This window comes from Francisella-like endosymbiont (genome assembly GCF_003069505.1).
GTDB lineage: Bacteria > Pseudomonadota > Gammaproteobacteria > Francisellales > Francisellaceae > Francisella.
The window spans coordinates 57672-173014 of the sequence record NZ_QAPC01000002.1 but is presented as its reverse complement, the minus strand read 5'-3'; the positions used below and the strand labels follow the sequence as shown (position 1 = coordinate 173014).

Here is a 115343-nt window from a genome sequence, read left to right as displayed (position 1 = left end):
ATCACAGAGAGCATGTATCAGTACATCACCATCAGAATGAGCTTCAAGACCTAGATGGTAAGCAATTTCCACTCCACCAATAATAATATTCTGCTTTGCTGAAGTGAATTTATGGACATCATAGCCATGACCTATACAAAATGACATTATTTTTTATCCTTAATCTTGAGAAACTGGGTAGTTATTAGCTAGCCAATCCTTGATTCCACCTGCTACAGAAATTACATTTGTATAACCCATATGCTGCAAACTCTCGGCAGCTAGAGCTGAACGAAAACCACTACCACAATATAAATAGATTTTTTGTTGTTTGTTAGGTACTAAGTTTTCAATTTTTACTTCAATTTGCCCTTTACTTAAGTGCGTAGCTCCTTGAATATGGAACCTATTAAATTCAGAGTCTTCTCTAACATCAAAAACTATACCATCAAGCTCTTGAGAATTAATCTTATTGTAAAGTTCGGTTGTAGAACATTCTTTTATCTGAGCTTTTGCATTATTGACAAGTCTTAAAAACTCGTTTGGTCTGAACTGACTAGCTGAGACAATAGGGTAGCCTTTAGCATTCCATGCTCTCCATCCACCATTAATAGAGATAACATTTTTATAACCCATCTCTCTAAGCTTATCTGCTACTAAAGCAGATCTAAAGCCACCACCACAATAGAAATATATTTTTTGATTTTTATTAGGAACGGCTGATTCAATAGCACTTTCAATAATTCCTTTACTTAGATGAATAGCATTTGGGATATATCCATTAGTTACTTCTGACTCTTCACGAGTATCTATAAGTAAGCCATCGAGTGTTTGTGTCTCATTCATTTTTTGGATATCATCAATAGTACATTCTTGTATTCTAGATTTTGCTTCATCTACTAATTTTAAAAATCCTGATGAGTGTTGCATAATTTTCACCTTATAATTTTGTGGTTGTTCAACTATTAAATATTTTATATTTTTATCTGCTTAAAGAGAATAATTAAAGGATATAATCTATAATTTGAAAGATAATTATTATGACTGCACTAAATAGTGCAAAATTATTGAGTTTGCTATTTTGCATGGATTTATAAATTATTTGATAGTTATGTTTACGTAAAATTCTGACCATATATAAAGGGCAAGATATAAGCATTATTAGTGAGAATAAACCAACAACAGATAGTGCAATTAAGAAAAGCTTTTTGAAATAATAATTTAGTATTATAGGCAGCATAAAAAGCAAAAAGCTTAGCATGATATTTTTATTAAGTTTTGATAAACTAGTCATCTTAAATCTATCTAATATCAAGTCTTTTAGAGCTAATGAAAGGGTTATAAAAGCTGTAGTTACTGATATTGTAATAAAAGCGTATATAAAACTTATAATCTCAGAGGATTTTATATTTGCTTTGAGAATGTAGATAAGCTGAGTTACACTATCCTCAGAACTAAGTGATTTAAGTATCTCTGCAAAGCTATTTTTACTACCATAAATTGCGATATTGCCAAAGATTGAGATTATCCAGCATATATATATCGCTAATATAATAAGTGAAGCGATTATGATAATTCTTCTAATATCTTTTGGATGTGGTCCTAAATAATTTACAACACTAGGGATTATTATATGTGCTGAAAATGTCGTAGCTAAAATGGGTAGTGCTATTATCAGTTGTTCGAAATTACTAAAACTATAACTACCTAAATTTGTTAAGCGTATTGATTTAAATAGTAATATTATAGTAAAAAGTATGATTATTAATTTTACACTCAGAAAAACCCTATTTAGCCATTCAGCAGAACCTGTACCTTTCAGAATAAAGCCACCGAAAATAATAACAAAGCTTATTTCAATAACTATGTAGTTTATATTTAATAAGCTTTCAAAAGATGAACCTATTGCAGATATGTAGGCTGCTAACATCCCATAAAGTATTCCAAATGCGCAAATATAGACTAAAACAATACCAGGTTTTTTGAAAAGTTTATGGGCTAAGCCTAGATAACTAATACCTTTTTTAAAATGTAAACATGCTTCTGCAACTGCAAGTGTTGAGTATGTCATCAACAGCCACATCAAAAACATAATTATAGAACCAATAATTGCACTGAAGTATGAGAGAATTATTGGTATCGCAAGGATACCTCCTCCAAGCGAAGTTCCTATAATTAGGAATATACAACCAATTTGTTTGTTTATACTTGTCAAAATACTACAAAGCTAGTTTTATAAGTTTGAGTAAATTAAAGCATATAATTACAAGATTATAAAATAATAAATCAAGTAAATGTTACCAAGCTGGTATAGCAGCATCATTTGGATAAAGTTTTTCAGCTAATTTCTTAACTTCATCATTATTGAATGCTTTCAAATATTAATTTAAGCTTAGGATTGTTTTCTTGGGAGTCTTGAACAGTAATTACATTCGCAAATGGAGAATCTTTAGGCTCAACAAAAAGAGTATCTTTAAAGCTTAGGCCAGCTTTAGGGATATAGTCATTATTAATTATACCGATATCTACATCACCTAAGTTGTTGGGTATTTGATCTGCTTGTATAGCTATTATTTTAGGTTCTTAGGGTTGCTAATTATGTTATTAGGAATAGCTTTTTCCATATGATATTATCCTTTAGCTTGATTAGACTAGTATCTTGCAGAATCATCAAAACTCTACCTTGATTTGTAGGATCATTAGGAATTGCGACAGTTGAACCATCTAGAATTTCTTTAATACTATGTATTTCTTTGAAAAAACCTCCATTGGATACAAGAAAGTTTTACCTATATACATTAGTTATAGCCGAACTGTTTGATTTGTTTTTCTAGAAACAGAATATGCTGGAATACATTTGCCTACAATTCACCATCATTAAGAGCTATGTTCGGAATATTATAATCACTGAAAGTTACTAAATTTAAATCAAGATTGTATTTGTCTTTAGCTATTTTTTAGTAAGCTGCGTAATCTTGTGTCTTATGGTGGACTTGTGATATAACCTACAGTTATTTCATTAGAGCTAACTGTCGATGTAGCATTTAGATACAATTGAGTAGCGCTGGCAACTAGTAAAATAGCAGTGACAATCCAAAGTGAGATTAGCTTTTTGGCTAAAACAAGGTAATTACCAAAAGATTGCGTTAGTTGTACGAGTATAACTAGTATAATTATATCACCTAATAGTAGCGTATAATTACCATAGTTATAACCTTTCAAATAGATCAAATCACCAAGACACCACCATCGACTATACCAGCCATAGTAGAGAAACCAATTAGTGAAATACATCTAAAGTCTTGCCCATTTCCGCAATCCTACCTTTATCAATAATCGAAACACGATCACAAATTTTTCTGACTATATCCATTTCATCAGTAATTAAAACTATTGTTAAACCAAGCTCTTTGTTTAGTCTTTTAAATAGAGCAAGGATTTGTTTGGTAGAGGTTGGATCTAATACAGATTTAGCCTAATCAGATAGTAATACAAGTAGGTTTAGAGCAAGTACTCTAAAAGCTATAGAGACTTTTTGCTTTTGACTACCATTAGCTCTTGTGGGTATGCATTTGATTTATTTGCAGCTTAACTAGTTCTAAAAGCTCAAAAACTCTTTTTTGATCTTAGCCTTGGGTATGTCTTGGATCTCAAGTGGTAGAGCAATATTCTCAAAAATATTACGGGATGATAGTAGATTGAAATGTTGAAATATCATCGCTACTTTTTTACGAAATTCGTACAGCTGTTTTGAGTTTTTCTTAGTGATATTCTCATCGGCTATAAAAATTGAGCCGTAGTAGGCTGCTCATGTAAATTTAAGCATCTTAAGAGAGAACTTTTACCAGCGCCACTATGACCAATTATACCAAATATCTCACTTTGTCTGATTTCTAGATTGATGTTATCTAGAACAAGGTTACTATGTATTATTTGTTTTATATTCTTTTTTAAGTTTTAAATTTGAATCATTTTTTGCCTTTGCTTTGTCACCAATTTTACTTTCTTGTCCATTAATTAGTCTTTGGATATTTCCTCCATGCTTTACAAGTATTACTATCGTTATTAGGATAAATGGCGCAGCTATTTGTAAGTTTGATGTAAATACTAATGAGAAACTTGCTATAACAGTAGCTACTAAAGCTGATAATGATGAATAGCGCGTAACTACAGCTACACATAACCATGTGATCACAAAGATTAAGCCTAAGATCCAACTAAAACCAAATAGAGTACCTATAAGTGTTGCAACACCTTTACCACCTTTGAAGCCAAAAAATATCGGAAAAATATGACCAAGAACTGCATAAAGTGCTGTACATGCAGTTATAAACTCATTGTTTGTTAGGACTTTGGCAATAACTACAGGGGCTAAACCTTTGAGAATATCAAATATTAACGTAATTACAGCTAGGACTTTACCACCAATTCTAAGAACATTTGTCGTACCAGGATTACCAGAACCAACGCTACGAGGTGATGGTAATCTAAATATGTAACAAACAATAATAGCGCTGTTTATAGATCCTAACAAGTAAGCAAATATTAGTATACTGAAATTCAAAAAGTTCATAATTTATCCTTTATGATTCTAAAGTTATTATAAACTATTATAGAAGATAATACTATCTAGACAATATTTTAGCTAGCTATTTTTGTTGCTTTGTTATAGGATTAATAGCTTTAAAAACTTATCGATTAATTTTTACTTTAAAAGGTTGATTTTTATGACAGTAATGAAGTTTGAATTGCTTAAGAAAGAAGGTAAAGCTAGAAGAGCAAAAATAAGTTTTCCTCGTGGTGATATTCAAACACCTACATTTATGCCAGTAGGTACTTATGGTGCTGTTAAGTCACTATCTCCTGTCGAGCTAAAAGAGATGGGAGCAGAGATTATTTTGGGTAATACATTTCACTTATGGTCACGCCCTGGAACAGAAATTGTTAAAAAACATGGTTCACTACATCAATTTAATGGTTGGGATAGACCAATCTTGACAGATTCTGGAGGTTTCCAAGTATTTAGTTTAGGCAAAATGCGTAAGCTTACAGAAGAGGGGTAACATTTAAATCACCAATTAACGGTTCTAAAGTATTTTTATCACCTGAGATATCAATACAAGTGCAAAGAGATTTAGGCTCAGATATTGTAATGTGTTTTGATGAATGTACGCCATATCCAGCTACTGAAAAAGAAGCTAAAGAATCTATGGAACTATCTATGCGCTGGGCAAAAAGATCAAAAGATGCTCATGATGATAATCCTTCAGCATTATTTGGTATTATCCAAGGTTGGTATATATGAGTATTTACGAGATGAGTCATTAGCTAAGCTAAAAGAAATTGATTTTGATGGTTTTGCTATTGGTGGCTTATCTGTTGGAGAACCTAAAGAGGATATGATTAGAATACTTGATCATACTGCGCATCAAATACCTGAAGATAAACCAAGATATCTAATGGGGGTTGGCACACCAAAAGATCTAGTTGAAGCAGTATACCGTGGTATAGATATGTTTGATTGTGTTATGCCATCACGAAATGCTCGCAATGGTCATATCTTCACTTCAGAGGGGTGATTAAGATTAGAAACACTAAGTATAAGGATGATACTTTACCATTAGATCCAAATTGTGATTGCTATACTTGTAAAAATTTCACTAAGAGTTACTTACATCATTTCGACAAAACTAAAGAGATTTTAGGTTCCAGATTGAATACTATTCATAATTTGACTTTCTACCAAAACCTTATGAAATCTATCCGTAAAGCTTTAGATGAGGGTAGATTTACAGAGTTTAGAAAAGAATTTTTAGTAAGCTATAAATAGCGTTATTTATCTAAAAATGAAATTAGCAGCTGTTTTGTTTTTATAAATAAATCCGATTCTGAATTTTTTGCTAGTAAGTAGTAAGATCTCTCTGTTGGAGGCTTTTCCTGTTTTGAAATATATAAAAGATTATTTTGTATATATCTTCTATTAAAAGTTTTTCTGTTACAAAAAAGCCAATTCCTGATAAACAAGTTTTAATTGCTTAGAGTGAATTTTTAAAGCATAATTTCTTTTTTGTGCTGATACTTTTTATCTATTATTATATTTACGCCACTTGCTATAATCATTAATAACGAATGTTATTATCAACATAAATTAGATTTTGGCGAGCTATTATTTCAGTGACTGTTTTCCCTCTATAATTGTTGCTGCATACTAGAACTAATTCGCCATCAGCGAGCTTATATTTACTTAAATTATTAAATTCACTTTCAGGTACCATATTTAATACTTAAGTCTATATCATCAAAACCAAAATTAACTTATTTTCCTATTGTTATTAATTGTATCTCTATATTTTCAAAAGTTTCTATAAAACTATCAAACCTTGGTATTAGCCAGTTTGCACATAAGGTAGTTATACAGTTTATAACTAATTTTTTTGTTTTTGGCTCTTTGAAAATTTTTGTTGAATGATATATTTTGGTTATTAAAGGCGCAATTTTTACATAATATTCTTTTGCTAAATCTGTGATTATTAGTTTTCTTTTTTGTTTTTAAAAGAGTTTCTTATCTAGGTGATTTTCTAATTTTTTGATAGATTGACTTACTGCTGAATGAGTTATAAAAAGTTCTTCAGCTGCTTTGGTATAGCTTTTGGTTTTAATCACCGCTATAAAAACAGGTAATGAATTTAATGGTGGTAGGTCATTTCTTTTTACCATTATTAGTAAGTAAAACTTACTTTTTATATAAAAATGAATATGTTTTACATAATATGTAACGTTTGTATTATTTACCATAATTTTTCAAAAAAATAGTGAAAATATGGTTTCTATAAATAACTTTATAAGTTTAGCTTTAATGGTATCATCAGCAACTTTAATTGCTTTTGCATCTTTTGCTATAAAATATTTAGTTATGATTGATGGTATTTATTTATCGATGTTTATTAGCTTTATTGGTGGCAGTATCTTAATGTGGTGAATTGTAAGTATTTTTTCCTTTACAAAGATTATTTCTAGTGGTTGGAGATTGATATTTACTTGATTAATATTTAGTTTTTGGCTCAAATATTTCTTTTTATTAGCTTAAGTAAAGGATTGTTATTGAATTACAATATTATTATTTAATACTAGTCCACTATTTATCCTTATATATGTTTTATATTTTTTAAGCAAAGATAGTCATTTTAATTTTACCTGTATATTAGTTAGTTTCTTAGGGATTTACCTGATTTTAGGGAATGGTAGTGGTAGCCTTAATATATATGCGTTGACCGCTATTTTTTCTGGTGTTTTAAATGTAGCTTCTCAAATGTATTATATAGTGCTAGTCAAAAAGAAAATATTTTATTATGAGCCTTTGGATATATATTTATAGGAGTAATAATGTTAGTGTTTCTACCATTTAATATATCTTCTATTAGTTAATACAAATAATTTATTCACTCAACCTTAATAATATGGGCATGTATAGCTATAATAGTATTTAGTATTAGTGCACAGATTTTTTAGGGTAAGAGTTTTTAAATATACCAAAAATCCCTCTTTGATTGCGCCAGTAATGTATTTTTCGGTAGTAGTTGCGGTGATTTTAGATATTGTTTTTTTATAATACATCAATGGGTTATTTAGAAATATGTGGAATCTTAATGATATGCATCTTTAGCATATTATTGGTAATTAGAAAATCTTAACTGGGGGAATGAAATGGAAAATACATTTGTAATAGTTGCCCGATTTTATAAATGAAATTGTCAATAAAAATAGCGCTTTTGGTGTTCATAATGCTCAAAGAATTAAAGATGATAAAACTATGCAAAAAGCTAACAAGTTAATAGCTTGGGCTAGGGCAAACAATATTCAGATAGCTTATGTACACGTCAGCTTTCGCAAAGATATTATTAATAATGTTCTAAAATTTCATCTATGTTTAAACTAGCCACTAAAAACAAAGTTTTAGAGCTTAGTACTTGGGCAACAGAATTTAATCCACAAATAGATGTTCAGTAGCATGCTATTTTTATTACAAAACATTGTGTAAATGCTTTATTAGTACAGATCTAAAGCTTATATTACGAACAAATAAATATTGATCATGTGATTATCTGTGGGGTATCGACTAGCTATGTATTAGAGTCTACAGTTAGAGAGCTATATGATCGTGATTTCAAGGTTACAGTGATAACAGATGCATGTAATACTGCGAGTCAATAAGCTCATGAAGCTAGTCTAGCAAACTTAAGTAGAATTGCTGAAACTGTAAATATTGACAATTTTATTTCATGTTAATTTATTATAAATGAAGTCTGATAATTTCCTCTGTATCGTAATATAATACACTATATTACTGAGCTAATAAAAATAATAAACGCGAGAAATCATGAAAAAGAAAATTGTAGTTTTCATGGCAGTATTGATATCATGTTATTATTTAATAGTTGTTATTCCTTTAATGACACTAAGAATTTGTTGTATCTGCAAGCATATTTTAATAATTGTAAAGTTAAGAAAATTAATGATTATCATCAAGAGATGAGTCGTTATTATGCAAATTTTAAAATTAATGATCAAAATAAATTGTCTTTTAGCTAATACTTTTTATGTATTTGCGATAAATCAATAATTGATTTGTAACTAAATATATTAAAGAGAAATCTAGTAGCTATACTGATTAAGCTAATTGGAGCTTATATTTTAAAAACTTTAAGGGCTAGAAATACTTTTATTAGCTTATTACTAGTCTTTAATTGATAAAGCATTACTACTAAGGTAAAATTCTTACGTTTTAAATTTAAAATCCTTAGGAGAAAAATGAAAAAATTATTATTGGCACTATCTGCAATTGTATTATTTGTATCAACTTCATTTGCACAAGGTGCGGAGCAAAGTGTTGGTAGCCCACTAAGCTCAATTTTAATGCTTGTGGTATTTTTTGCTATACTCTGGTTTTTGCTAATTAGACCTCAGCAAAAGAAAAACAAAGAGTTACGTAAGATGCTATCTGAACTATCAAAAGGTGATGAGGTTGTAACTAATGGTGGTGTGGTAGGCAAGATTGCTAAAATAGATGAGACGTTTGTTGATTTAGAAGTTGCAGAAAATGTTACTATAAAAATCCAAAAAAATGCTGTAGCAAATATTCTACCTAAAGGTGCTACTAAAGCTTAATTAACTATTCTACAAAGTCTTTTTAATTTTTTCTTTTTAATAAAGGAATTTTCAATGAGTAATAACAGAAGTCTACCTATAAACCAGTTTCCACTGTGGGAAAATCTTTTGATCTTAATTATCTTAGGATTAGCGATCTTTTATGCTTTGCCTAATATTTTTGGTAAAAGTCCAGCTTTACAAATATCGAAAAAAGATGGTGATGTTACTACTCAATTATTGGTAAATATTGAGAAAACACTAGCTGGAGATAAGCTTAGCTATCAAAGAGCTAGTATAGCTGATGATAAAAGTAATATTACAATAACATTTAAAGACGTTGAAGAGCAGCTAAAAGCTAAAAAAATACTAAAATATAGTTTAGGTAATGACTATATTATTGCTATGAATATGCTCTCGAACTCACCTAGTTGGTTATCAGCATTAGGTGCTAAGCCTATGAACTTAGGACTAGATTTGCGTGGTGGTATGTATTTGATACTAGAAGCCGATACAAAAACAGCTATCGATGCTCAACTAAATAATTCCTTAAATATAATTCTAAGTGCTGCTAAAGATAATCGTATACATATATTAAGCTCAACAAAAACTGAAGAAAAATCAACTATCAAAGCGCCACAAAATTATTTTGATAATGGTTTTGTGTCCATAACTTTAGCAAATTCCTCTTATGTTGATAAACTTAAACAGTATTTAAGTACTGATTTTAGTAAGACACAAGATCCTAAGATAATCTACACCAATAAGGGTAATATAGTATTTATTTCTTATAACAGTACTAAGATTCTCCAGCTTAAGCAAGATGCAATATCTCAAGTTGTGACAGTTATGCGTAATCGTATCAACGCTTTAGGTGTGGCTGAGGCATCTGTTGCTCAGGCAGGTGATAATCGTGTTGTCATCGAAATACCAGGCTTGCAAGATGCTACCCAAGCTAAGCAAATTTTAGGAGGTACTTCTACAGCAAGTTTTTATTTAGTAAGTCCTGTCGCAGATAGATTAGCAGCTGCAGAGCAGGGTTATAAAGTTTATGCTCTAGATAATGGTAGAGGTTATCAAAGCTACTATAGCCTAAGAGACGCTGCTGTTGCTGGTGGCGCTGATATTATCAGAGCTAGTCCATCTATTGATCGTCAGACTGGGACACCGATAGTGATGGTTGAGCTAGATAGAAGTGCAGTAAGTCATTTTAGACAGATTACAGGCAAAAATATTGGTAACCAAATGGGGGTAATGCTTGTTAATACTACTTATGAGAAAGTCAAAGATAAAAATGGTAAAGAGAAGAATGTAGTTAGTAAAACTGAGAAGCTAATCAATGTTGCTACAATCCAATCTGCACTAGGCTCACAATTCCAGATCACTGGTCTTAATCAAAAAGAAGCAAATAATCTTGCCTTAATGATTAAATCAGGAGCGTTACAAGTGCCTGTACATATAGTTCAAGAGCAGCAAATAGGTCCAAGCCTAGGTAAGGACAATATTGAAAAAGGTATGCTATCTATCGTGATAGCGCTTATCATTGTCGTAGTATTTATCTTAGTTTATTATCGCGTTTTTGGAGTTATAGCTAATATTGCGTTAGTGATGAACTTAATCCTAATTGTTGCAGTGATGTCTGTTATTCATGGTGCTACTTTGATACTACCAGGTATTGCTGGTATTGTTTTAAACTTGGGTATGTCAATAGATGGTAACGTACTTATATTTGAACGCATTAGAGAAGAGATTCGTGCTGGTATGCCTCGTCAAAGTGCAATACATATTGGTTATGAGAAAGCGTTTACAACAATTGTAGATTCAAATATTACAACTTTGATTGTTGCGGTGATACTTTTCTTCATAGGTAGTGGTGCAGTCAAAGGTTTTGCAATTACATTGATGATAGGTATTGTGACATCTATGTTTACATCTGTTACTGTTTCAAGAGCGATGACAAATTTTGTTTACGGTAAGAGAAAGAAACTAGAAAAAATCTCTATAGGCATATAATTTTAGGTTGGTTTTATAATGGAATTTTTTAAGCAAAAAACAAACATAGATTTTTTAGGAATTAAAAAACATACAACAGTTTTTTCTGTAATAATTATTATTGTGTCATTATTTTTTATCTTTACTAAAGGTTTAAATCTTGGTTTAGATTTTACAGGTGGTTCTCAAGTACAAATTCAGACATCTACTAAGTCACAAGACTCTGAAATTATGACTAAAGAGTTAGTCAAAGCTGGTTTTGAACATACAATGATTACGACTTTTGGTGATAATAATAATTTTCTCATTAAGTTTGCTCCCAATGAGGTTAATACAAAAGCAAAAAACTTAGAAGATGCGCAACAATATCTCAAACAGCAAGTCGCAAGCTCGCTAGATGCGAAAGTTCAAAGTGTTAATTACATTGGTCCACAGGTTGGTAAAGAATTAGCAAGTAATGGTGTTTTAGCAATCATAATAGCGATGGTATGTATCTTAATCTACATAAGTGCTAGATTTGAGATGAAGTTTGGTATTAGTGCTTGTATAGCATTACTACATGATCCAATAGTTATCTTAGGTATATTTGCGGCGTTTCAGTTAGAGTTTGATTTAACTGTGCTAGCAGCGGTATTAGCTGTGATTGGCTACTCATTAAATGATATAGTTGTGATATATGACAGAGTGCGTGAGAACTTCAGAAAAATGCGTAATGCTAGTATTGTAGAGATAGTTAATAGAAGTATTAATGATACTTTATCAAGAACTATCTTGACTTCTGGACTAACAATGTTGGTTGTAGTAGTACTATATCTATTTGGTGGTAGCTCAGTACATAACTTCTCGTTAGCTCTAATCTTGGGAATTGTAGTAGGTACATACTCATCTATATATATCGCTAGTGTGGTGGCGGTTGCTCTAGGTTTAAATAGAGAATCTTTACTTCCAAGGCAAATATCTAAAGAAGATACTCCTATTCTATAAGTCATTATTGTAGCTGTTAATTACTAAATAGTGTATAATTAAAGTGAAGAACGAGTAAAAGGAGTATTAATGAGAAAATTAGTTTTGGCGGGCTTTATACTTGCTTTTGGTGTAAGTTTTAGTTTAGATATGTCTGATAGTAAGCCAGTACAATCTCCAGCACAAAAGCAAGATGCTGATCATTTACATAAGTTGGTTAGTATCTATAGCAAAGAAGATCATACTTCTAAAGTATCTGCACTAATAACTTTTGAAAATCAAGATAATTACAATATCTTTTATTGTAAGCAAAATAACTGGTGTGAAGTTATTGATAAAAATAATGGTGATACTGGCTGGATAAACTTAGATAAACTAAAGCAAGCCAAAGAAAAATTTGCTAAGTATATGCATAAGCAAAATACAATAAAAGGGTTAGAAGAGTATACGAAAGTTCAAGATCAAAAAATAGCTCAATTACATGCTATGATGATGCAGATGCAACAAGACTTTGCTTATGCATTAGAGCAACAACAAGCTCAAATCAATCAGCTAAAGCAAGCATATACTTATTATCAATAGTATAAGGAAGCCATATGGCTAACAAAAAATTATTACCAGCTACGAAAATGAAAACTCTACCGGTTGTATCTGATAATAATCTTAGTACATATTTGAATTTTGTTAATACTTTACCAATGTTATCACTCGAGCAAGAGCAAGAGCTAGCAAGATGCTATAAATACAAAAAAGATTTAGATGCTGCACAGCAACTTGTGTTATCCCATTTGCGCTTTGTCACTAAAATAGCAAGAAACTTTTCAGGCTATGGACTTTCAATAGCAGATCTTGTCCAAGAGGGTAATATTGGTCTTATGAAGGCTGTAAGTAAGTTTGACCCTGATCAAGGTGTCAGATTAGTATCATTTGCGGTTCATTGGATCAAGGCAGAGATGCATGATTATGTCCTTAAAAACTGGAAGATTGTCAAAGTTGCTACTACAAAAACACAGCGCAAATTATTTTTTAATCTTAGAAGTAGTAAAGGTAAAGTTGGCTGGTTAAGCTCGGAAGATATAAAAGAATTAGCCGAAGAGCTAAGTGTCAAAGAAGAAACTGTCATCGAGATGGAGAAAAGAATGTGTCAGGGTGATGCAAGTCTTGATTTGCCATATACAGATGATGATGGTGAGCAAACTTTGCAGCAAAGTTTATATTTAGAAGATAAACCTTCAAACATTGAGCACCAAATTATCCAGCAAGATTATTATAATAACTTCAAAGTGGTTGTCAAAGATGTTTTGAGTGGTTTTGATATCCGTACAAAAGATATTATCATATCACGCTATCTACTTGATAACAAGACAACTCTCCAAGATTTAGCTGCTAAATATAATATCTCAGCTGAAAGAGTGCGCCAGATTGAAGAAGATGCACTAGCTAAGCTTAAAAAAGCTATCAAGACCCGCTCTTAAATTTTAGCTGTTTACATAATTAATTATTCAAAAAAATACTAGTAGTTATGTTAATATAAACATCAATGTAATTTTTGAACTAAATAAATGAAAGATTTTATCCCGCAAATAAAATCACAGATAAATCAGCAAGTATATTTAGATGGCTCAAAGAGTATATCAAATAGATCACTGATAATCTCAGCGATGGCACAAGGTCAGACAAAATTTGAGAATTTGCCCAATAGCGCTGATGTCTTAGCGTGTGTTGCAGCTCTAAAGGATTTAGGCTGTCAAGTTGAGCATAATCAGGCAACTAAATCGCTACTTATCAATGGTTGTGCGGCAAAGTTTAATAATGATTATGCCAAGATATTTTGTAATGAGTCAGGTACTTTGACAAGATTTATAATACCAATGTTAGTGGTGCAGCCTACAGGTAAATATTATGTATATGCTAAACAAAGAATGATAGATAGACCCTTAGCAGATCAGCTAAGACCACTTCAAAAGCTAGGTATGATAGCAAACTACCATCAAAAGGATCATGCTATGCCTTTGACAATAGTAGCTAGATCATTAAGTGGTGGTAATATAGAAGTTAATGGTGAGAAAAGCTCACAATTTGCTTCAGGTTTGTTGATGGCAGCACCATTTATGCACCATGGTCTAAGATTAAACTCTATCACAGATCACAAGCAACCATATCTAGATATGACAACAAAAGTTATGGCAGAGTTTGGTGTGACAGTTGATATTGATAAAAGTATCTATACTGTCAAAAAATCACAATACATCTCTCCTAGTAACTATGTGGTTGAGCCAGATGTTTCAACAGCATCGTACTTTTGGGCATTTGCAGCTATTACTGGTTCAACTATTAAGGTTATGCATGTTACTAAAAAGTCTAAGCAAGGTGATATCAAATTCTTAGAAGTACTTGAAAATATAGGTTGTCAAGTTAACTACTGTGATGATGGTATAGAGGTTACAGGTAGTGATAAACTTCGTGGTATACAAGTTAATATGCGTAATTTCTCTGATACTTTCATGACACTTGCAGCTATTGCTTGCTTTGCTAAAGGTGATACGCATATCTCAGGTCTTAGTCATACACGTGGTCAAGAATCAGATCGTATCGCAGCTATGGCAGAGGGACTTACTAAGCTTGGTGTCTATGTAGAGACAACTCAAGACAGTATTTTAATCTCACCAGCTAGAAGTCAATTTAAGCCAGCTGAAGTTAATAGTCATAATGATCATCGTATCGCTATGTCTTTGGCGCTTTTAGGGTTAAAATATCAAGGTGTAATAGTAAATAATGCAGCGGTTGTAAGCAAAACTTGCTCTGATTATTTTGATAGAATGAGAGTATTGGTAGAGTAGTGATGTTAAACAAAGAGCGCATTATAACCAGATATCTAAGTCAAAGATGGTATAAAAAGGCTCTTATTATAACAGCTACAGAGAGTAATTATTTTCATAATATGAACGTCCTAAAACTAGTTGCATGTTCAGGATATCTAAAAACTCAGCCACCGCTGGGATGTGTTTTTGATATTGAGGCTTGGCCTTTCGAACATAAGTTTTTTGATCTTATTATTCTTGATGAGAGTTTTGTCAGTTGTCCAAAACAGATGAGAGCATTATTTAATCAATTACATTTCTGTTTGGCAGATGATGGTGAGGTTATAGTGGCTTGCCTCGGTGGTATTAGTCTATATGGGATATTATCACGGTTTTTAGCGAATGGTTTTAGCAGTAAAAAAGTTAGTCTAATAAACTATACTAATAACTTTATAGTAAATATGCTCAAGAAAATAATTAGTAGAAATTATGTTGTAGTCTTTAAAAAAGACAATTATTTTAGGGTTGACGCTTTGAATGTCAGCGAACTTGTTGATGAGCCGATAAAAGCTAAAATCTATAGTGGTGGTTGTGCTAGGGAAGTATATGGAAATTTTCAAAAAGAAAAATAGTGTCATTGCCTACACAGATGGTGCTTGTAAGGGTAACCCTGGTGGTGGTGGCTGGGGAGCTATCCTTAGTTATAATGGTGTAGATAAAGAAATATATGGTAATGAAAAAGATACTACAAATAATAGAATGGAGCTAATGGCAGCAATCAGAACTCTTCAAGCACTTAAAAGAAAGTGTGATATAACAATTTATACTGATTCTAAATACCTACAAAACGGTATTAACCAATGGTTGGCAAACTGGAAAGCTAATGATTGGAAGACAGCTGCTAAGAAAGAAGTCAAAAATAAAGATCTTTGGCAAGAGCTTGATAGTCTGACAAACAAGCATAATGTAACATGGGGTTGGGTAAAAGGTCATAGTGGTAATGCTGGTAATGAAAAAGCAGATGCGTTAGCAAATAAAGCTATTGCCGAGCTAATAGGGAAGTAAAATGGAAAATCGTGCTAATAAAAAAATTCTAGTTCTATATACTGGTGGCACTATAGGAATGGTTAGTACTGAGCAAGGATATGATGTCAAACCAAGTTACCTTAGCAAGACAATTGAAGGTATTAGAGATTTTTATCATTATAATATGCCGCAATTTGAGATTAAAGAGTATAGTAATCTTATAGATTCATCAAATATTAATCCTAAAAAATGGCTTTCATTAGCTCTAGATATCATTAGAAATTATCAATATTATGATGGTTTTGTAATCCTACATGGTACAGATACTCTTGCTTATACTGCTTCTGTACTATCATTTATGCTGGGGGAACTTCAAAAGTCAGTAATTGTCACAGGGTCACAAATTCCGATATCTAAGATTAGATCAGATGCAATATCAAATATTCTTAATAGTCTAATATTTGCTTGTAGTGATGATATCAAGGAAGTGTGTGTGTATTTCAATCAAAAGCTAATGCGTGGTAATAGAACTACAAAAATATCAGCGACTGAGTTTGATGCTTTTGCTTCACCAAATTATCCTACATTAGCAAGGGTTGGTATAGATATAGTTGTTAAGCAAGAAAAATTATGGCATCGTGCAGATGCGTTTAGTCAACCTAAGTTAGAAACTTTTGGTGTGCCAAAGATTGCTATTTTGAATGTCTTTCCTGGGATAGGTAATGATATTATAGAAGCTATACTTGAACCACCACTACAAGGCTTAATTCTCAAGACTTATGGTGCTGGTAATATGATTAACGACCCAAATATACATGCGACACTTAAAAAAGCTAATGATAGGGGAGTTGTGATAGTCAACTGTACGCAGTGTTTGTATGGTAGTGTCAAGATGGATGCTTATAAGGCTGCTAGAGGACTTATTGAAGCAGGTGTCGTTTCTGGTTATGATATGACAGATGAAGCAGCATTAGGCAAACTGTTTTATCTATTAAGCCAGCCAAATATGACACAACAAGATGTCAAAGAAGCATTTAATGTTTCTTTACAAGGCGAAGTAACTATATACGTAAAATATGAATAGTAAAAAGCTTATACTCATAGCTAATACTAATAATAATTCAAGGAGATAAAATGAGTGATATTTCTGAGTTAATAAAAGGCAATAGAGCGTGGGCTGAAGATATCAAAAAAACAAATCCTGAGTTTTTTGAAACTTTATCAAAAGGTCAGTCTCCAGAATATCTTTAGATAGGTTGTTCAGATAGTCGTGTGCCAGCGAACCAAGTTTGTGGTCTGATTCCAGGTGAGGTTTTTGTACACCGTAATGTTGCAAATGTCGTTTCACTTACAGATTTAAACTGTTTGTCAGTGTTACAATTTGCTATAGAGGTTTTAAAGGTTAAGAAAATCATAGTTTGTGGTCATTATGCTTGTGGTGGTGTTGAGACAGTCGTTAAAGATAAAAGCTATGGTCTAATCGATAACTGGCTAACATCTATTCATGAAGTAAAAGAGCAAAACAAACAGTTCATCGAAGAGTCGCTATCTTGCTACAAAGATAATCAAGAAGAATATATAAAGAAAAAAGTAGATATGATGTGTGAGCTAAATGCACTTCACCAAGCTCTAAATCTTTGTAAAACTACAGTTGTTAAAAATGCGTGGGCAAAAGGTCTTAAGTTTACTATTCATACGGCTATTTATGGTATTGGGGATGGTAAGCTATATGAGATTGGTGGTGGTGTAGGCTCAAGAGCTGAGATGGATACTACTTATGTTCAAGCTATCAAAGATATCAAGTCTAGATATTGTCATAACCAATCTTGTTCACTATAACGCTTAATTTTCTATAGAAAAAAATCAAGTAAAATATTGCTAATATAGATAAGCTAATAACTTAGATTAAGAGTATTATTCAATAAGCATCAATATATGCTGAGCATTTCTGACACCTAGTTCAGCAGCTTTCTTGTAATAATACATTGCCTTTTGTTTATTATATGGCACACCATTTTGTTCTTCGTTATAGTATAATGAAGCTAATTTGTAGTATGCTTGACCATAGCCTTTATCTGCAGCTTCATTGAAATATTTGAGTGCTTCTTTATATTCTTTGTTATTGTAGTAGTATTCACCGGTATAGTATATTGCGTAGACATTCACCAGCTTTTGCTGATTGCTCAAGTTTGTAGAATGCCTAAAATCACCTTTTTGGGCAAATACCTACATTCTATGGATTTTCTCCTCATGTGTTAGTTGGATTTTTTCAGCTTTTTGTCGTTTTTTATTTTGTTGCTTTTTTAATGAGTTATGTTTTTGAGAGGCTTTTGGCTGTTTTATTGGAGTCTCTATCTGATCATAAAGTTTAGGTAATAGCGAAGATGCTTTAGGTTTGTTGTTTTTGATTATTGTTGCCAATAAATCTTGGCTAATTTTGTCTTTGCTATTGTAATAGTAGTAGACGATACCTTCGTATTTGTTATTGTTAGCTTTATCAGCAAAATCAAATCGTAGTGATGATTGATTATTTTTGAGTTTAGCTAATATCAAAAAGTCATCAATATAAATATTATCTAAATTGTCACCCGTTTTTATAAAGTTTGTATCAACTTCAACCTCAAGAATATCTTTATAGAATTGCTGTAGCTGACCTTTATTAGCATTAAAAAGGTTTATATATATCAAACCATTTAGATTTTTAAATTTTTGCTTAGGTATTGATAGTCCAACTTCTTTCTTTTGCTCAATTTGATCAAGTTTTTTGGCTTGTTCGATTAGCTTTTTGCGTTGTTGCATCTGCATTTTTATTTGCTGTTGTCTCTGCTCTTCAAGCTCTTTTAAACACTGTTGCTTTACGCGATTTTCAACATCGACAATTTCTTTCTTAGCAAGTTCTGATACCTTAGGGTCAGAGCTATATAATAAATGTTTGCCATAGCATTAGTGCTCTATAATTATCACCAGCTTGGGTAAAATCACGCGCTTGAACAATTATCGCTGGTTCATAACCCTCAGCTGCAGGCAGTCATAAGGTATTTAGCCATTAATGAGTCATCAGTAGCGATAATACTGCCATCTTTGTAGCCTAGGTATATATCATACAATATTTCTGGCTCAACTACCGAAATCATGTGATTGTTAGAATTAATAAGATCAGCTAATGCTATTACAGAGTCTTTGTAACCAAGATCATATGATTTCTTAAAATATTGTATGGCTTTTTTATTGCTTTTATTAACACCTAAACCATCTCTATACAAAGTGGCTATTTGAAAAAAAGCTCTTGGATAGTTTGCGTTAGCTGTTTTTTTATAGTTTTTGTAAGAGTGATAGTAATTTTTCTCTGTGCCTAAACCATATTGGTAAATATAGCCTAGATAAAAGTAGTCTTTAGCTGTAGATTGATCATTTTCGGCAACCACTTTGAGAATTGTAAAAGCGTTTTTATAGCTATTTTTGTTTTGGTTTTGGATATCTGCAAGAGCTGTCGCATAGCGCTCCAGAAAAACTGATGTCTATAGCTTAGGTAATTATTGATACCAAAAGCACAACTACCAATCACAGTGACTAAAACTAAAGCTTTGATAATATTTTTTTAGTAAGCGCTATAGGGCCAATTTTCTTTGATTGTTTAGGGATATTCTCTTGTTCAGACATCAACTATATTTTTTAATAAGATATTTACTTATTATATAATAGTTTTAGCTTAGATTTAAGCCAATTAGAGATTTTGTTATAGTTTTTGTTGCTCTAGCAGCATTTGCTCTTTCCCAGCTTGAGCAGTTTGTGGATCTTCTAATGATACCTTGCCAAAGTGCCCAGCTCGGAAATCATAGACTATATTCTTAGCAGCTTGTTTGATATTTGAATTAGTTTTAGCAGTTGAGGTATCTTTGAGTATTTCTTGAGGGTGTTTTTCTAAAAAATCTTTTTCGCTAATGAAGTTATAGCGAGCTAGGAAGTTTTTTATATTTTTTTCTCTAAAAAAATTTAGTAGATAACAAGCTGTACCTTCATAATCCATCGCAGTATCACGGATAGAGCCGATAGATGCGATTCTAAAAGCGCTAATTTCACTTTTAGGACTAGGAAACATAATCCCTGGAGTATCAAAAATCATAAAAGTTTTGCTAATATTGATACGTTGCTGTAGTTTTGTCACAGCTGGCTCATTACCTGTCTTAGCTACTTTACGACCTGCTAGTTTATTTATCATTGTAGATTTACCTACATTGGGTATCCCAAAGATAATTGCTCTAATAGGTTTTAGTACAGTGCCTCTATGTGGACATTTTTTTTGCGCTAAATTAAGAATTCTTTTGACAATATTTTTATCCTCTAAGGTATTCACCGAGATAGCACTACATTTGTAGAAATCTAGCCATTGTCTGGTAATTGTAGTATCTGCTAGATCGTTTTTTGAGAGAATTTTTATAATCGGTTTGTCACCAACAATTTGTTCTAAAATATGATTGCTACTAGAGTCTGGTATGCGTGCATCAACTATCTCAATAGCAATATCAATCGAAGGCATTTTTTTGCGAAATTCTTTAGTAGCTTTGTGCATATGCCCAGGAAACCAATGTAACATTGTAGATAAAAATTATAAATTTGGTTAATATAGGATAAGATTTTACCGATTAGGACTGATATATGCAAAGCTATATTCTAAAAGGTGGCAAAATTTATGCCCAAAATAATTTTGAGGCTAAGGATATTGTTGTCAAAGATAATGTTATCAGTGCTATAGTTGATGATGCCAAGGCAGCAGCTTTTAATTTACCTATAATTGAGCTAAGAGGTGATGATTATGTGATACCTGGTTTTATCGATATCCATATCCATGGTTCAAAAGGAGCTGATGTGATGGATGGTGATGTTGATGCTTTAGCAGTAATCTCTAAATCGTTATATACTCAAGGAGTAACTAGTTATCTAGCAACTACAATGACAGCAGCAAATGAGCAAATACTCAAAGCAATGCATGCTATCAAGGATTATAATTCTCAAATTGACCTTGACAGTGCAAAAATTGTTGGTGTCCATCTTGAGGGACCATTTATATCACCAGGTAAAATTGGTGCACAAAATCCAAACTATCTTCAACAAGCAGATGTTACTAAAATAGCAAGTTGGTATAATGCTTGTGATGGTTTAATCAAAAAAATTACTATTGCGCCAGAGATTAAAAATGCTAATAAGGTAATTGAGTTTTGTAATTCTAAAAATATAATTAGCTCAATAGGTCATACTAGCTGTACTATGGCTCAAGCCCTAGAGGCGATAGAACAAGGTTGTTCACATGCGACACATTTATTTAATGCAATGAGTCCGATTGAGCGTCGTAACCCTGGTGCTGCAACAGCTTTATTAATGTCAAAAAAAATTTTAGTAGAGTTGATAGTCGATGGTATACATCTGCATCCTGATATGGTTAAGTTTACCTATGCAATCAAGGGTAGTGATAATATTGCGCTAATCACCGATGCGATGTCTGCCCAAAGTGCTAGTGAAGGTGTTTTTGAATTAGGTGGTCAGAAAGTCATAGTTAAAGATGGTCAGGCAAGATTAGAAAACGGTGTGCTTGCAGGAAGTGTCTTGACGATGAATAAGGCATTTAAAAGTGTCTTAAAATTTACAAATTGTAGTTTGCATGATGCTGTGAAAATGACAAGTACAAATCAAGCTAAATCATTAGGACTTAAAAAAGGTCAAATCAAAGTAGGCTTTGACGCTGAGTTTGTAATTTTAGATAAAGATTATCAAGTTAAACAAGTTATTGGTTAGAAAATGAATTTTTTAGTATTAGATACATCAAGTAAGTATTGTTCTGTAGTTTTATCTGTAAATAGGGTAATTTATAATGATACGCGTGAGATACCACGCCAACACAACAAATATCTACTTAAGATGATACAGGGAGTTTTCGCTAAGGCAGCAATTGACATCAAAGACTTGGATTTTATAGCTTATGGAGTCGGGCCTGGTAGTTTTGTTGGTGTTAGGCTTGCTGCAGCAGTTTGTCAAGGTTTTGCGATTAGTCTAGATATACCAGTGATTGGCTTTTCTAGTATGTTTGCTTTGGCAAAAAGTGTCATAACCGAATCTCAAAAAGTAGCTGTTATCCTCGATGCGAAGATGGGTGATTTTTACCTTGGGCTTTATGATAAAGATACAGATCATATAATTGCAGAAAATGTTTACAAATTAGAGGAATATTCTCAAGATCTATATACTGGTTATCAACTAATTGGTGAGTCTATCACGGAACTACAAGTAGAGAATAATGATTTTAAAATAGATGTTGTTAATGTATTAGAGTATGTTTACAAGCAATATCAAAAACAAAAATACAATGGTACTTTAACTCAAGAAACATTCCCAGTATATCTTAGAGGTACTAGTCATTGGCAGACTAAAGAGGAGTATCTATATGTAGATGGCTAATGTATCACGGCGATAAAATCAGAATGAGTGATTTTTCGTTGACCCAGAGAACTCCTTAATACATCAAAGTGTTCACTCATCACAAGGAGCAGGCCTAGTTAATAGTGATGGTTTTGGTATCGGGGTGGTATACAAGCTTGCACAAAGAACCAGGAGTTTATAAAGATCCTCTTTTCCAGCTTGGAATAATCAAAACTTAATATCTTTAGCAAAACATATCAAAAGTAGAAATTTTATGGCACATGTGTGTACTAGCACTATTGCACCAACTGCTAGTGTAAACTGTCATCCATTTGTATTTAAAAATCATCTATTTATGCATAATGTTTCAATTACTGATTTTGATTATATAAGACAAGAAATCGAACAGTTGATAAAACTACAATGTTTTAAAGCTAGATTTGGTTCTACTGATTCTGAGGTGATGTTTTTGCTAGCAGTATCAAATGGTCTAGAAAATGATGCAAAAGCAGCGATAGTAAAATCTATCGAACAGATTACCAAAATTCAGGCAAAAAATGGTCTAAAAGAAAATGTCAAAGTAAGTATTGCTTACTCAAATGGTGAAACTTCGTATTCGCTAAAAATCTCTACCATTGGTAATGAGCCATCGTTATACTATTATTAGTTATAAAGATATTATAAGAAACTCTTGATTTAAAAAAGAAAAATAAATTAAAAAATGCTTTTGTAGTATATTATCAGAGCCGCTAGTGGTGTCTGATTCGTATACTTATGTAAATAATTATACTTGTATTAAAATTAGGCAAAATGAATTTAAAGTAGAAAAGTTGTAAAGAACAAAAATGGCATTGCTTAACACAAAGATTCAAAATATTTCGACTTCACCAACTAATACTATGGCAGCTTTAGCAAAGCAAATCAAAGATCAAGAAAATGATGTAATCTCTCTTGTTATCGGAGAACCTGGTTTTAGTACTCCAGATATTATTAAAGCCGCTGGTATCGAAGCAATAAACAAAATATTACCAAGTATACAAATATTGATGGTCTTAAAGAGCTACGTGAAGCTATAGTAGCTCGTTATAAGCGTGAGTATGGTATTGAGTTTGCTGCAGATCAAGTCTGTGTTACATCAGGAGCTAAACATAGTTTACATAATATTTTAAACTGTATTTTAGAAGCAGGAGATAAGGCAATTTTCTTTGCACCATACTGGGTATCATATCCAGATATGATTGCACTTACAGGAGCAAAATCAATAGTTGTAGAAACTAAGTTTGAGAATAACTTTGAAATAGATGTTACAGATTTAGAAAAGCATATTACAGCAAATATCAACTTACCTAATAATCCTACAGGTTTAATCTATTTGAAAAAATGTATCGAAGATTTAGCAAATTTACTTAGAAAATATCCAAATATTGGATTATTGGTGATGATATTTATGATCAACTATACTTCAAAGATAGAGTTACACTGATAATAGAAGTAGCATCTGATTAGCTGATAGATATGTAATTGCCAGTGGTGTGTCAAAAAACTTTGCAATGACTGGTCAGCGCGTTGGTTTTACAATAGCACCAAAGCTTTTAAATGATGCGCTAAAGAAATTTCAGTCGCAATCTGCTACTTGTGCTTGCTCTATATCACAATATGCTGCAATTACTGCTATGAATGTGCCAGCAAGATTTACAGTATTTTGTAGAGAGTCTTATAAGCAAAAAGAGCAATTTGTCACTAACTGTCTAAAGGCTATGCCACATATTGATGTTAAGAGCGCTGATGGTACTTTCTATCTTTTTCCAGATCTTAGAAAACTACTTGAGCACACTAATTTTAATAGTGATGCCGAGTTATGTAATACACTGCTTACAGAAGAGTATGTAGCTATGATGCCTGGTGTGGCATTTGGTTTATCAGGTTTTGCTATAATTAGTTGTGCTAATGAAATGCCAGAGCTCGAAGAAGCTATGACTAGAGTAACTAGATTTATAAATCGACATGTTACTCAATAGTTTGCAAATTTGCATTTTGAGTCAAATGCAATAAATATTTTCGCCACCAAAGTATATAGCTGCTACAATCAATAATTATTTCTCGTTGTAATTTTTTTATGAAAAAATGTGGCTACATCTCAATTATAGGTAGACCTAATGTTGGTAAATCTACTTTGTTAAATAATATACTTAAGTATAAGGTAAGTATTACATCACGCAAACCTCAGACAACTAGACATCAAATTACTGGTATTAAGACTGTTGGTGATACGCAGTTTATCTATGTTGATACTCCTGGTATACATATCAAAGAGCTTAAAGCTATCAATAAATTTATGAATAAAGCAGCAACAACAATGGTCAAAGATGTTGATGTGATTTTATTTGTAGTTGAAATGGGTAAAATGGACAGAGCTAGAGGATAATATTGTCGAAAAACTGAAATATTCTCAAATTCTGATATTTTTGGTAGTTAATAAGGTTGATAAGAAAAATCATTAGAAGCAGCAATGTTTATCGAATTTGTTAAAGAAAAGCTAAGTTTTTATGATGTGATTTATGTATCTGCTAAGCAGGGACATAACATCAACGAACTAGAGTCAAGAATTGAGAAACTTTTACCAAAGTCTGAATATTTTTTCTATGAAGAAGACCAAATTACGGATAGAAGCATTAAGTTCATGGTAGCTGAAATTATTCGTGAGAAGATTATGCGTACTATAGGCAGTGAGGTGCCATATCAGATAACCGTAGAGATAGATAGATATAAAGTTGATGAAGAAAAAAACATTGTTGATATCTATACTAGTATCCTTGTTGAGAGAGAAAGTCAAAAAGGTATTGTCTGTCATAGGCGCTAAAGGAACCAAGCTCAAAAAGATTGGTACAGACTCGCGTATGGATATCGAAAGGTTAGTTGGTATGCAAGTTAATCTCAAAACTCATGTGAAAGTCAAAAGTGGCTGGTCAGATGATGATCGAGCTTTGAAGTCACTTGGCTATGATTTAATCTAAGTATATTTTTACCTATGCAGCGACTTGAGATCAAGACACCACTATGGTATTGCAATATTATTTATTCAAGTTTAGTCTTTTTTACTAGTTTTGTCGTGGCTAGTTACTTTGGTAATAGTAGTATTGGTTATTTTGATTTTTTGTTGATTTTAGTTTCGATATTTTTTGTGATAATAGAAGATAAATTTTCTTTTGAAGCTATCATCATCCCAAATCAATTAGAGAGTAATTCTCTAATATTTGTAATCAATGGTAGTGAAACTGATTTTTGGCTTATTTAGATAAATATATTATTATAAATAGCAGGATATTTTTATATGCTATACAGCAAAGCTTAAACAAAAAAAGATTGTGGTTACATAAGTCCAATTTTAAACAACAAAATGATATTAAAGCCTTGGCAAGCTATATTTTATTTAGTCAAAATAATTAATCTTTGGTATATTCTTGGGTATACTTTGACTAGTAGTTACTGAGAATGTTCCTCTAATGTTAAATCAATTTAAAGCTAAAATAACAAATTTTTAGTGCAGACGCAAATCATTGAAAATGAACTATTAAGATATGGATACTTAACAGATGTTAGTTTATATAGAATGGTTCTTAAACTCGTATTAATTGTTAAAAATAAAGCTGAAGTCATAGAAATTATTAAGTTAGCTAATCAATATGATATTAAACTAACTTTTCGAACAGTAGGAACTAGTCTTTCCGGTCAAGCTGTGACTGATCAAGTCTTAATAGTATTAGCAGCATATGTATGGTTAGATTATCAAATTATTGGTAATGGTAATAAAATCAAGCTTGAACCAAGTATAATTGGTGCACAGGTAAATAATTATCTAAAAATATACAAGCGTAAGATTGGTCCTGATCCTGGTTCGATTAATAGTACTAAAATAGGTGGTATCATTGCTAATAACTCAAGTGAGATGTGTTTGTAGTACCATAAAAAACTCCTATACAACCTTAGACTCAATGCGAGTGATTTTTTGCTGATGGTAGTATTCTTGATACTTCTGATGATAATAGCGTTGCTGATTTTAGAAAAATAAATAAAGATTTTATAAACACAATTTTAAATATCCGTCAACAAATAACTCAAAGCCAAGAGATTTTTGATTTTATCAAAAAGAAATTTGCAATAAAAAATACTAGTGGCTACTACAGCTTAAATGCTTTCTTAATTTTACTGATCCTATCAAGATTATTGAAAGATTGATTATAGGTTCTGAAGGTACACTTGGATTTGTTAGTAATGTTACGCTAAATATTGTTGTAGATTATAAGTATAAAGCCTTAAATCTTATATATGGTAATTTAGATGAATTGATAAATCTAACGACAAAATTACAAACATTCGTGCCTTCATCTGTTGATTTACTTGATTATTTATCAATAAAATCAGTATCTAGTGTAGCTGAGCTACAACCTTTTTTGATTAAGCTTGAGGATAGTTAATAAAGTTTAGAAGCACAATTAAATGCTGTAAATCAATATATCTACGCTGCAAATATACTTTATCAAGTCGGCTTTAGAAGAGATGATCAGCAAATGCAAACTCTATGGAAAGCGCATAATGTTGTGCTGCCAACTATTGTAGCTCAAAGACCTAATGGTAGCAGTGTACTAATTGAGGATATCGTTGTAAATATCCTAGACTTGCCTAATCTTATTAGTAATATCAAAAAGCTTTTTGTTAAACAGCTATACAAACGCTGCCATTTTTGGGCATATTTTAGCTGGTAATATTCATTTTGTCCTGACTCCTGATTTTAATGATCAAAACCAGCTTATTGAGTATGATCAATTTATGCATGATCTTACTGCACTAGTAGCAAAAAAATATAATGGTTATCTCAAAACAGAGCATGGTAGTGGACATAATATTTCTAAATTTGTAATAGTCGAGTTGGGTGAGAAATGCTGGGATATTATGTGGCAAATTAAAAATCTCTTAGATAAACAAAATATCCTAAATCCAGATGTTAAGCTTACTAATGATACAAAGTTACATACCAAAAACCTCAAAGAACTAAATAATGTTGATGAGCAAATAAGTAAATTTATGGAATGTGGTTTCTGTGAGCCGGTGTGTTCATCAAGGAATCTTAGTTTTATACGACGACAACGTAATACAGTTGCTCGTAAAATCCAAACTCTTGATTGCCAGCAAAAACAACGATGGCTTAAAGATTATGAGTATTTTGGTATCCAAACATGCGCTACCACTAGTTTATGTAAGACTTGTTGCTCAGTAGATATTGATACTGGAGCTTTCATCCTTAGTAAAAAAGCTCGATAGCTTAGATAATTTAAAGTTAACTAAGAAGTTTAGTAAAATTGCTTTGCATATAGACAGCTCTACCCGTAAATAAAATATTGACAATAAATATATACAAGCATTACATAAATTTTGTGATGAGGTAGTAATTCCAGAGCAGATTTATTGTTGTGGCTTTGCTGGTGATAAAGGTTTTACAATACCTGAGTTAAATGCTAATAGTTTAGCCTCATTAAAACCATAAATCAAAGATTGTGAGATAGGAGTTAGTTTTAATCGTAGCTACCAAATTGGGCTATCTTACCATGGTCACTTGGAGTATATATCTTTTATAGAGCTATTATTAGAATGTTTAGAATAGTTATTTAAGCTGATCAAAAATATCTTGAGATACTTTCTCGACAGCTTGATCGCCATTTATTTTAATGTATTTTGGCGTTTTGGTATTAGTTGATGAGAAATTTCTGTAAAAATCGATTAACTTAGCAGTTTGAGCATGATATACAAATAGCCTTTGTTGAACTGCATCTTCATTGTCATCTGTACGAATTATTAGTGGCTCACCAGTTAAGTCATCTTTATAAGCCACTTTAGGTGGATTAAACTTGGGATGATAAGTTCTACCAGATTCTTGATGAACTCTTCTGCCAGTAATTCTCTCGACAAGTAGACTATCAGCAACGTCAACCTCAACTATATAATCGATATTAACGCCTAATTTGTCTAATTCTTGCGCTTGAGTGATGGTTCTAGGGACACCATCTAGTAAAAAACCATTATTACAATCACTTTTTGAAATTCTATCTTTAACAATTTTTATAATAAACTCGTCTGAAACTAGCTCTCCAGCATCAAGAACTTTTTTTAATTCTTGACCTAGCTCGCTACCTGATTTTATAGTCCCTCTTATCATGTCTCCAGTAGAGATGTGAGCTATATTGTATTTTTCTTCAATTATCTTTGCTTGAGTCCCCTTACCAGCCCCAGGGGCACCTAAAAGTATTATATGCATTATTAATTAACCCTAACGTTTTAAAACTACAGTTTACTTAATGTAGATTTAATTATAAAATAAACAGCGTTATATATCTAGAAATAGAGTATCTAATTTTTGAGCTATAAAATAAGAAGAGTTTTATGATATCGTTGTTACTTGAGAAAAAATGCAAACAAGCACAAAAAACAGTTTTAGGTATTGAGTATGATAAACATTCTCTTGCTGTTGTCAAGCTTGATAAAAAGGGTGAGAAATATTCATTAGTCTGTTGTGATAGTGATATTTTTCCAGCTGAAGCATATTTTGAGGGTGAATTAACAACTGAGTATGTCGGTGGTGTAGTTGCTGATATCATCAAAGAAAATAAACTAGGGCGTTTTGTAAAGCTAGGGTTTACAAGTTATAATGAAATAGATGTCGTGAAAGAACAAATTGTCTGTGATAAAAGGACTCTTGAAGTAATCGAAAAAGAGGGCATACATTTTTATATTAGAGAAAATTTCCTAAAAAAGCGTTTTCCAGAAAATTATACTAATGTAGCTTATGATTACTATGATGAATTAGAAGGAAAAGGAACTTTAAATATATACTATATATCTGATAGTGATAGAGTTAAGCAATTCTATGCTATAACGAATAAAGCTAAAAGAGCATTATCAGTATGTACACTTGATAAATTAGCTATTAGTAGTTTTGTTTCAGAACTTTTTTATCAGAGATTTCTCAGTATTCTAACGATAGTATATTTTTAGGATTATATTCGGATAAAATATCTGTATATAGTTTCACCCCTCAGGGAGAATTAAAAAACTACGAGTCTATCAAAATATTTGATACAAATATTACTAAAGTTAGTTATGTTGATGAAGTTATACAATTGTTGCTAAGATTTATGGATTTTATGTCATTAGATTTTAGTGCCAATGATTTTGGTAATTTTGATCAGGTTCAAAATAATAATGTTTATATTTATGGTATCAAACAGGATTTTGAGAGTATTTTTACATCGATAAAAGAATTATCACAAAAAAGTTGCAAAATACTTAATCCATTTATAAATGTTGATATTGAGAAATGTGGTAATATAAAAAAACCTTACCGCTATGTTTTACCTATAGCAATAGCTATGAGTGAGGCATTGTAGTATGAAAGATCTTAATTTTATACGCGGTAGATGGAGGAAAAAACAACTAACATACCTTGGTATAGACCTAGGCTTTATGGCTTTATTTGCTTTTATATCAATGTTTATCCTATCGATAATATTTTCTTGGTCTAGTGAAGAGGATATGAAAGTTGAGAACTATATACAATCACAAATCACTAAATTCAATAGTCAAGTAGCAGAATACTCAGCAGTTAAAATACAAAGAGATAAGCTACTAGACATCTCAACAGACTTAGCAAATATTAAAGCTAGTCAGTACTATATCTTACTAGATATAGAAAAAATTTCACGTGTGATAATGTTAACTATGTATCTAGTTCTGGTAAGATAATTCTCACTGGAGAAGTCAAAGATTTAAAACTTCTTTCGATATTTATGAAAAATTTAGAGATAGAGTTTAGAATTAAAAAAGTTGAGCTTAAAAGCTTGGGATCTGAGAAGAACGGTCAAAGAAGTTTTGCTTTAGAATTTAAGTTTGGAGAGGATAATGTATTTAAAGGGGAGAGTGTTAAATGGTAGATAAAATACAAAGCTTTTTATCTAGTAAGCACATAAATAAAGTTATAAATGCACCCCTAAAGATTAGAGTACCAGTAATGATTGTGGTATTTGTATTATTTGTATTTGTTTTTTATGGTTTGTTGGTAAGTCCAGTTCTTTCAAAAGCTAATCAAAGACAAAATCACATTCGGTCAATGGAGACACAGATTCCAAGGCTTGTCAAAAAAGAAAAACAGCATTAAAAGAGCAAGTAAAAACGTTAGAGCAGTACAATACCGAAGAAAAATTTAGTATTCCTGAGCGTCATTCGGTACCAATCTTTTTATCTGCACTTAATGAAGCTATTAGTAGCTTGGGCATAACGATTATAGACTTATCGCCAGCTGGAGTTGAGAAAAATAAATATCTAGACTTATATGCGTTAGATTTCAAGGCAAAGCTATCTGGGAACTTCTCGCAATTAATTAAGCTCTTCGTTGCTTTAATTGATATAAAGGATATTGCTGTAATTACAAATATAAACATTAAAAAAGAATCTGATGATAAATTAGTTACAGAACTGAACTTACAGCGCTATCCATTAGATTCTTTTAAGTTTAAGGGAGTTGTTTATCAGAATAAACAAAAATAGGGTATTGTTGAAAGCTTGATGGAAAATAAACCAATGTATATAAAAAAAAGGTGAGCTAATTGGTCAAAATTATGGTCAAATTGAAGATGTTATAAAAGAAGGTATTGTTGTCGATGAGTGGAAGAAAAATAACCAAAAAAGAATCTGGGAAAAGATTCAAACTGTTATACATTAGTAAGGTAAAGTGATGTTTTTTGCAAAAAAGAAGTTATTAGCAGTTCTAACAATTTTAGGTGGTTTTCTAAGTTATGATGTCTCACTAGCTGATATTAAAAAACCTCAAATATCTAATCAGTCGCAGGGTTTGGAACAGCCTGAAGCAAAAATTGTTGGAAGAGAAGAAAATAAAGATAAAACTATTAATAAACATATCAAAGATCTTGAGTTTCATCGTAGTTTAAATGGTAGCGCTGTATTTGAAGTTGCTTTTGAGGAGAATATAAGTAATTTCTCGGGTTATAAAATTAAGCTATCACAATATGGTTATACACTGACAATAACTTTTGATAATACCACTGTATCCGATAAGTGGGTTAGTAATATTGATACTAAAGTTTTTAATACGATAGTTGACTCTATCAAGATTTTCAAGGATGGAGGTAATGTAGTCTTTGTAATTCATTCTCTTGATAGGATTTCTCTAAGTGATTTTAAAGAGGGTAATGTATTTAAGTTTAAGATTGATAGACGCAATAGTCGTGTTGAAGGATTTAATGTTAATGAGCCAATTTCAATATCTTTCAAGGATGCGCCAGTACAGACGGTGTTACAAGTATTATCTGAATTTGCAGGTCTAAATCTCGTAGTTAGTAGTAGTGTGCGTGGCAATATTTCTATTGACCTAAAAAATGTGCCTTGGAATAAGGTAATGAATATTGTTTTAGTTAGTAAAGGCTTAGCTACGAAAAAATGAGTAGTATATTGTATGTAGCTACTGCAGCTGAAATCGCTGCTCAAGAACAGTTAGAGTTACGAACAAAACGCTCATTAGAGAATAATGCTACTTTAGTGACTGAATTTATACCGCTAAATTATACTACTGCTCAAGCTGCACAAACAGTTATCACTTCGATGGCAAAACAAAACGGTGGCATTATGTCACCTCGAGGCAGTATTACCTCTGATACACGGACAAATACTTTAATAATAACAGACACCGAAGAAAAATTACCGCATATAAAAGAGGTTGTCAATGAAATTGATATACCAAATGATCAGGTTTTGATAGAAGCTAGAATCGTCGAGATACTTAGAACAAGTAAGCTTGAGCTAGGTTTAACTATGGAGTTAGTGATCCAGCTGGAAGAGTTAATGTAGGTTTAGATACTTTTAATGGTGGTACTACACCAACACCGGGATCAACACCGGGATCAACACCTACACCATTTATTGGTACTACTGCGGAGCTTGCATACACTTTAGCTGGTGGAGTTAAGTTGAGTATGGAAATTAGAGCTCTTGAAAGTGAGTCTCTAGCAAATGAGGTGGCATCACCACACTTAGTGGTTGCAAATAACCAAGTAGCTTTTATTAAAGATGGTTCTGATGTTCCATATAACCAAGCAACAGCTTCTGGTGCTGCTGCAGTTGCTTTCCAAGAGGCAGTTTTAGAATTACAAGTAACTCCGCAAATTGCTCCAGATGGTAATATTATTATGGATATTCTTGTTACTAAAAACTCAGTAGGTGCTTCTCCTGGTAAAACTCCTGATGGTGGTGATTTACCACCGATTATCAAAAAGAGAGAGATAACTACAAAAGTTATGACAAAAGATGGCGATACAGTGGTAATAGGTGGTATATATCAAAAAGTTCAAAAAGAAGAGCGTAATAAAATTCCATTGTTAGGAGATATTCCTTATTTAGGTTATTTATTTAGCTATACAAGAATCGAAGATCAAGATTCGGAACTTTTAATTTTTATAACTCCAAAAATCATTCAGTCACAGGTTCAAAGATGATAGTAGATAATAGTTGCAAAAATATTAATATTTAGGTATCTTATAGCCTATAATTTTTTATGTACAAGGAGTGATTAGTAACAAACTATCACAGTGTGTAATTAACTTACAATTTTGAGTCAAAAATGATAAGAACAAAAAATATTTTCTTAATTGGTCCAGTGGGTGCTGGAAAATCTACTATTGGTAAGCAGTTAGCAAAACAGTTAAAATTAGAATTTGTCGATTCTGATTATGTTATTGAAAAAAAATGTGGTGTTGATATTAATTGGATCTTTGATTTAGAGGGCGAAGAAAGTTTTAGAAAGCGTGAAAGAGAAGTTATTGCTGAGATTTTAGCTGAAAAACAAAATATAGTTTTAGCTACAGGTGGTGGTGCTATACTTGATCCAGATACTAGATCATTATTATCATCACGAGGTAAGGTTGTATACCTTGAGGCGACAATTGAGCAACAACTTGAGAGAACTTCTAAAGATACAAAAAGACCATTATTAAGAGTTGATGATAAAAGACCAGTTCTTGAGCAGCTTATGACAGAGAGAGAACCTCTATACAGAAGCATTGCTGATGTGGTTGTAGAAACTAATGGCGCAACAGTTAAAAATATTGTCAATAAAATATCGACATTCTTAGTAGAAGAAACTATCCTGTGATCAATAAGTTATTAGTAAACCCTACTTTTAGTGCTAGTTATTATATTATTGTTGAATCATCGATAGATTTTTCGCATATTATTGAATATGTTACTAACAAACAAGTTCTGGTTGTTACAAATACTACAGTAGAAAGTTTATATTTGACTAGACTTTTGGTGGCTTTACCGGATAATCTAAATGTCAAAACTTGTATTTTAGATGATGGTGAGCAATATAAATCACAACAAAGTTTAGATAAAATACTGTCAACTTTATTAGAGAACCAGTTTACACGTAATTCAACTGTCTTAATTGCTTTGGGTGGTGGAATAATAGGTGATATTACGGGTTTCGCTGCTGCTATATATCAGCGCGGTGTCGATTTTATCCAAATACCGACAACATTGCTTTCACAAGTTGACTCATCAGTAGGTGGTAAGACTGCTATAAATCATCAGCTTGGTAAAAATATGATAGGTGCTTTTTACCAACCTAAACTTGTTTATACCCCTGTAGAGTTTTATAAAACTTTGCCACAACGCGAATACATTGCTGGTATGGCTGAGGTTGTCAAATATGCTTTTATGTCAAAAGATTTTTATCTTTGGCTTGACTCAAATAGAGACAAAATATTGGCAAAAGATAGTGCTACTTTGATAGAGATGGTAAAAAGAAGCTGTCAAATTAAAGCCCAAGTTGTTGCTGCGGATGAAAAAGAGATAACAGGAGCTAGAGCTATTCTAAACTTTGGCCATACATTTGGTCATGCTATAGAGAAGTGTCAAAATTACCTTGGTCTAAAGCATGGTGAAGCTGTGGGTATCGGTATGACTCAAGCTATTAATTTTTCTCACTTTTTATCGATGATAACTTTACAACAAGCTCAAGAGTTTAAAGACTTTATTTGTAGTTTTAATATATCTATAGAGTTTCCTAACGATATTAATAAGTCTGAATATCTAAATGCAATGCTGGTAGATAAAAAAAATAGCAACAATCAATTAAAGTTTATTTTGATTAGTGATATAGGAAAATTAAAATCACTAGCAAAGCCTAAAAGTGATTTAGAAAACTTTCTAGCGCTGAAATTTAACTAATTCAAAATCTTTTAGCAATATTGATTTTGGTCTGTAGATTAGCTTTATATTAGCTTTGAGTTGCTATCGACTTTGGATTTATAGAATTTACAATAATTTAAGTTGTATAAATTTTTTGAATTAAGGTTTAGATATTTCAGAAAGCAAATATTATTTTTTAGGCTAATAATATTGCTAATTTAGTTTTTATTATCAATTAAGTTGCGAGTAGCTTTTTTTAGTTCATTTCTATAGTAGTCTAGATTATTTGCAGATTCAACTTTTAGATCTTTGATTTGTTGAGTTAGAAAAGTGATTTGGCTTTCTAAACTTTCTTTCAGATCAGATATTCGTTGTTTAGCTTGCTCTTGGACAAGGTCACAATATGACTTAGCATCTTTAGCTAATCTTTCAGCGGTTTCGCGACGAATGCTTTCTTTAACTAAAGCAGAATATAATTTTTTGATTTTAATGTCATCATCAGACTCATTAAGAAGTGTTGACCATTCATCTGAGATGTTGCTGAATAAATCCAACTCATCAATATCTTGAAGTATTTTTATAACATTTTGACTAATAGCCATTAGATTTTAATCCTTATAATATTTTTTGTTTGAAAAAATTATTTTAGATAAGTAACAGTGTTATGAATAAATCTATAAATTCTAATGCATAATGATACCGGATTGTTTAGCTGATTAAAAGAGTATTTTTTCAAATAATTTATTATAAGTATATTGGTTGTCTTAAGCGTATAGTATAAACTAATATAATTCATACATTTGTGTGGCTATTAATATGTTAACAAAGAATCATAATCTTATATTTAGTTCTGTTGATAAAATAAAGTACTCTGCACGTAGAGGTATGATAGAGCTTGATATAATTTTAGCGCCATATTTAAATAATTGTTATATGCATGAGGATCTTTCTAGTAAAAAACTTTTTGTTGAGTTTTTAACTAGTGAAGATAGTGATATGTTTGATTGGATTTTTAAAGGAGTTACTCCACCACAAAAATATCAACAGCTCATAGACAAAATTATCAAAGAAAAGAAAAAATTTAATCAAAATAAATTGAAGTAGATAAAAAAGTGTTATATGAATGACTTATTAAACCACGCAGTAGAATATCCTATTTCTAAAGAAATAATGAATATATCTAAATATTGGCTTATTGATGAAAAAGAAGCGATGGCAAAGCTTGTTGAAAAAGCTCATATGTCAAGTGTGCAAAAAGCACAAGTTAGAGAAAGAGCTTATGGCTTAGTAGAAAAAGTTAGAAAGAGTAGGCTCAAAAAATCTGGTATTGATGCTTTTATGATCGAGTATGATTTATCTTCAGAAGAAGGAATAGTGCTGATGTGTTTAGCTGAAGCACTTTTAAGAGTACCTGATAAATATACTATTGATCTACTTATCAAAGACAAACTTACAAGTGCTGCGTGGAAAAGTCATGTTGGTATGAAAAAGCATTTATTTGTTAATGCCGCAACATGGAGCTTAATGCTAACTAGTAAAATTCTCAAAGATTCACATCGCTCTTATAGAAAAGTTTTTCAAAAATTTCTTAAGAAAACTAGCGAGCCTGTGATTCGTCAAGTGATGAAGCAAACGATGAAAATTGTTGGTAAGCAATATGTACTTGGTGAAACTATTGAGGAAGCTCTCAAGGTATCACAAGCTAAAGTGGCTAGAGGTTATAGTTACTCTTATGATATGCTTGGTGAAGCTGCAATGACAATGGATGATGCTGAATACTATTATAGTCAATATCTTCATGCAATACATGAGTTAGCTAAGTATGCAACAAATACAGAGATCAAAAAAAATCCAGGAATTTCTATAAAATTATCTGCTTTACATCCACGCTATGAAGTTACAAAGCACCAAAGAGTTCATACAGAGTTATATCCAAAACTGCTTAAGCTTACGCAATTAGCAAAAGAGTATAATGTTGGTATGAATATCGATGCCGAGGAAACAGGAAGATTACAAATATCATTAGAACTAGTAGAAAGACTAGCTTATGAACCATCGTTGGAAGGGTTTAATGGAATTGGTATCGTTGTTCAGGCATACCAAAAAAGAGCTGCTTATGTATTAGACTATCTAGCAAAACTTGCTAAGAAAACTAATAGAAGATTTATGATTCGCCTAGTTAAGGGTGCATACTGGGATGCTGAGATTAAGCACGCGCAAGAGCAAGGTTTGGTAGGTTATCCAGTATTTACGCGTAAGTATCATACAGATGTGTCGTATCAAGCTTGTGTTAAACAGCTTTTTGAGAATCAACAATATATTTATCCTCAGTTTGCAACTCATAATGCTCAAACTGTAGCTGTAGTATTTGAGTTAGCTAATGGCAATAGAGATTTAGAGTTTCAGTGTTTACATGGCATGGGTGATCATCTATATGACAATGTCGTTGGTAAAGAAGGCTATGAAGATATTCCATGTAGAATATATGCTCCAGTTGGTGGACATAAGCATCTTTTAGCGTATCTAGTAAGAAGACTACTAGAAAATGGAGCTAATAGTTCTTTTGTTAATAGGATTGTAGATGAGAATTTACCGATTGAGGAGTTAATAGAAGATCCTGTCAAAAAAACTATTGATCATGGTTATGGTCAGCATCCTAATATCACTTACCCAAAAGATATAGTTGCACCAAGATTGAATTCACAAGGTCATAATACTAATGATTTTGCAGTTTTGGCTGATATGTACAAGCAAATAGAAAAATATACGCTTAAAAATACATATAAAGCAAAACCTATAGTTTCTGGTATTGAGCTTGATAAAACAATAGCTGAAAATGTTATAAATCCAAATACTAATGAAGTCATCGGTAGCGTAATTAATGCTGATGCTAAGATCGCTAAAAGAGCACTAAAAAATGCTCAAAGTGCTTTTGAGGAGTGGAGTAATACGCCAGCGGCAAAAAGAGCTGATATTTTAGAGAAATTTGCGGATCTTTTAGAAGAAAATACCAATAAATTTATTGCTATAGCAATGATTGAGGCTGGTAAGACTTTAACTAATGCTATAGATGAGGTTAGAGAGGCTGTAGATTTTTGTCGTTATTATGCAGCACAAGCTAAAAAAGAGTTCAATGGTCCTATTAAATTACCAGCTTTATCTGATCACCTTAAGCAGTTAGAGTTTACCGGTCATGGTGCTATGGTGTGTATTAGCCCTTGGAACTTTCCATTAGCAATATTCTTGGGGCAGATTACCGCTGTTTTAGCAGCTGGTAACACAGTAGTTGCTAAACCAGCTGAACAGACTCCAATAATTCCTTACAAAGCAGTTAAGCTTTTATTTAAAGCTGGTTTACCTAAGAATGTTTTACAATTTACACCTGGTGATGGTGTAATAGTTGGTAGTGCTCTAGTTAAGAGTCCAGTATGTAAGGGTGTGATTTTTACAGGCTCTACAGAAGTTGCAGCTATTATAAACCAGACTTTAGCAAATAAATCTAGTGAAATAGTGCCATTAATTGCCGAGACAGGTGGACAAAATGCTATGATTGTCGATTCATCATCACTTCCTGAACAGGTTACAGCGGATGTAATACGCTCAGCTTTTGATAGTGCAGGACAACGCTGCTCGGCATTGCGTATTTTATGTCTTCAAGAAGATATCGCTGATAATTATATCAAGATGATAGTTGGTGCAATGAAAGAGCTTAAAGTAAGTGATTCTAAGTACATTGACACTGATGTTGGTCCTGTGATTGATAAAGAGGCTGCATATAATCTAAATGCCTATATTGAAGAGAAAAAAAGCCAGTTTAAGCTTATATATCAAGTTCAGCCTAATCAAGATACACAAAAGGGGACATTCGTGATGCCTACTGCTTTTGAGATAAATAAAATATCTGACTTAGGTAGAGAGCAATTTGGTCCAATTTTACATATTTTGCGCTTTAAGGCTAATCAACTAGATAAACTTATCAGGGATATTAATGCTACAGGATATGGTCTAACAGCTGGTGTTCATAGTAGAATTAATGAAATAATGAATTATGTCAAAAACAACATCAAAGCTGGTAATGTTTATGTAAATAGAAATATTGTTGGGGCGGTGGTTGGTGTTCAGCCATTTGGTGGTCAAGGTAAATCTGGAACAGGCCCTAAAGCTGGTGGTCCTTATTATATGCATCGTTTAGCTAATGAAAAATTGTCAGGAGTTGAGGCTGTTGAAGAGATTTATAATCCTGAAAAAGTAGCTGAAGATAAAAAGCAGACTAGCAAGTTTATCAAAGATAAATATATTATTGCAAACATTGTTGCTGGTGAAAGAGCTAAAAAAGATAAATATATTAATCTTAAAGCAGCTAATGGTAAAACGATTGGTAAGAAATATATAGCTTCTGTAAACACAGTAGATACTACTATAGAAATTGCTAGTAAAGAGGCAGAGTTATGGAGTCATGTTAATGCTGAACAAAGAGCTACTATTATTGAGAAGTTTTTGGAACTATTAGAGAAAAAGCGGCATCTGATAGCTTCATGTCTTGTTGTAGAGTCGAATGTTTCGGTAGAAGATGCACATATCCAAATAGATAAAACTATTCAGCAGGTGGCATATTACTGTCTTCAAGCTAAAAAAGAGTTTGCTCATCCACAACTTTTACCTGGACCTACAGGCGAGATTGATGAGTTAAGCTTAAAAGGTCGTGGTGTTGTAGTAAGTATGTGTTCAAGTTCTGATTTACTAATTAGATTTGTCGGTCAGATAACTGCAGCTTTATTGGCAGGTAATACTGTAGTAGCTAAGCCAGCATATACTGGTAACTTAACTGCTTATAATATTGTTAAATTAATGCTAAAAGCAGGGATGAACCCTAAGGCGCTTCATCTAGTCTTATCAGATGATGAAGAGATAACATCAGCATTGTTATTTAACAGTAAAGTTGCACTAGTTGCTTTTTCTGGTAGTGTCTCTGCAGTTAAACAGATTCATCAAGCTTTGGCATTGCGCAGAGGTGCTATTATACCTTTTGTTGCTGAGAGTGTTACTAAAGATGGCAAGTGTACAAGCTTAGCTATAGAAACAGTTTCACCATTATATTTACGCAGATTTGTCGTTGAAAAAACTGTAAGTGTTGATACAACTGCCTCTGGTGGTAATGCTTATTTAATGAGCTTAGAAGAATAAAAATATTACAAACTTATTTTCTTGATGATAATTTAAATCTTGGGTTATTAACTTTCTACTAGCTTTAAAAGTTCGTTATTATCAAATAATTACCATGAAAGAGAATATATAAAATATCTTTGCCTTCATCTAATTTAAAAATAATATAAGGAAAGAAAATGAGTAATGTGTCTGCTAAAAAGATATCACTGTTTAGTGCTGTTCTTATTGATGCTACTTCAATGGTTGGCTTAGGGCTGGCTCTTTAGTGTACAGTTGACGGTTTAAAATGCTAGCAATTGGGCATTTTGGCATGGATTCTTGCTGCCATAGTAGTTTTAATGATTTCACTTTGTTTAGGTAAAGTAGTATCTATGTATCTGGTTAGAGGAGCTACTACTAGATTTAGTGCGATATCTCATAATAGTATATTTGCGATGCCATTTGCTTTTGCAAATTGGTTTGGTATTGTTGTAGTGATCTCATCTGAAGCTTTAGCAGCTACCCAATATCTTTCTGGTGTTAAATCTATGAACTAGTTGATGCAAAATGGTGTATTAACTCACTCAGGTACAGCATTTTCTCTATTAGTATTATTTATATATCTTGTGATTAATTTCTATGGAGTTAAACTTCTAGTAAGAGTTAATAATGCTATCACTACTTTAAAGATGGCTGTACCAGTGATTATTGTTTTGATATTTATAGCATATGCACTTATGCATAGCCATGGTTATGTGAGTATGCTTTCAGCTGATATTCCAAATAATAGTTAGTTTGGTTTCTCATCATCATTGACTGCTATAGTTGCTGGTGGTTTGATTTATACATTTAATGGTTTTCAAACTGTTGTGGTATATGTAAGTGAAGTTAAAAATCATTGTAGAAATGTACCATTAGCAATTATATTAGCTTTATTTTTAGTATTGGCTTTATACTTTGGTTTACAATATGCAATTTATGCAAGCTGTTCCACATCAGTATTTAGTAAGTAAAGATGGGTGGGCAGGCTTAGATTAGCAACCTTATTGGGACCTTGCCATATCTATTTTTACTTATTATTGATAATATGATTAGTCCATCAGCAACCGGGTATACTTACTTAGGTGCTTCTTCAAGAATGCTATATGCGATGTCATCAGAAGTACAGATGCCAAGATATTTTGCCAAATTACTCCAAGTGTTAATATATCGCGCAAATCTTTACTTGCTAATTTTATCTTATCGGTAATATTTTTATTCTTCTCAGACAACTGGTCAGGATTAATGTTAATAGTTACAGTATTTCATATTATAGGCTATATGGCTGCGCCTGTTAGTATGGGTACATTAGCTCCACGAACTAGAGTATTTGGATTAGTTGTATTTGTAGTTTTAACTTTATTACTTAATACCGTACAAGTAGAAACTCAGATTAATACGGTATTATACTAATAGTGTTAATGACTATATATGGAAGTATTGAATATAGAAAAATAGGTATCAAAAAACTTCTTATGCTTATATTAACATTTATAATACTTGTATGTTTAATTACTCCAGTAAAAAACTATCTTGCTGACGGACTTGTTGGAGCAATATTCTACTGGTTTGTTACAGATAAGCGTTATGTTGCATTTTGTAGATCTACAGTAAACGAGAAAAATATTATTGTTGATTAGTGCTTATTAGTTATAGTCTTTGAGATTTTATCTATCTATAATACAACTCTAATATTATCAAGTTTTTTCAAACAATGAAAAATACAAAGTGTATTTTAGTTATTCTCTGTTTGGGGTATTTTATAGATTTTTATGATCTAACAGTATTTAGTGTTTCTTATGTTGATCTATTAAAACAACAATTTGAAATCTTTGATTCTACTAAAATCCAACAAATATATTATCTAATAAATAATATTCAGATGATAGGTATACTAGTTGGGGCAATTCTTTTTCTTTTCGGTATTTTAGCAGATAAGTTTGGTCGTATTACAGTTATCAAATACAGTATATTACTTTATTCAGTAATGACAATATTATGTATATTTGTAGATAATATTTATATATTTATGTTGCTAAGATTTTTAGGATATCTTGCTTTAGCGAGTGAGTTTGCGGTTTCAAGTGTTTTAATTGTTGAATTTTTTCCACCAAAAATAGCCTCTTGGGGTATGAGTCTCTTATATATTTTAGGTGTTTTAGGTGGTGTGGTTGCGACACTTTTGGGTGTATTTTCTTATAAGGTGATGTTTATTTTGGTGGATTTATTGGCTTTGGTATATATGCTTTTAGAAGAATTCTTGAGGAATCGCCATATTTTATTGAGTTGTATACATCAGATAGATTTAAAAATGCTGGAAGTATGGTTTTTCTTTTTAGAAACTACAGTAAGCCATTGATGTTAAATTTTCTAATTACACTACCTTATTTCTTTGTTATTACTGTAATGTTTGCTTTGGTTAAGTTTATTGCTACTGATGTTGATTTTGCTAGCTTAGTGAAGCTGTTTTTATTTGGTTTCTTTGTAGGAAATATTATTAGTTGTATTATTAGTGGTATTTATAACCAGTATTTCAAGTCACCAAATTTATTTTTTATCATAAATATTATTATATTTTTAATAAGTATTTTTGCTTATAGATATATATCGAGTAATTTTATCTTCTTATATGGGATATTTATCGGTTTGATTGGTGGTGGTTATAATATTATGTGGGCGCAATATGCTGCTACTGAGTTTCCAACAGAAGTTCGTTCATTAGCTTGTAACATGATATTTGCTTTAGGTAGGACAAGTAGTATTTTCTTTGGGATTATTTTTGCATCTTGGCTTGCTAGTGAAGAGCTCTTTAGACAAAGGGTTAATATCCTTACTATTCTGTAGCAATTATGGTTTTATTAATCATTTTCTTTTATAAAAGAAAAAAGATTTTAGTTAAATAGAAAATAGTATTTTATGGCAAATAGGATTTTGTTTGGAATTACTGGGAGTGTATCAGCTTTTAAAACAGTAAATTTAATCCGTCTTTTTATAAAAAGCGGTACTCAATGTAAGGCTATTGTTACTAAAGGCGCTCAACAATTTATTAAACCTGAGCTTTTAGTGGCTTTAGGTTGTGATGTTTATATAGACGAAAAACTAGATATGTTTTGTTATCAGCAAAGTATGGCACATATAAATTTGCCACGCTGGGCAGACAAGATATTTATAATTCCCGCATCAGCAAATACTCTAGCTAAATTAGCTTATGGCTTAGCTGATGATTTACTTAGTCAAGCTATCCTTGCTAATAATGATAATTCTAAGGTGTATCTTGCTCCAGCTATGAATGTAAATATGTGGCAAAACCAACTAACTCAAGATAATGTCAAAAAACTTCAAGCTCTAGGATTTAATTTGATATTGCCAGATGAAGGTCTTCAAGCTTGTGGCGATAGTGGTGGTGGTAGACTGCATGAGCCTGAAGAGTTATTTAAGTTGTTAGCTACTTCTCAAGATTTTAAAGATAAAAAAGTTCTCATAACAGTAGGGGCAACTGTTGAAGATATTGATGGTGTTAGATATTTATCAAACTATAGTTCGGGTAAGATGGGATTGGCTTTGGTAAAACAACTGCTTGCTAGAGGTGCAAATGTGACTGTGCTTAAAGCCAAAACCACAATTAATTTTGATATCAATCATAGTCAGCTAAAAATAGTTAAAACTCTAAGTGCTGATGAGATGAATCAAGCAATGTTAGAGCTAGCAAAAGATAGTGATATCTTCATTGGTTGTGCTGCAGTTGCTGATTATAAAATCAAAAATAAATTTACTAATAAAATTAAAAAAATAGATGATAGTTTAACTTTAGAGTTTATAAAAAACCCGGATATTTTAATTAATTGTAAGCAGCATTATCCGCAAATTTTTGCGATAGGTTTTGCTGCTGAATCACAAAATATAATCGAATATGCCCAAGCTAAGCTTATCAAGAAGAATATAAACATGATTGTGGCAAATGAAACGAATGTTTTTGGTAAAGATGACTCTTCTGTGACAATATTATCTAAGCACCAAAATAAACAATATAAAAATAAATCAAAGTCAGAAATAGCTAAAATAATATTAGGTTTTGCTAAGGAGATAATATGAGTTTTAGAGAAGTTTGTATAGCTGGTAAATGTAATAACTTGATAACATTAAAAAATGGTAACATTGAATTGATACTTTTGGATTTAGGTGCGACTATAGGTAGAGTTGCAGGCAGAACTAAGGATGCTAAGGTTGTACTTGATAGTACAACATACTATCTAGAAAAAAAACTACCAAGATAAATATACTTTACACGGCGGATTTAACAGTATCACATTGCAGAAATTTGCTTTTGAGCTTATAGGCACTAATAAGGTTAAGTTTACAACTCCACAAAAATATGTGACTGATAAATTCCCTGCTGATGTCACTATTAACGTAACCTATGAGCGTTTAGAAAATGCTATAATTATCTATTTTGACGCTGTAGCTATAGCAAATACAATTTTAAATATGACTAATCACTGTTATTATAATCTATCAGGAGATTATAAGACAAAAATCGTTGATCACCAGCTTGAGGTACCAGCAACACAATTTGTCAATGTAGACGATGATTTGATACCAACAGATATACAAAATTTACCCCAAGAAATGGACTTTAGGCAAAAATTCAGTATCGGTGATAAGTTAAAATATCATGATTCTAAATATTTCCGTAGAGTAGGTATTGATCATTGTTACATAGTCGATGGAATAGTGGTGCTTGAAGATAGCAATAGTGGTAGGAAGTTAAAGCTTTCAAGTTCATACCCAGCAATGCAGATCTATATCTGTAATGTTAGTAAGGAGCATAATCTTTTAATGGTAAAATACTCAAATAATATGATGCTATTTGTTTTGATCCGCAATATGTGAGGGCATTTGATGGTAATTATGATAATCATCCAGCAAAGTTGGGGAAAAGTCAACAATATCAGCATTTCATAAAATTGGAATTTTGATTTCTAAAAACTTTAAACAAGTTAGCAATAGTTTTTCTGTTAAACCTTTTAAATAATAGACTAGGTTATTTAAATAGTGACTAGAAATACATACAGAAACTCATAGTTTTGGAAATATTTTTAGATAAATTTTACTCTCGAACTAGAAATTCTGCTAAGTACTTGGCATGATTATTTTTGATACTATTTTCCTGTTTGTTCATATTTATAATATTTTTTTAACAGCTGGCCAAGCTACTTCACGTGCTATAGTTTCAAGGTCCATCATCCGTTCTTCTATTACTTTTATCTCTATATTATTCCCAGGCATTATAAAGATATGGTAAGACATTCTTTATCCCTTTGTGTAATTCAGCTAGTTTGTTATAAGGCATCTTATTTCTATACCATTTGAATGTATACTTGACCTATAAAAATAGTTACTTTCTACATTATTAGCAAGAAATACATATGCCGGAGGCTATATCAGCTGGCTGTTCTGGTTCTCCCCACAAAGAACTCTCACCAAAATTCTCTACTTTTTCTTTACTAAAACTTGATGGTATTAAAAATGTCATACTGGTCCTGGAGCAACAGCATTAACTTTTTATTGTATTCTTAGCTAGTGCGAGTAAGTGCCACAATCACTCCTTTAGTAGATTAATAATCTATTATCAAGTCTACCTTTATAAGCAGTTACAGAAGTAGAATTTATAATACAAGCTCCTTTTATCATATACACATAATGATAAAAGTTTGTTTCGAATGTGGTTTTTAGTTGTTTAGCTGATATGTCAGTTATATTATCTTTTGGAAATTGACCAGCAGCATTATTTATAAGTATATCTATGCTTCCCAAATAATTATATACTTTATTAACAAGTTCTTTACATTCATCATGATTTTTAAGTTCAACTTCCACTGCCAAAATATGACTGGAGTTTTCAGTTGATTCTTGAAGTTATTTTAATGTTTTATCAGCATCTTGTTTTTCTCTTTTATGGTAAGTAAAAGCAACTTTTGCTCCTTCTTTAGCAAAATGAAGTGATATTGCTTTACCTATACCACTATCACCACCTGTTACAATAGCTACTTTATTTTTAAGCTTATTAGTTAATTTATAACTTTCATAAATATAAATAGGCTTATTTATCATCTCTGAAGTTAAACTAGGTTGACTTTCTTAAATATTTTCTTTTGACTTTTTCATATTTTTCCCTTTTAAAAATTTTAAACTGCGTGCTTGTCGTAGTAATGTTGAAAGTTTTTATTGGAAAAGCAAATAACTATCTCCCATCCCTAAAAAAACTAGAAAATAACTCTACATGCAACTTAAGTAGTATATAAAAACTCTTTTATTTCTCCTATATTCTGCTCTCATAATTAAAAACATTATCACGTATTACTATTCGCTAATGGTACTAAATTATTACTACTATTTATAGGACATCGTTTGCGTTTGATGATTTATCTGCATGGTCTGGCGTCATTACATCTTTAGTTTTATAATATGCTTTCTTGTGGTTTTAGTAGCTACAGCATCACCAGCGTCACTCACTTTTTCTTGGACATTATCCCAGCTGGTTAAATTATTATTTTCAGCGAAGTAATCTGCAGAAAATAAACTAACGACTAATACTACACCTAGATATTTTTCTACTACTGGTAGAATAGTTTCAATACTTTTTGACTTGTTTTTTCATAAGTCTCCTCCTTTCTTTGCTCATTCAAAGCTTGTATTTCAAACTTTTGCATTCACTTTGAATTTCGAATTTGATAACCATTTGTTTAACTCCCCTTTTTTAAACCGTATTTTCATCGTAACATTACAAACAACCTCATAAAGTTAATTATACTAATAAACAGACTTTTAATATTTAAGAATCTAAAAGTTCACTTTTAAACATCTGTAATGGGATTTCTAGTTAAACTTTCTAATAAAAATTTCTTGCTACCTAATATACAGGTTTTAATGCACTTGCTGTAGAAACTATAAAAAATTATTCTTTCTGTTAGAGTTGATTTTGAAAATATAAATCATTTCTTAATTTTGATTCATATTTCATTAAGGAAGTCAATAAATAAGAATAAGGGAGATTGATTATGGCTTACAATGAGAAAAATAGTTCAAATAGAGCTAAAGAAGTAGCTCATACCAGAAAAGAGCATGATCCTGAGTCATTTTCTGCAATGGGTAAAAAAGGTGGCTCTACAAACAAAAAAAAGATGATAAAATAATTCTTCACAATTTCTAAACTAAAATTCTATAATTAAGCTCTGATTAGTATATATAACCTAATTACAAGTTTGCTAAACTTATGATAATCTTTAATTAAAAGAAGCCTCATAGAGGATAGCTAGAGTTACTTTATTTGATTCTGTAGTTGCAAAGATATGTCACGAGATTTCTTGAGATCTACTATTGGTTTAGGATAGTTTTTGCCAAGAGTTATATTGGCTTCTTTTAGAACTAACTCACTTACTTCCCAAGGTTTAGTAATTAGTTTGTTAGGCAAAAGCTTTAACTCTGGTACATATTTACGGGTATATTCATAAGCTTCAAATTTTTCAGCTTGTAACACTGGGTTAAAAATTCTAAAGTATGGTGCTGTATCTAAGTCACGGCCAATTAACCATTTCCAGTTAGTATTATTACTCGCAAAGTCAGCATCAAACAAAGTATCAAAAAACCATTTTCACCTTGTTTCCAGTGAATTAGACAGTTATTGATAAGAAAACTTGCTACTATCATACGAACGCGATTATGCATATAACCAGTTTGCCATAGTTGGCGCATACCTATATCAACTATACGAATTCCAGTTTAACCTTGTTGCCATTTATTAAGTAAAATATGGTTATTATCCCATGCAAAATTATCGAATTTTTGATTAATATTTTTATCATGTAACTCTGGATAATAGTATATCTGAAAGTATGAAAAATCACGCTATACCAACTCTTTGATAAAGTGCTCTTCATTTTTGTCGATATGCTCTAAATTTTGTACGGTATTGAAGATTTGATTTGGAGATATTTCACCAAAATGTAAATAGGGTGATAGAGTCGACGTTGCATTTGTACTCATATAATCACGAGCCGTTTTATAATCTTTAATCTTAGTAGTTAAAAATTTTTCAAGTAAGCTGTGCCGCGGCTTGTTCACCAACTTGCCATTCTTTGATGATGTTTTGCCAAGTCAGTTTTGGCTCTAGTAGCTTTAGCGAATCTAAAGTATTAGAGCTAGCTAATTTTATTAGTTTATTAAAAACAGCTTTTTTGAGATTTGGTTGATATTTTGTAATTCTGATAAGTTCTTTGTAAAATGGTGTATAGACTTTATAATAATTACCATTATCTTTTTTACATTGCCATGGTTCTATAAGTAAACTGCCATTAAAACTACTGACATTTATATTTTGCTCTTTAAGAAACTTTTTAATTTCAGTATTTCTATCTATGCTATATTTGTCATAATATCTATTACAATAGAAATCAGTGATTATTATTTTCCTTGACAAGTTGTTTTATAATTTCTAAAGGATCTCCTTTGTAAAAGTTTAGTTTGTAAGCCAAAGATTTATTCAGATTAGCTAAATAGTGATGGAGCCAAAGTTTACTGGTACTACCAATCGCTTGATTTTCATCTAGGATAAATATTGTGATAGTTTAATCAGCTTGACTAGCGTTAGTAAGAGCGAGATTATCAGCTAAGCGTAAATCTTGGCGAAACCAGTGTATTGCTATTTTTTTATACATATTTCCTCTTTTAATATGTTATATAACATTTCTACATGTATATCAGAGTCATTAAAACATGGTATTAGACTAAATTCTTTGCCACCTTTTTCAATAAAGTTACGTTTTTCTGTAATTGCTAATTCCTCCAAAGTCTCTAAGCAATCAATACTAAACCCTGGTGCTATAACAACAACCTTTTTATTTTGTTTTGCTAGTTCCTCAAGTTTAACTGTTGTATATGGCTCTAGCCACTTTTTAGGACCAAAACGCGATTGAAAAGATAATATAAAATCAATATTAGAGTATTTGTTTTGAAGAGACTCTTTAATTAAGCGATAAGTTTTATGACAATGGCAGTAATAAGGGTCACCTTTGTCAAAATATTGTTGTGGCAAGCCATGAAAAGAAAAAACAACTGTATCAGGCGTATATTTCAAATTATTAATATGGATGTCAACTTGTTGGCTAATCGTTGATATATGATGATTATTATCATAATAAGGATTTATACCTTTAATAGTTGGTTGCCAGCGTAATTTAGTTAGAACTCTATAAACTTCATCGTAAACTGTAGCCGTAGTAGTTGCAGAGTATTGAGGATATAATGGAAATATTATTATTTCTTTAGCACCTTTCTCATGAAGACTTTTGATCTTAGTTTCAATACTTGGATTACCATAGCGCATTGCACAATCAACTATATAACTATCTAATCTAGCATCTAACTTTTTTGCAAGATTTTCGGTATAGAATAATAGCGGAGATTTGTTGTGTTGTTTATCCCAGACAGCTTCATAAGTATGAACATTTTTTTTAGATCGGATTGGTAGAATAAACAAGTTTAGGATTAATTTCCATAGTATTGGATTAGCCTCTATCACTCTACGGTCAGATAGAAATTCTCTCAAGTATCTTTTGATTGATTTAGCTTCATAATTGTCTGGAGTTCCAAGATTGAGTAATAGTATAGCTTGTTTGTTATATTTACTGCTATATTGTTGCATGATTTTACTAATTTTAATCTTAATCTAAGAGTAATTTTAACAAATAATCTGTTTACTAAAGTTAAATTTTTTTCATATAAGTCCATAAACAGACTATAATGAAGCTAGACTAATAAGTCTTCTTAAGTAGGTACAATATGAAAAAATAATTTTGGTTGCAGCAGGGTTGTTGAATGTAGTTATTAACTATACTTATATGTGTCCGGCAAACCCATATACTATGTATTATGGCCCTGAGGTTGAGGAAGAACGAGCTCAAGGAGCTGCTTATGTTCCACTTGATAGAGAGTTTATCAACTCAAGGTATGGGTGGTGTGATATATAGACAATAGAGAAGTAGAGTTTAGCCAGGGAGATGACGCTAATAGATTATTCTGGTCTTATATTCAGCCATAATTTTAGGGAGACTAAGATGTAAAAAAAGTATTGTTTGTATAGTTTTTTGTTTATTCTTTGGATTTGCATTAGCTTGTTCTCATGAGAATAGTAAATACTTTAGCTTTAATTTGGATATAATAAGTTAATGTCGATAAAAAAACTGTACATTAAAAAATACAAAGAAATCGAAAATTATGTTAAAGAATTCAATGATAAAAACGCTACAAACTATCAAATAGAACGTATTGAATTCTCTAAATCTTATCAATATGAAAATGTTGAGACTGCTCTAGTATCTTTACTGGAACCTTCTTCTATTAGTTCAAATAAAGATAAGTTAAATTAAATGTCATCATCATGATAAAAATTCAAATTAAAATTATTCTACATGATTAAAGTTATTAGCTATAAATCATTATCGATCATTATTTGATTTAGTGATTCCTTTGAAAAGTCTTAATATAATCACAAGAGCAAATACCAGTAGTAAGTCAAATTTATATAAGGCTCTAAGACTTCTAGTTGAGACTTCTCAAGGAGAAGTGACTCACTCTTTAGCCAAAGATGGAGGTTCTTAATACGACATTTTGGTCAGGCCCTGAGAAAATATCTAAACAGATGTTAAAAGAGAAGGTTCCTATACAAGGAGGACCTAGACGAGGTCCTAGATTATGTTTAGGTTTTACAGATGAGATATTTGGCTACTCAATATCTTTGGATTATCCTGCACTACCGTCATCAGCAGCTCTATCACTTGATCCAGAGATAAAAAGAGAGACTACATGGGCGTGGGGAGGTGTATATAAAACACCTTCTGCTTTGGTAGATAGAACAGGGCCTCTAGTTAAAGTTAGAGATGGATGTAAATGGGAAGTTATTGAGTAGTATAATCTAGTGTTTGAAAGTATATTTACCCAGGTCATGTATATTGATAAAACTCCAGAAATTATCCAGTTACGCGAAAAGATAAGAGGTTGGAGATTTTATGATTACTTTAGAAGTGATAAAGATGCCCCTGCAAGATTACCTCAATTAGGTACACGTACACCTGTATTAAGTCAAGATGAACATGATTTAGCTACAGCTCTTACAAACTATTATCAAAATAGGAGATAGACAGGTATTAAAAGAAGCCATAGAAGATGCTTTTTCAGCAAGTAGATTAGAAATAAAAAAATATGAGAATAGCCCATTTATAGTTGAGTTATATCAAGAAGGGCTTCTAAGAGCATTATCCGCTTCTGAGCTTCACAGATGGAACTTTACGCTATTTATTTTATGGGTTGCTGTGCTTCTAAACCAAGACATCCTGAACTAATGGTCTTAAATGAGCCTGAAACTAGTTCGCATCCTGATCTGTTATCAGCATTAGCAAAACTTATTAATTAAAGCTTCTAAAAAAACATAAGTATGGGTAGTTTCTCACACAAATATATTGGTATCAGCTTTAAAAGAGTCAGAAGAAAGTAATTTAATAAGGCTTGAGAAAGAACTAGGTCAAACCAAAGTGTTATGGACGAAGGTTTACTAGATAAACCAAATTGGCATTGGCCAGATGTTAAATAATTATTAATGTAACTGTTAGTTACTATATTTAGTATCATTTTATAGTATATAAAATTTTAAGTTTTTTTATAAAATGCAGCAATGGTACCAGTTAGAGTTTATGCTAAAATCTAAGTTAGTGAAAAGCCACGAGGAATACAGATATTTTGAACAGATTTGGAGAGTTTCATTGGTGCGACAAAATATATTGCTGAGAATACGGAATGTGGTTTTCTTGATATAAATATTGGTTGTCCAATGCCAAAGCTTGCCAAAAAGCTTTAAGCAGAAGCGGGCACTTCTCAAAGATGTTGATAGAATGCATGAGATATTCAAGCGGTTGTTAAAGCTGTACATAAACTAATTACTATTAAAATGCATATCGGCTGGGATGAAAAAGTATAAATGTGGTTGAGGTTGCTAAGGCTTGTGAAGATGTTGGTGTAAGTGTTATAATGATTCATCTGACGTACTAGAGAGCAAATGTATACTGGTAAAGCAAATTGGGAAATTATCCGTAATGTCAGAAAAGCAGGAGTACCGTAGTGATTGGTAATGGTGATGTGTTCTGTCCTAAAAGTGCCAAAGCCGATGATAGAGCATACAGGTGTAGAGGCTATAATGTTAGGGTGCACCTCAACGTGGTAATCCATGGATATTTAAATAAATTGCAGAGTAACTAAATACTGGTGAATTAATACTGCTACCGACACCAGTAGAGCGTGTTGAGGGTATTAGGTGAGCATTTGAAATGCCTTATAAAATTTAAAACTGCTAAGTTGCTTTCAAAGAGATTCGTACTCACGTACTCATGCAAGTCTTTATCTTAGATTTTTTAAAGATCCTTTATCTAGAGTCTTAGCTGTTCTAAACAAGCTTCCAGAGTTTTTAGATCTTCTAAATATGTGTATTTTTCTACACTTACAGATTTAGGAACTCGTATAGGGTTAACTACACGATTATCAATACCACGAGCATAATTGTAAAGATTATTACCAAATTTACTAAAAACCTCTATCAGAGTAGTTAAATTTAGATGCTGCAATTGTGAGCAGGTTTCAACGTTCATGCTTTTTAGTTTCTCTTGAGATACCTTACCAACCCCAAAAAGTTTTTTAACGGGTAAATCTCTTATAAAATCATCGACTTGCTGTGGATGTTATTACATATAGTCCATTTGGCTTATTTATATCACTAGCAATCTTTGCTAGAAGCTTGTTTGGGGCAACTCCAGTTGAGCCTGTAAGACCAGTTTTATTAAATATCTCTCTAATAATAGCAGAAGTGGTTTTGTATTTTGCAAAATCAGTATTTAGAAGTATAAGATTAGGACATTTCTGCATAGCTACCGCTGTAGGTATAGCAGAATGCATACCATATTCTCTAGCAATATAATTACAAGTAAAGATTACACCCGTTTGGGATTTGTACCACCTACGGCAAAAGGTTTATTTTTAAGTGTTGGGTTTTTTATTTTTTCAATTTGAGCAAAAAAATAGTCCATATCTATATGAATTATTTTGCTCATAGTATAGGTCCGTTATTGTAGTATCTATTAGCCAAGATTTACTAAATTATATTATATTTCAATAAATTTTAGTATTTAAATTAAATTCATGTATATATACAAAATAATTTTATTTATATTTAGTATTATATTTTTTGATTTATGCTTTGCTAAAAATCCACAGTTATATTTATTCCTAGGAGGGGATGCCACAAAGGGTCATATTGAAGAACTAAATAATCTATGGGTTAAAGGAGTTTAGATAATTTACTCTTGGAAAAAATTATAGTCAGAGGAAAATAAGTATAATTTTTCAGCTATTGAAGGTGATTATCAAGTTCTAAAAAGCTATGGTAAAAAGTTATTTATTCAGCTACAAGATAGATCTTTTGATATAAACAATATTCCTGTACCAAAATACCTACAATCAAATAAGTATGACGGAGGTATTGTAGAGCAAAAGGATTTTGCTGGAGAAGGTCAGCTGATAGGGGTAGGTTGGGTAACAAAACAATGGAATCCAAATGTGAAAGCTAGATTTCATAAACTCATAGAGCAATTGGTAAAAGAGTTTGATGGTAAAATAGCAGGAGTTAACTTACCAGAGACTGTTATGGATATTAATCAAAAATTCTTTAAACATAAATTTTGTAGTATTTATGTTAATACAATTATATATAATATGCTTTTTTTAAAACAACAATTTAAAAAAGTAAAGTTATTTAATATGTTAATTTTTACCATGCGAATGGAATAATGATTATGGTTACATACAGAAAATATTTACTACTGCACGCAAAAATAATATAGGTTTAGGTAACCCAGATACCATACCATATAGAAAAGCGCAGATGAAGAATATTTCTCGATTTTTCAATAAATATAAGTAGCTTAGATACTATTGCAATTGCTGTATAGCCTGATTATACATATACAAATCCCAAAACATCAAAGAAATTTACCCCAGCACAATTATATGATTTTGCTAATAACTATCTTGGGGCTGATATTCTATTTTAGAATATCAAGCAACCGGAGTTTGAAATCGTTTTAAAACTATTCGCTAATAAATAATAGATTTAGATATAAAAATCTGCAAACTCATCAATACTTGGATCTTCTTGCCATGAATATTCTATCTCGATACTTTTTTACTTAGCTAATTGATAGCCTAGTAAATCTACAATGAAGTCTAAACTCATATCTATTCCAGCACTTACTTCTGAGCTAGTGTAAATGTTACCATCTTTTAACCCATCTTACTCTATCTATCCAGATCACATCAGGCGTGATCGATTTTGTCCAGTTAAGAGCTTTCTTATTAGAGGTGGTTTTTACCATCCAATAGACCGGTCTAAGAAAATAAAAATGATCCTGTACAGACTGTAAAATATATTTCGCCTTATTTGCGAGCTTAGTAAGTTCAGCTATCAATTTAGCATCATAAATTAGTTGCCGACTACTTATACCCTAGGTACAAATAGAACATACTATTTTGCACTTAGTTGCGACAAATATTTGTATTTATCTATACTGCTTGAGTACTAGTTGACTATACCACCATCAATTGAGTAGTATTTAATTTTAAAAACATCACTAAAACTTACTAAAATTTCAATTGGGCCAAATACATCTAAAGTTTCAAAATCATCATATAAGAAGTTACTATTTCTAACATCTTTTTTTTGATTAAATTTTATTTAGAGATAATACACAGTAAAACAAGCCTTTTTTATATTAACTCATAGAGTATATAATTAGCGCTAATAAATATAAAAAGTATAACAATATAATTTTCTTTAAAAATATATCCAACCAAGTTGAGATAAAAGAGCTTTTTGATAATATTAATTTCTCAATTTTTCTTAATCAAAAAGATAGGCCGGGTTGGTAAAAATGGTACAGGTAAAACAACGCTTTTTAATATTATACAAGGTAATCTAACACCGGATAAAGGTGATATTGAGATTGCTAAAAATACTCGTATAGTCACTGTTAAACAAGAGGTTGATGATTTTAGCCAAAGTAATTGATTATGTAGCCAATAGCATAGAATCTTTAAGAGAACTAAAGATTAAAATGCACGACTCTCTCTCTGGCAACAGAAAATTTTGTTGAGTACTCGAAGTATCATGAAGAATATGAATCTCTAGGAGGTTATGTAATAGAATCTCAAGCTTGGAAATTGTTGTCTGGTTTAGAGTTTGGTATTAGTCAGCTTCAACAAAAAGTAAAAAAGCTCTCCGGGCAGTTAGCAAATACCTCTAAATATAGCTCAAGCATTTTTACAAGAGTCAGATATTTTATTACTTGATGAACAAACAAACCATTTAATTGGTGTACGTGAAGCTTTGACTGTAGCACTACAAAGCTTTTAAGGTGCGATTATCTTAGTATCACATTTGAGTCAACTGTAGATGAGTACATGCTTGTAGGCGAAGGACAGGTTAAGCCATTTGATGGTGATATGAAAGATTACTATAAATATATCCTCGAAGTTAAGAAAACAGAAAATGAAATTATAAATTCATCATTATAACCAATCACAACAGATACTAAAAAGCAGGCTAGAAAACTCTCAGCTGAAAATAGAAAACAGCGAAAATCCCTTATTATAAGATAAGATTAAAAAACTTGAAAGAACTTTAGAGAAGTTAAAACAACAAGATTTACAAATGCAACAGACTCTTCAAGATCAAAGTTTATATGATGATAATAAGCAAAAATTACAGCAGACTTTGCTTAAGCATTCCGAGTTAAAAGTAAAAATTGAAGAAGTTAAACTAGAGTGGTTTGTAGCACTCGAAGAATTGGAAACTATTAACCAAGTTTAGGCGTTATAAGCTTCATCCCAGTTACCTGTTAAGCCCGCAACTTCATACTCAGTGACACGGTTTTCAAAGAAGTTAGTGTGATCTGCACCATTTAGTATCCACTCTAACCATGTTAGCGGGTTTTTTTCAATATTATAGATTTCTTTCAATCCAAGCTGATTTAAGCGTCTATCAGTGATATGACGGATATATTGCTTGACTTCATCAGCTTTAAGACCTTCGATAGTACCAAGTTCATAAGCTAGGTCAATAAATTTATCTTCAAGTTCTACAGCTTTGCTAGCCATTAGATAAATTTCTTTTTTGAATTCATTGTCAACTATGTAAGGATTTTCTTGACAGTAAATTCTAAATAATGCAGCATTACCTTCGACATGCATTGACTCATCACGAATTGACCATTCGACTACTTTACCCATACCTTTCATCTTCCCAAAGCGTTGGAAGTTAAGTAGCATTGCAAAAGACGCAAATAAAGCTACACCTTCATTGAATATAGTCTTAGCAAGGCATAGTCCTAAACCACGACGCGTAGTATGGTCTGCATCCATCATAAAGTCAATTTTGTCTGTCATTGCTTTGTACTCTAAGAATGCATGATATTCAGAATCAGGAAGACCTAAAGTATCATTAAGTAATGCATAGGCTCTTTGATGAATCCCTTCACGAGCGGCAAAAGATCCAAGCATATTTCTTATCTCATTGTTTTTGAATAAAGGAATAAACTGATCATAATAGTTCTGCCCAACTGCAACATCAGACTGGGTAAAAAGTCTTAAAATATTAGTAATATATTCTTTCTCAACTTTAGTTATTTTACCATTTTTCCAATCTGTGACATCTTCAGAAAGGTCAATTTCATCTTCTATCCAGTGAGCTTTTTCATGCTTTACAGTAAGATCAACAGCCCATGGATAGTTGAAAGGTTTATATGTTTTTGAGAAAGTAGTTAATGATGAACCTTTAACACGAGCAATCACTTCACCAGCTCTAGCCATAAGATTATCATAACCACCTATATGTACATCTCCAACAAATATCTGTGGTACTGTTTTGATGTGTTCTTCTACAAGAAGAATATTCTTATTTACTTCAGCATAGAACTCAGCTCTTTTGACATCATCGTCAAGTGATATCTGAGTAAAAGAGATATCATTAGCACCAAACCAACTTTTTGCAAGGTCGCAAAAAGGACAATTTGTTTTTGTATATATTTTTACTTCGACCATATTAACCTAATTTTTATTTAAAATTTTATCAGCGTTAGTCTTAAGCTCTGTAAAACCAACTATATGTTCATCATCGATGAATATTTGTGGCACAGTTGAAATAGGGAAAGTAACTTTGCCACTTTGGTTTATTTGATCATAAAATCTAGCGCGTTGAGCATAATCATCAATTACTGTTTCGTCAAAAGCTATATCATTTTCTTCGAACCATTGTTTTGCCCAAACACAAAAAGGACTACCATTTCTAGTATATATTTTTACTTTCATACTTTATCCTTCACAAGCGATACACTTATTTTCTGATTGCTTAAGCTCTGAGAATTCAATAAGTCTTTTTTTCTCAACTTTTTTAGAAATATTTTCAGCTCTATTTGAAGTTTCTGTTCTTAGATAATATAAACCTTTACAGCCATATTTCCAAGTATTAAAGTGTACTTTGTGAAGATATTCACGTGAAGCTCCAGCTGGGAAAAATACATTTAATGATTGTCCTTGACATAGATGTTTTTGGCGTTCACCACCTAGGTAGACCAACCAAACTTGATCCATTTCAATGGCAGTTTTGAAGACTTCTTTTAACTCTTTACAGAGAAAATCTAGTTGTTGAACTGAGCCGCCATTAGTAATAATATCTGACCAAACTTTCTCGGTATTTTTACCAATTTTTTCTAGCTCTTGTTCTAGATATTTATTTTTAGTTAGGTGTGAGCCAACTCGTGTTCTAGAGGTAAAGGCATTTGCTTTCCAAGGTTCAATACTTGGAGAGGTATTTAAGATAAGTGAACTATTGGCATTAGGAGCTATAGCAAGTAAATGAGCATTTCTACGTCCAGTACCAGCCATATCTGGTGCTTCTCCTTTTTCTGCACCAAGTATAAGAGTTTCTTCTAGAGCTTGCTCTTTTATACGCTTGAATATTTCTTCATTAATTTCTTTTGCTCTTTGAGATTCAAAAGGCACACGATGAAGCTGTAAATAAGAATGAAAACCCATAGCCCCTAGACCTAAACTTCTTTCACGTGAAGCACTATATCTAGCTTTGGTAATTTCATCACCAGCATGATCTATAAAAAACTGTAATACATTATCTAAAAATCTAATCAGATCTTTGATAAGAGAAGTATCTTTCCATTCATCATATTTTTCTAAATTTACAGAAGATAAGCAGCATACGGCTGTACGTTTTTCATCTGTAACTAGGTGAATCTCATTACATAGATTTGAGCCTTTGATTGTCAAACCAAGATCTTTTTGAGCTTTTGGTAAAGCTCTATTAGCTGTGTCAATAAAGTTTAGGTATGGTTCACCTGTACGATAACGTGTTTCTAATATAGTTTCCCAAATTCTACGAGCTTTGATAACATCTCTTACTGTTTTATCATCTGGATCAATAAGCTTCCAATCTTGATCATTTGCAACTGCTTGCATGAAGTCATCAGTAAGATTCACAGCATGATGCAGGTTTAGACATTTTCTATTGACATCACCTGTAGGCACGCGAATACCTAAAAACTCGATTATATCTGGGTGTGATACATCGATGTATGCAGCATATGAACCTTTACGAGTTTTACCTTGTCTATAGGCGACCATATCAGCATCTACTGTATGCATAAATGGGATAGGTCCAGGAGCTTTATCAGATACCGCGCGTACACTAGACCAATGTCCACCGACACCACCACCTTTTACAGATAACCATCTAAGTTCAGATGAATGTTCAATCAGCCCTTCTAATGAGTCTGGTACATAAGATAGAAAACAACTAATAGGTAAAGATTTGATTTTTGCACCTGGAAGTGGGGCATTAGAAAGTACAGGTGAAGCAAACATAAACCAACCTTTGGCTGCAGCATCATAAATACGCTGAGCTAGATTCATATCTCCAAAAGAATAAGCAACAGATGCTCTTGCAAAAGCGTATTGTGGAGAGGGTTCATTTTGTAAGCAATAATAATTTATCAGTAGTTGCTGAGCTTGCTCTGAAAGCTCGTGATCTTTAGATAAATCAATATTAATGCCAATATAGCTTTGATTAGACATAAAAAAACCTATTTAAAATACTTTATACTAACTATACTGAATCAGTATAATTGTAATTTCCTAGTGAAATTTTATCAATTTTTTCAAATTTTAGAATACTAAAAAGTCAAATATTGTGCTTGACTTTGAGGAATCAGTTATGAGATGTAGGCAGCACAATGCTTGCTGTCTAACTATCTTAAAAAATTATTTTGATAAAATTTCAGCAGCGGCTTTGTTAAGATCTTTTACAGCATTTATAGATATTTGTAATTGCTCTCTTTCTTTATCAGAAATCTCTACTTCTATAGGTCTGACACCATTTGCAGAAATTTCAGTTGGAACACCAACAAATAGATCTTCATCAAGGCCATACATACCAGCTTTTACTTTAGCAGCACATGGTAAAATCATCTTTTTATCTTTTAAGAAGCTCTCTGCCATTTGAATACTTGCAGCCGCTGGAGCATAATATGCTGAACCTGTTTTAAGTAAAGCAACGATTTCGCCACCACCACTTCTAGTTCTAGATACTATAGCATCTAAGCGCTCTTGTTTAAGTTTGCCTTCTTTAACTAACTGCTCTAGTGATACACCAGCAACATTCGACATTTTAGTTAGAGGAACCATAGTGTCACCATGACCACCCATCACATATGCTTGTACTTGCTGTACAGATACATTTAGCTCATCAGCTAAGAATGTTCTGAATCTGGCAGAATCTAATACACCAGCCATACCAACAATTTTATTATCTGGTACTCCTGAAAATTTTTGCAACATATTTACCATAATGTCTAGTGGGTTAGTGATACATATGACAAAAGCATTAGGGCAGTTGTGCTTAATACCTTCACCGACTGCTTGCATAACTTTGATATTAATACCTAGTAGATCATCACGAGACATCCCTGGCTTTCTTGGAACACCAGCTGTTACGATTACGATATCAGAATTTTCTAAGTTTTTGTAATCATTTGTACCTCTAACTTTAAAATCAACTCCCTCGATAGGGCAAGTTTGTAATAAGTCAAGTGCTTTACCTTGAGGCATACCTTGAGCAATATCAAAAAGAATTACATCACCTAATTGCTTTATAAGTGCTAAGTGAGCCAGTGTACCACCAATGTTACCAGCACCAACAAATGCTATTTTTTTTCTAACCATTAAAATCTCCTCTATTGTGCTAAAAACTAAATTAAAGTAGATGCTAATCATTATAACTAATAGCTTAGTCGTTATTCAATGAAAAGTTTTGTAAGCTCTATTAGTTTATAATTATAATTGTATTCAAGTAAACTTATTAACTAATTATATGATGCTCAAGAAAATCATAAATAATTTTGGTTTGGCTATAGGTATTATCGGAATGGTTATATTTATGTTTGGTCTAACAGAAACTGATATTGTACACAAAAATTTAATAGTTCTTTTTGCTACTTTTTTCTTGTTTTTGTCAGCTGCCATCCAAAAAGAGCTTTTTTTACAGATTTATAAGGCATAAGCATTTGTCAATGCTATTATGATTTTTTATAATTTAACTACGATATTATAATCTGTTAGTGTTTATATTTTTAGCATTTGTGTTTACTATTTATTACTTTTCTAGACATAAATTAAATATTGCTAGAATATGTGCTTTTTAGGATTAGTTGCACTATGTCTAGGTATACTTTTAGGTAGAAATGAACCAATGGTAGTATGTGGTATTTTTTGGTAATTTATACGGTATTTTCTATCCAATAAGGTTATTCAGTTGGTTGGATATTTCTAATACTTAATATTACTATTTGCGCTTGTTGCAGATAACGCATTGTATGGTTTTTACTAATGAGGAATTTTAAATTATGAGAAAGTTATCATTTTTAGACAGGGTTATTGAAGAGTTTGATAGTTATGCTAGATTTACAAAGGTACCACTAAATCCGAATAGAAAATCTCCTAGTAGTAATACTTCAGATGGTGAGTTATCTGAAGTCGAAAAGAAACATTCAGCTGGATTGATGAGAGTTGACTATACTGGTGAAATTTGTGCTCAAGGTTTATATAGAGGCCAAGCTAGTGTGGCGAAGTCAGCACAAACAAAAGAGCATCTATATCATGCTGCCGATGAAGAGTATGATCATTTGGCATGGTGTGGAGAGAGACTTCAAGAGCTAGGAGCTAGACCTAGTTTACTTAATCCGTTTTGGTATTGGGCATCATTTGGTATTGGTGTTGTTGCTGGGTCTATTAGTGATAGCTTAAGTTATGGTTTTGTAGTTGAGACTGAAAAGCAAGTAATTAAGCACATTGACTCGCATTTAAAAAGTTTGCCTTTAAATGATAACCGCTCACGAAAAATTCTCAAACAGATGTATATTGATGAGTCAGAACATGCTGTTGAGGCAGAAAAAGCAGGTGGCAAGAAATTACCCAAAGCTGTAAAAGCTATTATGAAATTACAATCAAAAGTAATGACTACTCTTGCATATAGATTTTAATTTAATTTTTTAGAGTTGACACTTTCGTAGCTGAGATTCGTATAAATTTGTATAAGCTTTAACCTTACAGCGATTTTTTATCTTGAGCTACTTTAGCTTGGTTTTTAAAAGTACCTGCCTTGTAACGTTTGAATCCAGTTGCTCCAAGCATATACGCCATATATAAATTTTTGGTAATCTGTCATTTTAATACTTAAACTTTTTGAGAGTTGCACCATATACTAACCAATAAATTCGACCATATCATCAAATTATTATGCTTAGCATTTATTTTGACTTGTTGTTAAAAATGTTTCTAAGTGCTATCGATTGCCTGAGTTTATCCGTAAGCTGATGAATATTTATTTTTTGCATTTGCGTCAAAACGTGACTCTTAATAAATCAAAGCCATAACAAAGGCTGGCTCAAGATTGTATTTTGCTTGTGCTTGTTTGAGTGATTTTCTCCAGTTAGGATGCTGTTTGGGTGTTTCACATGCCCCTGTATTAGTTTATCTATGTTTGTTGTGTCGGAGCAATTATAGTAATAATAAGCAAAATAGACTTATTATAAAACATCTAAAGCTAAGTTTTGTCATTAAAAAATAATTATTAATACTATAAAGGGTAAGGAATATAGAAATCTATTTCTAGTATTTTATGTCTTTTAAAATAATTAAAATCATCATCGATTATTTCTTTAATTATAATCCCTGCTATAGTCAAACCAAATAAAGAATGTATAACTAAGTGTACCATTTGTTGCTCTAGATCTGCCTTGCTGGTTAGGTTGTGGATCTATTGGAAGAAGGGGGAGAAATCCCTTTCTGTGTTGAAAATACTGCTTTGATGTAGATATTGTTTTGATACCTAATTGATGAGCAGTTTTGACTAAATTTATTTTTGCGTTTAGTGTGTCTATAGCATCGATTACATAGTTATAGCTTTGCTGAGTAATTAAATCTTGGTTATTCTGAGAATTTATAAATGATTTGCAGAGCATTAACTTGGCATTGTGGGTTGAATCTGTGATATGTTGTTGCATAACTTGTACTTTAGATATACCTTATGATACTGTTTAATGCAATGAGCTGACGATTAATAATTAGATGGGTCAACAATATCCATATCAACGATTGTCAATTTACCAATACCAGTTCTAGTAAGTGCTTCGATTACAAAAGAACTGACACGCCACATACGGCAATAAAGATATTTGCATTCTCAAGTTTTTCTAGACCACTATTATTGACTAAGATTGCTGTTCTTTGTGTGATAGTTTTTATTATAATTTATGAATACACCTTGTTCATATCATTTATATAATTATAGGCAAACAGATTAGCATAAGTCTCAGCCGTGACGTGATCAACCTCATTTATATATAGTTGAACAGGCAGCCAATCTGTAGTAGTAGTTAGGATTTTATTATTGTTTAAAACAAAACCATTAACGATTGCATTAGCGTTTTTCATGAATTTATCATAATTAAGTCGGGTAACTACAGAATCTTCTTTAAGAGCAAATAAGTATAAAGGCGTTCTAGTTTTCTCACCAAAATCAACTATATCCGCAGCTTTCATAGTTTTAATAAGTTCTGGGTTAGAAAAATTTTCTCATTAAATAGGTCATACATTGAGTTATTACCAGTTGGTATAGCATAATGAGAAGCTGATTGTTGATGAGGATATTTTTTGTATAAAGCACTGTTAAATACCGTATCAGCAAAATCTTTATTTAGGATGTGTTTTTGTAGGAATAGTGAGTTGAAAGTATAATGCTTGCCAGCGATGTTACATTTTTCTTGTGGGAAAGTAGAGCATTGCATTTCAAAGAAACCTTTATCAAAGTCATTGATAGAAATGGTTTTTGATATATTGCTATAATGTAGATAGCTCATCAATGTATTAGCCATTAAGCCTGGTTTTAGAATCGATGTGGCAAGCTTACTATGTAGAGCATATTTTTGTGAATCATTATTATCAATCATAAAATCTAGAGTTGTATGACTGATATCATATGCACCACTTAAACCTGCAGCAGCTCTATATTTGTATAGCTTACCTAATTTATTGACACCTTGGCAATTACCTTGCCACCCTAAGCATTTAGCACTCCATATTGAGTATCCACCACCTTCTGAATAGCCTACTGAGAAAAGATTAAGTGTATCACTAGCATCTAGATTATATTTTTTACGGATTTCATTGCTAACATCATTTAGTAAATCTACTGCTGTATTTACTGTCTGTTTAGGGTATAAAACATATGGATGATAATTTTTGTAGTCATCGCCTTGACCAATATAATCTGGTGTAACAACAATATAGCCATTTGCAACATATATTGCAGCATAAGTAACATCAAAAATAAGGCTTGTTTGATTATCCTTACTAAAGTTTGATGGTACACCAGCATTATTAAATACAGTGGGATGATAGTATAAGATAACACCTTTAGGTGAATCAATATCAGGCAACATTAGTAATCCAGATACTTTTGAGGTAATCTTACCTGTTGCAGCAAAAGTATTTGTTGTTTGATATGTTATTTTATCAAGTTTAATACTTTTGATATCAGTATTTCCTAGCGAATTAATATCAATACCATATTGTTTAATACTGTTAATATTTTTATTACAGTCTTGTTGAGAGAGGTTTTTATTACAAAAGTATTTTGTTTTGAAGTCTCTTACTATATCTGCTGTTTTCCAAGTAGTGGAGTTTACAACATTGCTATGACCCAAACAACAAAACAGAATTAAGCTTAAAAATGTGGTTTTTTCATAGTGAAAATTAGCTCTAAAAATTTTAAGTTATTATTTTAGCAATTATTTTTTTATAAATCTTTTAATCTAATTCAATGTTTCTAACATCTGTAACTGTCATACCAGCTTGTAAAGCGCTGATAAGCCCTGTAACACCATCTTCAAAAACATGGCATTCTCGAGGTCTTAGGTTATATTTATCTGCAAGCATAGTAAATGCGGCTGGAGTATTTTTACTTGGATGATTATCATCAGTAGTAATAATCTCATCAAAAAAATCTCTAAGCCCAAGCACATCAAGAGATTTATATACATTTAACTTTTTGCCACCAGATAACACCAGCATCGGCATTTTGTTATGATAGTGCTTAATTAAATCAACTATAGGTTCGATAGGCTTTGTTTGATTTAGTAGTTCATAGGTTGTTTTTTTAATTTTATCCGCTATTTTAGGTGTTTGATTATCATCAAAGTTAAAAACTTCTTTTAGGATATATTTGCTAGGTAAACCATTATATTTATCAAAGTCTACTGATTCAATTTCAACTTTTGTAGTTTTTAAAATATTAAGCCATGCATTTATATGGATATCCATATTATTTGCAATAGTACCATCACAATCAAAAATTAGTAGTTTAGTATTTTTATGAACAGGTAAAAGCATATTATTTTTTGAAATCAATATTTATTAACGATATTATATACAATAAATAGAGTTGACATAAGTGCAATTAGTAAGCAAAATTACAAGCGCTAATTTAAGATAAATTGACCATGAAACTTTAATTAAATGAAGGATGATATTAGTAGGTAAAAAAGCACCATTTAATGCCCTAGCTGTTTTAGGTAATGGTGAGATTGTTGATAGTTATGATTTTGCAAAAGCTATTCAAGGTAAGTATACTGTTGTAGTATTATATCCATTAGATTTTACATTTGTATGCCCATCTGAGCTTATCGTTTTAGATAAAAGAACAGCTAAGCTTAAAGAGCTTGGTGTAGGTTATTTATTATGTATCAATTGACTCACATTTTACTAATAATGCTTGGATAAATACGCCAATAAATGATGGGGTATTGGTCCAGTTAAATATACTATGGTTGCTGATATTAACCAAGAATAGTTAAAGCATACGATGTGCAATCTACTGGTGGTATGGCATTTAGAGATACTTTCTTAATCGATAAGTCTGGTGTGGTAAGTCATCAAGTAGTTAATGATCTACCATTAGGTAGAAATATGGATGAAGTTATCAGAATGGTAGAAGCTTTACAATTCTAAGAAGAGCATGGAGAAGTTTGTCCAGCTGATTGGAAGAAAGGTGATCAAGGCATGAAAGCTTCTCCTCAAGATGTTGCTGAGTATCTATCTGATCACCTTACAGATCTATAATAAAATTTATTCATTATATTAATACTTCTAACCTTTAAAAATTCTCGGTATTTTAAGCTGTATAGATGAGAAATATTTTATAACTTTGATAAGTTTGCTCTTGCTTACTTATTAAATAGCTATGCAGCTGAACAAATTTCTGATATAAATACGCAAAAACAACTTATTCAAACTAATAAAGCTAAGCAAGCAATTAAAACTGATAGCTCAGCAATTGATGTTGTTGAACAACATGAAAGTGAGTCTATAGTTGCTGGTAAAACTTTTGATGTTGATAAAATACTTTTGAAAAGAACTAATACAGATAAAGTTAAGCCACCATTTTTGGTATAGATAACTATGTGATATTTTATTAAGCAATACTTAATACCCAATAAGATATTAGTGATCCACTGTTTATACTACAAGCACGCCAACAAGGAATTCTAGCAGATGATTATATCTATATGAGTGCAAAACTTGCTGTAATTAACTAGCAAAGATTAAACAAGGTTCCTCTTAGCGGAGAAACTAAATTATTCACATATTCAATTGAAGCTATGCTGCTTCAACAATCTAAAAATGGTTTAGTGCTTTAGCAGGGTTTATACTTTATCAAGATTATCGTAACGGAATTAATATAACCTCGAAACTATATATACTAATTTTAGGCAATTTCTCAGAGAGTCCTTTTTTGGTTATGTAGCAAACTCAACAGTAATGTATGGTAACTTTGATGTTGTATCAAACTATGTTCCGACATTAACTAGAACGTATTTTATGCAATCATGAAGTAATATTAATCTTTCTTATCATAACTTAATTAAGATTTACATTTAAACATAGTACTTTTAGATACTAATCCTAATAGTTATTTCAATGTTACAAACGCTGGAAGTGAAAGCGGTGTGGGTTTTGCTGAATAGTAAGTATATTTATCAAATGGAGACAGCTAGCGATTATCAATTTTTTGACTTAACCTACTCAAATGTTTCTGGATTTCAAACTAAAATGGCTGTAATGTTGGCACATTTGATGTTAACTATGGTTTGGCAGTTTCAGATATAAACTTTGAAGCTGAAGCACTAATAACCGATAAAGGTGTCGGTGGTATTAATCATTCTTCAGCTGTTAGCTCACAAAATATGGCTAAAGTACCATTTTTGGTTCTATTAGACCTAGTGCTAAATTAATTTATGATGGTTTTTTTAGGTTCGGGGCTAATGTAGCATCATAGTCTGTACAAACAAGTTACACCGCTGCAGTTTTTAACAGAAGGGTTATCCCATATGTTAATTATTCTCAAATTCTTCAAAACACCAAGAACTATTCATATCAATATGGTGCGCGCTTCGATTTAATGTCTTTTATAGTTCTTGGTTAGGATTTGATTACACTGACATAATCTCACGTAGTACAAATTTTACGGAAAGACAAAACTATCTTTCTATAAACTATACATTATGATTTAAGTAATCTGTTGCTATAATTAAATTCTAGTATATTTATAAATATTTTTTAAAATGTTACGACAAGTTTTCATAGATACTGAGACAACTGGTTTTGATTATAAGATTGGTAATAGGATTATTGAGTTTGGTGCAGTTGAAGTTATTGATAGAAGGATCACAGGAAATACACTACATTTCTATTGTAATCCAAATTATGAAGTTGAAGCTGGAGCTTTAGCTATTCATGGCCTTACAAATGAGTTTCTTGCAGATAAGCCTCTTTTTGAAGATAAAGTTGATGAAATGATTAATTTTCTAAAAGATGCTGAAGTTATAATTCATAATGCTGCTTTTGATGTACCATTTATTAATTGGGAACTTAGCCTTTTAAAAAATAATAAGCACGGAACACTAGAGAAAAATGTTACTAAAATTATAGATAGCCTTGAGTTAGCTAGAAAAAAACATCCTCTCCAGAAAAATAACCTTGATGTGTTATGTAAGAGATATCAAATTAGAAATGATCATCGTACTTTTCATGGTGCATTATTAGATAGTGAACTTTTAGCTGATGTTTATCTAGCTATGACAGGTGGGCAGACTAACCTAAGCCTTCAAACAGTCAAAACAGTAAGCAAAAATAGTATTGATATTGATGTTAATGAACTAAACTTACGCAAAGCTGATGACAGTATTAGCGATATTTCTGCACATCATAATTATCTTAGTAACTTACTAAAACTAGAAGAAGATGCTAAATGGTAAGAAAAATAAATTTCCCAGAAGCCAAACAGCATGAGCTTATTTCAGTGGGTAAAGATTTTTTTGATCGAGATTTACTCTTAGAGAAAAATACTTATAAAGCGTGGTTAGCTCTAAAACAAGCAGCAACTAATGACGGTGTTAGTCTATTTATAGTTTCCGGCTTTAGAAGCTATGAGTATCAGCAGAAAATTATAGATAGAAAACTTGCTAGTGGACAGACTTTAGAACAGATTATGAAAGTAAATGCTTTGCCAGGAGAGAGTGAACATCATACTGGCAGGGCTATTGATTTAACAACTGGAGATGAAAAAGAGGTTTTGACAGAGAGCTTTGAAAAAACTTATGCTTTTGAGTGGTTAACTAAAAACGCATATAAATATAGCTTTAAGTTGAGTTTTCCACGTAACAATGACTATGGATTTGTATATGAACCATGGCACTGGTGTTATCACAATGAAAAATTTTAGTAAATTTTTATTTATAATTATATTTGTAATATTACTAAATTCTTGTAGTACAGCAAAAAAAGATGTCATAAAGCTAGAGTTTGTTTCTAGTAGTTATCCTTGGCTATTTAGCCCTGTGTGTAAAGAACTAGTTCAAGGTGACGTAACTGAGGCAATCAAAAAAAATAATAGTATCGGCAATGTTAGACAGCTTAAAAGTCTCAATCAATTAGAATCTGGAAGATTATCACAGTTAAATAGTGATTATCAAGCATCAATAACAGCCTATAACAAGGCTATAGAGTCGCTACCTAAAAATCATCAGCAGTCTTTAGATCAAGCTAAAAAAATACTTCTAAATAGAAATACATATAACTATTATGATATTAAGAATGCATATAATATTCCAGACTATGCAATTACTTTTTTGTATACTTATCAGGCTTTAAACTATCTCGAAACAAATAATATTAAGGAGGCAATACAAGCACTTGATAGCCTTGATAAGGCTAAAATATGGAGTGATGAGCAAGAAACTCTTGCTGAAGGGATGAAGCAGCTTGGAGAAAAAGACTTAGATAGAAATGAGATAACGAGCGATAATCTAGGTTTAGAAAATTTTAAAGCATTGACAAACATACTTGAGTTTTCAAAAAGAATTCCCAATGCATATGGTAATCCAATGAGTTACTATCTCAAAGCATTACTTGATTCTGCATTTCCAAAAGATTACCAAAAATCTTTGGTAGATATTGAAGATGCACAACAATATACAGTCGGCAATAGGTATCTTGATCAAACTGCTAATGAGTTTAGGTCAGCGATAATAAGCCAGACATCACCATTTGCAATGGGTTTGGGAAGAGTAGTAGTATTGTATGAGCAAGGACTTGTATATACGCGCAGATCTGCTCAAGCAAGTCTCGATCTTGGTAATATAGGTGTCAGAAAAATGGATTTGCCAGTGTATAACACAGATTATAATTTGTTTGATCCAAAGCAAGTTATAATCTCAGCAGGTGATACTAATGTAACCGATATATATACTGAAACTTTGTTAGATACAACTTTGTTTGCGATGAAATCTTTGGTAGAAGCATACTCCAAAGTTATAACTCAAAATGTTGTTATCGAGGCATTTAAATACGATTATGAAAAGAATTTCGCTTTAGGAGGTTTATTAGGTAGTACCTTGAAGTTTGATTTATCAAAAACCGATCCTAAAAGAGCTGATTTAAGAAGTTGGCTACTACTACCAAATAGTATTGATTTGTTTGAGCAACAACTCGATAGTGGTAATTATATGATTCAAGTCAACAATATTCGTCAGAAAATTGATGTTCAGCAAGGTAAAACTACTCTTTTATGGATCGTTGATATTGGTAAGTTTAAAAAAGTCTATTATTTTATTTTTTAATTATATCTAAATACTACTTTTACACCCCTAGTAGTCTATTATTATAGTCAACCCACCATAAAATTATCATCATGAATTTATTTCATATCTCATTATAAGTACTGATTTTATTGAGACATTAAAAAACAAGTTATAATGATTAGATTATTTTTTTGTATTACTTTTTTATAGTGAACTAGTATATTAATAAATACATATCTAAATTACCTAGATAGTAAATCAATACAGAATTATATTTACTCGCGACCAGCCAAGTGATATAAATAGGAGACGAAAAAGAGATATTTATGAATGATATTATAATTTTGAGTGCTGGCAGAGTCGGTTCACTTGCAAGTTACTTATTGTTTGAAAGCGGTGATTACAGAGTTTATTTGATTGACAGATATATTCCAGATGATAAGCCAGTCTTGGAAAAAAAATATTGATAATTTAAAATATGTAGAATTGGATGCAGCAAACTCTACAGAATTACTAAACTATGTAAAACAAAATGATGTTAAAACGATTGTTTCATGTTTACCATTTTTCCTTAATAAAAATATTGCTAAATTAGCTGGTAGACTTGAGCTTAATTATATTGATCTAACTGAGGATGTTGAAGCAACTAATTAATGATTTATTAGTATTGTATCTAATAACCTTATGCAAGAGTTTGATTTAATTGATACAGTGCGTATGAGGGTAGGTGCTTTACCATTAAATGTATTAAATACACTTCAGTATGGATTAACTTGGTCTACAGAAGGTCTTATTAATGAATATGCTAAACAATGTGAAGCTATTGTTGATGGTGAGAAAAGAACTTTAGCAGCACTAGCAGATATTGAAGAAATTAAAATAGATGGTTTTACTTATAAAGCTTTTAATACCTCTGGTGGTATTAGTTCGATGATCGAGACTTATGTTGGTAAGGTTGAAATATAAACTATAAAAGTATTCGCTATTCAGGACATTGTGAAAAAATGAAATTCTTGATGTAGAATATGAAGCTTGGTCAAGATTTAAAGACAATGGTTAAAATTATGGAGAGAACTATTCCACGTATTAATCAAGATGTTGTAATTATCTATGTATAAGTTGATGGTATACATAAAGGTCTAAAAGCCGAACGCCATTTTGCGCAGAATTATCTATCAAAATGTTATGTTTGGTAAGTATTTTTGAGCTTTACAACTAACAATAGCAACTAGCTTATGTGTAAGTATTGACCTTTTACTTGATGCTAAAAATCAGCCTAAAGGTTTTATAAATTAAGAATTGATATGTCTAAAAGATTTTTATAACAATAGATTTGGTCAATTCTATAAGAAATCTGGGTTATTAATACAAGCGGATTAATATAGTAGGGGAGTATGAGTATTTTAAAAGAACTAGATTTAGGTTTAGAAACACATATCACTAATGATACTAATAACGTTATAGAAACTTTAAATCCTGCAACAGGTGAGCTTTTAGCTAAAGTTAGAAATCAAAGTGTAGATGCTATGCAGTAGGCTATCGCAAAAGCTTCTGAAGTCGCCAAACAGTGGCGTCAAATTCCAGCATCTAAAAGAGGTGAGTTTAGTTAGACTGATAGATGAAGAGTTACTTAGAAATAAAGTCATCTAGGAAGTCTAGTATCTCTTGAGATGGGTAAATCTAAACAAGAGGGTTATGGTGAAGTTCAAGAAATGATAGATATGGAAGCTTTTGCTGTTGGTCAATCACGTATGCTGTTATAGCGTGATGATGAATTCTGAGCGTCATGATCATAGGATATATGAACAGTGGCATCCATTAGGTGTTGTTGGTGTGATCTCAGCTTTTAACTTCCCTGTAGAAGTATGGTTATGGAATTTTACACAGTAATTTGTGGTAATACAGTAATTTGGAAACCATCCGAAAAAACACTTCTATATTCTATCGCAATACATAATATTTGTCAAAAGGTAATTAAAGAGTATAATTACCCTGAAATTTTTTACACAGTTATTTCTAAAGATGTTGAGGTTTCAAAAACACTAGTTAATGATGAAAGAGTAAATTTAATATCTTTTATAGGTTCGACAAGAGTAAGACAAGATGTTGATCAGCAAGTTGCTAAAAGATTTGGTAAGTCAATTTTAGAATTAAGAGGTAATAATGCTACAATTATTGATGAGTCTGCGAATTTGAAACTTGCAATTCCAGCAGCAGTTTTTGGAGCAGTTGGTCAAAGATGTACTTACTAAAAATACTCTTTGTCCATGAGTCAATCTATGATTTAGTCAAGGAGAAAATGGTCAATGCTTATAAAGCAGGTCAAAGTTGATGATCCTCTCGATTAAACTAATCTAATGAGACCTCTTATAGATCAGGCATCAGTTGTTAACTTCTCTAAGATAGTAGAACAAGCTGTCAATCAAAATGGTAAAGTTTGACAGGTGGTAAGAGCATTGCTAAAGCTAGCTTTTTTGTTGAGTCAACGATTATTGAAGCTAATGCTGATATGCCGGTCGTTGCTGAAAAAAACTTTTGTCCGATACTATACATATTTTAAAGATATTGATGAAGTTATCAGGTTGAATAATAGTGTAAGGTATGGCTTATCAAGTTCTATATTTACAGACAATCTTCAAAATGCTGAAAAGTTCTTATCTAGTTTAGGCAGTGATTGTGGCATAGCTAATGTAAATATTGGTACCTAGTAGGAGCAGAGATTGGTGGTGGTTTCGATAGTTAGAAGTATACCGGAGGAGGGCGAGAAGCTGGTTCGATGCTTGGAAAGCATATATGCGCCGCTAAACTAGTACTATCAACTATGATAAAGATTTACCATTAGCACAAGGAATTAAATTTAATCTGGGGGAAGTAATGTTATGAGTATTGATATTTTAAATAAGTTATGGGATTAATATATTAGTGACAATCCTCACGCAAAAGAAATTGATGATCTATTTGTAAAGAATGGTGAAAACCCTTAAATGATCATATCACTTTACGAACCTTGGATGATGATAGGATAAATATCTGTAAGTAGGCAGAAGCTTTTGTCAATATAGCCATTATCGCGTCAATTTTTAGGATTTTCGCTGCAGCGATAGCTATATTTATAGGCTTAATAAGTACTGTTTCTATTTTTTATGCTGTTTATATCCAAAGGCGTGAGCTTAAATGTGTGTGCGTAGGAGGTAATAGCAATGTTCCTTTAGGATTTTTATCTTTAACAAAGAATATCATGATGATAGCTATGGGTATATTGATGTTGTTTTTATAAAGGTAGTTATAGATGAAGAAAAAACAAAATTAGTATTAGTAATAACTTTAGCAATATTAATATTTGTGATAGCTATTTATTTTATCCAAAGAATACTAATACAGAACTATTTGTAATATGATAAAAGTATAAAAGTTAATGGAAAAGATGTATCTGTAAAGACTGGCACATGGGGTTATTACACAGTTGTAGGTGATAAGTTCAGTATTACTGTTAAAAAATAAACTAAAAGAACCAGTTATATTACATTGGCATGGTCTAATACTACCAAATAAAGAGGATGGTACAGGCTAATACAAAGAAACATTAATCTAGGAGAATCATATAATTATCGTTTTAAATTAAAACATAGTGGGACATTTTGGATGCATTCTTACTATGGTTTTCAAGAGCAAAACCTTCTTGAGACACCTTTTATATTTTATCCAAAAAATTATAATAGTAAGAACGGTATTGTAGTAATGTTTCAAGATTTTAGTTTTAAAAAGCCAGAAAAAAATAATGAATGATCTTAAGCATAGTGATGGTTTTAATAACTAGCATATGCACAAAGGCGTTATGGCTATGAATTCAGATATGCAAATGGACTTAAATGATGTTGAGTATGATGATTTCTTAACTAATTATAAGACTAATGATAAATCTGAAGTTAAAGATGTAATATCAGGTCAAATATATCGTTTAAGATTTATAAATAGTTCTTCATCAACAAATTTTTGGATAAATTTAGGTAGTTTGAAAGGCAGTATTATTGCAGTTGATGGAGTAGCTGTTAAAGCCGTATAGGTAATGTTTTTCAATTAGCAATAGCTCAAAGAATGGATATAGAGGTTACAATCCTTAAAATAGGAATTTCCCCTATACTAGGTCAAGTTGAATGGCAGAAAAAACAAACAGGAATAATACTAACTACTAATAGAAATGATAAAAACTTAACTATTCCTATAGTAGCAAGCTCGAACTTAGGCGCTTTTAGTTATAAACAATTAGAGGCTTACATGATAAAAAAGATTCCATCAAAGTAGATAATATTGACAAAACTATAGAATTAAAATTAATTTTATGTTTGGCAAATAATGACCAAACTTGGCCAGATGTTTCTACAATAGAGCTTGAATATGGTAAAACATATTTATTTAAAATCCAAAATAATACTGGTATGTCACATCCTATACATATTCATGGACATGTGTTTAAGCTAGGGATACTATATATGTTGGCCTAACTCTAGTGTTACTATACACTAAAAGCAGATAAACTGAGGAAGTGGTTTATATATGCTTTATCACATGCATTCAGGGATGATGACTTTTATAGAAACTAAAAAAAGTTAATATATCCTAATAATTATTTGCAATTATTTTAGCTATCTTGGCAAATAGGTCCTCATATATTGAGCTTTTACGCATAACTAAATCTATTTCCCTATAGAAATCTCTATTGTCAATATCAATATATTTAACGTTTTCAGCCTTAGTACAAGCAATCTTAGGCACTAGAGTTATACCTTCATCGATAGATACCATTTGTTTTAGGGTTTCTAGGCTACTGCCTTTAAAGTTATTATTAAACTCTCGTAATGCACAGAGCTTAAGAGTTTGATCTCTAAGACAATGACCTTCATCAAGAAGCATAAGGTTGTACTTAACTATCTCTTTTACACATATTTGCTTATTTTTTGCTAATAGATTAGTTTTAGCTACAGCTACATAAAACTTATCATTAAAAACTTTTTTTCTTTTGAATTGGTAGTTTTCTGTAGGTGTTGCTAGTAAGGCAAAATCGATTTTACCTTGATCAAGCATTTTAACGAGAATATCTGTTTTTTCTTCAACTACAGCAATACTTAGATTAGGAAAATCTCGCTTGATAGCAGGGAGAATTTTAGGCATTAAGTATGGGCATAGAGTTGGAAATGCACCAATCGAAATGCTGATTTTACCATTCTCTAAAAGTGGTTCAGCAATTTTCTTAAGGTTATTTACTTCATCAAGAATTTTATATGCTTGGTTTACGATTTTCATTCCTGATTTAGTTATCAAGACTTGTTTTGTACCACGCTCAAAGATTTGAATACCAATATACTCTTCAAATTTCTTTATTTGCATACTTAGTGCAGGTTGGCTGACAAAACATTTTTCTGACGCTGTAATAAAGCTTTTAGTTTCATACACAGAAATGATATATTCAAGAGTACGGGTGTTCATATTCAATAAATAAAGCTTATAGCTACTATAAATATTATATATTTTAAATTATGTTCAAGAGTAATACAATAACAGTGTAGCTTAACAAAACGAAGGAGTTAGACATGACTAAAAAAGTACCTAATGTAACTTTTAAGACTAGAGTAAGAGATGAGAGTATTGGTGGTTCAAATCCATTTAGATGGCAAGATGTAACATCCGCTGATATTTTTGATAATAAAAGAGTAATTGTATTTTCACTACCAGGAGCATTCACACCAACTTGCTCAACTTATCAATTACCAGGTTTTGAAAACAATGCAACTAGATTTAGAGAGCTAGGTATAGATGAGATTTATGTTTTATCTGTAAATGATAGTTTCGTTATGAATAAGTGGATTCAGGTTCAGGGAATTCGAAATATTAAACCAATACCAGATGGTAATGGCGAATTTACCCAAGCTTTAGATATGCTTGTTGACAAATCAAATATCGGTTTTGGCAAGAGGTCTTGGCGCTATGCAATGATCGTAAATAACGGTGAAATTGAGAAAATGTTTGTTGAGCCAGGTAAGCGTGATAATGCAGATGATGACCCTTACGGTGAATCTTCTCCAGAAAACTTATTGAAGTATTTAGAGTCTAAGTAATTATGAAAAAAAGTTATTGTTGTTGGTGCAACTGGCACTATTGGTAAGGTAACTTCAAACTTTCTCAGAAATGCTAGCTGTCAAGTAGTTACTGTGAGTTTTTCTGGTGAGAAAACTGAGTTTGCTGTAGATATATAAGATTCTCAACCTATATAGAGTTTATTTGATAGATGCTTTGATATCAACTACTGGAAAGGTGGCTTTTAAAGATATCACAGCAATAGAACAAAACAAGATTAGAATTTAAACTTAAAAAATAAACTTTTAGGGCAAATTAATTTAGTGCAAATTGGTTCAAAATATATTAATGAGGGTGGCTGGCTTGTTTACACTTACTTCAGGAATATTAAATGTTGAACCAATAGCTATGAGTAGTATAGCTGCTACAGTTAATGCTGGTTTGGAAGGGTTTGTAAAAGGAGCTTCTTTGGAGTATAGCAAGTTTCGTATTCATGTTGTAAGTCCAACTTTTATTGAGGAAGCTCTTGATAAATATGCGCCATTTTTTACTGGGTTTAAAACTGTTAAAGCCGGAAGAAGCAGCAAATACTTACCTTAAGTCTGTAGTAGGTATAGTTAACGGCGAAGTTATAAAGTAGGCTTTTAACTTAAAAATCCTAGTTTAAATAAAATATTTAAATAATTATGTGCTTAATAACGGTATCAAATACTTCTTTTATAGAAAGCTCTGAAGTATCTACTATTATAGCATCATTAGCAGGCCTTAGCGGTACTACTTTACGGTTACGGTCTTGAAAATCTCTTTGTTTAATATCTGCTAAAATTTTTTCAAAGTCAGGATTTTGACCTTTAGCTTTTAGTTCATCATATCTGCGTTTAGCTGTAATCTCAGTACTAGCATCGAGAAAGAATTTATATTGTGCTTGTGGAAAAATCACTGTTCCCATATCTCTACCATCAGCAACCAAACCTTGTTCAGTAGCAAACTCTCTTTGCTTGTCTAAAAGTATAGCTCTAATAGCAGGGTAAGCAGCAACTTTTGAAGCAAGCATTCCTGTTTGTTCAGTACGTATTTCTTTAGTTACATCTTGATTGGATAGAAATGCCTTAACTAAATTATCTTCAATTTTGAAACTGATGTTTAAATTACTTAAAGTCTTACAGGCATCATCTTCATTTTCAAGATCGGTATTATTTTTGAAACAATGTAGCGCAGCTAGCCTATAAATAGCGCCACTATCTAGTAGCTTAAAATCATAGTATTTTGCTAGAGCCTTTGCTAAAGTACCTTTACCAACGCCGCTTGGTCCATCAATTGTAATAGTCTTAGAATTGTTCATTCTCAAATTCCTGCATAAATTGTACAAGTTTTTCAACATCTTCTATACTTACTGCATTGTATAAACTTGCTCTACAACCACCTACACTTCGATGCCCTTTAAGACCGTAGAAACCAGCCTTGCTAGCATTGCTTAGAAACTTATTTGTCAGTTCTTGTGTAGGTAAATGAAATATTACATTCATATTTGAACGATATTCAGGTCTGATATCATTTTTATAGATTTTTGAGTTATCAATAGTTGAATAAATTAAACTAGCTTTTTTATTGCTAAATTCTTCAACATTATTTAGATTAGTAAATTTTTCAATTAAATAATCTAGAGTTAACTCAAATGTTACCCATGAAATTACAGATGGGGTATTATAAACAGAATTTGATTTTTTCATCGCAAGGTAGTCAAAGACTACTGGAATATTATACTTTTCTTTGATTAAAGAATCTTTTACTATCACTATAGTCAAACCTGGAATTCCAGCATTTTTCTGTGCCCCAGCATAAATAAGCCCATAGTCTGAAACATTAATAGGTTTTGATAAAAAACTTGATGACATATCACAAACTAGTTCTGTATTGCATGATTTAGCTAATTTATTAATCTGGAATCCATCGACTGTTTCATTATCTGTGTAGTATATATAGTCATATTTATTTGCTTGAAATTTTTGTGCGATATTATCATCGTATTTAACGGCATCAACATTGATGAATTTAGCTGCTTCTTGAGCAGATTTCTCTGACCATTGACCACTACATACATACAATGTGTTATTATATTTATTAGCCAAGTTCATCGGAATCGCAGCAAATTGCGCAGTAGCTCCAGCTTGCATTAACAGTACAGCATAACCATCAGGAATATTAAGTAAACTTCCTAAATTTTTCTGAATTGAAGCATAGACTTCATCAAAAACTTTATCACGATGAGAAATTGATAATAACGATACTCCTGTATCTTTATAGTTTGTCATCATTTGTTGTAGTTGCTGTATTATCGATGTATGTACAACAGCAGGACCTGCACAAAAATTGATTTTCATGGCTAAAAATAATCCTTAATATACAAATTTAAATATATTTTATCAGACTTAATTAATTTGATATAAGTAAAATATTAATAAAGTTGAAAAGAAGAGTAATTTATATATTCTTGTTTAAGAAGTTGAGAATTGTCAAAGTATATTTTTCAAATTTGCTAAATGAATCTTCAAAAGTAATAACATCATTATCTGAATTATATGAATTTCTATAAAAGACTCTAATATAGTAATCATTATTAGTTTTATAGACTCTAAAATATAAATCAGCTCCGTAACTGGAGTTTGTTTTTAGTATTGTTTTTATTTTATTAGCTTTGCTAAGTAGGTAAGCAATATTGAACCTAATACCAGTATCATGTCCAACAAATAGAATATATTTAGGATATTTTTTGTTGTTTGGATTTGAGATGATTTGTTTTATATCAAAAATTATTTGACTAATTACTACACAGCACCATTAGAAGTTAATTAAATTTTGTAAATAATCTTTTGTAAAACCAGCAAAGCCAGCTGATTGAGATGGAATAGCAGAGTGATAGCTATTAAAATAAATACATCTATTAAGGTATCTATATCTTAGTTTGTAAGGGCTTTATATGTCTTGAATATTGAGCAACCTGATTTTGAACAATAATTTTTTAGTGGAATCAGTTGTGGTGCAAACTTAGTGATAGACTGTATGCATTTATATGCTTGTTGTTGTGGCGAAACTGTATTATCGCAATAGTCATCTTTAGATATATAACTATTTTTAGCTGAAATTTCAGCTAAATATTCTATTTTGCGCCATTCATCAAGCCAACCAGGTACGGAATCAATATTTTTGAGGTTTTTGTGCATACTTAACATTGGATCTTTAGCTTTAGGTATAATCTCAATAATATCAGATTTTTTATATAAGAGAACATTCCTAATAAAACTACTTGAGCACTAACGATATCTCTATTAGTATCATCAGCAACAATATAAATATTTTCGCGATAATACTCACTACCTAAAGCTTATAATATTTTTTGCTAAAATACTCAATTATATCTTTCCATCTCAAAGCCATATTGAGTTAACTGCACAGCTAGGATGTTATCTACTTCCACAGTGGAAGGTATTCTAAGTTAGGGTCATATTGTATCGATGTACGAGCATTATGTCTAATAATATCCGCAGCAAATACAATATTTGCATTATCTAATTGCAGCTGTTTGACATGATATGAATTTTTTGCAAAGAGTAGTATTTTACCTGTAAAGTATAGCATGCAGATTGAGGTTATTTTTTTATGACTAGTCTTGTTGTAATGTTTACTATTTAAGCCAATCGCGAGGTTTTATATATTGGTAGACTTTTTCTTCTTCAGAACCTGGTTCAGGATACCAATTGTATCTCCAAGTTGCCATTGGAGGCATTGATGAGAGTATCGACTCAGTTCGTCCACCACTTTGTAAGCCAAATATCGTACCTCTATCAAACACTAGGTTAAACTCAACATATCTACCACGACGATAGAGTTGAAAATCTTTATGCTTTTGTGAATATTGAATGTTTTTTCTTTGTTCTACTATTGGAATATAAGCATCTAGATAAGAATTTGCACAATCTGTTACAAAATTAAAGCATTCATGAAAAGATTTATCATTTAAATCATCAAAAAATAAACCGCCAACTCCACGACACTCATCACGATGTTTGAGATAAAAATATTCATCGCACCATTTTTTGAATCTAGGATAGTAGTTTTTATCATGCTTATCACAAACATTTTTTGCTGTTTGATGCCAGTGGATCGCATCCTCTTCAAAAGGATAGTAAGGAGTTAAATCAAAACCACCACCAAACCACCATATCGGATTATCACTATCAGTACCAGCAATAAAAATCCTAAAATTAGCATGAGATGTCGGCACAAAAGGATTACTCGGGTGGATAACTAATGAGACACCTATAGCTATAAAAGATTTGCCTGCTAATTCCTGTCTTTTTGCTGTAGCTGATGGCGGCAGCTCTTCACCATGAACTCGAGAGAAAGCTACTACACCTTTTTCAAATATTTCTCCACCCTCTATGATCATAGAATTACCATAGCCTTTAAGTTTTTGTTCTGTGTTATCTGGTTTTTGCCATTTATCAGAAATAAATTTTACAGCATTTGTTTCATACTGCTCTAGAGCTGTGGTAATATTTTGTTGAAGTTGTGTTAGAAAATCTTCAAATTTTGAAACTTTTTCTTGCATAATATTATTATATCCTTTGATTTTAAATTCTATTTTAGACAAATAGAAGTTAAAATTAATAAATACTATTTTAACAGTAGGGAAATAAAATTGCTTGTAAAAAATAAAGCCTTTTCAGTTCTTGAAATCATATTACTATTAGTATTTACGATAATTATTGCTAGCTCAATATATTCGATATATCTAACACATAAGTACACTACACGAATTCAAATACGATGTCAAAATTAAAACTAATAAAGACACAAGTAAGTGCCGAATTGAATTACGGTAATAGTCATATTGCTAAACAAAAGTCACAAAATGGCCTATACGTACTAACATATATCTGAAAAAAAGTTCAGGATTATAGCTTTAGCAATATTCTAATTAACGATAATAGCGAAATATCACTAAAATTTGATGATAGATATTTAGCAAAGGAAATATTAATAATGACACCATATGTCAAATCAATAGCTAAAATAGAAGATCCATATATAATTTGGGTTTGTTTACTAAATATTAACAAAAAAATAGCACAAAATTTAATGCCCGAAGATTGCGTTGTTGAATTAGTCAATAAATAGTTGCTACTATTAGCCTGTGATAGTATAATCTTTTCTTGCTCTTTGCTATACAAAATGTATGTATAGCTTATCAGTAAAAACAATCAAATGATAAACCGGAAGGAGTTTGTAAAATGAAACATTATGAAATTGTTTTAATGATTCACCCTGATCAATCAGATCAGTTAAATACAATGTTTGGTAAATACCGTGGCATAATCGAAGAAAAAGGTGGCAAAATCCACAGATTTGAAGACTGGGGACGTCGTCAATTAGCGTACCCTATAGAAAAACTTCACAAGGCACACTATGTACTATTTAATATTGAGTGTCCAACTGAATCTCTAGAGAAGCTTCAAGAATCTTTAAGATACAACGATGCTATTTTACGTCGTTTAATTATCGTTAAAAAAGAAGCTGTAACAGAGTCATCTGTAATGATGGAATCAAATGATAAAGAAGTAATTTAATAGAGGAATTGTATAAAATGAGTCGTCGTAAAGTTTGTCGTTTTACTGTAGAAGGTGTAAAAGAAATAGATTATAAAGATGTTAATAAGTTAAAAGCTTATATTACTGAAACTGGTAAAATCGTACCTATCCGAGTAACTGGTACATCAGCTAAGTATCAAAGACAGCTATCAACAGCTATAAAAAGATCAAGATTCTTGGCGTTACTACCATACTGTGATCGTCACTTTAACTAATACTGGAGATTGATTACAATGCAAGTTATTTTAAAAGAAAAAGTTGAAAACCTTGGTGTATTAGGTGATATCGTAAGTGTAAAACCAGGTTATGCAAGAAACTTCCTTATCCCATTTGGTAAGGCTGTTCAAGCTACTCAAGCAAATATCAAAGCTTTTGAAGTGCAAAAAGCTGAACTAGTAAAAGCTGAAAAGGCTAGATTTGAAGCAGCTGTTGCTGTAGCTGATGCGATTAAGGATAAAGTTTACACTATAGCTGCTCAAGCAGGTGAGGGTGGTAAGCTATTTGGTTCTGTAGGTACAGCTGAAGTTGCTAAAGCAGTTTCTAATGAATCTGGTAAGAAAATTGAGAAAAGCCAAGTACGTATGCCTGAAGGCGTTATTAGAACTCTCGGTGAATTCGAACTTACAGTTCATGTATATACAGATGTAGATGCAGATATCAAAGTAAATGTTGTAGCTGCTGAAGCTTAGTTTTATAATATACAAACTAACACTGTATTCTAATAAACAAAAACCATGTGTTAGGCATGGTTTCTTATTTTAAAGCAAGGGTTTTGATATCTATGGATTATCAGTTTAAAGCTGCTGAAACAACTTATTCTCTAGAAGCAGAAAAAGCTATCTTAGGGAATATCTTGCTATACAATCAAAATATAGAGTTGGTAGAAGATTTTCTTTTGATTGATGATTTTTTTGATAAAAGACATAAAACTATCTATAAACAGATTGTTATGCTTAACCAAGCAAACATTCCGTTTGATGTACTAATCTTAAGTGAATATCTCGCCACAGAGGGTCTTTTAGAAGAAGCTGGTGGCGAGACTTACATCGTAGACTTAGCTGCTAATACACCTTCAATATCAAATATTAAGACGTATGCTAATATCGTAAAAAACAAGGCAAAGCTTAGAAGTTTACAAAACAGCATAAATGATATTGTCCAAAAGATATATTCAGCAGATTCAAAAAATCCTGATGAAGTTATTGATTATGCTGAAAGTAGAATACTTGATGTAGCTAAAGAGCAAGAAACACTTACCAAAGGTCCGGAGTCAATAAAGTCTGTAATTCCAAAGCTTGTAGATAGAATGAGTGCTATAGTTGATTCTGGTAGTGGTTTGACTGGTATATCAACAGGCTTTATAGATCTTGATAAAATGACATCAGGATTACAAAGAGCAAATATGGGTATAATAGCTGCTCGACCATCTATGGGTAAGACTGTTTTAGGTATCAATATAGCTCAAAATGTTGCAAAAGTTGCTGATAAGCCAGTATTAGTTTTTAGTCTTGAGATGCCATCAGAAGATATCGTAACAAGGATGTTAGCTTCTCAGGCTCGTGTAGAGATGAATCTACTTAAAGAGTGTAATAGATTGAATGATGTTCATTGGGTCAAAATCACTAGCGCAATGAAAGCTTTAAGTGAAATGCCACTATACATCGATGACACATCAAGTTTAACTCCTGCAGAGATACGTTCTAGAGCGCGAAGATTATACAATGAGCATGGAGGTTTAGCAATGATCTTGATAGATTATCTGCAGCTTATGAAAATCCCAGGTTACGAGGCTAATCGAACGCTAGAGGTATCAGAAATATCTAGATTGCTTAAAGCTTTGGCTAAGGAATTAGATATACCAGTTATAGCGTTATCACAGTTAAATAGAGCTGTTGATGATCGTAAAGATAAACGACCAATGATGTCAGATTTAAGAGAATCTGGAGCTATTGAACAAGATGCTGACTTGATAATGTTTATTTATCGTGATGAAGTTTATAATAAAGATAAAGAAGACAATAAAAATCTAGGTGAAATAATAATTAGCAAGCAGCGTAATGGCCCTATAGGAACTGTGCACGTGCGTTTTGATGGCCAGTTTGCTAGCTTTACTAATTTAACCAATGAAAATGATCATATTTTACCTGGTGACATAGGGTATAACGAATAATTTTATATAAAGATTAAAAGAGAAATTTCATGCAACAAGATAAAGTTAACTTACTTGGGTTAAATCAAAAGGCTATAAAAGATTTTTTCATTTCTATAGGAGAGAAAAGGTTTCATGCCCGTCAAGTTTTTAAGTGGATTCATAAAAAAGGTGTTATTGATTTTGATGTTATGACAGACCTTGGTAAAAATTTACGCCATAAACTTAAGGAAAAACTGAGATAACTATTCCTAAAGTAGTATTTAGTAAAGCATCAAAAGATGGCACACATAAATGGTTAATCGATGTGGGTGGTAGTGCAGTTGAGACAGTGTTTATTCCAGAAGAAGGGCGTGGGACGTTATGTGTATCTTCACAGGTTGGCTGTACTTTGAATTGTAGTTTCTGCTCTACTGGTAAACAAGGATTTAATAGAAACTTATCAGCTGCGGAAATTATTGCACAGCTATGGATAGCAGCTAGAACATTATCAAAGACTAATGGTGAGCATGATTTCACAGTGACAAATATTGTCATGATGGGTATGGGTGAACTATTGATGAACTTTAAAAATGTTGTCCCTGCTATGGATATTATGATGGATGACTTAGCTTATGGATTATCTAGACGCAAAGTAACTTTAAGTACATCTGGTGTAGTTCCGAGAATATATGATTTGTTAGAGCAGTCAGGAGTATCCTTAGTAGTGTCTTTATATGCACCGAATGGTATGCTGCGTAATGAAATGTACCTATCAATAAAAAATATAATATTGATGAGCTTCTTGAAGCATGTAAGCTATATGCACAGAAAGGTCCGCATAAACATATCATATTTGAATATATTTTAATGGAAGAAGTTAATGATAATTTATCTGATGCTGATGAGTTAGTTACATTATAAAATACGTGAAGTTCCTGCTAAAATTAATCTTATTCCATTTAATTCATACCCTGGCACCACTTATAAAAAGCCAAGTAATAACAGTATTCATGGGTTTAAAGAGTTTTTGCAGCACAGTAGTTTTGTCACTACTGTGAGAAAAGCTCGTGGTGATGATATTGATGCTGCTTGTGGGCAATTAGCTGGTGATGTCATGGATAAAACTAATAGAAAGCAAAGATACCTAAAGAAGCTTGGAGATATTAATGCAAGTTAGTTTAAAAAAAGTTATAAGTATTTCACTGCTATCAGCTCTTTTATCATCATGTATGACTTTAGAAAAGTCTACTCGTAATTCTATCAAAAGTAATTCGCAGTTGCAAAATAATACAAATCAAAACCTTAATACAAATAGTGCAGAATTCATTTCGCCAGATGAATTTACAATTAGTAAGGCTGACTATAAAAAAGCCACTATTTTAAATGCAGAATTAGCTATTGTGTACTCAACTGAAGGATATTTAGATAGAGCAAAAAGTAAGCTTATAAAAGCACAAGATTTATCAAAGGAACATAGCTATAATCTTGCTATTGTCGATTATGCCGCAGGGTATTATTATCAAAGTATAGGGGCAAATTCGATTGCTAAGAAATATTATAAAGATGCTTTGTATAACCACCCTAAGGATTTTGAAGCAAGGAACTTTTATGCGCAATATCTATGTAGCCAAGAATCAGACTATGATAAAGCACAAAAACTCTTTGATAAGTCTTTGTATGCTCCTAATAATGATGATATGGCTCAGACGCTATTTTTGTATTCTCAGTGTATGTATAAGCAGGGTAAAAAAGACCAAGCGCTTGTGTATATGGAGAGAGCTAATAGATTTAGACAAAATTACAGAGCTGCTAAGTTAAGATTGGCAGAAATGTATTTTGAAAGAAAAGATTATACAAATTGCTACAAAGTTATCTATAATATGAAAGATGACTCAGCGTTCTTTAATAATAAGCGTATTTTAGATTTGAGATTAAAACTAGCTGAATATGCACATAATAAAAATGAAGCTACAGAAGTAAGACTGATTTTATCTTCTAACAATTATAATGATGAAAATATTCAAAAATTCTTCTCAGCAGCAGATCAAAAGGATATAGATAAAAATGCGTAGAGCAAAGCAAACTAATGACAAAAATCCTGAAAGAGTACAAAAGCTTTTAGCAAAGTATGGTATTGGATCACGAAGAAAAATAGAAGAGTATATCGAGCAAGGTAGAGTTAAGGTAAATGGTAAAGTTACCACTCTAGGAGATAAAGCTAGTGAGGGTGATAAGATTAGTTTTGATGGTAAGGCTCTACACTCATATGGTCAGCCAATGACTAGACCACGAGTATTAATTTATTATAAAAGAGAAGGTGAAGTTTGTACTAGTAAAGATGAAAAAGATCGAAAGACTGTTTTTGATTCATTACCAAAATTAGCAAAGTCTCACTGGATAATAGTAGGGCGCTTAGATATCAATACTACAGGTTTACTACTTTTTACTACAGATGGTGATTTGGCAAATAGATTGATGCATCCTTCTTATCAAATCGAGAGAGAGTATGCTGTGCGTGTATTTGGAGAACAATTACCTGATGAAATTATCAATAAACTTAAAGAGGGCATACAGCTAGAGGATGGTATGGCTAAGTTTAATAGTATAAAATTCTCAGGTGGCGAGGGTGCTAATCTTTGGTATCATGTGACACTTTCAGAAGGACGTAATCGAGAAGTAAGAAGAATGTTTGAAGCGGTAGGTGTTACAGTTAGTCGACTAACGAGAATTAGATTTGGTGATATAGTTCTTCCTAAATTTATTTCACGTGGAAAAACATTAGAATTAAATCCTTCAGAAGTTAATCGACTTAGAAAATCTGTTAAGTTAAAAGAGTATAATTTCCCTAAAAAATTGGTTGAAAGGTTAGAGAAAAAATAATGAGCTTTGTAAGTCAGATAGAAGAAGTTTTTGGCGTAGATGTTTGGGAATTAAAACCACAATATAAAGCTATGCAACAAAATCAAGCTACTAATGACACTCAACAACAAGATGAAATTATTGCAGTTAATCCAAATCATTTAGAACTTATCTATTCAAATGAAGTTAAAAGTTCTAAAATTATAAATATTCTTTTATCAGCTAAATTAAATTTAGCTTTTTTAAAAAATATCGCTAATAGTCTATTTTTAAATTTAAAAGTTAGTATCTATAAATCAAATGATATTAGTTTTTTTGAGAAGCTTGAGGGTATTAATCTCAGTGGAAAAGATCTACTTAATGATAACACTGAGCTATTAAGCATTCAAAACAAGAAATATATATTGTCAAAGCTATATGAGTATGCAGATTTCATTTCTAGGTAATACTTTCTTTGCTAAAGTTGTTGAATTAATAAGACTTTCTGATAAGGATTTCAGTTGGTCAGATAAGCAAATTTTAGAATCTTTGAACAAAGATTTAACTTTAGGGTTATTTGAAAATCAACAACTTTCAGCTGTAGCTATTTTTAGCCAAATATTCGAGACAGCTGAGCTTTTATATATTTGCATTGATGTGTCTAAGCATAATAAAGGTTTAGGTTTTAAGCTTTTGGAAAACTCTATTTATTATCTTGCTCAACTGCAAATCAAAGAAATATTTTTAGAAGTAGATGTTAATAATCATAGCGCCATCAAACTTTATCTCAAGCTTAAATTTAGAAAAATATCATTGCGTAAAAATTATTATAAAAAAATTGATGGTAGTTCAAGTGATGCGCTAATTTATCAGCTAAAAATATAAAAGTACAGATACGACTAACAACCCACTATAAAAGTAGTATAAGCAGTCTTTACTTGTGGCTCTGGAATAAATTCAGTAGGATATTTTTATGGTGGATTAACTATAATATGTTGTAGTTATGTTTTGGAAACAACAGGGGCTATTTTTATCTAAAAATGGCTGAGAAGTGACCCTTTGTACCTGATCTAAGTAATATTAGCGTAGGGAGTTTGTTTGGTTATCTTTTTCTGAAAGAACATCACACAAACTCTTATTATTTGATTAAAATAATAGGAGAATCAATAATGGAAAATTTTGGTTACATAACATTAAATATATCTTTAATAATTTATTTCATACATTTTTTACCACAAACTATTCATAATCAATTTAAACATAAGACATTTGAGATTAGTTTATGGACTCATTCTTTGATGATTGTTGCGAACTCTTTAGATTTAATTTATGCTATTGGTTTTAATATGCAGTGGCAGTATATTTTAGTTGATATAATTTTACTGAGTTTTTTAACTATTCAGCAGCTTCAAATCCTAAATGATCGGAGAGAAAAATATATATTAATACATACATTTTTTATATTTTTATATTTGTCTTTAGTAATTGTTATGATTTATCTTATTAGCTTAAGTAATCAGATTTTGTTGTGGTGTGGCTCAATAAGTGGAGTTATTTATAACCTTTACTGGTTACCACAAATTTATAAAAATTACCGTCAGAAACAAGCAGAAGGTTTCAGTATTTTTTATTTAGGGCTTTCAGTTATTAGTATTATCTGTGATATCAATAGTGCTATATTTTTAGGTTGGCCATTGGTATCTGTGATTGTCTCTAGTTGTTTATCTATTTTGGTATTGACACAGATAATTCAATATTTCTATTACAAAGGAATGATTATAAAGTAATATCACAAAAGTATATAAACTAGCTGTAAGCTTCTGAACTCTCTGTGTTAAAATTATTGCTATTATCTTTGAATTATTATAAATAATGAAAAATTTTAATAAATTTATCTTGCTTTTAGGAGTATCGGCTTTGGCTATTGCAGCAGAACATTTAACATATAGTGCATATACTATTGGTCAGGCATTAGGTAAAGCTTCTCATAAAAGTTTTACTGCTATGGACCAAGAGTTAGTCAAAAAAGATTTCATATTAGGTTTTGATAGTACTCTTTTAGAACATAAGCTTGATATTAGTAAAATTTCAGATAAAGACTCATATGAAGTAGGGATGATTATTGCAGCGCAGTATAAAGTAAGATTAAAAAAAATGATTACACTAGATAAAGCTAACTGCCAACAGTTTATCAAAGGTTTTAATGAAGGTGTTGATATAAAAGATACAAAACTTACCACTCAAGATAAACAGATATTAAAGCATTTTAAAATATCTCGTGATGAAGATAATAGATTATTTACTAATATGTATTGATAAATATATTACGCTACTTTATTCTTAAACCTAATTAGTTAAATACTATCAATAAAATAATAATGCAACAGCTAAAAGATATTCAGACTCTTATCAAAGAGGATATACAAAATAGTAATCAATTTATAATTGATTCTCTTTGTTCAGATGTAGTGCTTATTAATCAGATTAGCCACTATATAATAAATAGTGGTGGTAAGAGATTAAGACCTTTGTTGGTAATGTTGTTTGCCAGAGCCTTAAACTATAACGGAGACAAACATTTAGCATGTGCAGCTATTATTGAGTTTATTCATACAGCGACACTTCTTCATGATGATGTTGTTGATGATTCGCAATTGCGTCGGGGTAAACAAACAGCAAATAATGTTTTTGGTAATGCTGCAAGTGTTTTGACTGGAGATTTTCTTTATTCTAGAGCTTTTCAGATTATGGTAAGCTTAGATAATATGCAAATTATGCAAATATTGGCTGATGCAACTAATAAAGTCTCTGAAGGAGAGGTGTTACAGCTACTAAATGCACGCAATACAGAACTTAGTGAAGAAGACTATATTAAAGTGATATATTGCAAAACAGCAAAATTATTTGAGGCTACTTGTGAATTAGCAGGCGTAATCAGTCTAGATAAACAAAGTTATTCTAAATATCAAGATAATATTAAAAACTACGGTGTTTATTTAGGTAATGCTTTTCAGATTGCAGATGATGTTTTAGATTATGTTTCTGATGTAGAAAGCTTAGGTAAAAATATTGGTGATGATCTTGATGAAGGTAAAATGACATTGCCAACAATTTACACACTAGCTAATGTTACTAAACAACAGCAACAAATTCTCAAAAAAGCAATTGAAAAGGGTGGATATAATATTTATGAAATCATTGCTATGGTTAAAGATAGCGGTGCTGTAGATTATTCATATAACGTAGCTTGTCAGTATGCTGATTTAGCTAAACAGCAAATAGATTTTTTGCCAGATTCAAAATACAAGCAAGCAATGATTTTATTATGTGATCTAGCAGTAAAAAGGAAGAATTAATTTTTATAAAAAACTTTTTATTTAAAATCTTTAAGTGTAATTTCAAAAGAAATCGCTTGGTTAGGTCCTATAACAGCAGGCGCTCTGGTTCCATATGCCTTGTCTGGAGAACAATATAAGATTATTGTTGAACCATTAGGTACTTTAGGAATGGTGTCTTTCCAACATTCGATTAGGTTTCTAAGCGGGAATGTTGCGCTATCACTTGAGTCAAATGTATCACCAATTAGTTTAGCTTCTTTGACCTTGTTTAGTTTTGATTTATCATCTTCGTAAGCTATAACTGGCGTAGTTCCTTTGTAAGCTATTGTAACTTGACTATCAGCATTAGGTTTTTTGCCATCGCCTTGCTTAATTATTTGATAGTAGACACCATCATCAACTTTTATAGCATTATCCATTTTAGCAATTTGTGCCATAAATTTTTGTGATTTTGTTTTGTTTAAATTAGCTGTATCTAATTGCTTTTTAATTATTATATCTTTAAGATTTTCCATATTTCTGTGGATTTGACTCTCGGAAATTTTTGGCTTATTACCATTAATAGCATCTGCAAAACCAGTTATTGTTTGCTTATCATATAAGCCGAAATCTTGTTTAGTTATACCGGCACCCACTTGATAGCCTACTACATAGCTTGCATTAACTCCCATTTTTATTGTTGAATTATCTTGAGATATTGATTTGTTTATGGAAACATCTTGCTTAGCTTGGGTAGTTGTAGCTAAATCATAATTATCATTTTGCTGTTGTATAGTCGTAGCATTTTTACTTGTTTGTTGAACATTTGCACTATCTGTAGCATCTTTGTTTGTTGAACATGAGCTTAGAGTTAGTCCCAATAACGAGCATGATGCAACTGCTAATATTTTCTTTAACTTCATCTTTTATCCTTTAATTACCTTTGTATATTATACTTTGAGATATTAAAAAAAATCAAAAAGCTCTCTATCTAACATCTGTGATGGAGAAATATTTGATAGAGCCTTGAATATTACGTTTTTTCTTTGAGGATTGTTTTGTTCCCATCTATTAAGCATATCTTTTATAAACACTCTTTGCAAATTATCTTGTGATCCACATAGGTTACAAGGAATTATTGGAAACTCTTTTAATTGGGAATATTCTAAGGTTTCTTTTTCGCTTACAAAAGTGAGAGGGCGTATTACGATATTTCGTTTATCATCACTAATTAGTTTAGCTGGCATAGCTTTAATTGAGCCATTATAAAAAAGATTCAAAAAGAATGTCTCGATAATGTCATCACGATGGTGTCCTAAGGAGGCTATTTTAGTTACATTATTTTCTTTGGCAAAATCATATAATATGCCACGACGCATACGCGAACATAAACCACAGGTAGTTTTTCCCTCATGAATTACACGTTTGACTACGCTATAAGTATAGCGCTCAATGATATGAAATTCTATACCTTTATTTTTTAGATAGTTAGGTAATACCTCCTCAGGAAAGCCTGGCTGTTTCTGATCGAGATTTACTGCGATGATATTAAAGCTTATTGGTGCTTTTTTTTGGAGTAATAACAACATTTCAAGTAGGCAATAAGAATCTTGGCCCCCAGATAAACATATCATAATTTTATCACCATCTTCAATCATGTTATATTGATTGATTGCTTTAGCAGTTTTTCTTAAAATCTGTCTTTCAAGTTTCTTTAAATTTTGTTTATCAGTATCAGTCATTTTCTTCTAAGATTAATTGTTTTAATTGTGTCGGAATTTTTTGTAATCTACCTGTCTTAGCATTATAGCAGGCTAGTTTTGCTTTTGCTTTAGTGATAACTTGATCACTGCCTAATATACGGATTTCATATTCAAATTCCATACTAGCAGTACCTATTTTAGCAATATATTGTGTTACTTGTATTTTATTTGGATGTTTAAGAGGTATAATATATTTACAAGTTTGTTCTGTAATAACTAATTGAATTGAGTTTTCTTTAGCCCAAGTCATTAACCCTGTATTTTCATATGTCCAAGTTGTTCTTACTTCTTCAAAGTAGTCAAAATATTTACTATTATTTACGTGGTCATTTTTATCAGTATCTGACCAACGAATGTTAGTTATTATTTTAAATACACTAAATTTCATTTTTTACTTTTAACATTTAAAATATATACGATAGTAGCGGTTTACGTGGAACTTCACAGTTCTGTAATTGGATTAAGTATTTTTGAGCTAATTCGGCAGTTTTGCGAGCATAATTTTTTAGGAATGAATTGTTTTTATGTGTACCACGCTTATAACCACCTATACCTTCGTGGTATGCTAGATATAGATTATAAGTGTCTGTCTTGCTGATACCTGTTTTATTGTGAACATTATTCAAGTGCCAGCCAATAAAGTCTATTGCATCTGCAAAATTTGACCTTGAGACAAAAGATTGTTTTGTCTCTTTTTTATAATGCTCCCAGGTGCCATCTAAGGCTTGAGCATATCCATAAGCACTTGAAGCCCTACCTTTTGGTATAAAACCAAAATAATATTGCATTGATGGCTTAGCATCAGCTCTAAATGATGATTCTTGACGGATGAAAGCCATTTGTACATTCATAGGAATTCCCCAGCGATCATACGAGTTAAGCATATCATAATACCAATCAGGAAATTGATGAATTATGCTACAAGCATTATTTATATTTTTTGGGGTTTCTGTAGCACAAGACCCAAGAGTTATTATTATGATAATTAAAGTTGTAAGTTTAATTATTACTTTCATTTATAAATTCCTATAAAAAGCATCAACTACTTTATCTTGAAATCTTCGTGCATTATAACGATCAGATGGTTTAAGATCATTAAGCATGATCGAAAAACTGATACGGTGGTTTTTAGCTGTTAATATATATCCTGACAATGTTGAAACTCCAGATAGGGTACCAGTTTTAGCATGCACTCGTCCAAGAAGTTTACCACCCATTCTATATGAGATTGTACCACTCATACCAGATGCCGGTAAGTAATTGTAGAATTCTTTGCCGATCTGACTATTATAAGTTTTGGTCAAAAAGTTGACCATAAACTCAGGAGTTACTCTATCTAAATGAGACAATCCTGAGCCATCATGCATTGTCAATGCTGATGTATCTAAGCCTAGTTTTGAATAAAGTATACTTTGAACAGCTTGTGTGCCTGCTTTAGTTGAGCCAATACCTTTTTCTTTTAATCCTATAGTATTTAAGATAGTCTCTGCATATAAATTATCAGAGTATTTGAGCGTTTGATCGATAAAGTGTCCAATAGTTTCAGATCTTGTCGTAATTTGTTCAGTATAACCAGTAGGAATAGTACCAGCTATGATAACATTGCCATGTTTAATATCGTCAGAATTTAAAAAGTCATTTACAGTATCTAGTGTTTTAAGTGCTGGATTTCTAACTGCTAGTTTAAACATTTTCTCAGCAGCTCTTGATAAGTATCCGCCAATATATAAAATATTGTCATCATTCATCGCTATCATAATTGCACTTGAGGCACTAGTATATTTTGCAGTATTTTTTATAGTGATATTACTAGCGTTACTTAATTCAACAACTCGTGTTGTTAAACTGTTAGCATTTTTGACTAGTTTGATGACTGTACAATTTCTATTAAATGTGAAGCTTGATGCTGGAGCACCATAGCAGAATGTACTATCTTCTTTTGACCAACCATCTGGAATGTATGGCTCAGAAAAAACTCCAACAAGATAAACATCACCAGTTATTTTATATATGCCTTTTTCAGTTTTTATTTTTTTAATCAATACAGCTAACTGATTAGCAGTTAATGCTGGATTACCAGTAAATTTTATGTACATATCTCCATATAGAGTATGATCTTTTACTTTATCTGAATGGTACATTATTAATGTTGTAAATCTAAAATCATTAGATATTGTAAAAAGTGCGGCAACTATTGTAAAAACTTTGTTATTACTTGCTGGTTTCATTACTCTATTTTGGGCATATGAGTACAATTTGTTACCGTTCATAGTCCTTTGAGTTGCTATAGCAATCTTTGCATCAGAAAGGTTATATTTTTTTACAAGATATTGAATTTCACTACGCGTAGATGCTTGAGTAGTAGTTATACTTACAACTAATATAGATAATGTTGTAAAAAGCTTAGTTTTTTTTATCAAAACTTTACCATATAAATTTCTAAAGAATCCTAAGTTGAGATAATAGCATTTTATCTCTTATAAATACAGTGAGTTGTATTATATTATCATAATCTTAGGTGGTAGTTGTTTATAGTTAAAGTCAAACTATAACTGGGCTTGCATTTAGATATTAATATGGTAAAATCATTGACTATCAAAATAAATTGTAGGGACGACAGTATAGTTCTTTTATTTAAACGTAATGAACTGGCATTTAAGTGAGGTGAAAGGATATACCAAGCGTTAGAGTCAAAGAAAGAGAACCTTTTGATGTTGCTCTTAGAAGGTTTAAAAGGTCTTGTGAGAAGGCTGGGATAGTATCTGAACTATGTCGTAGAGAGTACTTTGAAAAGCCAACTTGAGCACGCAAAAGAAAAAAAGCTGCTGCTGTTAAAAGAGCTTATAAGAGTAATATAATGGTTAAAAGGTAGTTAAATTTAATTCATCGTTGAGAGTTTTAACTCTCCCTTTCACTAGGAATTCTTTTTAAAATGTCACAAATTTTTAATCAGTTGACTCTTGATATGAAAGAGTTTATGAAAAATAAAGATAAAAATAGATTAACAACAATTCGTATGGCTATGTCTGCGATTAAGCAAAGGCAGATTGATGAGAAAGTAGAGATCACTGATGAGGTTATAATCACTGTAATTACAAAAATGATCAAGCAAAGACAAGATTCATATGATCAATACATCAAGGTAGATAGAGCTGAGCTTGCTGAAGGTGAGAAAAGAGAGATTGAAATACTAACTCAATACATGCCAAAGCAACTAAATGATAAAGAGGTTGTTACGATAGTTCAGAAGGCTATAGAATCTGTTGGTGCTACATCGATTAAAGAGGTGGGTAAAATCATGGCAAGTGTAAAAAAAGAACTTGCTGGAAGGACAGATATGAGCAAAGTAAGTGCTATTGTGAAATCTAACCTAGCTTAAGTTCAAAGCTTTAATCAGTATGGCGAAAAAAGTCTCGAATACTTTTATAAAAGAGCTTGTAGCTACAGCTAATATAGTTGATGTTGTTTCAAGATATGTCAACTTGAAAAAAACAGGCAAAAACTACAAGGGTTGTTGTCCTTTTCATAATGAAAAAACACCATCATTTTTTGTTAATTTAGAAAAAAAAATTTATCACTGTTTTGGCTGTCAGACATCTGGAGATGCGCTAACTTTTATCAAAAAGATTAATAACCTTGAGTTTATCGAGGCTGTAAAAAATCTTGCTGAAATTGTTGGTAAACCAGTTGAATATGAAAATTATTCTCAAGAAGATATCCAAAAAGAACAGCTTTATAACAAATGTATCAGCTTTTTAGCGGTTGCACAAAAGTATTACCGTTGGAATTTAGGTAATTCTGTCACTAAGGATAAAGCTATAAACTATCTTAAAAAAAGAGGTATAGATAGTGATCTAGCTAAATTTTTTGGTATAGGATATTCATCTGAGGGCTGGAATAATATTACTGAACTAGCTAAATCAGTAAATATTCCAGAAGAGATATTAGTTGATACTGGACTTGCAATAAAAAATGATAAGGGAAATTTATATGATCGTTTTCGTGGTCGTATTATGTTTCCTATTCGAAATATTCAAGGTAATGTAATCGCTTATGGTGGTAGAGTAATAGATAATTCTCAATCAGTTAAATATATAAACTCCCCGGAAACTTTAGTTTTTCAAAAAAATAATATTTTATATGGACTCTATGAATATCGTGAAAGAAAAAAACAATATCCAGATTTGATAAATCAGCGCCTTGTAGTAGTTGAAGGTTATATGGATGTGGTTGGTTTAGCACAGTATGGTTTTTATGCTGCTGTAGCTACATTAGGTACAGCATTTTCACCAAATCATGCCAAGATTTTATTCCGTGAAACTAACTCAGTAATTTTGTGTTTTGATGGTGATGAGGCAGGGCAAAAGGCAGCGCTTAGAACTATAAAAATTCTATTACCAATATTGGATGGTAATAAAAAATTAAAGATTCTAACTCTACCAAATGGGGATGATCCAGATGATTATATTAAGCAATACGGTCTAGGAAGTTTTTATGCCGCTTTGGATAATTCTCTAGCTGTAGCAGAGTTTATAGTTGACAAACTTATTCAAGGCAAGGATTTAACTAAAGCAGAATCAAAAGCAGAAGTTTTGGAGAATTTAAAAAGTTTTTTATTAGATGTAGCAGATAATATTTATTCAGAAAGTATTACTGCTACTATAGCTGATAAGGTTAGTATAAAAGTTGAGCAACTTAAAAATTTGCTTAAAAGGCGTAAACAAACTTTATTAAATGTAACTAAGCAGCAAAATATTCAGCAAAAGATACTAGCGAAGAATCTCTTACTTGAAGAGGTTGTTCTTGCAGAATTATTTGTCAATCTTGCAGATTTTCGCCTTTTGCAACATACAAATGATTTTGAAATATTTGCTACTTCGAAAAATCTTGATATCTTATCAAAAAGCTTGAAAATTTTAAAAGAAGACTCATCTAATCAAATTGAAGCTGTTATACTTATACAGCTATTGGCAGAGGACTATCCTGACTATAGAGAGTATTTTTTTAAGTTGTTAAGTTATGGTATACATAATACTCAAAAAAAATATGCTGAAGATAAGTATCAAGTACAAATGCTTGATATGCTAAAAAGAGTAGAAAATTCTAGTGTAAAAAAAAGATTAAAATACTTAGGCTCATTACCTTTTAGGACAGATGTTCAGGAAATGGAGCGCAAGTATTTAGTAGCAAAATTAGGTAACAATAATATAAAATAAAATTCTATTGGAGTACTAGATGACAAAAGAAGATTTACTCTCTGATTTAAAAGACTTAATAATTAATGGTGAGGAAAGAGGATATTTAACTAGAGCCGATATTTTAGATGCTCTGCCAGGAGATGTTTCAGAAGATCCTAAAATATATGAAGAAATTGAGGCTATACTTATTGACGTGGGTATTGATGTCTATGATAGAACTCCCCAGCTAGAAGAAGATGATGAAAGAAAAGTTAGCGAAGCTAATCTTGATGATCTAAAAGGTAAGACTTCAGATCCTATTCGTATGTATATGCGTGAAATGGGTATTGTTGATCTTTTAGATAAAAAAGGTGAGACAGATATTGCTGTTAGGATTGAAGAAGGTACTACAGAAGTTTTTAGTACGATTTTAAGTTATTCTATAGTAATTAAAACTTATATTGAGCGTTTCCGTGAGCTAGAAGAAAAAGCTATGGATTATATGAGTTCTCAAGATATTGAAGATGAGCCTGTGGCTAGATATATTCGTTTTAACGAGATTATGGCTCGCTTTAGTGATGAACATATAAATGAAGAAAAGGTTGCTGAAGATGATCATGAGGAAAAAATTGATACTCAAAGGGCTTATGAATTCTTTACAAACTTAGAGAAAATGTTTGAAGAATATCAAGACAAGCCTAATAAAAAACTTTATAGTAAAATAGTTAAGGAATTTGATAATTTAAGGTTATCAACATCACATTTACAAAAGCTAGTTGACTATATTAGACTTCCTTATGCTCGAGTTAAAGAGTTCGAAAGAAAAATTTTAAGATTATGTGTTGAAAGATCAAAAACACCACGTCAAGAGTTTATTAAGGTTTATAAAGTTGGTTCTGTAGAATGGTTAGAGCCATTAACTAAAAAGTATAAATTTACTGAAAACACTATCAGAGAAATAAATAACCTCACTAAGCAAATTAATCAATTTCAAACTTTAATGATGATGGATGTTGAAGAGCTTAAACAGGTAAATCTTGAGATTTCAAGAAGTGAAGCTAAAATTACCCAGGCTAAAAAAGAAATGATAGAAGCAAACTTAAGATTAGTTGTTTCTGAAGCTAAAAAGTATACTAATAGAGGCTTACATTTCTTAGATATTATCCAAGAGGGAAATATTGGTTTAATGAAAGCTGTAGATAAGTTTGATTATCGCAAAGGGTTTAAGTTCTCGACATATGCTACTTGGTGGATACGTCAAGCAATTACTCGTTCGATTGCAGATCAAGCTAGAACTATTCGTGTACCAGTACATATGATTGAGACAATCAATAAGGTAAATAGAATTAAACGCCAGATTCTACAAGAAAAGGGGCGTGAAGCTACAGAAGAGGAGATTATTGAACATACTCCTAATATGACTAAAGAGAAACTTAAAAAGATTCTCAATATTTCACATACACCAATTTCAATGGAGAGTCCAATCGGTGATAATGAAGATTCTACTGTAGGTGATTTTATCGAGGATAAAAATAACTATTCTCCTATAGAAGCAGCTAATTTAGAAAACTTACGAGAAGCAATAAAAGAGCTTATTGAAACCGGCCTAACTGAAAGAGAAGCTAAAGTTCTGATGATGCGTTTTGGTATTGGTATGAATACAGATCATACTTTAGAAGAGGTAGGTAAGCAGTTTAATGTTACTAGAGAGCGTATCAGACAAATTGAGGCTAAAGCTCTTAGAAAACTTAAGCATCCTTCTAGATCAGCATTTTTGAAAACATTCTTGTAGTTCTATATCTTAATTTTTTTTAAGTTTTTCTATTTTAAATATTCTCCTTATCTTATCTATAGCTTTGGGTCTTGTTATAATGTTGTGGGTAAGTGTAAGTGGCGAAGAGATATGAAAAGAATAATAGTTATAGGAGCTGGGTTCGTTGGAATTAATTTTCTCAATAAAATAGCTAAACAAAGTAAAAATAAATATCATATCATTTTATTTGACAAAAATAATCATCATGTTTTCAGCCAATGTTATATCAAGCTGGCTACAGCTTGTATTCCTCTAAATAATATCGTTGTTTCGATCAGAAAACTATTTGCTCAGAAAAATATTGAATTTAAGATGTAAGAAGTTGTAGATATTTTACCTAGCCAGCAACTAGTTAAGACTACAGTAAATAATTTATATTCATCCGAATATTTAATTGTCGCAACTGGAATACAGTATGATTATTTGGGTAATAATGATTGGCTAAAGTATACTTTTTCTCTAAAAAATGCCTACGATGCTCAGAAGATTAAATCACACATTCTTATTCAATTTGAGTTAGCAGAGGTAGATCAGACTGATGAAGAGAAAAAATATCATTTAAGCTTTATATATTATTGGAGCAGGAGCAACTGGTGTTGAAATCACGGGAGCCTTATTAGACTTTTACATACAGATTTTTAAAAGACTTATCATAACTTTTCAATAGATGATATTTCTATTCCTTTAATCGAAGAAGGTGAAAGTAGTCTTTCAGCATTTCCAAAAGAGCTGTCGGACCATGCTTATAATTCATTAAAAACAAGAAAAGTAAATATTCATCTTAAAGAACTGTAACTAATATTTAAAATAGTCTTGTAACTACTAAAAAAATAGTTACCGAGGAGCCACAATTATTTGAAGCACTACATAAAAGATAAATGAATAGGAAGTTGGATGAGTAATCAAATCGAAAAAGGTAAGATAGTAGTTTTAGATAATTTAACTCATCGAGATTTTAAAAATATATACTTTTCTGGTGATATTTCTTATATTAAAAACAATCCTTTACCAGGTTTAGCAGCAGTAACTAAGCGATAGGGAAAATATATTGCAAAAGCTATAATTAAAATAGAGAAAAGTAAAAAGTATAAAGGCTTTAAATATAAAGATTTAGGAACTATGGCTATTATTAAAAAGCATGAGGCTATAACTAATATATTTGGAATGAAGTTCAAGGTAAGTTAGGTTGGTTAATATGGGGAGGAGTACATATAACTTTTTTATTAGTATAAGAAATAAGTTTGTAGTTAGCTTTGATTGGTTAAGCTATTACATCTGTAAAAGAATAGGCTCTATTGAATTTATAAAACCTAAGTAAACTAAAAAGATAAATAAATTTGAAAATTTGGTAAACTTTTTATAAGCTATATTTAATAAATAACTAGATTTGGGATTATATTAATTTAATAAACTCAGCTGTGTATTGTTGTTGAACTTTCTTTACATCAACTTTTTGACAAAAGTCAGCTATCTGACACATTTTTAGACCACTATAACCACATGGATTGATGTAATTAAATGGTGTAAGGTCCATATTAGTATTTATAGCAATACCATGATAGCTTTTACCTTGTTTGATTCTTAAACCTAGAGAAGCAATTTTTTGATTATTGATGTATATACCATGCGCACCATCAATAATATGAGCCTTTAGGTTATAATATTTATCAAGCATATTGATACAAGCTTGCTCAACGACAGTTACTAATTTTTTAGCCCCAAGTTTATTTTTCTTCATATCAAGAAGAAAATATATCACTGCTTGACCTGGACCATGATAAGTAACCTGACCACCACGATCAGTTGCAATTATTGGGATGTTATGTGAATTTAAAATATGTTCTGGCTTACCATGTTTACCTTGCGTAAAAACAGCAGGATGTTCAACTGACCATATTTCATCTTTAGTTTCAGGAGTTCGTGTCGAAGTGAACTCGAGCATATCCCCAAATACTCTGGAATATTGTTGCAAACCTAAATCTTTGTGATAAATATTATTCATAACAAAAATATTATAAAACCATATGAACTTCTGGATGTGCAGAAATCTCTTTGTAGATATTGTCTAGCTGTTCTTTACTATCTGCAGTAAAAATTGCAGTTATGGAAATATATTTACCAGTTTTACTTTCTTTAGTATTAAAATCTATCTCGTTATGATTTGATATATACTTCTCAAAAACACTTAGAATAAATTCAACGGTTTCTTTATGAGGATTTGCCATTATTTTTATTGGAAACTGGCAAGGAAACTCAAAAAAAGTTTCTTGTTGATTCTGGTTATTATTTTCAGACATTTATAAATCCTTAACTATAAATTTTATTGTTATTACCACCAACCCTTTTGTGAAATATTATTCATAGCTACTATAGGAACGCTAGCAATTTTCTCTTTAGTATCACATAGTGTAATCACTAAATTACCTACAGCTTGACCTATTTTAATAGGAGCTTTCAAGCCTAGGTTAAACTCTATACCTTGTTTTAAGTAAGACACATAAGTTTTAGGCACGGTTTTATAAATGTTTTGACTTGAAGCTACAATTATCTTTTGCCCAGCTTTTGCATTTGGAATGCTATCAGCACTAATTGTAACTGGTGAATTTGCTTTATATAAAAGTACATTTTCATATTTGCTTAGCGCATATCTTAGTAGTTTAGCTGACTCTGAATCTCTTTTAGCAGAACTAGTAGTGCCGAGAACTACAGAAATAAATCTTTCACCATCTTGTTTAGCAGATGAAACTAGACAATATCCAGCAGCATCAGTATGGCCTGTCTTTATACCATCAGCACCATCAAATGTGAATAGCAATCTATTTCTATTGTTTTGTAATACGAAATTATCACCTTTAGGGAAAAGCTCACTACATTTATCTTTAGCCTGGTCATCAAGATCTTTAGCTGTATAGCTCTCTAAAACATTTCCGCTAGCATGATCAAATTTAGGTAAACATTGTTTACGATCAGAGATACTTACTGAATCTTGTTTTGAGGCATTCCAAACTAGGCCTTTATCATCATATACTTTATATGCTTCTGGGAAATTGTATATATATGATCTTGCAAGTAATGCCATATCGTGAGCAGTAGTATATTGCTCTCCACCTGGAAGTCCATCTGGATTAGCAAAATGAGTGTTATTCATACCAATAGCTCTTGCTGTTTGATTCATCAAGTCAGTAAATGCTGCTGTAGTACCACCAATATATTCTGCAAGAGCAATAGTAGCATCATTACCAGAAACCACATCCATACCAATTACGAGATTTTTTACAGAGACTCTAGCGCCAGCTTTAACATACATCTTTGAGCCACCTGTAGAAGCAGCATTTTCACTAATTGGGACCATTGTATCCCAGCTTAGATTGCCAGCTTTTATTTCACTAGCAACTATATAATAAGTTATGATTTTAGTTAAGCTTGCAGGAGCTCTTCTAACATCCATATTTTTTTCACTAACGATATCGCCAGTACGATAATTCATCACTACCCATGCCGGAGCATCTAGCTCAATATTTATAGGTCTTACAATAATATCTTTCTGTGCTAGTCCATTACCGTCGTTAAAATAAAGATCATCACCGGCAGATATATTAGGTGCGGCAAAAACTGCACTTGCTGTCAAACTAGCTGTTAATAAGGCTATTTTTGTTAATTTCATATTTTTTCTCTTTATCAATTTATCAAAGTATATAATTCTAAACTCATAACTTATAAGTATTTTAATATTTATATGTTATAAATACAAAGGTTTTTGTGATAGACTCTTTGTCAGTGTATTAGGTGTTAATAATTTAATAAAAATATAGGAGAAATTACGATGCTAAAAAATATACCTTGTGGAAAAGATATTCCTAATGATTTTAATGTTGTAATAGAGATACCTCAAGATAGTGACCCTATAAAATATGAGTTTGATAAAGATAACAATATGATTGTTGTTGATAGATTTATGTCATCTACTATGAGATATCCTTGTAATTATGGTTTTGTACCAAATACTCTTTATGATGATGGAGATCCTATTGATGTGTTGGTTTTAGCACCATATCCTTTAGCAGGTGGTTGTGTAATAAACTGTAGAGCAGTTGGTGTGTTTAAAATGGAAGATGATGATGGTGTTGATGCTAAAGTTATCGCTGTGCCAAGCTCTAAGCTGACTAAAGAATATGATCACATTAACGATGTTGATGATTTACCGGTATCTTTAAAGCAAAAAATTGAACATTTCTTTACACATTACAAAGATTTAGATTCAGGTAAATGGGTTAAAGTAGAAGGCTGGGATAATGCAGCCTTTGCAAGAAAAGAAATCGAAAAATCTGTAAAAAACTATAAATAGTTTGTCCTTTTGTTTTTAATATATTTTAGTCTTTTTATCATTTGTGATAATATCTCTGATTGAAGTTAATAATTCTTTTTAAACTTAGTAATGAAAATAAATCACTCAAGAAATATTAAGTTGTTGATACTCGATGTAGATGGCGTATTAACAGATGGCAAAATAATAATAACTAATAATGGTGATGAGCTTAAGAATTTTGATGCTAAAGATGGTTTAGGAATTGTCCTTGTGCAGAAGTTAGGAATTAAGGTTGCTATTATCACAGGTAAAGAATCAAAAATTGTCACTGATAGGTTTATAAGCTTAGGATTAGATCCTGAAGATATTTTGCAAGGACAAAAAAATAAATTAAAAGCTTATGAATTACTCAAGTTAAAATATAAGCTAAATGATGATGATATAGCATATATGGGTGATGATCTACCAGATTTAATTTTGATGAATAAAGTAGCTATTTCAGCAACCCCAGTAGATGCTATAACTGTTGTCAAAGACTATGCAGATTATATTTGTCAAGCTAATGGTGGCGCTGGGGCGGTAAGAGAGTTTTGTGAATATATTATGAAACAGCTAAATCTATATGACAAGGTTGTGAGCGATTATATCAAAAGTGGTGGAGTGAGATAAATAAGCAATGAAGTTTTTTACAAAATACTCCTTGTCTGCTAATGTAATCTCTATAATAGTAATTATCCTATCAATGTTGTATATAAGCTATAATGCTCTTGATAGTGGTAGGCCACTCAAAAATCTACCACAAAAAAATCGTATTGAATTAAGAGTATTTGATTTTAATTACAACAAGTATGATGAAAATGGCAACCTTGCAATGAGCTTTTTTGCAAAAGAACTACAACGCTATCTCAATCAAGATTTGTACATGACAGATATTACTGAAAAGAGCTACGATAAAACCTCTGGAGAGCTTGAGTGGCAAGTTCAATTAAAACATGGTTACATACAACAGTTCACAGGTCAGAGCTTAACTCATTTATATGATTGTGTAGATGCTATTATGTTTACGAAAAAAGCTTCTGGCAAGAATCAAAGAACTTCGCAAAGTGATTCATCTCCAGATAAAATTTATATAAAAACTTCAGAAATGTATTATAACTCTGGCTCTAAAGATTTTTATAGTAGTAGATTTACTAAAATATATGATCCTAAAACTAGCAATAACACCACAGGAACAGGTTTATTGGGCAACTCGGAAACTAAAATTATAAGATTGAATCAAAATGTGAGAAGTTATTATGCAACGAGCTAGACTATTGATTGTAATTTCACTTTTATTTGTTTCTAATGCTTTTTCAAATGTTGAAGAAAATAAAATTGACTATAGCTCTCCTATATATAATTCTTCATTACAGGAGGATAGTGTAACTGATGAAGAAAAAGAGAATAACTCTAATGATAATAACTTGAAAGAGTATGGTCCAGTAACTATTTGTGCAGATAATGCTGTTTATGATGATAACCAAGGCATACTAACTTATTTAGGTAATGTTTTCGTAATGCAAATTCATAATAAGCATATTTTGTGCCATCAGCCTAGTAGCTTTAAAAAAGGCATAAATTATTTTATAAGAGACAATAGTTTGCCATTTAAACAATTACAACAAAAGTGGTTAGAGCAAGCAAAGTTATTATGTTCTCAGGAGAGAGAGTGTAATTTTATCTCTGGTCAAAAGCTGATTATAAAGTTAGATAAAGATAGAAAATTCAAGACTTTTACGATGCTTTCAGAAGGCGATGAGAAATCACAATTTTATACATTTCCGACCAATTCAAACCCTAATTATACTAACCTAAAAACATTAACTAGAGGGCCTGTTCAAGGAAGTTCTATAAAAATTGTTTATGATGTTGATGATAAGCATTTAGAGCTTTATAAAAAAGCTATAGCTTTTCAAAATGATAATGTATATAAAGGCGAGAAAGTGATTTTTGATATTGCTCATGATTTAATATCAATCCCAGGGTGTGAAAATAGAAGATCAACTATAATCTTAGATGGAATTCAGAATCAAACTAGAGTTAATACAGGTCTTACACCTATTAGTGATTATCAAAAAGATTCTCAAAGAGGAAGTGTTATAGGTTTAAATACTTATAACTCTAATATTAAAATGATAAAAATGTAGGTAAAAATGGAAAAATACACATTAGAAGCTAAGAGGTTAGGCAAAAAATACGGTTCACGCTGGGTTGTAAATAATGTCTCTATGAAAGTTTCAACTGGTGAAATAGTTGGTCTTTTGGGTCCAAATGGATCTGGAAAAACAACATCATTCTATATGATTGTAGGTTTAGTTGTAGTTACGCGTGGTAAAGTTCGGATGGGTCAAGAAGATGTAACAAAAATGCCGATTCATCTAAGAGCTAGAAGAGGCTTGGGCTATTTACCTCAGGAAGCTTCTGTTTTTAGAAAGTTAAGTGTCGAGGACAATATTATCGCAATTTTGGAGACTCGTAAAGACCTAAATAAAGTCCAAATTGAAGAAAAACTTAATGAGCTTTTAGATGAGTTTAGTATTCAACATATCCGTAAAAGTTTAGGTATGAGCTTATCAGGTGGTGAGCGTAGAAGGGTTGAGATTGCTAGAGCGTTAGCAATGGATCCTAAGTTTATCTTACTTGATGAGCCATTTGCAGGGGTTGACCCTGTGTCGGTAATAGAGATTAAAGAGGTTGTGCGCCATCTTAAAGATAGAGGTATTGGTGTTTTGATTACAGACCATAATGTACGCGAGACGCTAGATATCTGTGAAAGAGCTTATATTGTAAATGCTGGTAATATGCTCGCAGCAGGTACTCCAGAAGAAGTTCTAGCTGATGAAACTGTTAGAAAAGTATATCTAGGCGAAGATTTTAAATTATAAAAAACTCAATTATAAATTATTAGTATATATTCGTCAAGGAAAGCAAAAAAATGCAAATTGATCTAACAAAGTCAAAAGTAGTTTGTGTTGGTAGAAATTACGTTGAGCATATTCATGAGCTTAATAATGAAGTTCCTGATAATTCTGTTATTTTCATAAAACCTAATTCAAGTATAACTAAAACTCTAAAATTATCATCAACAAGAGAAACTCACTATGAATGTGAATAGTTTTTGCTTCATCATATTAAAATGGGTTACTCAGTAGAAGAGAAATAGATTCAACCTTAGTGGAATAGTTTGGATTGAATTTATTTTCTTATATTATTGGAATTATTGATTGACTTAAGCAAAATTTATTTTATAAGGACTACCTGAATGATTTAGAGCAAAGAAGTGTAGAGGATAAATTTATATTTTCAGATGGAAGTGATAAAAAATTACAAGGGCTAATAAAAAACAAAAAGATTTTTCTTAACAAAACATTCAACATAAAATCAAAATTGAAAAAGTAAAGTGTGATGAAATAGACATAATAAAAGAGAATATAGAAGAGTCAAAAAAAGTATAAATCTAATTTTGGAGAATGCTCAAAAGACCTTGAAAAAACATGAAAAGACTAGTTTAGAGAGTAACCAATATAAAAAGCAAATAGAAGATTCAGATGAAAATTGCATTTACTGTCGGCAACCCCTAGATAGTAATATGCAGGTAAAAATAAAGAGCTTATAGTTGACTATATCGGTATGAAAACAGCAATGAATAAGACTCTTAAACAGTTTTCTAGTATTGATAGCCAAAACTTTGAGGATATAGAGGCATTTATAGTTTTTTGTTAAAGAAGCTAGATTTATTAGCAAAGTTGTTTTATAAATTTGATAATAGTAGATATTTTGATGGTTGAACAGTTGAGCAATTAAATTGCTTAAATTTTGCCAGTGAATATATCCAGCTAACAAAAGAATTAGAAAATAGATTTATTTATATCATTAAGAGGATAAAAGCAAGCTTATGATATTTGTTGTGGTACAGATTTTTAATGATCATGAGAACGATCTTATCCATTTCTATTTAGCTGTCCACTCTATTGTCGTTAAGCTAACTAAAGGAGGAGGGCTCCCAGAGCTACCCACTCAGATGAATAGAAGGGTAGCCAACATGATAGAAGAGGCGATCAAAAGTGAAGGAGTTGAAGAGATATTTAAACTTGGTAGTAATGATGAATCAAAGATTGATATTTTTAATAAAGATTATCTAAATAAGATTGATAAAGTAAAACTTCCAAATACTAAAATTAAGCTTCTACAACAGTTACTAGCAAAGGCTTTAGAAGATTTTAATAAAGTAAATAAAATGAAAGCTTTAGATTTTTCTAAAAAACTTAACTCTCTTGTAGAAAAATACAACGAGAGAAAAGAGCAAGATGTATTGGTTAGTGATGTTTAAAATGACTTCACAGATGGTATTGTTGATTTATATCATGCTCTAAAGAAAGAAAAAGAATCTTTTGATGAATTAGGAGGTATTGGCTTTGAAGAGAAAGCTTTTTATGACATTTTAAAAGATATAGCAATTAGATTATGAGTTTGATTATCCAGAATATAAGCTTATAGCCTTAGTTAAAGAGTTTAAAAAAATGGTTGATGATAAATCAAAATATACTGATTGGAATATCAGAGAAGATATCAAGGTAGAACTTAGGGTTACTTGATAATACTTTTAGCAAAGTACAATTATCCACTAATTACAAAAGATAAGGTTTCAAAAATATCTTTGAGCAAGCGGAGAATTTAAGAGGAATAAATAATCAAAAAAATATTTCTGTAGTATTTCAGAAAATATTAGGTTTAAAAATTGTAAAAAATAAAAACCTTCAGACATAAAAAGCCCTTATTTAAAATGGCTTTCAAGGTGGCGGAGAAAGAGGGATTCGAACCCCCGGACCTGTTACAGTCAACGGTTTTCAAGACCGCCGCTTTCGACCACTCAGCCATTTCTCCGAACTGATGAAGTATATTATACAAATATTTATAAGCTTTACAAGGCAAATTTTGTCAAAAAATCAAAGATATTTAAAGATTTTTATAGTAGCTTTGATAAAGGATAATATATCTTCGATATGAAGGCATCTTAGAGATGTTATATGATGATAGATTATCTAGCAAGAAATCAAAATTGCGTAAAAGTAGCATCATGGGCAGGGATAGTATTTTCAGTATTATTATTTGCGAATTTTTCTGTATATGATACACATTTTTGGGGATTGATTAGTATTCCTTTGTATTTATTTCATCAGACAGAGGAGCACTATGTTCCAGATGGTTTTAAAAAAATATGAATTGCATAGTTATGGCACTACCAGAAGGACAGAAAAAATTAACTGATAAATATCCTTATGGTGTGGCTAGCATTTGCGATTTTTGGTGCCTTGAGTTTTATTGATTTAGGTTTTGGTTTCTTGATTATTATCTAATTGTCTGACATATAATATAGCCGAGGCTTTAAGCGTAAAAGTTGGAATCCTGGCTTAGTAATAGCTATGTTTGCAGCATATTATGTTACAGCTCATAGTTTATTAGATAATTCTATAGCATGGTGTTTAGGCACTGTCATATTCTTAATAGTTGCTCATATCCTACTAGTTAACTTAGTAATGTCTAGATTAAGATTAGTCATATTTACTTATTATCAATAGACTTTAGTTACTCTAAGCATTATTATTTTGTTAAAAATCTATCGATAACCTGATAAGAGGTTGAAAATGTCAGATAAAAGATATCAAATTACCAAAAAAGTTACTCTTGTTGGCATGTTCATAAATGCTTTGCTTGCTATATCTAAAACTTTAATAGGTGTAATAGGACGTTCACCAGCTTTATTTGCCGATGGTATACATTCATTTTCTGATCTTTTAAGTGATTTCATGGTTTTATTTGTGGCTAAATATGCAAATAAAGGTGAAGATAATAATCATCCTTATGGGCATGAGAGACTAGAAACTTTAGCAACACTAGTATTATCAGGGCTATTGATAACTATTGGTTTTATGATCGTTTATCATTCTCTAGGAAGTTTATTTAGTGGTGAGTATGTTATACCATATAAATTTACTGTTTATGCAGCTATTTTATCGATTTTGGGTAATGAATTTATCTACCAATATACAATGAGAGCTGTAAATAAGATTGATTCTGATATGTTAAGAGCTAATGCTTGGCATAGTCGCTCTGATATGTGGTCTTCGGTAGTTGTATTAATCGGTTTAGTTGGAGCTTTTTTAGGTTTTGCTTGGATGGATGCTATAGCAGCGTTTATTGTGTGCTTTATGGTTGTCAAAATGGGGATTAAATCGGTATACTCTGCTGTTGCCGAACTTATAGATGAAGGAGTTGATAACCAAATGTGTCAAGATATCAAAGTAATAATCACAAAAACTCAAGGTGTTGAAGACTTTCATTATCTTCGTACTAGAAAAATGGCAGGAAAAATTGTCCTAGATGTACATATTTTAGTAGATAAGTTTAGTACAGCCTCGGAGGGACATTATATCGCAGAGGTGGTTAAAAGTAATATTTACTATAATATTTATAACATAAAAGACATAACGGTACATGTTGATGTTACAAACCATGAAAGCGGAGTTATTAAACAAGAGAATTTTGAGCCATCTCGTATTGAAATATTAACTAAAATAAAAGAGTTTTTTGCTGAAAATAATATAGATGAAAATGTTATTTTAGATAAAAAAATGTCGATATATTATTTTGATGATGAGATCTTGGTAGATCTATATGTAAAAAGATCTAATGATTTAAAAAGACTTTCAGAAGCATTGAGTAAACTTTCATACAACGGTTATAATATTTGTGTCGCACTATACTGTAATCTAGTTAATAGCTAATCCAAAAGGAGCTAAAATGAAAATAAGAAAAGCAATTTTTCCTGTAGCTGGGTGGGGAACTAGGTTCTTGCCAGCGACCAAGTCATGTCCTAAAGAAATGCTAACAGTGGTTGATAAACCTCTAATCCAATATGCTGTTGAAGAGGCTATAGAAGCAGGCTGTAAAGAGATAATATTTGTTACTAGCTCAAATAAAAAATCCCTAGAGGATCATTTTGATAGAAACTTTGAGTTAGAATATTCTTTGGAAAAAAAACAAAAGTATGAATTATTAGACTTAGTGAAAAATATAATTCCCAAAGACGTAAATTTTTTCTTTGTGCGTCAGCCAGAAGCTTTGGGGTTAGGCCATGCAGTTTTATGTGCAAAACCACTGATTGGAATCGAAGATTTTGCAGTTATACTGCCTGATGATTTAATTTATAATTATAAATGTGGTACTGGTACGTTAAGGCAAATGATTAAAGCGGTTGAGGGCACTGACATTAGAGGCTGTGTTGCAACCCAACAAGTCAAGAAGGAAGAAGCAAATTCGTATGGTATAGTTGCAAAAGATAATGATAATTTTATAAAAACAATTGTTGAAAAACCAGCTCCAGAAAAAGCACCATCAACTAATGCGGTTGTAGGCAGATATTTATTACCAAATAAGATTTTTAGGTGTTTAGAATCAACCTCAGAGGGTGCAAGTGGTGAGATTCAATTAACTGATGCAATCGCTAAATTATTAGATCAGGATGAGAAAATTTTATCTTATGAATTTAAAGGTACACGTTATGATTGTGGTAGTAAATTAGGTTTTCTAATTGCTAATTATGAGATAGCCTTACAGCATAAAGAGTTAGGTCATAAGTTTAAAGAATATCTACAAAATAGATAGCACTTATCAAATATTAATTATTGTTGTTAAATATTAACAATCTTTATTTAGTAGTGAGATATTACAATTTTAGCTAAATATGCTAATATGAAATTTAGTATAAAATTTAAAGACAAAGTGTAGGTTGTACTCAAAGCTTCAAGTATCCCAGGATTGTATTGCTCAAGGCATATTAATTCCGAACTATATGAAAAACTTTATAAAGAATCTCTAGAAAACCCAGAGCAGTTCTGGGCTAAACAAGCGAATCGTATACATTGGAATGAACCTTTTACTAAAGCCTATTTTGCTCCAGTTGATATAAAGTGGTTTGAAGATGGGTAATTAAATGTATGCTATAACTGTGTTGACAGACACTTACCAGCTAGAGCAAACCAACTAGCTTTTATATGACAGGCTGACAATCCGAAAAAATCTAAGAAAATAACCTACCGAAAGCTATATCATCGTGTTTGTGAAATGGCTAACATATTTGAGGCTAATGGAGTCAAAAAAGGTGATTTTGTAACTATCTATATTGCCTCTAGTGCCAGAGTCAATATATGCTATGCTAGCATGTGCACGTATTGGTGCAATTCGTTCTGTAGTTTTTGGTGGATTTTCAGCAGAGTCGCTAAAACAGCGTATTGACAATGCTAAGAGTGATTTTATTATAACAGTTGATGAGGCTGTCAAATCAGGCAAAAGAATAGCTATGAAAGCAGCTGTTGATAAAGTTGTTACTGAAATTGATTTTATAGAAGTCTTAGTTGTGCATAACACTACCACAGATAATATTAGCTGGAATGATAGTAAAGATATTTGCTACAAGAACTAAAAAAAGTTTCAAAATGAGTATGCCACAAGCTTTTGCTGGTGAGACACCTTTATTTATGCTCTATACATCTGACTCTATAGGTGCTCCTAAAGGTTTAGTGCACTCTTCAGTTGGATATTTGGTTTATGCAAGTATGACTCATAAACTTGTTTCTGATTATAAAGATCATGATGTCTACTGGTGTACTGCAAATATTGGTTGGATAACAGGGCACACATATGTTGTCTATAGGTCTCTTACAAATGGCTCAACATCAGTGATATTTGAGGGTGTATTTATTTATCCAGATACTTCAAGATTATGGCAGGAAGTTGATCAACATAATGTAAGCATCTTATATACTGTACCAACTTTGATAAGATTTTTGCTAAAAGATGGTGATTAGTTTTTAGCTAATACTAGTAGAAATTCTTTAAGGGTATTAGGCTCAGTTGGCGAACCAATAAACCCAGAAGCTTGGAATTGGTTTGTTGAGAAAGCTGGTAATAATCAAGCTCCACTTGTATATACAGGTGGAAAACTGAGATAGGTGGTCATATGATAACTTCTTCGCTACCTGGTGCATATAAATTTAAGCTTGGTTTCGTTTCTAAATCTTTCTTTGGCGTTAAAGTGACATTACTTGATACTGATGGCAATGAGATAATAGGAGTTGGTAAAGGCGCTTTATGTATAAAAAGAGCAAGACCTAATATAGCAAGAAAGTTATAGTGATCATGATAAGTATCTTCAAACTTATTTTTCTAGTTTTAAGGGTTATTATTTTTCAGGTGATGCTGCTAGAAGAGATGAAGATGGTTATATTTGGATCGAAGGGGTATGGATGATTTATTAATGTCTCTGGCATAGGGATGGCAACTACAGAGATTGAAGCAGCACTAAACACTCATCCAGATGTTGCTAAGAGTGCGGTTGTTGGTATGTAACATGAGATTAAAGGTGAGACTATATATATCTACTATATATTTAAACATAAAAGTGATACTAAACTTTAGATGAAGTTAGAAAATCTTTGGTTAAATACGTCAGACAAGAAATAGGTCTAGTTGCGCCTCCAGAAGTTATCCAATTTACTCCAGAGTTACCAAAAACTCGTTCAGGTAAAATCATGTGTCGAATCTTAAGAAAAATAGCTGCAAAAGATTTTGAAAATTTTGGAGATATCTCTACACTATTAAATTCAGATATAGTAGAGTATCTGATAAAAAACAGATAACTGTAAAAATCATGAATTCTTCATTAGTAAAAGGCTACGCTAAGATAGTTTTAGCTTTGGTGTTTTGGGCAAGCTTATACCATATAGCTCCTTTACCACTTAGTTATGTCGACATATACCTAGTTGGTTTGATTCGCTATGCCTTTGCATCGTTGATTTTTATTGTAGTACACTACCATTTTACAAAGACATTTTTCCACGGTTGAATCTAAAACAATGGACATATGTTATTGCTGTAGGGTTTTTTAGTGTTTTTTTATACAACGTAACATTTCTATGGGCTGAGAAACTAATCTCGGGCAATATTGTTGCTATTATCTATGCTTTTACCCCTTGTCTAATAACGATTTTGTCTAGCTATCTTTTTAAGATGAAAGTAAATCAACAGGCTAAAATAGGTATACTTGTTGCATTGCTTGGTACGATTGGCGTGGTTTTATTCTCTAATGGTGCAGTAGAATGCTTAAATGGTGTTCAGATTAACTTAGGTGAAGTATTAAGTGTCTTAGCTGTAGTATGTTTTGCAGCTTATGCAATCTTAGGTAAATGTTGTGTCAGAGAAGGTGTACACATGATTACGGTAAATACTTATGGTGCTATAGTTGGTATGATAATGTTTGCTATTGTAAGTTTATTTAAAGCAGATTTTTCGCAGTTAGCACATACCGATTTTAAATTCTGGGGAAGTATGCTTTATATAGCGGCTTTTGCAACTGTAGTAGCTTATATATGGTACTTAGGGGCTCTTGAAGAGATTGGCATATATAAGACAGCAGTATTCCAAAATACTCTACCATTTTTAGTTATTCTTATTGGTTTTCTTTTTTATGGTGAGACTATTTCAACCTTATCTTTGCTATTTAGTAGTGTAGTATTTTTGGGTGTTTACATCACTAATGCTGCAGTTAATCGCAAGTCTAGCAATTAGTCTTATAGTTTATTACGAAAATCTGCCCTATAAGGTGAATATGTAAAAACTAAACTGTCACGATTATGTACTTTAACTAGCTTTGAGTGTAGATTAGAGCTTGTTGATGTTTTTTCATGATATTTATTCCATAAATTTTTTTGATAAGAGTCAGCACAACCTGTTAGTATAATAGTATATTAGATAGAATTATGATTTTTTTTAGCATAATTGAAAATGATGTATTAATATATAAATTTAAACTAATCAAAATATATTCTATCAGATTAAATCAAACAACAGAGATCTAATTGCGATTTTACTTATTATTTTTTAAACTGCAGCTTTAAATTTTTACTATGTACTTATAAATAAGTATAGTTAATCTAAATAAGTTTTTTATTTTATATGACCAACTTTGTGAATGATAGTTGATTTTCATTAGTAGAGTTAATGGTGGTGATAGCCGTAATTGCTATAATTTCTTTTATAGCTATACCGATGTATTCAAATTATCAAGTTAGAGTAAAGCTTTCTAGAGCAGATATTACAGCTCGAAGTATATATTAATGAAATCACTAATTATACATATGAAAGTGGAGAATTTCCTGATGAAGATTCTGAGTTTTTGGGATGTGTAGAAATAAATAAAGACAATTTTATACAAGTATGTAAAGAGAGAGCTGATGCACAGAATGCAACTGTCAAAGTTTATGTTGAAACAAATTTGGTACCTGATGTTGTGATCCATACTATCAGTATAATTTAATGCTGACTGATTAAATATTTTAATTTAGAAGTATAAATTATTGAGTATTAAAAAGTTATCAGTTTTAATGGGGGGTGTTTTTCTAAATATTTATTTTTTTAATGCTATAAACTTGAAATAAATAAAATAGCAGGAAATATTCCTAGTAATATGGTTTACAGGTATTTCTAATTAACAAAATGCTTTAACAGAGTATCTCCTTCATCACCACATCTATTCCATCTAATCCTTTACTATAATAGAAACTACGACAACTGGAAATATGTGGGGTATTTTATGTTCAGGTCCTAGACCTGCAACGAGATCAATTCTTCCAGATTGAAGCAAGGGATGTTTAACAGGTGATAATGGTATCTTACTGTTGACTTTTAGAGGAGATAATCAAAGAGTAACTTCAAGAACCATTCTTAGTGATGGCAATGAGTATGATATAATAAATGAGCCTGATAGTGATTATGTTTATATTCAAAGAAATAATTCAGAAAGGTTAGGAAATCAAACTAATCCCGAAGTTGTATCAATTATCGAAGATTTTTTTAATGAAAAAGGTGATTTTATCGCCGGGGTTGGTCAAGGTTCTGCAATGTGTGATAGTTATTCGTGTGATGAGGATATTGCAGGTTTTTGGAGTAAGTTGTGTATAGTACCATAAATATTATAGAATCTTTTATTTTCTTTATTTTCTCTAAAAACCATTTATCAAGAGAGATTATACAATTACTATATTTGATCGATTGATAATTACCACTTTTATAAATTGAACTAATATTAGAACAAAGACTATTACGATATTTTTTGAAATTTTTAATATAATGGTTTTGTACATTATTTAGTTTTGTATCATATTATTTGCATTTGTGACTTTAAACACGCATTTATTTTATAAGTATTGCTATTACAAACTTTATTTGCAAATACTAGAGAATAGGGAAGGTTACTAAAATCGTAAGTATTGTTTTTTCATGGTTTTTAATCCTTATAAGATTTATATTTCTAATATATAGCTATCTGAATCAATAAATTCATCAATTTTATTTTTTTCTGTAGTTGTTATAAAAACTTGTGATTTAAGTTTTTTAAGATAGTTAAATAATGTTTGTGTATGAGTATTATCAAGTTCAGAAGTTATATCATCTATCAGATAAATACATTTATTATTATTTTCAGAGTTATGAATTTCTCCTTCTGCTAATTTTAGTGCACAAATAAGTAATTTTTGTTGTCCACGCGAGAAAGTATCTTGGATAGGTTTATGATC

The 115343-nt window shown here is 31.4% G+C and carries 99 protein-coding genes, 1 tRNA gene and 46 pseudogenes (2 of these 146 cut by a window edge); 103 read left to right on the top strand and 43 right to left on the bottom strand.

What is annotated here, in order from left to right; translation table 11 throughout:
- The 6 genes and pseudogenes from ispF to plsY all read right to left on the bottom strand — a co-directional run.
- On the bottom strand, window positions 1–147 hold the 5' end (the start) of the coding sequence (gene ispF, locus C9379_RS05100; RefSeq protein ID WP_143384610.1) for a 2-C-methyl-D-erythritol 2,4-cyclodiphosphate synthase. It extends 333 nt beyond the left edge of the window; 147 of the gene's 480 nt are visible here — the first part of the coding sequence; its start codon is at window positions 145–147; its stop codon lies beyond the left edge, outside the window.
- A gap of 12 nt (window positions 148–159) precedes the next feature.
- Complete coding sequence (locus tag C9379_RS05095; protein ID WP_318263236.1) at window positions 160–909, bottom strand: rhodanese-like domain-containing protein; 750 nt, start codon at window positions 907–909, stop codon at window positions 160–162.
- Between the two features lie 73 nt (window positions 910–982).
- Window positions 983–2194: an aromatic amino acid transport family protein gene (locus tag C9379_RS05090; RefSeq protein ID WP_143384612.1), complete on the bottom strand. Its 1212-nt coding sequence runs from the start codon at window positions 2192–2194 to the stop codon at window positions 983–985.
- An 82-nt stretch (window positions 2195–2276) separates the two neighbouring features.
- Window positions 2277–3272: pseudogene (locus C9379_RS05085) on the bottom strand (MetQ/NlpA family lipoprotein); the annotation flags it as partial.
- A 487-nt stretch (window positions 3273–3759) separates the two neighbouring features.
- Window positions 3760–3843 (bottom strand): hypothetical protein, encoded by an 84-nt coding sequence (locus C9379_RS08835; RefSeq protein WP_425536933.1) that lies wholly within the window; start codon window positions 3841–3843, stop codon window positions 3760–3762.
- A gap of 58 nt (window positions 3844–3901) precedes the next feature.
- A complete protein-coding gene (plsY, locus tag C9379_RS05075) occupies window positions 3902–4552 on the bottom strand; it encodes a glycerol-3-phosphate 1-O-acyltransferase PlsY (protein WP_143384613.1) in 651 nt (216 codons plus the stop codon).
- A 154-nt stretch (window positions 4553–4706) separates the two neighbouring features.
- Between plsY and tgt the strand changes: the two are divergent.
- Window positions 4707–5809, top strand: a pseudogene (gene tgt, locus C9379_RS05070) (tRNA guanosine(34) transglycosylase Tgt).
- 2 nt (window positions 5810–5811) lie between these two features.
- On the opposite strand, the pseudogene C9379_RS05065 reads toward tgt, so the two are convergent.
- A pseudogene (locus tag C9379_RS05065) lies at window positions 5812–6696 on the bottom strand (LysR family transcriptional regulator).
- A 103-nt stretch (window positions 6697–6799) separates the two neighbouring features.
- On the opposite strand from C9379_RS05065, the pseudogene C9379_RS08830 reads away from it, so the two are divergent.
- The 14 genes and pseudogenes from C9379_RS08830 (at window position 6800) to C9379_RS05000 (ending at window position 17744) form a co-directional block, all read left to right on the top strand.
- Window positions 6800–7670, top strand: a pseudogene (locus tag C9379_RS08830) (DMT family transporter).
- 35 nt (window positions 7671–7705) lie between these two features.
- Window positions 7706–7915: a hypothetical protein gene (locus tag C9379_RS08825; protein ID WP_425536924.1), complete on the top strand. Its 210-nt coding sequence runs from the start codon at window positions 7706–7708 to the stop codon at window positions 7913–7915.
- A gap of 143 nt (window positions 7916–8058) precedes the next feature.
- Window positions 8059–8190 carry a cysteine hydrolase family protein gene (locus tag C9379_RS08820; RefSeq protein ID WP_425536932.1) on the top strand — a complete coding sequence of 44 codons (132 nt, stop codon included), beginning with the start codon at window positions 8059–8061 and terminating at the stop codon, window positions 8188–8190.
- A gap of 166 nt (window positions 8191–8356) precedes the next feature.
- Window positions 8357–8568 (top strand): annotated as a pseudogene (locus C9379_RS05050) (hypothetical protein).
- A gap of 219 nt (window positions 8569–8787) precedes the next feature.
- Window positions 8788–9144: a preprotein translocase subunit YajC gene (yajC, locus tag C9379_RS05045; RefSeq protein WP_143384614.1), complete on the top strand. Its 357-nt coding sequence runs from the start codon at window positions 8788–8790 to the stop codon at window positions 9142–9144.
- A gap of 54 nt (window positions 9145–9198) precedes the next feature.
- A complete protein-coding gene (gene secD / locus C9379_RS05040) occupies window positions 9199–11136 on the top strand; it encodes a protein translocase subunit SecD (protein WP_143384615.1) in 1938 nt (645 codons plus the stop codon).
- A gap of 18 nt (window positions 11137–11154) precedes the next feature.
- Entirely contained in the window at window positions 11155–12099 is a 945-nt protein-coding gene (secF, locus tag C9379_RS05035) for a protein translocase subunit SecF (protein WP_143384616.1), read from the top strand.
- Between the two features lie 69 nt (window positions 12100–12168).
- Window positions 12169–12660: a hypothetical protein gene (locus C9379_RS05030; protein WP_143384617.1), complete on the top strand. Its 492-nt coding sequence runs from the start codon at window positions 12169–12171 to the stop codon at window positions 12658–12660.
- A gap of 14 nt (window positions 12661–12674) precedes the next feature.
- Window positions 12675–13553 (top strand): RNA polymerase sigma factor RpoH, encoded by an 879-nt coding sequence (rpoH, locus tag C9379_RS05025; protein WP_143384618.1) that lies wholly within the window; start codon window positions 12675–12677, stop codon window positions 13551–13553.
- A gap of 87 nt (window positions 13554–13640) precedes the next feature.
- Complete coding sequence (aroA, locus tag C9379_RS05020; RefSeq protein ID WP_143384619.1) at window positions 13641–14918, top strand: 3-phosphoshikimate 1-carboxyvinyltransferase; 1278 nt, start codon at window positions 13641–13643, stop codon at window positions 14916–14918.
- 2 nt (window positions 14919–14920) lie between these two features.
- Window positions 14921–15511, top strand: coding sequence for a class I SAM-dependent methyltransferase (locus tag C9379_RS05015; protein ID WP_143384620.1), 591 nt, complete (start codon window positions 14921–14923; stop codon window positions 15509–15511).
- Window positions 15486–15944: a ribonuclease HI gene (gene rnhA / locus C9379_RS05010; RefSeq protein WP_318263238.1), complete on the top strand. Its 459-nt coding sequence runs from the start codon at window positions 15486–15488 to the stop codon at window positions 15942–15944. Before C9379_RS05015 ends, rnhA begins: the two co-directional genes overlap by 26 nt.
- A gap of 1 nt (window position 15945) precedes the next feature.
- On the top strand, window positions 15946–16989 hold the full coding sequence (gene ansA / locus C9379_RS05005) for an asparaginase (protein WP_143384622.1): 1044 nt from the start codon (window positions 15946–15948) through the stop codon (window positions 16987–16989).
- A gap of 50 nt (window positions 16990–17039) precedes the next feature.
- Window positions 17040–17744: pseudogene (locus C9379_RS05000) on the top strand (carbonic anhydrase).
- Between the two features lie 75 nt (window positions 17745–17819).
- Here C9379_RS05000 and C9379_RS04995 read toward each other — a convergent pair.
- Both C9379_RS04995 and ylqF read right to left on the bottom strand, forming a co-directional pair.
- Window positions 17820–19565 (bottom strand): annotated as a pseudogene (locus tag C9379_RS04995) (tetratricopeptide repeat protein).
- Between the two features lie 76 nt (window positions 19566–19641).
- Window positions 19642–20499 (bottom strand): ribosome biogenesis GTPase YlqF, encoded by an 858-nt coding sequence (gene ylqF, locus C9379_RS04990; RefSeq protein WP_143384623.1) that lies wholly within the window; start codon window positions 20497–20499, stop codon window positions 19642–19644.
- Between the two features lie 62 nt (window positions 20500–20561).
- Between ylqF and nagA the strand changes: the two genes are divergently transcribed.
- From nagA to C9379_RS04940, 10 genes and pseudogenes are all read left to right on the top strand, one after another.
- Window positions 20562–21695 carry an N-acetylglucosamine-6-phosphate deacetylase gene (nagA, locus tag C9379_RS04985; RefSeq protein ID WP_143384624.1) on the top strand — a complete coding sequence of 378 codons (1134 nt, stop codon included), beginning with the start codon at window positions 20562–20564 and terminating at the stop codon, window positions 21693–21695.
- 3 nt (window positions 21696–21698) lie between these two features.
- Entirely contained in the window at window positions 21699–22355 is a 657-nt protein-coding gene (gene tsaB, locus C9379_RS04980) for a tRNA (adenosine(37)-N6)-threonylcarbamoyltransferase complex dimerization subunit type 1 TsaB (protein WP_143384625.1), read from the top strand.
- Window positions 22340–23152, top strand: a pseudogene (locus C9379_RS04975) (class II glutamine amidotransferase). Before tsaB ends, C9379_RS04975 begins: the two are co-directional and overlap by 16 nt.
- A 9-nt stretch (window positions 23153–23161) precedes the next feature.
- A pseudogene (locus C9379_RS04970) lies at window positions 23162–24334 on the top strand (aminotransferase class I/II-fold pyridoxal phosphate-dependent enzyme).
- A gap of 98 nt (window positions 24335–24432) precedes the next feature.
- Window positions 24433–25330: pseudogene (gene era / locus C9379_RS04965) on the top strand (GTPase Era).
- Between the two features lie 14 nt (window positions 25331–25344).
- Window positions 25345–25763 (top strand): annotated as a pseudogene (locus C9379_RS04960) (hypothetical protein).
- 94 nt (window positions 25764–25857) lie between these two features.
- Window positions 25858–26274, top strand: coding sequence for an FAD-binding oxidoreductase (locus C9379_RS04955; protein WP_318263239.1), 417 nt, complete (start codon window positions 25858–25860; stop codon window positions 26272–26274).
- A 274-nt stretch (window positions 26275–26548) separates the two neighbouring features.
- Complete coding sequence (locus C9379_RS04950) at window positions 26549–26791, top strand: hypothetical protein (RefSeq protein ID WP_318263240.1); 243 nt, start codon at window positions 26549–26551, stop codon at window positions 26789–26791.
- Window positions 26792–26884: 93 nt separating this feature from the next.
- On the top strand, window positions 26885–27079 hold the full coding sequence (locus tag C9379_RS04945) for a hypothetical protein (protein ID WP_318263241.1): 195 nt from the start codon (window positions 26885–26887) through the stop codon (window positions 27077–27079).
- Entirely contained in the window at window positions 27027–27635 is a 609-nt protein-coding gene (locus C9379_RS04940) for an FAD-linked oxidase C-terminal domain-containing protein (RefSeq protein WP_318263242.1), read from the top strand. The genes C9379_RS04945 and C9379_RS04940 overlap by 53 nt, the downstream gene beginning before the upstream one ends.
- Before the next feature lie 340 nt (window positions 27636–27975).
- On the opposite strand, the gene adk is transcribed toward C9379_RS04940, so the two are convergent.
- Entirely contained in the window at window positions 27976–28626 is a 651-nt protein-coding gene (gene adk, locus C9379_RS04935; protein ID WP_143384626.1) for an adenylate kinase, read from the bottom strand.
- 125 nt (window positions 28627–28751) lie between these two features.
- Here adk and C9379_RS04930 point away from each other — a divergent pair.
- The 7 genes and pseudogenes from C9379_RS04930 to aroB all read left to right on the top strand — a co-directional run bounded on the left by C9379_RS04930 (window position 28752) and on the right by aroB (window position 34607).
- A pseudogene (locus C9379_RS04930) lies at window positions 28752–29755 on the top strand (type IV pili).
- Window position 29756: 1 nt separating this feature from the next.
- Window positions 29757–30298: pseudogene (locus C9379_RS04925) on the top strand (PilN domain-containing protein).
- A pseudogene (gene pilO / locus C9379_RS04920) lies at window positions 30292–30857 on the top strand (type 4a pilus biogenesis protein PilO); the annotation flags it as partial. The pseudogenes C9379_RS04925 and pilO, both read left to right, overlap by 7 nt.
- Window positions 30843–31086, top strand: a pseudogene (locus C9379_RS04915) (pilus assembly protein PilP); the annotation flags it as partial. The pseudogenes pilO and C9379_RS04915, both read left to right, overlap by 15 nt.
- A 12-nt stretch (window positions 31087–31098) precedes the next feature.
- Window positions 31099–32872: pseudogene (locus C9379_RS04910) on the top strand (type IV pilus secretin PilQ family protein).
- 125 nt (window positions 32873–32997) lie between these two features.
- A complete protein-coding gene (gene aroK / locus C9379_RS04905) occupies window positions 32998–33528 on the top strand; it encodes a shikimate kinase AroK (RefSeq protein ID WP_143384627.1) in 531 nt (176 codons plus the stop codon).
- The gene (gene aroB / locus C9379_RS04900; protein WP_143384628.1) at window positions 33525–34607 is read left to right on the top strand and encodes a 3-dehydroquinate synthase; all 1083 of its coding nucleotides are present in this window, start codon (window positions 33525–33527) and stop codon (window positions 34605–34607) included. Before aroK ends, aroB begins: the two co-directional genes overlap by 4 nt.
- Before the next feature lie 179 nt (window positions 34608–34786).
- Here the strand turns inward: aroB and C9379_RS04895 are convergent, their stop codons facing one another.
- A complete protein-coding gene (locus C9379_RS04895) occupies window positions 34787–35170 on the bottom strand; it encodes a kinesin (protein ID WP_143384629.1) in 384 nt (127 codons plus the stop codon).
- A 214-nt stretch (window positions 35171–35384) separates the two neighbouring features.
- Between C9379_RS04895 and C9379_RS04890 the strand changes: the two genes are divergently transcribed.
- The 7 genes and pseudogenes from C9379_RS04890 to C9379_RS04860 all read left to right on the top strand — a co-directional run bounded on the left by C9379_RS04890 (window position 35385) and on the right by C9379_RS04860 (window position 44642).
- Window positions 35385–35672, top strand: a complete 288-nt coding sequence (locus tag C9379_RS04890; protein WP_143384630.1) for an FAD assembly factor SdhE — start codon at window positions 35385–35387, stop codon at window positions 35670–35672.
- A 15-nt stretch (window positions 35673–35687) separates the two neighbouring features.
- Window positions 35688–39752 carry a bifunctional proline dehydrogenase/L-glutamate gamma-semialdehyde dehydrogenase PutA gene (gene putA / locus C9379_RS04885; RefSeq protein ID WP_143384631.1) on the top strand — a complete coding sequence of 1355 codons (4065 nt, stop codon included), beginning with the start codon at window positions 35688–35690 and terminating at the stop codon, window positions 39750–39752.
- Window positions 39753–39910: 158 nt separating this feature from the next.
- Window positions 39911–41392: pseudogene (locus C9379_RS04880) on the top strand (APC family permease).
- A 74-nt stretch (window positions 41393–41466) separates the two neighbouring features.
- Window positions 41467–42655 (top strand): annotated as a pseudogene (locus tag C9379_RS04875) (MFS transporter).
- A gap of 13 nt (window positions 42656–42668) precedes the next feature.
- Window positions 42669–43844 carry a bifunctional phosphopantothenoylcysteine decarboxylase/phosphopantothenate--cysteine ligase CoaBC gene (gene coaBC, locus C9379_RS04870; RefSeq protein WP_143384632.1) on the top strand — a complete coding sequence of 392 codons (1176 nt, stop codon included), beginning with the start codon at window positions 42669–42671 and terminating at the stop codon, window positions 43842–43844.
- Entirely contained in the window at window positions 43841–44026 is a 186-nt protein-coding gene (locus C9379_RS04865) for a hypothetical protein (RefSeq protein WP_318263243.1), read from the top strand. The genes coaBC and C9379_RS04865 overlap by 4 nt, the downstream gene beginning before the upstream one ends.
- 34 nt (window positions 44027–44060) lie before the next feature.
- A complete protein-coding gene (locus C9379_RS04860; RefSeq protein WP_318263244.1) occupies window positions 44061–44642 on the top strand; it encodes an aldose epimerase family protein in 582 nt (193 codons plus the stop codon).
- Between the two features lie 269 nt (window positions 44643–44911).
- On the opposite strand, the pseudogene C9379_RS04855 reads toward C9379_RS04860, so the two are convergent.
- Both C9379_RS04855 and C9379_RS08815 read right to left on the bottom strand, forming a co-directional pair.
- Window positions 44912–45102: pseudogene (locus tag C9379_RS04855) on the bottom strand (cation transport regulator ChaB).
- Window positions 45084–45863: pseudogene (locus C9379_RS08815) on the bottom strand (SDR family NAD(P)-dependent oxidoreductase). The pseudogenes C9379_RS04855 and C9379_RS08815 overlap by 19 nt, the downstream one beginning before the upstream one ends.
- A 947-nt stretch (window positions 45864–46810) precedes the next feature.
- Here C9379_RS08815 and C9379_RS04840 point away from each other — a divergent pair.
- Window positions 46811–46945 (top strand): hypothetical protein, encoded by a 135-nt coding sequence (locus C9379_RS04840; RefSeq protein WP_343377538.1) that lies wholly within the window; start codon window positions 46811–46813, stop codon window positions 46943–46945.
- A gap of 125 nt (window positions 46946–47070) precedes the next feature.
- On the opposite strand, the pseudogene C9379_RS04835 reads toward C9379_RS04840, so the two are convergent.
- Together C9379_RS04835 and hemH are read right to left on the bottom strand one after the other, a co-directional pair.
- Window positions 47071–48466: pseudogene (locus tag C9379_RS04835) on the bottom strand (cryptochrome/photolyase family protein).
- Window positions 48451–49452 (bottom strand): ferrochelatase, encoded by a 1002-nt coding sequence (hemH, locus tag C9379_RS04830; protein WP_143384633.1) that lies wholly within the window; start codon window positions 49450–49452, stop codon window positions 48451–48453. The pseudogene C9379_RS04835 and the gene hemH overlap by 16 nt, the downstream one beginning before the upstream one ends.
- A gap of 196 nt (window positions 49453–49648) precedes the next feature.
- Between hemH and C9379_RS04825 the strand changes: the two are divergent.
- The 7 genes and pseudogenes from C9379_RS04825 to C9379_RS04795 form a co-directional block, all read left to right on the top strand.
- Window positions 49649–49848: pseudogene (locus tag C9379_RS04825) on the top strand (hypothetical protein).
- A pseudogene (locus tag C9379_RS04820) lies at window positions 49848–50207 on the top strand (hypothetical protein). Before C9379_RS04825 ends, C9379_RS04820 begins: the two co-directional pseudogenes overlap by 1 nt.
- 69 nt (window positions 50208–50276) lie before the next feature.
- Window positions 50277–50408 carry a hypothetical protein gene (locus C9379_RS04815; protein ID WP_318263247.1) on the top strand — a complete coding sequence of 44 codons (132 nt, stop codon included), beginning with the start codon at window positions 50277–50279 and terminating at the stop codon, window positions 50406–50408.
- Window positions 50395–50715 carry a hypothetical protein gene (locus C9379_RS04810; protein WP_318263248.1) on the top strand — a complete coding sequence of 107 codons (321 nt, stop codon included), beginning with the start codon at window positions 50395–50397 and terminating at the stop codon, window positions 50713–50715. Before C9379_RS04815 ends, C9379_RS04810 begins: the two co-directional genes overlap by 14 nt.
- 36 nt (window positions 50716–50751) lie before the next feature.
- Window positions 50752–50946 (top strand): hypothetical protein, encoded by a 195-nt coding sequence (locus tag C9379_RS04805; protein WP_318263250.1) that lies wholly within the window; start codon window positions 50752–50754, stop codon window positions 50944–50946.
- Between the two features lie 138 nt (window positions 50947–51084).
- Complete coding sequence (locus C9379_RS04800) at window positions 51085–51219, top strand: hypothetical protein (protein WP_318263251.1); 135 nt, start codon at window positions 51085–51087, stop codon at window positions 51217–51219.
- A gap of 414 nt (window positions 51220–51633) precedes the next feature.
- Window positions 51634–52180: pseudogene (locus tag C9379_RS04795) on the top strand (tRNA dihydrouridine synthase); the annotation flags it as partial.
- A 54-nt stretch (window positions 52181–52234) separates the two neighbouring features.
- On the opposite strand, the pseudogene C9379_RS04790 reads toward C9379_RS04795, so the two are convergent.
- Window positions 52235–52903, bottom strand: a pseudogene (locus C9379_RS04790) (Y-family DNA polymerase); the annotation flags it as partial.
- A gap of 505 nt (window positions 52904–53408) precedes the next feature.
- Between C9379_RS04790 and C9379_RS04785 the strand changes: the two are divergent.
- Window positions 53409–53639, top strand: coding sequence for a hypothetical protein (locus tag C9379_RS04785; protein WP_343377537.1), 231 nt, complete (start codon window positions 53409–53411; stop codon window positions 53637–53639).
- 322 nt (window positions 53640–53961) lie between these two features.
- Here the strand turns inward: C9379_RS04785 and C9379_RS04780 are convergent.
- Window positions 53962–54560 (bottom strand): annotated as a pseudogene (locus tag C9379_RS04780) (DJ-1/PfpI family protein).
- A 111-nt stretch (window positions 54561–54671) separates the two neighbouring features.
- On the opposite strand from C9379_RS04780, the pseudogene C9379_RS04775 reads away from it, so the two are divergent.
- A pseudogene (locus C9379_RS04775) lies at window positions 54672–55716 on the top strand (ATP-binding cassette domain-containing protein).
- Here C9379_RS04775 and C9379_RS04770 read toward each other — a convergent pair.
- The 4 genes from C9379_RS04770 to mdh all read right to left on the bottom strand — a co-directional run bounded on the left by C9379_RS04770 (window position 55713) and on the right by mdh (window position 60134).
- The gene (locus C9379_RS04770) at window positions 55713–56945 is read right to left on the bottom strand and encodes a ribonucleotide-diphosphate reductase subunit beta (RefSeq protein WP_143384634.1); all 1233 of its coding nucleotides are present in this window, start codon (window positions 56943–56945) and stop codon (window positions 55713–55715) included. The pseudogene C9379_RS04775 and the gene C9379_RS04770 sit on opposite strands and share 4 nt — an antisense overlap.
- Window positions 56946–56951: 6 nt before the next feature.
- Window positions 56952–57212 carry a glutaredoxin domain-containing protein gene (locus C9379_RS04765; RefSeq protein ID WP_143384635.1) on the bottom strand — a complete coding sequence of 87 codons (261 nt, stop codon included), beginning with the start codon at window positions 57210–57212 and terminating at the stop codon, window positions 56952–56954.
- Window positions 57213–57215: 3 nt separating this feature from the next.
- Entirely contained in the window at window positions 57216–58988 is a 1773-nt protein-coding gene (locus C9379_RS04760) for a ribonucleoside-diphosphate reductase subunit alpha (RefSeq protein ID WP_143384636.1), read from the bottom strand.
- A gap of 186 nt (window positions 58989–59174) precedes the next feature.
- Complete coding sequence (mdh, locus tag C9379_RS04755) at window positions 59175–60134, bottom strand: malate dehydrogenase (protein ID WP_143384637.1); 960 nt, start codon at window positions 60132–60134, stop codon at window positions 59175–59177.
- A gap of 151 nt (window positions 60135–60285) precedes the next feature.
- Here mdh and C9379_RS04750 point away from each other — a divergent pair.
- Together C9379_RS04750 and coq7 are read left to right on the top strand one after the other, a co-directional pair.
- A pseudogene (locus tag C9379_RS04750) lies at window positions 60286–60798 on the top strand (MFS transporter).
- A gap of 16 nt (window positions 60799–60814) precedes the next feature.
- Entirely contained in the window at window positions 60815–61450 is a 636-nt protein-coding gene (gene coq7, locus C9379_RS04745) for a 2-polyprenyl-3-methyl-6-methoxy-1,4-benzoquinone monooxygenase (RefSeq protein WP_143384638.1), read from the top strand.
- 9 nt (window positions 61451–61459) lie between these two features.
- Here coq7 and C9379_RS04740 read toward each other — a convergent pair.
- The 4 genes and pseudogenes from C9379_RS04740 to C9379_RS04725 form a co-directional block, all read right to left on the bottom strand.
- Window positions 61460–62027: pseudogene (locus C9379_RS04740) on the bottom strand (transglycosylase SLT domain-containing protein).
- 101 nt (window positions 62028–62128) lie between these two features.
- Window positions 62129–62473 (bottom strand): hypothetical protein, encoded by a 345-nt coding sequence (locus tag C9379_RS04735; protein WP_143384639.1) that lies wholly within the window; start codon window positions 62471–62473, stop codon window positions 62129–62131.
- Window positions 62474–62720: 247 nt separating this feature from the next.
- Window positions 62721–64237 (bottom strand): annotated as a pseudogene (locus C9379_RS04730) (alpha/beta hydrolase family protein).
- Window positions 64238–64277: 40 nt separating this feature from the next.
- On the bottom strand, window positions 64278–64859 hold the full coding sequence (locus C9379_RS04725) for an HAD family hydrolase (protein WP_318263252.1): 582 nt from the start codon (window positions 64857–64859) through the stop codon (window positions 64278–64280).
- A 133-nt stretch (window positions 64860–64992) separates the two neighbouring features.
- On the opposite strand from C9379_RS04725, the pseudogene C9379_RS04720 reads away from it, so the two are divergent.
- The 15 genes and pseudogenes from C9379_RS04720 to C9379_RS04640 all read left to right on the top strand — a co-directional run bounded on the left by C9379_RS04720 (window position 64993) and on the right by C9379_RS04640 (window position 74109).
- Window positions 64993–65588, top strand: a pseudogene (locus C9379_RS04720) (peroxiredoxin).
- Between the two features lie 356 nt (window positions 65589–65944).
- Window positions 65945–67034 (top strand): annotated as a pseudogene (locus tag C9379_RS08810) (hypothetical protein); the annotation flags it as partial.
- Between the two features lie 56 nt (window positions 67035–67090).
- The gene (dnaQ, locus tag C9379_RS04705; protein ID WP_143384641.1) at window positions 67091–67783 is read left to right on the top strand and encodes a DNA polymerase III subunit epsilon; all 693 of its coding nucleotides are present in this window, start codon (window positions 67091–67093) and stop codon (window positions 67781–67783) included.
- Window positions 67777–68250: a M15 family metallopeptidase gene (locus C9379_RS04700; protein WP_143384642.1), complete on the top strand. Its 474-nt coding sequence runs from the start codon at window positions 67777–67779 to the stop codon at window positions 68248–68250. Before dnaQ ends, C9379_RS04700 begins: the two co-directional genes overlap by 7 nt.
- Complete coding sequence (locus C9379_RS04695) at window positions 68237–69646, top strand: COG3014 family protein (RefSeq protein WP_318263254.1); 1410 nt, start codon at window positions 68237–68239, stop codon at window positions 69644–69646. Before C9379_RS04700 ends, C9379_RS04695 begins: the two co-directional genes overlap by 14 nt.
- A gap of 378 nt (window positions 69647–70024) precedes the next feature.
- Window positions 70025–70261 carry a hypothetical protein gene (locus C9379_RS04690; protein WP_318263255.1) on the top strand — a complete coding sequence of 79 codons (237 nt, stop codon included), beginning with the start codon at window positions 70025–70027 and terminating at the stop codon, window positions 70259–70261.
- Between the two features lie 30 nt (window positions 70262–70291).
- On the top strand, window positions 70292–70573 hold the full coding sequence (locus C9379_RS04685; protein WP_343377536.1) for a saccharopine dehydrogenase family protein: 282 nt from the start codon (window positions 70292–70294) through the stop codon (window positions 70571–70573).
- A 428-nt stretch (window positions 70574–71001) separates the two neighbouring features.
- Window positions 71002–72490, top strand: a pseudogene (locus C9379_RS04675) (aldehyde dehydrogenase family protein).
- A 35-nt stretch (window positions 72491–72525) separates the two neighbouring features.
- A pseudogene (locus tag C9379_RS04670) lies at window positions 72526–72644 on the top strand (DUF1338 domain-containing protein); the annotation flags it as partial.
- Window positions 72645–72647: 3 nt separating this feature from the next.
- Window positions 72648–72884, top strand: a pseudogene (locus C9379_RS04665) (glutaredoxin); the annotation flags it as partial.
- 192 nt (window positions 72885–73076) lie between these two features.
- Complete coding sequence (locus C9379_RS04660) at window positions 73077–73178, top strand: multicopper oxidase domain-containing protein (protein ID WP_143384644.1); 102 nt, start codon at window positions 73077–73079, stop codon at window positions 73176–73178.
- Window positions 73178–73393 carry a multicopper oxidase domain-containing protein gene (locus tag C9379_RS04655; RefSeq protein WP_143384645.1) on the top strand — a complete coding sequence of 72 codons (216 nt, stop codon included), beginning with the start codon at window positions 73178–73180 and terminating at the stop codon, window positions 73391–73393. Before C9379_RS04660 ends, C9379_RS04655 begins: the two co-directional genes overlap by 1 nt.
- A 34-nt stretch (window positions 73394–73427) precedes the next feature.
- Window positions 73428–73670: a cupredoxin domain-containing protein gene (locus C9379_RS04650; RefSeq protein ID WP_143384646.1), complete on the top strand. Its 243-nt coding sequence runs from the start codon at window positions 73428–73430 to the stop codon at window positions 73668–73670.
- A gap of 32 nt (window positions 73671–73702) precedes the next feature.
- Entirely contained in the window at window positions 73703–73909 is a 207-nt protein-coding gene (locus tag C9379_RS04645; RefSeq protein WP_343377535.1) for a cupredoxin domain-containing protein, read from the top strand.
- On the top strand, window positions 73870–74109 hold the full coding sequence (locus C9379_RS04640) for a multicopper oxidase domain-containing protein (RefSeq protein ID WP_425536931.1): 240 nt from the start codon (window positions 73870–73872) through the stop codon (window positions 74107–74109). The genes C9379_RS04645 and C9379_RS04640 overlap by 40 nt, the downstream gene beginning before the upstream one ends.
- A 115-nt stretch (window positions 74110–74224) precedes the next feature.
- On the opposite strand, the gene oxyR is transcribed toward C9379_RS04640, so the two are convergent.
- Entirely contained in the window at window positions 74225–75091 is an 867-nt protein-coding gene (gene oxyR, locus C9379_RS04635; protein ID WP_143384649.1) for an oxidative stress transcriptional regulator OxyR, read from the bottom strand.
- A 104-nt stretch (window positions 75092–75195) separates the two neighbouring features.
- Here oxyR and C9379_RS04630 point away from each other — a divergent pair, with 104 nt between their 5' ends.
- Window positions 75196–75720: a peroxiredoxin gene (locus tag C9379_RS04630; RefSeq protein WP_143384650.1), complete on the top strand. Its 525-nt coding sequence runs from the start codon at window positions 75196–75198 to the stop codon at window positions 75718–75720.
- Window positions 75721–75735: 15 nt separating this feature from the next.
- A pseudogene (locus tag C9379_RS04625) lies at window positions 75736–76319 on the top strand (short chain dehydrogenase).
- A 36-nt stretch (window positions 76320–76355) separates the two neighbouring features.
- Here the strand turns inward: C9379_RS04625 and cmk are convergent.
- The 5 genes from cmk to hemF form a co-directional block, all read right to left on the bottom strand.
- Entirely contained in the window at window positions 76356–77021 is a 666-nt protein-coding gene (cmk, locus tag C9379_RS04620) for a (d)CMP kinase (protein WP_143384651.1), read from the bottom strand.
- Entirely contained in the window at window positions 77008–78060 is a 1053-nt protein-coding gene (gene serC, locus C9379_RS04615; RefSeq protein WP_143384652.1) for a 3-phosphoserine/phosphohydroxythreonine transaminase, read from the bottom strand. The genes cmk and serC overlap by 14 nt, the downstream gene beginning before the upstream one ends.
- Before the next feature lie 576 nt (window positions 78061–78636).
- Window positions 78637–78900 carry a hypothetical protein gene (locus tag C9379_RS08805; RefSeq protein ID WP_425536923.1) on the bottom strand — a complete coding sequence of 88 codons (264 nt, stop codon included), beginning with the start codon at window positions 78898–78900 and terminating at the stop codon, window positions 78637–78639.
- Window positions 78901–79144: 244 nt separating this feature from the next.
- Window positions 79145–79315, bottom strand: coding sequence for a hypothetical protein (locus C9379_RS08800; protein WP_425536922.1), 171 nt, complete (start codon window positions 79313–79315; stop codon window positions 79145–79147).
- Between the two features lie 46 nt (window positions 79316–79361).
- On the bottom strand, window positions 79362–80288 hold the full coding sequence (hemF, locus tag C9379_RS04605; protein ID WP_143384653.1) for an oxygen-dependent coproporphyrinogen oxidase: 927 nt from the start codon (window positions 80286–80288) through the stop codon (window positions 79362–79364).
- A 682-nt stretch (window positions 80289–80970) separates the two neighbouring features.
- Here hemF and rpsF point away from each other — a divergent pair.
- The 12 genes and pseudogenes from rpsF to C9379_RS04545 all read left to right on the top strand — a co-directional run bounded on the left by rpsF (window position 80971) and on the right by C9379_RS04545 (window position 89652).
- The gene (gene rpsF / locus C9379_RS04600; RefSeq protein ID WP_143384654.1) at window positions 80971–81306 is read left to right on the top strand and encodes a 30S ribosomal protein S6; all 336 of its coding nucleotides are present in this window, start codon (window positions 80971–80973) and stop codon (window positions 81304–81306) included.
- Between the two features lie 17 nt (window positions 81307–81323).
- Window positions 81324–81542: a 30S ribosomal protein S18 gene (gene rpsR / locus C9379_RS04595; protein ID WP_143384655.1), complete on the top strand. Its 219-nt coding sequence runs from the start codon at window positions 81324–81326 to the stop codon at window positions 81540–81542.
- An 18-nt stretch (window positions 81543–81560) separates the two neighbouring features.
- A complete protein-coding gene (gene rplI, locus C9379_RS04590; protein ID WP_143384656.1) occupies window positions 81561–82016 on the top strand; it encodes a 50S ribosomal protein L9 in 456 nt (151 codons plus the stop codon).
- 92 nt (window positions 82017–82108) lie between these two features.
- Complete coding sequence (gene dnaB / locus C9379_RS04585; protein ID WP_318263283.1) at window positions 82109–83497, top strand: replicative DNA helicase; 1389 nt, start codon at window positions 82109–82111, stop codon at window positions 83495–83497.
- Between the two features lie 29 nt (window positions 83498–83526).
- A pseudogene (gene rlmN, locus C9379_RS04580) lies at window positions 83527–84635 on the top strand (dual-specificity RNA methyltransferase RlmN).
- Window positions 84625–85530: a pilus assembly protein PilF gene (locus C9379_RS04575; protein ID WP_143384657.1), complete on the top strand. Its 906-nt coding sequence runs from the start codon at window positions 84625–84627 to the stop codon at window positions 85528–85530. Before rlmN ends, C9379_RS04575 begins: the two are co-directional and overlap by 11 nt.
- Window positions 85523–86338 carry a 23S rRNA pseudouridine(2605) synthase RluB gene (gene rluB / locus C9379_RS04570; RefSeq protein WP_143384658.1) on the top strand — a complete coding sequence of 272 codons (816 nt, stop codon included), beginning with the start codon at window positions 85523–85525 and terminating at the stop codon, window positions 86336–86338. The genes C9379_RS04575 and rluB overlap by 8 nt, the downstream gene beginning before the upstream one ends.
- Window positions 86338–86763, top strand: coding sequence for a chloroquine resistance protein (locus C9379_RS04565; RefSeq protein WP_143384659.1), 426 nt, complete (start codon window positions 86338–86340; stop codon window positions 86761–86763). Before rluB ends, C9379_RS04565 begins: the two co-directional genes overlap by 1 nt.
- Window positions 86741–87181: a GNAT family N-acetyltransferase gene (locus C9379_RS04560; protein WP_143384660.1), complete on the top strand. Its 441-nt coding sequence runs from the start codon at window positions 86741–86743 to the stop codon at window positions 87179–87181. Before C9379_RS04565 ends, C9379_RS04560 begins: the two co-directional genes overlap by 23 nt.
- Before the next feature lie 284 nt (window positions 87182–87465).
- Window positions 87466–88083, top strand: a complete 618-nt coding sequence (locus tag C9379_RS04555) for a PQ-loop repeat-containing protein (RefSeq protein WP_143384661.1) — start codon at window positions 87466–87468, stop codon at window positions 88081–88083.
- An 85-nt stretch (window positions 88084–88168) separates the two neighbouring features.
- Window positions 88169–88612 (top strand): hypothetical protein, encoded by a 444-nt coding sequence (locus tag C9379_RS04550; RefSeq protein ID WP_143384662.1) that lies wholly within the window; start codon window positions 88169–88171, stop codon window positions 88610–88612.
- Window positions 88613–88674: 62 nt separating this feature from the next.
- Window positions 88675–89652, top strand: coding sequence for a polyprenyl synthetase family protein (locus C9379_RS04545; protein WP_143384663.1), 978 nt, complete (start codon window positions 88675–88677; stop codon window positions 89650–89652).
- A 17-nt stretch (window positions 89653–89669) separates the two neighbouring features.
- On the opposite strand, the gene C9379_RS04540 is transcribed toward C9379_RS04545, so the two are convergent.
- The 5 genes and pseudogenes from C9379_RS04540 to dacB all read right to left on the bottom strand — a co-directional run bounded on the left by C9379_RS04540 (window position 89670) and on the right by dacB (window position 93796).
- Window positions 89670–90536, bottom strand: a complete 867-nt coding sequence (locus tag C9379_RS04540) for an FKBP-type peptidyl-prolyl cis-trans isomerase N-terminal domain-containing protein (RefSeq protein ID WP_143384664.1) — start codon at window positions 90534–90536, stop codon at window positions 89670–89672.
- A 14-nt stretch (window positions 90537–90550) separates the two neighbouring features.
- Window positions 90551–91355, bottom strand: a pseudogene (gene ttcA, locus C9379_RS04535) (tRNA 2-thiocytidine(32) synthetase TtcA).
- Window positions 91348–91764 carry an acyl-CoA thioesterase gene (locus C9379_RS04530; RefSeq protein WP_143384666.1) on the bottom strand — a complete coding sequence of 139 codons (417 nt, stop codon included), beginning with the start codon at window positions 91762–91764 and terminating at the stop codon, window positions 91348–91350. Before C9379_RS04530 ends, ttcA begins: the two are co-directional and overlap by 8 nt.
- Before the next feature lie 16 nt (window positions 91765–91780).
- Window positions 91781–92392 carry a transglycosylase SLT domain-containing protein gene (locus C9379_RS04525; RefSeq protein WP_143384667.1) on the bottom strand — a complete coding sequence of 204 codons (612 nt, stop codon included), beginning with the start codon at window positions 92390–92392 and terminating at the stop codon, window positions 91781–91783.
- The gene (gene dacB / locus C9379_RS04520) at window positions 92393–93796 is read right to left on the bottom strand and encodes a D-alanyl-D-alanine carboxypeptidase/D-alanyl-D-alanine endopeptidase (RefSeq protein ID WP_143384668.1); all 1404 of its coding nucleotides are present in this window, start codon (window positions 93794–93796) and stop codon (window positions 92393–92395) included.
- Between the two features lie 254 nt (window positions 93797–94050).
- Here dacB and rpsU point away from each other — a divergent pair.
- From rpsU to C9379_RS04495, 5 genes and pseudogenes are all read left to right on the top strand, one after another.
- A pseudogene (rpsU, locus tag C9379_RS08795) lies at window positions 94051–94248 on the top strand (30S ribosomal protein S21).
- A 60-nt stretch (window positions 94249–94308) separates the two neighbouring features.
- Complete coding sequence (locus C9379_RS04510) at window positions 94309–94755, top strand: GatB/YqeY domain-containing protein (RefSeq protein WP_143384669.1); 447 nt, start codon at window positions 94309–94311, stop codon at window positions 94753–94755.
- A 19-nt stretch (window positions 94756–94774) separates the two neighbouring features.
- Window positions 94775–96592, top strand: a complete 1818-nt coding sequence (gene dnaG, locus C9379_RS04505) for a DNA primase (protein ID WP_143384670.1) — start codon at window positions 94775–94777, stop codon at window positions 96590–96592.
- A gap of 19 nt (window positions 96593–96611) precedes the next feature.
- Window positions 96612–98345 carry an RNA polymerase sigma factor RpoD gene (gene rpoD, locus C9379_RS04500; protein WP_143384671.1) on the top strand — a complete coding sequence of 578 codons (1734 nt, stop codon included), beginning with the start codon at window positions 96612–96614 and terminating at the stop codon, window positions 98343–98345.
- A gap of 111 nt (window positions 98346–98456) precedes the next feature.
- A pseudogene (locus C9379_RS04495) lies at window positions 98457–99684 on the top strand (NAD(P)/FAD-dependent oxidoreductase).
- A 75-nt stretch (window positions 99685–99759) separates the two neighbouring features.
- Here C9379_RS04495 and lipB read toward each other — a convergent pair.
- The 3 genes from lipB to C9379_RS04480 are packed head-to-tail and all read right to left on the bottom strand — an operon-like array spanning window position 99760 to window position 102030.
- Complete coding sequence (lipB, locus tag C9379_RS04490; RefSeq protein WP_143384672.1) at window positions 99760–100368, bottom strand: lipoyl(octanoyl) transferase LipB; 609 nt, start codon at window positions 100366–100368, stop codon at window positions 99760–99762.
- A 10-nt stretch (window positions 100369–100378) separates the two neighbouring features.
- The gene (locus tag C9379_RS04485) at window positions 100379–100663 is read right to left on the bottom strand and encodes an HP0495 family protein (protein ID WP_343377533.1); all 285 of its coding nucleotides are present in this window, start codon (window positions 100661–100663) and stop codon (window positions 100379–100381) included.
- Between the two features lie 32 nt (window positions 100664–100695).
- A complete protein-coding gene (locus tag C9379_RS04480; protein ID WP_143384674.1) occupies window positions 100696–102030 on the bottom strand; it encodes a D-alanyl-D-alanine carboxypeptidase family protein in 1335 nt (444 codons plus the stop codon).
- Between the two features lie 159 nt (window positions 102031–102189).
- On the opposite strand from C9379_RS04480, the gene ppa reads away from it, so the two are divergent.
- The 7 genes and pseudogenes from ppa (at window position 102190) to C9379_RS04445 (ending at window position 107041) form a co-directional block, all read left to right on the top strand.
- A complete protein-coding gene (gene ppa, locus C9379_RS04475) occupies window positions 102190–102711 on the top strand; it encodes an inorganic diphosphatase (RefSeq protein ID WP_143384675.1) in 522 nt (173 codons plus the stop codon).
- A gap of 90 nt (window positions 102712–102801) precedes the next feature.
- Window positions 102802–103341: a KdsC family phosphatase gene (locus C9379_RS04470; protein WP_143384676.1), complete on the top strand. Its 540-nt coding sequence runs from the start codon at window positions 102802–102804 to the stop codon at window positions 103339–103341.
- Window positions 103342–103348: 7 nt separating this feature from the next.
- Window positions 103349–103981: an LPS export ABC transporter periplasmic protein LptC gene (lptC, locus tag C9379_RS04465; protein WP_143384677.1), complete on the top strand. Its 633-nt coding sequence runs from the start codon at window positions 103349–103351 to the stop codon at window positions 103979–103981.
- Entirely contained in the window at window positions 103968–104858 is an 891-nt protein-coding gene (locus C9379_RS04460; RefSeq protein ID WP_143384678.1) for an LptA/OstA family protein, read from the top strand. Before lptC ends, C9379_RS04460 begins: the two co-directional genes overlap by 14 nt.
- Before the next feature lie 6 nt (window positions 104859–104864).
- A complete protein-coding gene (lptB, locus tag C9379_RS04455) occupies window positions 104865–105596 on the top strand; it encodes an LPS export ABC transporter ATP-binding protein (protein WP_143384679.1) in 732 nt (243 codons plus the stop codon).
- Window positions 105597–105646: 50 nt separating this feature from the next.
- Window positions 105647–105823: pseudogene (locus C9379_RS04450) on the top strand (fumarylacetoacetate hydrolase family protein); the annotation flags it as partial.
- A gap of 783 nt (window positions 105824–106606) precedes the next feature.
- Window positions 106607–107041 carry a type I restriction enzyme endonuclease domain-containing protein gene (locus C9379_RS04445; protein ID WP_318263259.1) on the top strand — a complete coding sequence of 145 codons (435 nt, stop codon included), beginning with the start codon at window positions 106607–106609 and terminating at the stop codon, window positions 107039–107041.
- A 466-nt stretch (window positions 107042–107507) separates the two neighbouring features.
- On the opposite strand, the gene C9379_RS04435 is transcribed toward C9379_RS04445, so the two are convergent.
- Window positions 107508–107595: transfer RNA gene (locus tag C9379_RS04435), tRNA-Ser, on the bottom strand.
- 143 nt (window positions 107596–107738) lie between these two features.
- On the opposite strand from C9379_RS04435, the pseudogene C9379_RS04430 reads away from it, so the two are divergent.
- From C9379_RS04430 to C9379_RS04390, 9 genes and pseudogenes are all read left to right on the top strand, one after another.
- A pseudogene (locus C9379_RS04430) lies at window positions 107739–108290 on the top strand (HXXEE domain-containing protein).
- Window positions 108291–108356: 66 nt separating this feature from the next.
- Window positions 108357–109496, top strand: coding sequence for a cation diffusion facilitator family transporter (locus tag C9379_RS04425; protein WP_143384680.1), 1140 nt, complete (start codon window positions 108357–108359; stop codon window positions 109494–109496).
- A gap of 16 nt (window positions 109497–109512) precedes the next feature.
- Window positions 109513–110376, top strand: coding sequence for a UTP--glucose-1-phosphate uridylyltransferase GalU (galU, locus tag C9379_RS04420; RefSeq protein WP_143384681.1), 864 nt, complete (start codon window positions 109513–109515; stop codon window positions 110374–110376).
- 153 nt (window positions 110377–110529) lie between these two features.
- Window positions 110530–110700 (top strand): acetyl-coenzyme A synthetase N-terminal domain-containing protein, encoded by a 171-nt coding sequence (locus C9379_RS04415; RefSeq protein WP_318263261.1) that lies wholly within the window; start codon window positions 110530–110532, stop codon window positions 110698–110700.
- 202 nt (window positions 110701–110902) lie between these two features.
- Window positions 110903–111193 carry an AMP-binding protein gene (locus C9379_RS04410; RefSeq protein ID WP_318263262.1) on the top strand — a complete coding sequence of 97 codons (291 nt, stop codon included), beginning with the start codon at window positions 110903–110905 and terminating at the stop codon, window positions 111191–111193.
- Window positions 111162–111578 carry an AMP-binding protein gene (locus C9379_RS04405; protein WP_343377532.1) on the top strand — a complete coding sequence of 139 codons (417 nt, stop codon included), beginning with the start codon at window positions 111162–111164 and terminating at the stop codon, window positions 111576–111578. Before C9379_RS04410 ends, C9379_RS04405 begins: the two co-directional genes overlap by 32 nt.
- A 152-nt stretch (window positions 111579–111730) precedes the next feature.
- Entirely contained in the window at window positions 111731–111904 is a 174-nt protein-coding gene (locus C9379_RS04400) for a hypothetical protein (RefSeq protein ID WP_318263264.1), read from the top strand.
- A 301-nt stretch (window positions 111905–112205) separates the two neighbouring features.
- On the top strand, window positions 112206–112409 hold the full coding sequence (locus C9379_RS04395) for an AMP-binding enzyme (protein WP_318263265.1): 204 nt from the start codon (window positions 112206–112208) through the stop codon (window positions 112407–112409).
- An 11-nt stretch (window positions 112410–112420) separates the two neighbouring features.
- Window positions 112421–113337 (top strand): annotated as a pseudogene (locus C9379_RS04390) (DMT family transporter).
- 2 nt (window positions 113338–113339) lie between these two features.
- On the opposite strand, the pseudogene C9379_RS04385 reads toward C9379_RS04390, so the two are convergent.
- Window positions 113340–113545 (bottom strand): annotated as a pseudogene (locus C9379_RS04385) (hypothetical protein).
- A gap of 206 nt (window positions 113546–113751) precedes the next feature.
- On the opposite strand from C9379_RS04385, the pseudogene C9379_RS04380 reads away from it, so the two are divergent.
- Together C9379_RS04380 and C9379_RS04375 are read left to right on the top strand one after the other, a co-directional pair.
- Window positions 113752–114099: pseudogene (locus C9379_RS04380) on the top strand (pilin); the annotation flags it as partial.
- A gap of 347 nt (window positions 114100–114446) precedes the next feature.
- Window positions 114447–114737 carry a hypothetical protein gene (locus C9379_RS04375; RefSeq protein WP_143384683.1) on the top strand — a complete coding sequence of 97 codons (291 nt, stop codon included), beginning with the start codon at window positions 114447–114449 and terminating at the stop codon, window positions 114735–114737.
- A gap of 22 nt (window positions 114738–114759) precedes the next feature.
- Here C9379_RS04375 and C9379_RS04370 read toward each other — a convergent pair.
- Both C9379_RS04370 and recF read right to left on the bottom strand, forming a co-directional pair.
- Window positions 114760–115009 (bottom strand): annotated as a pseudogene (locus C9379_RS04370) (lysozyme inhibitor LprI family protein); the annotation flags it as partial.
- Between the two features lie 61 nt (window positions 115010–115070).
- A protein-coding gene (gene recF / locus C9379_RS04365) for a DNA replication/repair protein RecF (RefSeq protein WP_143384684.1) crosses the window boundary here: on the bottom strand, window positions 115071–115343 show its 3' portion. 777 nt of this gene lie beyond the right edge of the window; 273 of the gene's 1050 nt are visible here — the last part of the coding sequence; its start codon lies beyond the right edge, outside the window; it ends in the stop codon at window positions 115071–115073.

What these genes read in the sequence shown, in the direction of transcription:
- C9379_RS04540 (WP_143384664.1), bottom strand. Translation starts at nt 90,536, where the DNA reads ATGAAGTTAAAGAAAATATTAGCAGTTGCATCATGCTCGTTATTGGGA.
- C9379_RS04400 (WP_318263264.1), top strand. Translation starts at nt 111,731, where the DNA reads ATGATAACTTCTTCGCTACCTGGTGCATATAAATTTAAGCTTGGTTTC.
- dnaQ (WP_143384641.1), top strand. Translation starts at nt 67,091, where the DNA reads ATGTTACGACAAGTTTTCATAGATACTGAGACAACTGGTTTTGATTAT.
- coaBC (WP_143384632.1), top strand. Translation starts at nt 42,669, where the DNA reads ATGGCAAATAGGATTTTGTTTGGAATTACTGGGAGTGTATCAGCTTTT.
- secF (WP_143384616.1), top strand. Translation starts at nt 11,155, where the DNA reads ATGGAATTTTTTAAGCAAAAAACAAACATAGATTTTTTAGGAATTAAA.
- C9379_RS04545 (WP_143384663.1), top strand. Translation starts at nt 88,675, where the DNA reads ATGCAACAGCTAAAAGATATTCAGACTCTTATCAAAGAGGATATACAA.
- C9379_RS04575 (WP_143384657.1), top strand. Translation starts at nt 84,625, where the DNA reads ATGCAAGTTAGTTTAAAAAAAGTTATAAGTATTTCACTGCTATCAGCT.
- C9379_RS04695 (WP_318263254.1), top strand. Translation starts at nt 68,237, where the DNA reads ATGAAAAATTTTAGTAAATTTTTATTTATAATTATATTTGTAATATTA.
- dnaB (WP_318263283.1), top strand. Translation starts at nt 82,109, where the DNA reads ATGGATTATCAGTTTAAAGCTGCTGAAACAACTTATTCTCTAGAAGCA.
- C9379_RS08800 (WP_425536922.1), bottom strand. Translation starts at nt 79,315, where the DNA reads ATGCTATACTTTACAGGTAAAATACTACTCTTTGCAAAAAATTCATAT.
- C9379_RS04630 (WP_143384650.1), top strand. Translation starts at nt 75,196, where the DNA reads ATGACTAAAAAAGTACCTAATGTAACTTTTAAGACTAGAGTAAGAGAT.
- rluB (WP_143384658.1), top strand. Translation starts at nt 85,523, where the DNA reads ATGCGTAGAGCAAAGCAAACTAATGACAAAAATCCTGAAAGAGTACAA.
- C9379_RS04530 (WP_143384666.1), bottom strand. Translation starts at nt 91,764, where the DNA reads ATGAAATTTAGTGTATTTAAAATAATAACTAACATTCGTTGGTCAGAT.
- C9379_RS04725 (WP_318263252.1), bottom strand. Translation starts at nt 64,859, where the DNA reads ATGCTTTTACCTGTTCATAAAAATACTAAACTACTAATTTTTGATTGT.
- C9379_RS08805 (WP_425536923.1), bottom strand. Translation starts at nt 78,900, where the DNA reads ATGCACAAAAACCTCAAAAATATTGATTCCGTACCTGGTTGGCTTGAT.
- C9379_RS04770 (WP_143384634.1), bottom strand. Translation starts at nt 56,945, where the DNA reads ATGGTCGAAGTAAAAATATATACAAAAACAAATTGTCCTTTTTGCGAC.
- C9379_RS04945 (WP_318263241.1), top strand. Translation starts at nt 26,885, where the DNA reads ATGCAAACTCTATGGAAAGCGCATAATGTTGTGCTGCCAACTATTGTA.
- C9379_RS04480 (WP_143384674.1), bottom strand. Translation starts at nt 102,030, where the DNA reads ATGAAATTAACAAAAATAGCCTTATTAACAGCTAGTTTGACAGCAAGT.
- lptB (WP_143384679.1), top strand. Translation starts at nt 104,865, where the DNA reads ATGGAAAAATACACATTAGAAGCTAAGAGGTTAGGCAAAAAATACGGT.
- dnaG (WP_143384670.1), top strand. Translation starts at nt 94,775, where the DNA reads ATGGCGAAAAAAGTCTCGAATACTTTTATAAAAGAGCTTGTAGCTACA.
- aroA (WP_143384619.1), top strand. Translation starts at nt 13,641, where the DNA reads ATGAAAGATTTTATCCCGCAAATAAAATCACAGATAAATCAGCAAGTA.
- C9379_RS04550 (WP_143384662.1), top strand. Translation starts at nt 88,169, where the DNA reads ATGAAAAATTTTAATAAATTTATCTTGCTTTTAGGAGTATCGGCTTTG.
- C9379_RS04760 (WP_143384636.1), bottom strand. Translation starts at nt 58,988, where the DNA reads ATGTCTAATCAAAGCTATATTGGCATTAATATTGATTTATCTAAAGAT.
- C9379_RS04525 (WP_143384667.1), bottom strand. Translation starts at nt 92,392, where the DNA reads ATGAAAGTAATAATTAAACTTACAACTTTAATTATCATAATAATAACT.
- C9379_RS04645 (WP_343377535.1), top strand. Translation starts at nt 73,703, where the DNA reads ATGGATATAGAGGTTACAATCCTTAAAATAGGAATTTCCCCTATACTA.
- C9379_RS04560 (WP_143384660.1), top strand. Translation starts at nt 86,741, where the DNA reads ATGCAGATTTCATTTCTAGGTAATACTTTCTTTGCTAAAGTTGTTGAA.
- hemF (WP_143384653.1), bottom strand. Translation starts at nt 80,288, where the DNA reads ATGCAAGAAAAAGTTTCAAAATTTGAAGATTTTCTAACACAACTTCAA.
- C9379_RS04485 (WP_343377533.1), bottom strand. Translation starts at nt 100,663, where the DNA reads ATGTCTGAAAATAATAACCAGAATCAACAAGAAACTTTTTTTGAGTTT.
- C9379_RS04895 (WP_143384629.1), bottom strand. Translation starts at nt 35,170, where the DNA reads ATGGCTATTAGTCAAAATGTTATAAAAATACTTCAAGATATTGATGAG.
- oxyR (WP_143384649.1), bottom strand. Translation starts at nt 75,091, where the DNA reads ATGAACACCCGTACTCTTGAATATATCATTTCTGTGTATGAAACTAAA.
- rpoH (WP_143384618.1), top strand. Translation starts at nt 12,675, where the DNA reads ATGGCTAACAAAAAATTATTACCAGCTACGAAAATGAAAACTCTACCG.
- lptC (WP_143384677.1), top strand. Translation starts at nt 103,349, where the DNA reads ATGAAGTTTTTTACAAAATACTCCTTGTCTGCTAATGTAATCTCTATA.
- C9379_RS04510 (WP_143384669.1), top strand. Translation starts at nt 94,309, where the DNA reads ATGTCACAAATTTTTAATCAGTTGACTCTTGATATGAAAGAGTTTATG.
- C9379_RS04470 (WP_143384676.1), top strand. Translation starts at nt 102,802, where the DNA reads ATGAAAATAAATCACTCAAGAAATATTAAGTTGTTGATACTCGATGTA.
- aroK (WP_143384627.1), top strand. Translation starts at nt 32,998, where the DNA reads ATGATAAGAACAAAAAATATTTTCTTAATTGGTCCAGTGGGTGCTGGA.
- cmk (WP_143384651.1), bottom strand. Translation starts at nt 77,021, where the DNA reads ATGAACAATTCTAAGACTATTACAATTGATGGACCAAGCGGCGTTGGT.
- C9379_RS04445 (WP_318263259.1), top strand. Translation starts at nt 106,607, where the DNA reads ATGATATTTGTTGTGGTACAGATTTTTAATGATCATGAGAACGATCTT.
- ppa (WP_143384675.1), top strand. Translation starts at nt 102,190, where the DNA reads ATGCTAAAAAATATACCTTGTGGAAAAGATATTCCTAATGATTTTAAT.
- plsY (WP_143384613.1), bottom strand. Translation starts at nt 4,552, where the DNA reads ATGAACTTTTTGAATTTCAGTATACTAATATTTGCTTACTTGTTAGGA.
- C9379_RS04805 (WP_318263250.1), top strand. Translation starts at nt 50,752, where the DNA reads ATGTATATTGATAAAACTCCAGAAATTATCCAGTTACGCGAAAAGATA.
- rpsR (WP_143384655.1), top strand. Translation starts at nt 81,324, where the DNA reads ATGAGTCGTCGTAAAGTTTGTCGTTTTACTGTAGAAGGTGTAAAAGAA.
- adk (WP_143384626.1), bottom strand. Translation starts at nt 28,626, where the DNA reads ATGCATATAATACTTTTAGGTGCCCCTGGGGCTGGTAAGGGGACTCAA.
- C9379_RS04890 (WP_143384630.1), top strand. Translation starts at nt 35,385, where the DNA reads ATGTTAACAAAGAATCATAATCTTATATTTAGTTCTGTTGATAAAATA.
- rpoD (WP_143384671.1), top strand. Translation starts at nt 96,612, where the DNA reads ATGACAAAAGAAGATTTACTCTCTGATTTAAAAGACTTAATAATTAAT.
- C9379_RS04700 (WP_143384642.1), top strand. Translation starts at nt 67,777, where the DNA reads ATGGTAAGAAAAATAAATTTCCCAGAAGCCAAACAGCATGAGCTTATT.
- rpsF (WP_143384654.1), top strand. Translation starts at nt 80,971, where the DNA reads ATGAAACATTATGAAATTGTTTTAATGATTCACCCTGATCAATCAGAT.
- ylqF (WP_143384623.1), bottom strand. Translation starts at nt 20,499, where the DNA reads ATGTTACATTGGTTTCCTGGGCATATGCACAAAGCTACTAAAGAATTT.
- C9379_RS04555 (WP_143384661.1), top strand. Translation starts at nt 87,466, where the DNA reads ATGGAAAATTTTGGTTACATAACATTAAATATATCTTTAATAATTTAT.
- C9379_RS04800 (WP_318263251.1), top strand. Translation starts at nt 51,085, where the DNA reads ATGGAACTTTACGCTATTTATTTTATGGGTTGCTGTGCTTCTAAACCA.
- hemH (WP_143384633.1), bottom strand. Translation starts at nt 49,452, where the DNA reads ATGCAACAATATAGCAGTAAATATAACAAACAAGCTATACTATTACTC.
- yajC (WP_143384614.1), top strand. Translation starts at nt 8,788, where the DNA reads ATGAAAAAATTATTATTGGCACTATCTGCAATTGTATTATTTGTATCA.
- C9379_RS04650 (WP_143384646.1), top strand. Translation starts at nt 73,428, where the DNA reads ATGCACAAAGGCGTTATGGCTATGAATTCAGATATGCAAATGGACTTA.
- C9379_RS04685 (WP_343377536.1), top strand. Translation starts at nt 70,292, where the DNA reads ATGCAAGAGTTTGATTTAATTGATACAGTGCGTATGAGGGTAGGTGCT.
- C9379_RS04405 (WP_343377532.1), top strand. Translation starts at nt 111,162, where the DNA reads ATGATAGTAAAGATATTTGCTACAAGAACTAAAAAAAGTTTCAAAATG.
- C9379_RS04425 (WP_143384680.1), top strand. Translation starts at nt 108,357, where the DNA reads ATGTCAGATAAAAGATATCAAATTACCAAAAAAGTTACTCTTGTTGGC.
- C9379_RS04865 (WP_318263243.1), top strand. Translation starts at nt 43,841, where the DNA reads ATGAGTTTTAGAGAAGTTTGTATAGCTGGTAAATGTAATAACTTGATA.
- rplI (WP_143384656.1), top strand. Translation starts at nt 81,561, where the DNA reads ATGCAAGTTATTTTAAAAGAAAAAGTTGAAAACCTTGGTGTATTAGGT.
- coq7 (WP_143384638.1), top strand. Translation starts at nt 60,815, where the DNA reads ATGAGAAAGTTATCATTTTTAGACAGGGTTATTGAAGAGTTTGATAGT.
- serC (WP_143384652.1), bottom strand. Translation starts at nt 78,060, where the DNA reads ATGAAAATCAATTTTTGTGCAGGTCCTGCTGTTGTACATACATCGATA.
- C9379_RS04735 (WP_143384639.1), bottom strand. Translation starts at nt 62,473, where the DNA reads ATGCAACAACATATCACAGATTCAACCCACAATGCCAAGTTAATGCTC.
- C9379_RS04810 (WP_318263248.1), top strand. Translation starts at nt 50,395, where the DNA reads ATGGAGGTTCTTAATACGACATTTTGGTCAGGCCCTGAGAAAATATCT.
- mdh (WP_143384637.1), bottom strand. Translation starts at nt 60,134, where the DNA reads ATGGTTAGAAAAAAAATAGCATTTGTTGGTGCTGGTAACATTGGTGGT.
- C9379_RS04765 (WP_143384635.1), bottom strand. Translation starts at nt 57,212, where the DNA reads ATGAAAGTAAAAATATATACTAGAAATGGTAGTCCTTTTTGTGTTTGG.
- tsaB (WP_143384625.1), top strand. Translation starts at nt 21,699, where the DNA reads ATGAATTTTTTAGTATTAGATACATCAAGTAAGTATTGTTCTGTAGTT.
- galU (WP_143384681.1), top strand. Translation starts at nt 109,513, where the DNA reads ATGAAAATAAGAAAAGCAATTTTTCCTGTAGCTGGGTGGGGAACTAGG.
- C9379_RS05095 (WP_318263236.1), bottom strand. Translation starts at nt 909, where the DNA reads ATGCAACACTCATCAGGATTTTTAAAATTAGTAGATGAAGCAAAATCT.
- C9379_RS05015 (WP_143384620.1), top strand. Translation starts at nt 14,921, where the DNA reads ATGTTAAACAAAGAGCGCATTATAACCAGATATCTAAGTCAAAGATGG.
- ansA (WP_143384622.1), top strand. Translation starts at nt 15,946, where the DNA reads ATGGAAAATCGTGCTAATAAAAAAATTCTAGTTCTATATACTGGTGGC.
- nagA (WP_143384624.1), top strand. Translation starts at nt 20,562, where the DNA reads ATGCAAAGCTATATTCTAAAAGGTGGCAAAATTTATGCCCAAAATAAT.
- C9379_RS04460 (WP_143384678.1), top strand. Translation starts at nt 103,968, where the DNA reads ATGCAACGAGCTAGACTATTGATTGTAATTTCACTTTTATTTGTTTCT.
- secD (WP_143384615.1), top strand. Translation starts at nt 9,199, where the DNA reads ATGAGTAATAACAGAAGTCTACCTATAAACCAGTTTCCACTGTGGGAA.
- lipB (WP_143384672.1), bottom strand. Translation starts at nt 100,368, where the DNA reads ATGAATAATATTTATCACAAAGATTTAGGTTTGCAACAATATTCCAGA.
- C9379_RS04840 (WP_343377538.1), top strand. Translation starts at nt 46,811, where the DNA reads ATGGCTTACAATGAGAAAAATAGTTCAAATAGAGCTAAAGAAGTAGCT.
- rnhA (WP_318263238.1), top strand. Translation starts at nt 15,486, where the DNA reads ATGGAAATTTTCAAAAAGAAAAATAGTGTCATTGCCTACACAGATGGT.
- C9379_RS05030 (WP_143384617.1), top strand. Translation starts at nt 12,169, where the DNA reads ATGAGAAAATTAGTTTTGGCGGGCTTTATACTTGCTTTTGGTGTAAGT.
- C9379_RS04565 (WP_143384659.1), top strand. Translation starts at nt 86,338, where the DNA reads ATGAGCTTTGTAAGTCAGATAGAAGAAGTTTTTGGCGTAGATGTTTGG.
- putA (WP_143384631.1), top strand. Translation starts at nt 35,688, where the DNA reads ATGAATGACTTATTAAACCACGCAGTAGAATATCCTATTTCTAAAGAA.